Genomic DNA, 115,343 nt, shown 5'->3' on the forward strand with positions numbered 1-115,343 from the left:
CGACCACCTGCCTGACGAGAGCCACGTCCAGCACCGCGCCCACCTGTTCGGCCACCTGTTCCTGTGACCGGATGAACGCCTCAAGTGCCAGGTTTTCCGGCGTGGTTTCGCTTTGAAGGTTGAAGAGATAAGCGGCCGCGCACCCGATGGTCACCAGGACCACCCGCTGCTTGACCGTTACCCCGAGGAATATCGAGGGTAGAGGCATTTGAGACCAGACCTGTTTTTGTTGTTAACGCCGGTAGCCGGCTTTGGTCGTTGATGATCAGCGCAGCCATTCTATTGAATACACAGCGCGCTGCACATAGACTCCGGCGATGCGTTTACGTCATATCGAAGTGATTCAGGCCATTTTGCAGACCGGACACCCAGGCCTGGCCGCCGAGTGGTTGCAACTTCCCGTGGGCGATGTGGAGGCGGCGCTCAAGGAAGCCGAGCAGCAACTGGGCTTTATGCTCTTTGCGAGCATCCGAGGGCGTCTGCAGGCAACCCGCGAAACCTTGGAATTGCAGGCACACATCTCCCATGTGTATGAAGCGCTGGAACCCGTGCAGCGCCTGGCCAGCCGCCTGAAACACCATCACGCCCCGACCTTGCGCGCCCTGTGCACGCCGCCCCTGGCCAATCAACTGCTGCCGCAAAGCATCGCGATGCTACGCCGGCGTTTCCAGGACACCCCGTGCAACCTGTCGAGCCAGCCCACCCGGGAGATCGTCAGGAGCCTGTTGCTGCACGAAGCCGACGTGGGGCTGAGCCTGCATGATCCGCAACACCCGCAGATCCACAGCGCCGTGCTGGCCCAAGGCAAGCTGCAACTGCTCGCACCCCATGGCTGGCTCAAACCCAAGCAAAAATATATCGCCGTGCAGGACCTGGCGGGGCAGTCGATGATCGGGCTTGAGGGCCAGGACCCGCTCAGCCGTCTGCTGGACGCCAAGCTGCAAGCCTTGCGCCCGCTGCCAGTGGTGCAGACGCGCGTACAGACCTACCAGATGATGCGCAGCATGGTGGAAGCCGGAGAAGGTTTGGCGGTGGTCGACCCTTTCACCGCGTGCGGCGCGCGGGAGGCAGGGCTGGATGTCTGCCCGGTGTCACCGCCGATCCTGATCAACCTGTATGCGCTGACCCTCAAGGAAGGCATGGCCTCCCCGGCGCTGAATGCACTGCTGGAGATCGTGACGCAGAAGGCTGAAGGTCTGCTGGCGGGCTAAGCCTTGTCGACTTCGCTTTTGAACAACCGGTACCAGAATATCGCCACTTCGCGGGTTTGCGGGTCAATGCCGCGATAGCGCAGGTGGTCGATCCCGCCCATCACATAACCACAACGCTCGTACAAACGGCAGGCGCCGAGGTTGTTGTTCTGGGTTTCCAGCATCATGCCCGGCAGGTTTTTCTTGCGGCTCCAGAACTGCGCCACATCCAGCAACGCCTTGGCCACCCCATGGCGCCGTGCGGGCAAGACCACCGCCAGCTCATCGACATGGGCAAAACCGTTCCAATTGGTACTGACCACGATGTGCCCCACCGGTCGGTCGTCCAGGTAGGCCATGAAGATGGCGCTGTCGGGCGCATCGCGAAAACTGGCGAACTCCTCGGGATCGATTCCGTAGCACTTGCGGTACGGCAGGATGCGTTCCACGGGCCATTGGTCGACCCGCTTGCCCATCTGCGGTTCTCCGTAGGCGCTGACCTCAAAGCTGAAGTCATTGCCCCACACGTAGGCATCGAAGCCTTCGTCGGCGACCCGGACACTGAGCCCCGGATACTTCGGGTTCATTACAGCGTGCATAAACATTCTTAACCCTTGATGCAATCGACGGTGTAACAACGACCACTGCCGTCGTCTTCGTGTTGCAACCCATGAACATCGGCGACAAAACCGGGAAAACTGCTATCGAACGTCCGGGCGAAGGCCAGGTAATCGATGATCGAGCGCGTCGACTCGGTAAAGCGCTCACCCGGCATGATCAATGGAATGCCGGGCGGATAAGGCACCAGCATCACGGCTGCGACGCGCCCTGGCAAGGCATCAATGGAAACCGCCTCCACTTCGCCTTTCACCAAGTGGTCGTAGGCGTCGGCCGGTTTCATGGCGATTTCCGGTAGCACGGTGTACATGCGCTTGAGGTGCCTGGCGGTGGCATTGCTGCGGTAACAACTGTGCAATTGATCGCACAGGTCGCGCAAGCCCAGGCCCTGATACCGCAGCGGGCCTTGTGCAAACACCGATGGCAGGCAACTGGCCAGGCTGACATTGGCGTCGTAGCTGCGCTTGAATTCCAGCAACTCGGTGAGCAAGGTACTCCATTTGCCCTTGGTGATGCCCATGGAAAACAGCACCAGGAACGAATACAGCCCGGTCTTTTCCACCACCAGGCCGCGCTCCCAGAGGAATTTGCTGACCACGGCCGCGGGAATGCCGCAGTCGCTCAGGGCGCCGCCGGCGTTGAGGCCAGGCATCACCAGCGTCACTTTGATCGGGTCCAGCAGCACGTAGTCTTCGGCCACATCGCCAAAGCCATGCCAATCGTCCTCTGGATGCAGCAGCCAATCTGCGGTAATCACCCGGTCGACGCCCGACACCGACGGCGGTTGCCAGATGGAGAACCACCAATCCTCGGCGGCAATGTGCTGGCGCAGGTTGGCCAGGGCACGGCGGAAACTCAAGGCTTCGTCGAACATTTCCTGCAACAGCGACCGCCCGGCCGGGCCTTCCATCATCGCCGAGGCGACGTCCAGCGACGCAATGATGCTGTATTGCGGCGAGGTGGAAATATGCATCATGAAGGCTTCGTTGAAACGGTCACGGTCCAATTGGCGCGCGCCGCCGTCCTGCACATGGATCATCGAGGCCTGGCTGAACGCCGCCAGCAGCTTATGGGTCGAGTGCGTGGTGAACACCAGCGGGCTGTCCGGGGTACGCGACGTGCCCATGCCATAGCGTCCGGCAAAGAATTCATGAAACGCCGCGTAGGCGTACCAGGCTTCGTCAAAATGCAGCACCTCGACGCTGTTGCCCAGTTGCTGTTTGATCATCTGGGCGTTGTAGCACAGGCCGTCGTAGGTGGAATTGGTGACCACCGCCAGCTTGACCTTCGGCGGTCGGCCACGGGTCAGCGGGCTCGCGTCGATCTTGGCGCGGATCGACTCGGGGCTGAATTCGCTCAGGGGAATCGGGCCGATGATCCCCAGTTCATTGCGCTCCGGGCACAGGTACAACGGGATCGCGCCGGTCATGATGATCGAGTGCAGCACCGATTTGTGGCAGTTGCGGTCGACCAGCACCAGGTCATCGCGGCCGACCATGGAGTGCCAGACGATCTTGTTGGCGGTAGAGGTGCCGTTGATGACGAAAAAGGTATGGTCGGCGCCGAAATTGCGCGCGGCGCGCGCCTCGGCTTCGGCCAGCGGCCCGGTGTGATCCAGCAGCGAGCCCAGCTCAGGCACCGAGACAGACAGGTCTGAACGCAGGGTGTTTTCCCCGAAGAATTGATGGAACGCCTGCCCGACCGGGCTTTTGCGATAGGCCACGCCGCCGCCATGGCCAGGGGTGTGCCATGAGTAATTGGAGTCTGCAGTATGTTGTACCAACGCTTTGAAGAAAGGTGGCAACAAACCATCCAGGTAGGTGCGCGCCGCGCGGGCGACTTGCCGCGCAAGAAACGGCACGGTGTCTTCGAACAGGTACAAAATGCCGCGCAGTTGGTTGAGTTCGCTCATGGCATCGGCGGGCGCGTTTTCCAGGGTGACTTGCTCGCCCAGGGCGAAGATCGGCAGGTTCGGCGCCCGTAGCCGCGCCAGGCGGATCAGCTCGACCATGTTTTGCAGCAGGTGGGTGTTCTCGCCGGCGCCTTCGGCGGCGATCAGCATGCACGCCAGGCCATGGTGGGTAGCCGCCACCAACCGGCCTTCGGCGTAGTCCACCGCCTGGATGATACTGAAGCCTTCCTGTTCCAACTCCCTGGCGATGCCTCGAACCCGGTCACCGGCAACGGTGTCGGCCTTGATGTCGCGGTGCACGATAAGGACGGGGAACTTCAGGTCTTTGTACATGAGTGCGTGGGCGTCCTGAGGGCTATGCACTCAAGGGTAGAAGCTGGGAGCGGATGTGGCGAATGAAGATTTCGCAGGCAGCGGAGGATCAACTATGGGAGCTGGCTTGCCTGCGAATGCGATGTGTAGTGAGCGGGCTTGCCCCGCGCTGGGCTGCGATATAGGCCCCAATAAAGACACCGCCGCCCTCCAGGTAGAACCGATTCGCCTGGTTTGGGGCGGCTTCGCCACCCAGCGCGGGGCAAGCCCGCTCACTACAGACCTCATTCGCGAGCAAGCCTGCTCCCACAGTTTTGACCGCGTTCAACTGGCGATTATTGCTGGGTCAGCTGGGTCCACAACGCCGGCGCGCCCGCCGACTTGGCAATGGCTTCCAACCGCGCCGCGTGCTCGAGCAGGTCCTGCTCGCTCGCCCGGATAACTGGAGTGGGTTTGCGGTCCGCCGGCAGGCGGCGGATTTCCGAAGGGCGGTTGCCCGAACCTTCCGCCGAGCCGGTGCCATCGGACGCGTTACCCGCCAGGGACAGGCTGGTCTGCCCGCCGGTCATGGTCAGGTAGACGTCAGCGAGAATCTCGGAGTCGAGCAAGGCGCCGTGGAGCTCGCGACCGGAGTTGTCGACGCCATAACGCTTGCACAGGGCGTCGAGGCTGTTGCGTTGGCCAGGGTGACGCTCGCGGGCCATCATCAAGGTGTCGAGGATCGTGCAATGCTTGGAGATATCGGCACGATCGGTCTGCCCCATCAGGGCAAACTCGTTGTTGATGAAGCCGATGTCGAACGCCGCGTTATGGATGATCAACTGGGCGCCGTTGATGAATTCGAAGAATTCATCGGCGACTTCGGCAAAGCGCGGCTTGCCCTTGAGGAATTCGTCGGTAATACCGTGGACGCCGATCGCGCCTTCGTCACTGTCACGGTCCGGTTGCAGGTAGACATGGAAGTGACGGCCGGTGAGGCGGCGGCCCATGAGTTCGACACAGCCGATTTCAATGATCCGGTGGCCGTCGGTCACCGGCATGCCGGTGGTTTCGGTATCGAGTACAACAGATCGGATGGCCATCAGGGTTCAGCTCTCAACGGTGTATTTCAAAGGGCGCGATATTACCACGTGATTCGGCATCAGCTCTGCTTGTAGCCGCGCACTTCGTCCACGCCACGGTTGGCCAGTTGGTCGGCGCGCTCGTTGCCAGGGTGGCCTATGTGGCCACGCACCCATTTCCAGGTGATGTCATGGCGGTTGCATTGCTCATCGAGCAACTGCCACAGGTCGGCATTCTTCACCGGTTCCTTGGCCGCCGTCTTCCAGCCACGCTTCTTCCAGTTGACCATCCACTCGTTGATGCCCTTCATCACGTATTGCGAGTCGGTCACCAGCAGCACGTTGCAGCGGCGCTTGAGTTCTTCGAGGCCGCGGATGGCGCCCATCAGCTCCATGCGGTTGTTGGTGGTGTTGGCTTCACCGCCCCACAACTCCTTCTCCACGCCCTTGCACACCAGCAACGCGCCCCAACCGCCTGGGCCTGGGTTGCCCTTGCAGGCGCCGTCGGTGAAGAGTTCTACGCTATCGGTCATCGGTTACTCGGAATCAATTCAAAAAGAGGTTTACGCGTCGCTTTGCCTGCGGTTGACCTTGGCCATCGGCATCGGCACCAGCTTGCCGATCGGCTCACGGCGTACTTGCTGCAGCGGCCGCAGCCCGACCACGATTTTACGCGCCACCAGCAGATAGAAGCCGCCTCCCGACAACTGCCAGGCACCCGCGCGGCGCTCCCAGCCGGCCAGGCGGGCTTGCCACTTGGTCGACGCAAGCGGCGGACGATAGCACCCGAAGCGACGTTTCTCCAGCGCGAAGCCCAGCAGGTTCAGCCAATCACCCACGCGTTGCGGCGAGATGCAGCGCGCCTGGCGCAAGGCATCATTGGCGAACACATGGCGCAGGCCCCAGCTGCTCCAGGGGTTGATCCCGACAATCAGCAAATGGCCGCCTGGGCGCACGCTGCTCGCCGCCTCGCGCAGCAAGCCGTGGGGCGACAGGCAAAAATCCAGGCCATGCTGCAACACCACCACGTCGGCGGCGTGCTCGCTCAACGGCCAGGCCTGTTCCTCGCAGACGATCTCCACCCCTGGCAACGGCGCCCCCAGGCGCACATTGCGCTGCACCTGGGGCGCGGACGGCGGCGTCTGGGCCGAAGGGCCGTAATGCACCAGGTAGCCGCCAAAGAACCGACCCAACTCGTCTTCGAGCATGCGCCGTTCTTCGTCCAGCAGAAATTGCCCGATGGGACCGGACAGCCATTCACGGGCTGCGCCGATCAGGGCCAGCCACTCCGGATCGGCCTGGGCGAACGCTTTATCAGTCATTGCATTCTCCAACTCGCCTAGACGTTCTAAGATGCACCAATGTGTTCAGCTTGGCGAATCGAAGAATGATACAGATCAGTGCCCTGCCCGCCTTCACCGATAACTACATCTGGTTGTTACAAGACCCCGACACCCAACGCTGCGCGGTGGTCGACCCCGGCGATGCCACGCCCGTGCTGGCCTGGCTCAAGCAGAACCCGGAGTGGACCTTGAGCGACATTCTTATCACCCATCACCACCATGACCATGTCGGCGGTGTCGAACAGCTCAAGGACGTGACGGGCGCCAAGGTCTACGGCCCGGCAGCCGAGAAGATCCCCGCCCGCGACGTGGCCCTGAACGACAACGACCGCCTCACAGTGCTCGGCTGGGACTTCGACGTTTATACAGTGCCCGGGCACACCTTGGGCCATATCGCGTTTTATCACCAGGGCGTGCTGTTCTGCGGCGATACCCTGTTTGCCGCCGGTTGCGGACGCCTGTTCGAAGGCACGCCGCAACAATTGCACGCCTCTCTCGAACGCCTGGCCGCCCTGCCCGACGATACGTTGGTGTACTGCACGCACGAGTACACACAAAGCAACCTCAAGTTTGCCCAAGCGGTGGAGCCGGGCAACGCGGATATCGCCGAACGGGTGGAAACCGTCCGCCAACTGCGTGCCCGTGGCGAGATCTCGCTGCCTTCCAACCTGGCCCTGGAAAAGCGCACCAATCCTTTTCTGCGTACCTCTGAAACATCCGTTAAACAAAAAGCGGACGAACGGAACGGCCGCGATAACCGCTCTGCGACCGAGGTGTTTGCTAGCTTGAGGGCCTGGAAAGATACGTTCTAACAGGACGCATTTTGATACGTAATTTCTGAATGGTTGACCGGAACCGAACGGGTTTCTAGAATCGCCCGACATTTTTGCCCGGAACTTACTTCCAGCCAATGTCGTCATCTATTCGTAAATCCAACCATTCAGACGCATTGACCCGCCTGGCTCAAGCTGTGGCGGTGGCTGTGTCCGCCACGCTGGCGGGCTGCCAATCAAACAATTTCACCGCACAATCCACCGTGCAACCCAAGCCAAACCTCAGCGCCAAAATCAAGCAGAAACCCGTCATCTGGCTTTCGGAAAAGCCCGCACCCGAAGTACCTCAGGATGTCTGGGAGCGGATGCGACGGGGCTTTCAATTGCAGGATGGGGTGGGCGTCAACCCGCGTATCGAGCAACAGCGCCTGTGGTTCGCCAGCAACCCCTCCTTCCTTGAGAACGCCGGTGAACGCGGCAGCCTCTATATTCATTACATCGTCGAACGCCTTGAAGAGCGCAACATGCCCCTGGAGCTGGCGCTGCTGCCAGTGATTGAAAGTGCCTACAACCCGATGGCCTACTCGCGCAGCGATGCGGTCGGCCTGTGGCAGTTCATTCCCTCCACCGGGCGCTACTTCAACCTGCGCCAGACCCGCGCCTACGATGGCCGCCGCGATATTACCGCTTCCACCACCGCCGCCCTGGACTACCTGACGCGCCTGCACGACATGTTCAACGGTGACTGGTTGCTGGCCCTGGCCGCCTACAACGCCGGCGAAGGCACCGTGAGCCGGGCCATCGAGCGCAACGAGAAGCTCGGCCTGCCGACCGATTACTGGAACCTGCCGCTGCCCCAGGAAACCAAGGACTACGTGCCCAAGTTCCTGGCGCTGTCACAGGTGGTGCTGGCGCCGGAAGCCTACGGCGTCAACCTGAACCCGATTGCCAACACGCCGTATTTCGAAGTGGTTGAAGTCAAGCAAAGCATGGACCTGTCACGGGTCGCCGCGCTGGCCGAGATCGACGAAGACGAGCTGTTCCAGCTCAACCCGGCCCTGAAACAACGCACCACCCTGGACGGCCCCCAGCATTTGCTGGTGCCCAGTTCCAAGGCGCAATTGCTCACCAGCACGCTTTCGACGATGAAACCGGAAGAATTGCTGGCAATGCGCCCGAAAAAGCAGGTGTTCGACGAAGTCGAGACCGCGCGGGTTGCCGGTCGCACCCGCAGCTACAAGGTGCGCAACGGCGACAACCTCACGCTGATCGCCAAGGCCAACAAAGTCGATGTGCATGACCTGCAACGCTGGAACAAGCTCAACGGCCAGGCGCTCAAGGTCGGCCAGACCCTGGTGATGCAGGACACCCGCAAGCTGGTGGCGAAGGCTGACAGCAAGAAGCCCGTGCAATACAAGGTCAAGAAAGGCGACTCGCTGTACATCGTCGCCAAGCGCTTCAACGTCGAGATGCAACATCTCAAGCGCTGGAACCCGCGCACCGGCCAGGCGTTGAAGCCGGGGCAGATGCTGGTGGTGTCCGGGCCAAGATAAGCCCGTGTGGGAGCTGGCTTGCCTGCGATAGCATCGGATCGGTATTACTGATACACCGAGGCGTCTGCATCGCAGGCAAGCCAGCTCCCACATTTGATCACCACCTGCCTTGATACAGCGCCAGGCCTTGATCTGCGCCTCCAACGACCTTTTTCCAACCGGAACAAGCTGTTACTGTACCGATCATAAAGCCCAAGCCGCCTGGATCGGATCTCTGACTTGAAGCGTCCCCTACTTCTACTAATAAGTCTGGCCTTGAGCTTTGCTGCGAACGCGACGATCACCGAGAGCCACGGTTATACGCAGTTCGGCAGGCTCAAGTACCCGGCCAAATTCACCCACTTCGATTGGGTAAACCCCGCAGCGCCGAAAGGCGGGACATTGCGGGTGATGGCCTTTGGCACTTTCGATACGCTAAACCCCTATACCTTCAAGGGCTCGAGCCCGGTCTCAACCCCCAATTTCCTGCAATACGGCGTCAATGAGCTGAACGAGCCATTGATGGTCGGCACCGGCCAGTACGCACCGTCCGGCGACGAACCCACCTCCAGCTATGGGCTGATCGCCCAGTCGGTGGAGTACAGCGAGGACCGCAGTTGGGTGGTGTTCAACCTGCGCCCGCAGGCGCGCTTCCACGATGGCAAGCCGATCACCGCCTATGACGTGGCGTTCTCCTATCGCACCCTGCTGACCGAAGGCCACCCGCAGTACCGCACCAACCTGCAGGAAGTGGCGCGGGTCGATATCCTCAACCGTCACCGCATCCGTTTTGTGTTCAAGCGCGCCGGCAACCCACTGCTGATCCTGCGCCTGGGCGAGCTGCCGGTATTGCCCCAGCACTATTGGAAAAACCGCGACTTCAAGGCAACCACCTTCGAACCGCCGCTGGGCAGCGGCCCGTACCGCATCAGCAAGGTCACCCCCGGCCGGCAATTGGTGTTCGAACGGGTCAAGGACTATTGGGGCAAAGACCTGCCGGTCAACCAGGGCTTCTATAATTACAACAAGGTCGAAGTGGAGTTCTATCGCGACAGCGACGTGGCCTTCGAAGCCTTCAAGGCCGGCGAATTCGATATCTACATCGAGCACCAGGCCAAGAACTGGGCCAACGGCTACAACTTCCCGGCGGTAAACCGGGGCGAGGTGATCAAGGCGCAAATTGCCCACCAGATCCCGACCCAAAGCCAGGGTCTGTTCATGAACACCCGACGGCCGGCCTTCAGCCAGACCAAGGTGCGCGAAGCGATGGGGCTGATGTTCGACTTCGAGTGGACCAACGGCACCCTGTTCAGCGGTGCCTACAAACGTACCCTGAGCTACTACCCCAACAGCGAATTTTCAGCGACCGGCCTGCCGGTGGGCCATGAATGGCTGATGCTTTCACCTTACCGCGAACAGTTGCCGGCACCATTGTTCACCCAAGCCTTCAGCCTACCGCGCACCGATGGCCGCGGCATCCCCCGCGAGACCCTGCGCCGCGCCCTCGCCCTGCTTGGCGAAGCCGGCTGGAAGTTGTCCGGGCAACGCCTGCTGAACAAGGAGGGGCAACCGCTGCGCTTCGAGATCCTGCTGGTCAACCCGAACCTGGAGCGCATCCTGCAGCCCTATGTCGAGAACCTGATCAGCATCGGTATCGATGCGCGCCTGCGCACCGTCGACCGCGCCCAGTACAAACAGCGCCTGGATCAATTCGACTTCGACATGATCCTGATTACCCTCAACCAGACCCTCAGCCCGGGCCTGGAGCAGTGGCAGTATTTCCACTCCAGCCAGGCCGCGATCAAGGGCAGCAAGAACTACGCAGGCATCGCCAACCCGATTGTCGATCACTTGCTCGAACAACTGCTGGCGGCGCAAACCCGCGAAGAACAACTGGCCGCCGGCCGCGCCCTGGACCGGGTGCTGCTGTGGCAGCACTACAGCATTCCCAACTGGTACCTCAATTATCATCGCCTGGCGTACCGCAACCGGTTCGCCTTTGTCACCACGCCGCCCTATAGCCTGGGCCTGAGCGCATGGTGGCTGAAAGCCTCGGAGAAAGCCCAATGATGCATCTGCGCAACGCACTGCTTGGCAGCCTGTTGCTGTGCACTGCGGCCCAGGCCGCTCCGCAACATGCGCTGACGCTGTACAACGAACCGCCCAAGTACCCTGCCGACTTCAAGCACTTCGACTACGTCAACCCGGACGCGCCCAAGGGTGGCACCTTCCGCGAGTCGGCCATGGGCGGCTTCGACAGCCTCAACCCATGGATCAGCAAGGGCGTGCCGGCCGACAACATCGGCCTGATCTACGACACCCTGGCCATGCAAAGCCTCGACGAGCCGATCACCGAATACGGACTGGTCGCCGGCAAGATCGAAAAGGCCCCGGACAACAGTTGGGTGCGCTTCTATCTGCGCCCCGAAGCGCGTTTCCATGATGGCCACCCGATCCGCGCCGAAGACGTGGTGTTTTCCTTTCAGGAACTGATCAAGGAAGGTTCGCCGATCTACCGCACGTACTATGCCGACGTCGACGAAGTGATCGCCGAAGACCCGCTGAAGGTGCTGTTCAAGTTCAAGCGTACCAACAACCGCGAATTGCCGTTGATCCTCGGCCAGTTGCCGGTATTGCCCAAGCATTGGTGGGCCACCCGTGATTTCGCCAAGGGCAACCTCGAAATACCGCTGGGCAGCGGGCCGTACAAGGTGGCCGAGGTCAAGCCTGGGCGCATGATCCGCTACGAGCGGGTCAAGGACTACTGGGCCAAGGACCTGCCGGTCACCAAAGGCTTCTACAACTTCGATAACCGCATCACTGACTATTACCGTGACAGCACCGTGTCCCTCGAAGCCTTGAAGGCCGGGCAGTTCGATTACTGGCAGGAATTCAGCGCCAAGAACTGGGCCAACGCCTACAACATCCCGGCAGTGGCCGAAGGTCGCTTGATCAAGGAAGAAATCCCCAACGGCAACCCGACCGGGATGCAGGGTTTTGTGTTCAATATGCGCAAGCCGATGTTCCAGGACGTACGCGTGCGCAAGGCTATCAGCCTGTTGCTGGATTTCGAGTGGAGCAACAAACAGCTGTTCAACGGTGCCTATACGCGCACCCGCAGTTACTTCGAAAACTCCGAGATGGCTGCCACCGGCCTGCCCGGCCCGGATGAGCTGAAGATCCTCGAGCCGCTACGCGACAAGATCCCACCCGAAGTCTTCACCCAGGCCTTCGAGCCGTCCAAGACCGACGGCAGCGGCATGATCCGCGCTCAGCAGCGCGAGGCTTACCAGCTGCTGCAGGAAGCCGGCTGGCGCATCAAGGACGACAAGATGGTCGACACCGACGGCAAACCGGTGGTGATCGAATTCCTGCTGGCGCAGACCGAGTTCGAGCGCATCCTCCTGCCGTTCAAGCGCAACCTGGCCGACCTGGGCATTGACCTGGTTATCCGCCGGGTGGACGTCTCGCAGTTCATCAACCGTATCCGCTCGCGAGACTTCGACATGCTGGTGGGCAGTTTCCCGCAGTCCACCTCGCCGGGTAACGAGCAACGCGAGTTCTGGAAATCCTCCAGCGCCGACAAACCCGGCAGCCGCAACTACATGGGCCTCAAGGATCCGGCCGTCGACCAACTGGTGGAACAGTTGATCGACGCCGACTCACGCAAAAGCCTGGTGGCCCATGCCAAGGCGCTGGATCGGGTGCTGCAGTTCGGCTACTACGTGATTCCCAACTGGCACATCAAGACCTTCCGCGTGGCGTACTGGGATCACCTGGGCCATCCGAAAGTCCCGCCACGCTACGACGTCGGCACCGCCACCTGGTGGGCAAAGCCCGACGTAAAACCTGCGGTCACGCTGGACACACGCACAGAAACGAGCGCCGATTCGGCGAGCGGAGGCGATTGAATGCTGGCCTATATTGTTCGCCGTCTGTTGCTGATCATCCCCACGCTGTTCGGGATCTTGCTGATCAACTTTTTGATCATCCAGGCCGCCCCCGGTGGCCCGGTGGAACAGATGATCGCCAAGCTCGAAGGCTTTGAGGGCGCCACCAGCCGTATCGCCGGCGGCGGCGCCGAGGTATCGGTGGCCGGTTCCAGCAGCTACCGTGGCGCCCAGGGCCTGGACCCGGCGCTGATCAAGGAAATCGAAAAGATGTACGGCTTCGACAAATCGGCGCCGGAACGCTTGTGGATCATGGTCAAGAACTACGCGCAACTGGATTTTGGCGACAGCTTTTTCCGTGACGCCAAGGTTATCGACCTGATCAAGGAAAAGATGCCGGTGTCCATCTCCCTCGGGTTGTGGAGCACGCTGATCATGTACCTGGTGTCGATTCCGCTGGGCATCGCCAAGGCCACGCGTCACGGCAGCCATTTCGACGTGTGGACCAGCTCGGCAATCATCGTCGGCTATGCGATCCCGGCCTTCCTGTTTGCGATCCTGTTGATCGTGGTGTTTGCCGGCGGCAGTTACTTTGACTGGTTCCCCCTGCGTGGGCTGACGTCGAACAACTTCGACGAGCTGAGCTGGGGCGGCAAGATCCTCGACTATTTCTGGCACCTGGCGCTGCCCATCACGGCATTGGTGATCGGCAACTTTGCCACCATGACCCTGCTGACCAAGAACAGCTTCCTCGATGAAATCAACAAGCAGTACGTGGTCACCGCCAAAGCCAAGGGCCTGACCAACCATCGCGTGCTGTACGGCCATGTATTTCGCAACGCGATGCTGCTGGTGATCGCCGGCTTCCCGTCGGCATTCATCGGGATTTTCTTCACCGGCTCCTTGCTGGTGGAGGTGATTTTCTCCCTCGACGGCCTGGGCCTGATGAGCTTTGAAGCCGCGATCAACCGCGATTACCCGGTGGTGTTCGGCACATTGTTTATCTTCACCCTGCTGGGGCTGATCGTGAAGCTGATCGGCGACCTCACCTACACCCTGGTCGATCCGCGTATCGACTTTTCCAGCCGGGAGCATTGAGATGAATCTGTCCCCCCTCAATCGCCGTCGGTTCGAACGGTTCAAGGCCAACAAGCGTGGCTGGTGGTCGCTGTGGCTGTTTTTGCTGCTGTTCGGGCTGAGCCTGGGCGCCGAGCTGATCGCCAATGACAAGCCGCTGGTGGTGCACTACGACGACGGCTGGTACTTCCCGGCGCTCAAGCGCTACCCGGAGACCACCTTTGGCGGCGAATTCCCGCTGGAGGCCAACTACAAGAGCCCGTATATCCAGGAACTGCTCAAGGCCAAGGACGCCTGGACCTTGTGGGCGCCGATCCCGTTCAGTTACCAGAGCATCAACTACGACCTCAAGGTGCCGGCGCCGGCGCCGCCCTCGAGCGTCAACCTGCTGGGCACCGATGATCAGGGCCGCGATGTGCTGGCTCGGGTGATCTACGGCTTTCGCGTGTCGGTGCTGTTTGCCCTGACCCTCACCGTCCTGAGCTCGATCATTGGCGTGATCGCCGGGGCCTTGCAGGGTTTCTACGGCGGCTGGGTCGACCTGGCCGGGCAGCGCTTCCTGGAGATCTGGTCCGGGCTGCCGGTGCTGTACCTGCTGATCATTCTTGCCAGCTTCGTGCAGCCCAACTTCTGGTGGCTGCTGGGGATCATGCTGCTGTTCTCCTGGATGAGCCTGGTGGACGTGGTGCGCGCCGAATTCCTGCGCGGGCGCAACCTGGAATACGTGCGCGCCGCCAGGGCCCTGGGCATGCAGAACGGCGCAATCATGTTCCGGCATATCCTGCCCAACGCCATGGTCTCGACCATGACCTTCATGCCGTTCATCCTCACCGGCGCCATCGGTACCCTGACCGCCCTGGACTTCCTCGGCTTTGGCCTGCCGGCCGGTTCGCCGTCGCTGGGGGAACTGGTGGCCCAGGGCAAATCCAATCTGCAAGCGCCGTGGTTGGGCATGAGTGCCTTCGCCGTGCTGGCGATCATGTTGAGCTTGCTGGTGTTTATCGGCGAGTCCGCTCGCGATGCCTTTGACCCGAGGAAATGAGATGAATCAGGACAATCTGATCGAAATCCGCGACCTCAGCGTCGAGTTCGTCACAGGCGAGCATCACCATCGCGTGGTCAACAACGTCAGCTTCGATATCAAGCGCGGCGAAACCATTGCGCTGGTAGGTGAAAGCGGCTCGGGCAAATCGGTGACCGCGCACTCGATCCTGCGCTTGCTGCCCTACCCGTTGGCGCGGCATCCCTCCGGCACCATCCACTATGCCGGGCAAGACTTGCTGACGCTCAAGGAAAAAACCATCCGCCACATTCGCGGCAACCGCATCGCGATGATCTTCCAGGAGCCGATGACCTCGCTGAACCCGTTGCACAACATCGAGAAGCAGATCAACGAGGTGCTGGGCCTGCACAAGGGACTCACCGGCAAGGTTGCCACCCGCCGTACCCTGGAGTTGCTGGAACTGGTGGGCATTCCCGAGCCGCACAAGCGCCTCAAGGCCCTGCCCCACGAATTGTCCGGCGGCCAGCGCCAGCGGGTGATGATCGCCATGGCGTTGGCCAATGAGCCCGAATTGCTCATCGCCGACGAACCCACCACCGCGCTCGACGTGACAGTGCAGTTGAAGATCCTGGAATTGCTCAAGGAGTTGCAGGCGCGGCTGGGCATGGCGCTGCTGCTGATCAGCCATGACTTGAACCTGGTGCGGCGTATCGCCCATCGCGTGTGCGTGATGCAAAAGGGTTGCATCGTTGAGCAGGCCGACTGCGAGACGCTGTTCCAGTCGCCCCGGCACCCGTACACCCAGGAACTGTTGGCCGCCGAACCCAGCGGCGGGCCGGCGGCCAATGAAGTCGGGCCACCGCTGCTGGAGGTCGATGACCTGAAGGTGTGGTTCCCGATCAAGAAGGGCTTTTTGCGCAACACCGTCGATTACGTCAAGGCAGTGGACGGCATCAACTTCAGCCTGCCCCAGGGCCAAACCCTGGGCATCGTCGGCGAAAGCGGCTCGGGCAAATCCACCCTGGGCCTGGCGATCCTGCGCCTGATCGGCAGCAAGGGCGGTATTCGCTTCGAAGGCCAGCAACTGGACCAACTGACCCAGCAACAGGTGCGCCCGTTGCGCCGTGAAATGCAGGTGGTGTTCCAGGACCCGTTCGGCAGCCTGAGCCCGCGCATGTGCGTCAGCGAGATCGTCGGTGAAGGCCTGCGCATTCATAAAATGGGCACGCCGGCCGAGCAGGAAACCGCGATCATCGCAGCGCTCAAGGAAGTGGGCCTCGACCCGGAATCCCGGCACCGCTACCCCCACGAATTCTCCGGCGGCCAGCGCCAGCGCATCGCCATCGCCCGCGCGCTGGTGCTCAAGCCACGTCTGATCCTGCTCGACGAACCCACCTCGGCCCTGGACCGCACAGTGCAACGCCAGGTGGTGGAACTGCTGCGCAGCTTGCAGGCCAAGTACAACCTGACTTATCTGTTTATCAGCCATGACCTGGCGGTGGTAAAGGCGCTGAGCCACCAGTTGATGGTGGTCAAACAAGGGCAGGTGGTGGAGCAAGGTGATGCCCGGGCAATTTTTGCCGATCCGCAGCATGTTTATACTCGGCAATTGCTGAAAGCGGCTTTCCTGGAGCCGGCGTGAACCACCCGGCCAGGTTTGGCCCAAGGAGGGCGTGCCCATGACCGCGTCTACCGCTCCGCTGTTCTGGCGGGATCCCGCGCTGCCGTTCATCGAAGCGCGGACCATTGTCGACGGACGCAAGGTGACTTACACCCGCCACGCTCACGAGCATTTTTCCATCGGTGCGATCACCGCCGGCAGAAGCTATTACCACTACGGCGCGGACAGGTTCCAGATCAGCGCCGGTACGGTGGTGTTGATGAACCCAGGCGACGTGCACGCCTGCAATCCCATCGACAATGAGCCATGGTCCTACCACATGCTGTACCTCGACACGCCCTGGCTGACGGACTTGCAGCACCAGCTGGGTTTCAGCACTGAGCAGGGTTACCGGCCATTCGGCACGCCCTACACGCAGGACACGGTGCTGTACGACGGCCTGCTGGAGCTGTATCGGATACTGGTGGATGAACAGGCCGAGCACCTGCAAAAACAGAGTGCGCTGGTGAGTTACTTCACCGAGGTGCAGCAGCGCCTGAACCCCTCCGACACCCCGATGCGCGAGGTCAACCACAAGCTGGAGCGCGCCGCGCAGTACATCCGCGAGCACTGCACCCAGGCGCTGAAACTCGAAGACATCTGCCTGGCCGCCGGGCTGTCGCCGTCGTACCTGATCCGCGCGTTCAAGCAATATTACGGGCTCACGCCGCATGCGTTCCTGGTCAACCAGCGTATCCAGTTTGCCCGCACGCAATTGCGCCAGGGCGAACTGATCGCCGATGTGGCCCTGGCCGCAGGTTTCGCCGACCAGGCGCACTTCCAACGCACCTTCAAACAACATGTTGCCGCCACGCCGGGGCAATACCGCGAACGGCTCACGCCATCAGCAAATAACCCACACTGGCCACCAGCAACGCGGCCATCGAACGGTTGAACAGCCGCACGCCACGCGGGTTGCTCAGGTAGCGGCGCAGGAACGTGCCGGCATAGGCCCAGCAGGCCACCGACAGGTAGCAGATCACCAGGTAGATCGCCGCGAACAGCCACACTTGTGCGGCGTCGCCTTCCGCGACAAACAACCCCATGCCCGCCACGCAGGCCAGCCACGCCTTGGGGTTGAGCCACTGCATGATCGCGCCGTAGAGCATCGATGGCGCGGTGGCCGTACCCTCGGCATCCAGTCGGCCGTCGTCCGCTGCCAGTTTCCAGGCCATGTACAGCAGGAAGGCCACGCCGCCCCACTGAATCAACTGGGTCAATAATGGCCAGCGCACCAGCACTTCATGCAAGCCCAGGCCAATCAGCACCAGCAGCAACGTAAAGCCCACGGCGGCACCGAACACGTGTTTCTGGCTGGCAACGAAGCCGAAGCGCGCCCCCGAGCTCAGCGCCACCACATTGACCGGGCCCGGTGTGATGGACGTGGCCAGCGCGAAGGCCGCCATGGAAATGGTCAGGCTCATTGCAGTTCCTTTTATCCGAACGAGTAGCGATGGGGCCACAGTACCGGGCCCCTCGACCAGGGTATTGAAGAAAATGCCCCTCAGGTATCTACACGTCTTAAGAAGCTGACGAATCTCTTTGTGGGAGACCTGCTAACCGTTGATCAACGAAACGTGTGCGCCCACCCCGGCGCGCACGCCCTCGGCCACAGCCAGCGCGACGGAGCCGGCGGCGAGGGAAGTATCGCCACAGGCAAACACGCCGGGCACGGAGGTCTGGCGCATGTCATCGGTGTGCAGATAAGCGCCGGTGGGCCCGTCGGCCAGCGCGCAGCCCAGTTGCTCGGCCAATGGGCTGATGCGGGTGCGGGACATGGTGAAGATACCGTCGAGGTTGAACACCCGGCCATCGTCCAATTCCAGGTCGACGCGCTCACCGCTGATGCGCCGTACGGCACCGCTTTGCACGCTCACGCCACGTCGGTCCAACTGCGCCTGTTGCTCGGTATCGGGTATGAACACGCCATTGGTGAACAACGTGGTGGTGCCCCAGTCCGGCAGCATCAATGCGTGGTGCATGGCCAGGGATGACGTCGCCAGGACCCCGATGCGGCCACTGTCCAGCTCGTAGCCGTGGCAGTACGGGCAATGGAACACCCGCTTGCCCCAACGCTCCTTGAGGCCGTCGATGGCCGGCAAGTCGTCGACCACACCCGTGGCGAGAATCAAGCGCTTGCCCTGCAACGTCCCGTTATGTTCGGTGCGAACGCTGAAACCCGGCGCCTGTTCAGCCGTCTGCACGACGCTGTCTTGCAACCAGGTGACCGTTGGATATTCCATCAGTTGGCTACGCCCTGCTGCGGCGATAATCTCCGGCGCCTGGCCGTCCTGGCCAAGAAAGCCGTGGGACGTAGCCGCAAAGCGGTTGCGCCGCTGCCCCGCATCGATCACCAGCACCTGGCGTCGCGCCCGTGCCAATTGCAGGCCAGCCGACAGGCCGGCGTAGCTGCCGCCCACGATAATCACGTCGTACATCATGAGAATGACCCCTGCTGTGTGCCCCCGGTTGTCCGAGCGCCTTCACGACACACCATAAGTTACATAAAAATACCCCGTCAAGGCTCTCGCAACTTTTCGGGTTACGAAGGATACTTTCGAGCGAATCAATCAGAGGCCCAATGATGAGAAACGACACGCGCCTTTCGCGCATGCTCCATGTGCTGATCCATATGGGTCGCCACGAAGAACGCGCGACGTCCGAGACCATCGCGCAGATGCTCGGCACCAACCCGGTGGTAGTGCGGCGCACGCTCGGGCTGCTCAAGGAGAAAGGTTACGTACGCTCGGAAAAGGGCCATCAAGGCGGTTGGCGCCTGGGCAAACCGTTGAGTGAAATCACCTTGCTGGAAATTCACAACGCGCTGGGCACGCCCTCGATATTCGCCATCGGCCTGTCCACCGACCACCCGCAGTGCCTGGTGGAGCAGGCGGTGAACGCCGCGCTCACGGATGCGTTCGAGCAAGCCCAGACGCTGCTGCTGGAGCGCCTGGGCGAGGTCACGTTGGCACAGTTGGCCGAGGATTTTGACGAGCGCTATCGCGTCGCGATGCTGCCCTAGCGTTGCGCGGGAATGCGGATATCGCCGTCACGGCACTGGGTTTTCACGCTGCGCGGGCAGCCGGCGAACGCCAGGTCCTTGGTCAGGCATACGCGCACTTCCGACAGCACCTTGCCTTTGCAGATCACCGCCAGGCCATGATTGCCCATGCGCGGGTTGCTCTCGCGGAACAACGCCTCTATCTCATGGGCTGGCAACGAGGGCGGCGTGTTGAACGGCTGCAGTTGCTGCGGAATGTTCACGACACCGAGCGCCTCGTCGGTTTTTTCCAGGTAGTCCGACGGCTCCAGGCCACTGCAGGTGCCATGCTTGGCCCATTCGTGCCTGAGCAGCGAACGGGTCGGGAACAGTGCAGCGCCTTTTTCGATGTCTTCGCGGCTTAACCGCGACTGCGGCGAGCACGAAGCCGGCCACCCTCCCCGCGCGTATTGCGGCCACAAGCCGTGCAAGACAAAGCCGTAGCCCTTGCCCGAACACTGCTCATTGTCCGGATGAGTCAGGCAGAACGTCGGTGACCATGACAACGACAACACGTAAAAATCGAATTCCCCAGGCGTGCCTTGGCTGCGCGCAGCTGCCATTGCGCTGGTGGCCAGCATCAGCCACAACGCTATCGAGTATTTCATCCGTCTGTTCCTTGGGAAAACAGAAATCCTATCGCGGTTGCCCGGGATGATTGGGGTTACGTTGTAGCACCTTGTCCAGGATCCGATCGGTCTTCAACGCTTCGATCGCCAGTGACGGATGCTCGGCTTCACCACGGATATGCGCGTTCATCGCCAACACGTGGTGCCACTGGATATGCGCATGGCACGGTACGTCCAGCACTTCGTTGGTCTCACCCTCAAGGCGCAGGGGCTGGTCCTCGAATACCGAAAATTGGATGCGCCCGCGGCTGCCGATCAATTCGACCAGGTCTTCACGGCGATCCGCGACAAAGTTCCAGCAGCCCATGCCCATTGCGCCCGAACTGAAGGTCCAGCATGCCGTCACGGCATCCTCGGCCGCATAGCGCCCAGCCTGGCGCGCGGTGAAGCCTGAGACTTCGATGATATCCCCGGCCAGGTACTGGAACAGGTCAAAACCATGGCTGGCCAGGTCGGCAAAGTAACCGCCACCGGCAATGGTCGGGTCCGTACGCCAGTTGGCGGCACTGGCGTCATCGGCGCCAGGCGGCTTGCACAGGGTCCACGTCAGGTGGCGCAGTTCACCGATGCGCCCTTCCCGCAGCCAGTCGCGCACCTGCTGGAAGCGCGGCAGCGAACGGCGGTAATAGGAGACAAACAGATGCAGCCCGGCGCGCTCGAAGGTGCGCTGCATCAATGCGCTCTGCTCGGCATTCAGCGACATGGGCTTCTCGACGCAGCAATGCTTGCCGGCCGCGGCCACCATCAGGCTGTATTCAAGGTGACTGTCAGGCGGCGTGGCGATGTACACGGCGTCCACTTCGGGGTCGTTGATCAGGGCTTGAGCGTCGGTGTAGAAGCGGGCGATGCCGTGGCGTGCTGCATAGTCACGCACCGCGGCCTCGCGACGCCCCATCACCGCCACCAGTGCAGAACCTGGCGCTTTATAGAAAGCCGGTCCACTCTTCACTTCAGTGACACTGCCACAGCCGATCATGCCCCAGCGTACGGTGCTCATCTGCTCTCCTCGTCCTTTTTAGTCAAGCGGGCAGTATCCACATCCCCGCCGGTCAGCGCCATAAGCAGTTAGCATGACAATTGCATTACACTTTTATGACATTCATCCCGCTGCGGGGGCACAGACGATGAAAATACGCGCAACGGTCATCTGCGAGCACGAAGGCAATATCCTCTTCGTGCGCAAAGCCAGATCGAAATGGGCCTTGCCCGGAGGCAAGGTCGAACGCAACGAACGCCCGGTCGGCGCCGCTGAGCGCGAGCTGGAAGAAGAAACCGGATTGAACGTGGACGGCTTGCTCTATCTGCAAGAGTTGAAGGCCCGTGACACTGTTCACCACGTCTTCGAAGCGTCAGTGGTGAACATCGCCGAAGCAAAACCCTGCAATGAAATAACCGATTGCCAGTGGCATCCGTATGGCGCCATTGATGAACTGGATACCACGGATGCTACCCGGCACATTGTTAAGTCATTTGTGCGTCGGCTGTAGTTTCTGCGCTCTGCCTGAGCGGCATTCAGCAAGCGGTTCTGTAAATTCCAGGCAAAAAAAATCCCAAGTAGCTGATGGAAACTTGGGATTTAAAAATGCATAAACCGTGGGAGGTGAACGCCCGGTCATAATAACGATAGAAAAAAGGCGTAACAAGATTATTTTAAACCCTTTCGTCGGATTAAAAGCGCCGTAAGTCATTCAATAACCACATGTTTTTTAAGGTCGCGAGTCAGACGAGTGCCACTTTTTGGTGCAACTACCGCCGATACTCCCGCTTATAAACACGGCTGTTAGATCAAGCACAGACCACACTTTATACCTACTGCGCCCTGCTCTTCTCGTAACGCACATCGTGCTCCTCGACCTTACCGACCCTGGTCCAGCCCAGCCGTTGGTAAAACCCGTTGGCGCGGATTTCGTCGCGACCATCGGTGATCAGGAACAGCCTGTCGTGGTGTCCAAACAACGCGGCTTCGGCCACTGCCATCAGTTGGCGGCCCAGTCCCAGGTTTTCATGAGTCGGCAACACGAACATCGCGAATACCTCGCCCTCGGCCAGGTTGACCATGGCAAAGGCGACAGGCCGACCGTCCACTTCGGCGAGCCATACGCAAGGCGCGTCACGAATACTGTCGGCGAGCACTTGCGGCGTGATGCCCAGCGCGGCCATCTGCTCGACACTCAAGTGGTTTTGCACCACCGAGGTGCGGATGTGAAACAGCGTGTCGACATCGTCCTGTGTCGCCGCGCGAATGAGCGTTTGCATACTGGCCTCCGTTGGAAGACGCAATTGTAGGTAACTACACACGCGGTGAATGTGGTGGATTTGTAAGCGCCTACAAGGTCGAACCATGTTGGACAGGCTTGCGCACATTTGCGCCGGCCGTTGCCCGTCAGGTCATTTACGCGCAACTTTATAGCGCACGCAATCTTGATAGAAACTCTGACGAATGGCCTCGGGCTTGAGCCGTGAGCGGCTGTCGTAGGTCTGTTCGGTAATGCCCATGGCCATCATCCGCATCCAGGATTTGTTGAACTTGATCGTCTGGATCTTCTGCCGCGCGGCGTACAGCGACACCCCCGACAGTTTGAGTTCCTGGGCCCTGGCCGCGGTGCCGGCGCCCCAACTGCACATGTACTTGTCACCCTCGCGCAGCTCCCGTGCCTGCACGGCAGCCGCGCCGCCGGCCAGGGAGCAGGCGATCAGCATGATTCCAACGTTGCGCATGTGTATCCCTACCCTAACCACCTGAAAATAAACGTGATTCTGGCGAGGATTTGGTTACAAAGGGGCCATTAAAATGCCTTATCGGTTGGCTGTCACCATTGGTAGGTGGCGCTGGCCTGTACGGTGCGCTGTGAGCCGTACCAGCACCATGAGTAGGAAAGGCACGAAGCCACATACTCTTTATTCGCCAGGTTGGTGGCGTTCAATGCCAGGCGCAGATTGTCCTGAGGGTTGGCAATGTTCGGGATGTCATAGTGCACCGCTGCATCGAACAGCGTGTAGCCCGGTACTTTCAAGGTGTTGGCCGGATCGCCCCAGGACGAACCGACATAACGTGCACCGGCACCCACGCCAAAACCTTTGAGCTGGCCGTCATGGAAGGTGTAGTCCGCCCAGGCCGAGGCGGTGTGACGAGGTAGACCATAGGTGGTGGTACCTTTGACCGGGATCGCCGGGCCTACGCCCCCATCGGTGATCGGCGCGTACTGCACCGTACTGTTGGACTTGCTCGCGCGGTTATCCAGGTAAGCGTAGGCCGCCGTGATGTCCAGGTTGTCGTTGAGGCTGGCCTTGCCTTCCAGCTCGAAGCCACGGGACTGTTGTTCGCCGTCCTGAATGTTGCAGCGGCCGCTGCCACACAGATGGGTCGGGTCCGGATCCAGGGTCGGTACGTTGGTTTGGCGCAGGTCGAAAATGGCAGCCGTAATAAAGCTATTGCTGCCCGGCGGCTGGTACTTGATGCCGATCTCGTACTGCTTGCCTTCGGTCGGTTTGAACACCGAGCCGCCGTAACCTGTGCCCGACTGCGGGTTGAACGACTCCGCATAGCTGGCATAAGGCGCCAGGCCATTCTCGAACAGGTAGACCAACCCTACACGGCCGGTAAACGCCTCGCTGTCCAGGGAAGATTTACTTTTGGCGCCGGTTTTGATGGTTTTGGTGGTGGCATCGGTACTCGCCCAATCATAGCGACCGCCGAGCAACAGCACCCACTTGTCCCACTTCATTTGTTCCTGCAAGTAGACCCCGGTCTGCTCGCTGCGCGAGGTGGCGTCAGTACTGAACGCCGGCGTCACCACGGGCGCACCGTAAACCGGATCGAAGATATCCAGGTTCGGTCCCTTGTCGTAACCCGCCTTGGTGTCGGTGCTGGTGTTTTGGTAATCGAGGCCCATCAACAGCGTGTGTTGCAAGGGCCCGGTGTCGAATTTGGCTTGTACCTGGTTGTCGAGGGTATAGGCATCCATGTCGACATCGGTGGCGATGGTCGAGCGGTTCGACGTGCGATAATCAGCCTGCAAGTTGCTGTTGTAGATGCTGCGGTAAATGCCCTCGGCACGCAGGTAACGTGCGTTCTGGCGTACGGTCCAGACATCGTTGAAGTGATGTTCGAAAGCGTAGCCGAGGGAGTAATACTCGCGGTCACTTTTCTCGAAATTCTTTTCGCCGTCGTAGAAATCCACATCAATCTTGCGCCCGGTCGGGCTATGCAACACCGACCCCCAGGCCGGCACCGAACCGTAGGACGCGCCCTTGGGGTCCTTCTGGAAATGCCCGAGCAAGGTCAGCGACGTGGCGTCGTCCGGGCGCCAGGTGAAAGCGCTGGACAGCGACTGGCGGCGCGTCTCGGTGTGTTCCACCTGACCATCGGCATCGTCGAAAAGTCCAGCCACGCGGTAGGAATACACGCCCTGATCATCCAGCGGACCACTCAAGTCGAAGGTCGTACGTTTCTTGTTGAAGGTGCCGTATTCCACGCCCACTTCATGAAACGGTGTGTCCAGCGGGCGCTTGGTGACCATATTGATCACCCCGCTAGGCGTGCCCTGGCCGTACAGCACCGAGGCCGGGCCGCGCAGCACTTCGACACGCTCCAGGTCAAACGCATCCTTTTGAGGCAAGGCGTCACGGCTTGATGGCATGCGCAGGCCGTCAAGGTAGGTGGCGGGGGAGAAACCCCGGATGGTCAGTTGGTCAAGCCGCGACGCGGTGGCGCCACGGGTCTCCGGGACCACGGCGGCGCTGTAGCGCAGGATCTGGTTGAGGCTCTCGGCGTTCTGTGCGCGCATCTGGTCTTTGGTGACGATCGAGATCGACTGCGGAGTTTCGATCAGCGCGGTGTCGGTCTTGGTGCCCGACAAGCTGCGCGTGGCCACATAACCGGACACCGGCCCGGTCGGGCTCTCGGCCTGGTACGCGCCGCTGATGGTGGTGGCCTGCAGTTCCATCGCCCCGCCGTTATCCGCAATGGCTTCCAGGCGATAGCGGTCGGTGGCGATCTTCAAGGCTTGCAGGCCGCTGCCGGCGAGCAATTGATTGAGTGCGGCCTCGGTGTCGTATTGCCCGTTCAAACCGTTGCTGCGCTTGCCCCGCGCCAGGCTTGCATCGAAGGCCAGCACCAGGCCCGCCTGTTCGGCCAGGCTATTGAGCGCCTGGCTCAGGTCACCGGCGGCAATCGAGAAACCGCGCACGGTGCTCTCTTCAGCGAAGGAATTCTGAACAGCCAGCAACGGCACAGCGGCAAAAGCCATCGCCACAGACAAAGCCAGTGGATGCAAGGGACGAGCAAGGCGCGACATGGGAAATCCTGCGTAATAGGGGTTCTATTAACCATGACGGCCATGTCCGGAAATCGGGCAAGGATGAGAGCGATTTTTATTTGAGAGTGATTGCTGCAATCAGCTTTGTCGCTTTTGTGTGTGGCTTTTCGGGTGGGTTTTTCGTGTTTTTTTCCCGTACGTAGTCGGCCCATTCTGAATTTATCAACCGTTCATCCAGCCGCTTTTTGCTGCGGCATGCTCCGACGCCTTGTCCCTCGTCGAGACGTCACGGATGACCCACGCTGGCCACATTGCCCTTATCGAATTTGAGCTGGATGGCTTTCATCAGAGCCTGGAGGTTTATCGCCAGCAGATGAACGCCTGGTATTCCCGTGCGCTGGATTCGGTGAGTCATGGGTTGGATATGCCGTCGTTACTGGGGATGGACCGGGTGTTGCGGGCGGGGGATTCGCTGCGCTCCGTGAGTATTTCCGACTCTGAATTTTCCACCGTGGCCCAGTGTCCCGTGGGCGGTGAGCTGAAGATCCAGAGCCTGTTTGAATCGGTGTATGACGTGCCGATCGGCAACATCCCAGCTGAGGTGATCGGACTGGATGACGGCAGTTCCACCCTGATCATGCTGGATGAACAGGGCAAAGGCTCGCACTACTGCGCGGCGGGCGGACGCTATCAGGTGCGGGTGCAGGGTGCAGTTTCCGAGGAGCAGGTGGACGCGCTGTTTTTGCCTCCTACGCCGGGCTGATGGGAGATCTGGAGCGCTGGCTTCGGTCGCAGTGGTCTGGTTTCAAGCCCCATTGGGAGCGCTCGACCGCCAGCGCGATTGGCAGCGGCGTGTTGGCGGGCAGTTGGGCCGCGATCCGCGATGTGTGGGACAGCATCAAGCTGGTGCAGGCGATTCTTGAAGACCCGCTGAAATTCGTCGAGCAGTTGGGTGATCAGGCCGCCCAGTTGGCGCGGATAGCGATTGATGCGCCCAAGGTCATGGAACAGGCGATGTTGCTGGCCAGCGATGAGGCGGCGCTGTTCCTGATGGTGCGCACGGCGATGATCTGGTTAGACGCGTTGCCGCCCAGTGAGATCGCCGAGGTGGCCGCCGGGTTTGTGGTGTCGTTGCTGATTGACCTGGTGATTGGCGCGGTGTTGACCATCGCCTTGCCGGCGGCGGGCGTGGCGTATTTGAGCTTGCGGTTGGCCAAGTATGGCGCACGGATTCTTGAGGCTGCAGTGGGCTTTGTTAAGGGGCTTTTAGGGATTCTGACGCAGTTCATGCAGGCAGTGGATCGCTACAAGGCCGTCGCGGTGCGCGGGGTGGTTGGCGGGCTGAAGCAAGGCACGCTGCAGATGCGCTGGAAGGCGCGGCAGAACGCGGTGCTGAAGCAGACAGAGCATGTCGACGATGCGCCTGCGGTGGCGAAGAACCCGGCGGGAGATGCGGCCACTTCCGCGAATAAAACCGCCACCAACGGTTGCCCCGTGTCGATGGTCACGGGCGAGGAATTACTGACGCTGACCGATGGCGCTCTGGACGGGATTTTGCCGTTCGAGTGGGCCCGGTTGTACCGCACCAGTGCGGTGGAAGTGGACTGCGGGTTGGGGTTTGGCTGGAGTCATTCTTTAGCGCATCGGCTGAGTGTTTCCGGTGATTCGGTGGTGTGGACGGATCATGAGAATCGGTCGACTGCCCTGCCCTTGCCGACCGTGGCTCGGCCAGCAATTACCAACAGCCTGGCGGAAGCTGCGATCTATTTGGGGGCTTTGCCAGGTGAGTTGGTGCTGGCCCAGGCATCGCGCTTCTATCACTTTCGCGATGGCGTGCTGTTCTCGATCAGCGATGCGTATGACAACCGGCTGCGGATTTCCCGGGACTTTTTGGGGCGTATTGAGCGGGTTGATAACGGCGTTGGGCGGTCGCTGTTGCTGCGCTATGCGTCGGGCCGCATCGTTGCGGTGGATTACCAGATTGAGCGCGCGGTCGACGAGGGTCCGTTTGTCTGGGTGACGGAGCAGAACGTTGTTTCCTACACCTATGACGATCTAGGACGGTTGGTTTCGGCGACCAATGCGGTAGGCGAAAGCGAGGTTTATCGGTACGACGAGCAGCACGTCATTCTTGAGCGTGGGCTGGCCGGTGGCGCGAGTTTTTACTGGGAGTGGGAAAGGTCTGGCAAGGCGGCGCGGTGTGTTCGGCATTGGGCCAGCTTTTCGCAGATGGACACGCGGTATGTCTGGGATGACAACGGCAGTGTCACAGTTTTTAACGCCGATGGAAGCCAGGAAGTCTATGCGCATGACCAGCGGGCGCGGCTGGTACAGCGGGTGGACCCGGATGGCGCCCAGCACTTCAAATCCTACGACGACAAAGGCCGGCTGACGGTTGAGCAGGACCCGCTCGGGGCGATCACCGCGTATCAGTACGACGAAGCCGGGCGCTTGGTGGCGTTGTTTCCGGGGGACGATGAGCCGACGACCTACGAACATGACAACGGTTTCGTACGGGTTGTGCGGCGTGGTGAAGCGGTCTGGAAATACGAGCGTAATGATCAGGGCGACGTAACGCGCAGGACCGATCCTGACGGCAACTCCACGGACTACAGCTACAACAAATACGGACAACTGACCCAGGTCCGGTACCCGGATCACAGCTGGCATCGCTTGGTATGGAATGCGCGCGGGCAGTTGCTTGAAGAGCAACTGCCGAATGGCGGAATCAAGCGTTATCGCTATGACGATCTAGGCCGGCAGATTGCGCGCGAAGATGAACGCAGCGCGCTGACGCAGTATCAATGGGATGCAGCAGGCCGCTTGCTGAAACTGACTCAGCCCGGTGGCGCCACACGGGAATACAGCTACAACCCCTACGGAAAAATCACCTCCGAACGCGACGAACTGGGCCGGGTTACCCGCTACGAATACGCCGACGGCCTACACCTGATCAGCCGCCGCATCAACGCCGACGGCACCCAGGTCAACTACCGCTATAACAACGCGCGGTTACTGCTGACCGAAATCGAAAACGAAGTCGGCGAAACCTACCGACTCCAGTACCACAACAACGGCCTGATCCAGCAGGAAATCGGCTTTGACGGCCAGCGCACCGCCTACGTCTACGACCTCAACGGCAACCTGCAGGAAAAAACCGAACACGGCGACGACGGCAGTCAGCTAATCACCCGCTACGAACGCGACCCTGCCGGGCGCCTCGTCAGAAAAACCCTGCCCGACGGCAACATCATCGATTACGCCTACGACCGCCAAGGCAATCTCCTCAGCGTCGACGACGGCCATTGGTTTTTAGCCTACGAATACGACCCACAAAACCGCCTCACCGCCGAACACCAAGGCTGGGGCACCTTGCGCTACGGCTACGACGCCTGCGGCCAGCTCCAAAACCTGCGCCTGCCCGACAACAACCGCGTCACCTTTAACCACGACAAGGGCGGCCACCTCGCCACCGTAGAACTGAACGGTGAACTGCTCACCTCACACCTGTTCAAAGCCGGCCAGGAACACCAACGCCAACAAGGCCAACTGATCAGTCGCTACCACTACGACGATCAGCAGCGCCTGCACACCCACGCCATCACTCAACAGGAAAATTACCTTTACGAGCGCCACTACGACTACGACAAATCCGGCAACCTCACCCGCCTGAACGACACCCGCAAAGGCGAACACCGCTACCACTACGACCCACTCAACCGTCTCACCCGCGCCGACCACTCCCAAGGCGAGCACGAACGCTTCGCCCACGACCCGGCCGGCAACCTCCTCATGCAAGACCGCCCCGGCCCCGACATCGTCGCCGGCAACCGCCTGATGATCCAGGGCGACCGCCACTACGACTACGACGCCTTCGGCAACCTCATTGGCGAACGCCGCGGCAAAGGCCATCAACTCGTCACCGAATACCGCTACGACTGCCAACACCGCCTGATCGGCGTCACCCAACCCAACGGAAAAACCGCCAGCTACCGCTACGACCCATTCGGTCGCCGCGTCAGCAAAACCGTCGACGGAAAAACCACCGAGTTCTTCTGGCAAGGCGACAAACTCATCGCCGAACACCACGCCGACCGTCACCGCAGCTACCTCTACGAACCGGACAGCTTCCGCCCGCTGGCGCTGCTGGAAGGTTTCGGCCCAAAAGAAACCAAGCCCTACCACTACCAACTCGACCACTTGGGCACGCCACAGGAACTCACCGCCCCCGACGGCGAAATCGTCTGGTCCGCGCACTACCGCGCCTACGGCGAAATCACCCGCCTTGACGTCAACAAAGTTGAAAACCCACTGCGCTTCCAAGGTCAGTACTTCGATCAGGAAAGCGGCCTGCACCACAACCGCCATCGCTACTACAATCCAGATGTCGGTCGTTACCTGACGCCGGATCCGGTGAAGCTGTCGGGTGGGATCAACACGTACCAGTACGTGCCAAATCCTACGGGGTGGGTGGATCCCCTGGGACTGAACTCCTGCCCCGGGGGAGGCGGTTGTAAGCCCCAAACAAGCGAAGGGCCTCCTACTCAAATAGCCTTTGTGGACGAGGGCCACCCATCCGTCCCCCTCGTCCACGGAGTTGATGCTGAAACTTTAAATCGCACACACAGCATTGAAGGCAAAAGCTCAACCAAACAAGTTGAGAAAATTGCCCGCAGCATGCAAAACAGCGGGTATGACGTAAATACGCCCATTGATGTGGTTGAACATAACGAACAGCGCTATATTATCGACGGGCACCATAGAGCTTCGGCGGCAAGAAGAACACACACACCAGTCACCATACAATTAATCAAAAATCTCGCCCCCTACAAAAGCTCATTTAGCAGCATCCAAGACGTGATAGAAGCCTCAAATAATGTCGGACTTGATAGATTGGATAGACCTAGACGATGAAAAACAAGACACTGGAAAGCTTAATACATGAATATCTAGCACAGGTAAAAGAAGCGACAGACTTACTTGAAAGTTCTTTTGGAACTAAAAACATACTGGGCCTGTGGCGCTCTAAAAGAATTCCACAGCGAGGTTCAGTCACTGACAACGTGACTTATGAGCTACACGGAATTGGTTGCCGTGTTTATTTACCTGAAGCATGTATAGACTTTGACTACGGCCCTGATGATAGAGTCGACGGTTTCGACCTTTGGAGATTATATATGTACGTATGCGAAGTGCCACACAAATACCAAAAATACACCAAAGAAAGCGCTTTGAAACAGGACTTCAACGAATACTTGAAACTGGAAAAAGCTAAGAAAATACCAAACTCCATGTCAAATTTGTACTTTCTTCAGCCGTGACCGCCCCCCTGGCAACAAACAACCCTAAACTCACAACAAAAAAGCAATGCTAAGGCAGAGAATAAAGAATTACTACTAGCGAAGAAGCTGGCGAGAGCTTAAAACAAAAATTATATCTCTCATAAAAATTGGTGGTTATCACCCTGAAACGCCAAAAGCACTAGAAGAATATAGACTATTGATTTTCATCGGCTTTTTCGCCGCCACACTGTTCTAGGCAACCGTCCGCAGGCTGATCTCTCATCATTTGTTGGAACTGATTAAAACAACGATATCACTACATTTCACACCAGAACGGAAAGGAATTTTGGAGGACTATAAATGGCGACGCCACTGACAAAACCGTCCAACCTCACAGCGAACAATATTAAAAAGCACAGGTATTGGCGATCGGCGAACTAATAGAGGAAGAAGTCACGCTACTGATCGATAAAACTGCCGTGACATGCTTTGTCACCAATGCCCTCACGAAATAAAAATAGGGCATCTCTATAATGTCGAGCTTACATTAAACCTAGCCGACGATTATTAGGCTGAAAAAATATTGCCAACCGAGTTGCTAGCTGAGCGGGTGGGTGATGGTTTCTCTTATATGCTCTACGGAACGTTAATCGAAGGGACCTTCCATACCTTTACTCTACTTAACGATGAGGGCATCCTTTATGAACATCCCGCTTTAAACGATTTTTTTATAAAATTATCTGTGGAAAGAATCGATGCAGCCTTCCTGTGATGCATCGGCAACTAACAGCGGATAAGAAATGTATGATTTTTTATCAACTTGAACACCCTCGCGATCAAAAATCGTACAGGCCTTTTTTCTCACTCTTACCTATGAACAACGCCAGACATTTCACCCCCACGCCACCACCAACAATCCCACCCCCAACACCAAACACAACGGCGAATAAACCCACGTATCCAACCGCGCAAACCGCGACCCACTCACCTTCTTGAAAAACCCCACCAATTCCGAATCCCCAATCGCCCTGGCGAACATAACCACCGCAATCACACTGATCCCCCACTGCAACGCGCCATGGGACACCGGTGAAAAGTACAGCCCAGCCCGCAGGCACACCAGCAGTGCGATCCCCACCAGCCCCATCGCCACCAGCAAGGTGCCCAGCGCCGAGGGCTTGAAGGCAGGCCGTGGTCCGTTGGCGAATTCGCCGGGCAGTTGCGGGATGGCGGCGAGGCTGCCGAGTTTGCCGCCGGCGGCCCAATACAGGTGCACCATGCTTATGCCGGTAAAAACCCCGACGATCCATCGTGCGATGACAACGCTCATGGCGGATGTTCCCTGGAAAGGTGCGAAACAGGATAGTCGGCCTGAGATTTTTTGCAGGCATTTCGTCGGCAGCTGATGGTAAAGTGCCGCCCCATGAAACTTGCCCGTGCCGACCGCTCGCTCATTGCCTGGATGCTTTATTGCTGTGTCCTGTTCAATGTGTTCGCCTGCAGTATCGGGCATGGGCAGATGGTCGGGATGCAGCTCAATGGCATCGGCGGCCAGTTTTGTACGGTGGACCCGCGCACCCAGGCGCCCACCCCATCCAACTCCACTGAAGAGAACCTCCCTACGCTGTCCAAGGCGTTTGGGTGTCCGCTGTGCTCCACCGGCGGCATGGGCCCGGCGCTAAGTTCAAGCTTGAATGTGGCGGTGTTGCCCCAGCCCCAGGCGCCACCGCCGGCGGTGGTCCTGGCCGCTGACATCCCTGCCCGCTTCACCTGGCCCACGGCTCATCCGCGCGCGCCGCCTGTTTTCGCCTGATTCCTTCGCTTTCCGATCTGCACTGACCACCGTTTCCGCAAGGAAGTACGGGCGGCTGTGCGTTGTTTTCAAGCCAAGTTTTTCAGGATTCAACCATGAAACATCTACCCCTGTTGGCGGGCCTGTTCGGCTGCCTGCCTGTTTGCGCCTGGGCCCTCGAGTTGGCCCCTACCACCATCGACGGCGAACAAACCGCCGAGCCCGGCCTGGCGCTGGACCAACCCAGCGGCATGGCGTCGCGGTTGGGCTTGAGCGTGCGGGAAACGCCGGCGTCGGTGGCCATTGCCAATCGCAACGACATCGAGCGGCAGGGCGCCAAGACCTTTCGCGATGCGGCCAACACCCTGCCCGGCGTCAACGCCAGCGCACCGCCAGGCTTTGGCGGATTTGTCTCCTATCGTGGCTTTACCAGCAGCCAGATCACCCAGATGTTCAACGGGATCAACGTCGCCACGGGCCTGGCCCGGCCCGTGGATGCCTGGATCTATGATCGGGTGGAACTGGTGGGCGGCCCCTCCTCCTTGATCAATGGCGCAGGCTCAGTGGGCGGCTCGCTCAATTACGTGACCAAGCTGGCCACCCGTGAAGAACAGGCTGGCGAGGGACGACTCACGTACGGTAGCTATGACACCGCCGGCATGGCGTTCGGCGTCAATCATGCACTGACCGAACCCGGCGCCGAGGTGCAGCATTACGCGCGCCTGGATGTGAGCCGCAACACCAACCACAGCTACATCGACCGCGACACGCGTGAGGCCTGGAGCCTGGCGTTCTCCCTGCTCAGTGACCTCACCCCCAACCTCTCCCACACCCTGGCGCTGGAATACCAGGATGAGCACGAAGACAGTCCCTACTGGGGCACGCCGGTGCTGAACCCCAAGGCCGGCGAGTTGAAGATCGACAAGCACAACCGTTTCAACAACTACAACGTCGCCGACGGGCGCTATGAACAACGCACGATCTGGGCGCGCTCGATCATCGACTACCGCATCAACGACAGTACCACCCTGAAAAATACCCTGTACCACTTGGACAGCCAGCGCGATTACCGCAACCTGGAAACCTACCAGTACAACGCAAGCAACAGCGCCGTAAACCGCTCGACCGCCTACCAGGTGCGCCACCAGGGCGAACAGCAGGGCAACCAGTTCGAGCTGCGCCACGATGCCCATGTGTTCGGCCTGTCGACTACCTGGTCCGGCGGTGTCGAGTACAAAGTCAACAGCACCACCAACACTCCGCTGAACGTTCCGGGCAACAGCACGGTGGACCCGAACGCCTTCAACCCCGGCCACTTCTATGACATCCCGCGCACCCGGGAGCGCTTCGGCAAGGACAAGACCAACCAAGTCACCACACGGGCATTGTTCGTAGAAAACCGTCTGGGGCTCACCGACACCTTGTCGCTGCTGACGGGCCTGCGTTATGACGCCATTGACCTGGATGTCACCAACCATCGCACAGTCACAGCGACCAACCCCCGCCACTTCAAACGCAGCTGGCAGCCGGTGACCGGTCGCGTGGGCCTGACCTACCAGTTCATCCCCTCGGCCAACGTGTATGTGCAGTACAGCACCGCCGCCGAGCAACCGAGCACCACGACACAAGTGTTTGATGTCTCGACAGGCAAACAGTGGGAAGTGGGCAGCAAGTTCGATTACCTGGACGGCCTCGGCTCGGCGACAGTTGCCGCCTACAGGATCGAACGCAAGGACTTCGCCGTGACCGATCCGCAGGACCCGACCAACAGTATCCCGGTCGGCGCGCAGTCATCCAAGGGCATCGAATTGGCCAGTTCATTGCGCATCACGCCAAGGCTGTTGGCGCAAGGCAACTTCGCCTGGGTAAACGCCCGGTACGAGGACTTCAACGAGAAAACCGCCACCGGCGCGGTGGTCTCACGCCAAGGCAACACGCCGACCAACGTACCCCGGCGCGTGGGCAACCTGTGGCTGACGTATGAGTTTGCCGAGGATTGGCAAGGGGGTGTGGATGCGCGGTACGTCGCCGAGGTGTATGCGGACAATGCCAACACGCAGACGGTGCCGGCCTACACGCTGTTCGGGACCTTCCTGCGCTATCAGGTGGATTCGCATACCTCGGTGACAGGCCGGGTACGCAACCTGACGAATGAGGTGTATGCCGAGTTTGCCCATGTGTCGCCGGCGTATTACTTGGGGTCGCCAAGGACCTTCGAGCTGGCCATACAGACCCATTTCTAAAATGTGAATACAGTCAATGTGGGAGCTGGCTTGCCTGCGATAGCAGTGGGTCAGCTCCACATGTATTGGCTGAGAGTCCGCTATCGCAGGCAAGCCAGCTCCCACATTTTGGCTCAACTTTATCAGGAAGGTCGGCGTTATTTGAGGCTTGCCTCAACCTTCTGCGCCACATCCTCAGTCAACCAGGCCTTCCACACCTCAGGATGTTCCTTGAGGAACGTCTGCGCGACTTCACGGGGCGGGGTGTGGTGCTCGCTCATCGTGGCCAAGGCTCTGTTCAGCGGCTCAATCGGAAACTCAACTTTCTCGAAGAACTGGGCAATCTGCGGATGCGCCTTCTGAAACGGCGTAGACACCCCGATACTCAGTTTGGATGCCAACGACCGCGTTGGTTTCGGATCAGGATTGTCCGCGTCCGTCAGGGTCTTCCAGGCCTCGGCGTCAAACGGTGGTTCTTCCAGCTGGATCAGCTTGTAGCGCCCCATCAGCGGTGTCGGCGACCAGTAGTAGAACAACACTGGCTTGCCGCGGCGGATCGACGAAGCGATCTCGGCATCCAGGGCCGCGCCCGAGCCACTGCGGAAGTTCACGTAGCTGTCATCCAGGCCGTAGGCCTTGAGCTTCTGTTTGTTGACCACTTCCGAGGTCCATCCGATAGGGCTGTTGAGAAAGCGCCCCTTGCCTGGGGATTCCGGGTCCTTGAATACGTCCTTGTAGCGCGCCAGGTCTTTCACGCTCTTGAGGTCCGGTGCCAGCGGCTTGATGCCTTTGGCGGGGTCGCCCTTGACCACGTATTCCGGCACCCACCAGCCTTCGGTTGCGCCCTTGACCGTATCGCCCAGGCCAATCACCTTGCCTTCAGCCTCGGCCTTGACCCACACCGGACTGCGGCCCGCCCATTCTTCACCGATCACCTGGATGTCGTTCTTCGCCAGGGCGGTTTCCAGGGTAATGGTGGTGCCCGGCAAGGTGTCGGTGGGCAAGTCGTAGCCCTTCTCCACAATCACCCGCAGCACTTCGGTGATCAGGCTGCCGCTTTCCCAGTTCAGGTCGGCAAAATGGACCGGCGCCTCGGCGGCGTTGGCCTGCAGCGTCGTGGCTGAAAGTCCCAGGGCGGCCAGGGACGCAGCCAACAGCATTTTCAATCCTTTCATGCCTTCGCTCCTCGCGTTATCGCAGCCAATGGCAGGCGGCTTTGCTGCGTATGCGCGAAGCCTCTGAGTAGTTAAGTCAACTCAACTGTAGTAGAGGTTCCGCTGAGCGGGTGTTGCGGGTAGTTGATGATTATTCGCTGGCCTTGAAGGTCACCAGTTCACCCTTGCGCCATTTGGCGGCCTTGCCGGTCACGGCCTTCAGGGTTTTGGTCAGGCCCTCCCGCAGCTGCTCATTGGCGGCGAACACCAGCATCACGCTGTGGCCTTCCTTGAACACAATGCCCTGGCCTTCGGCCGAGGACACAAAGGCATAGTCACCCAGGCCATAGACAGTCAACTTGATGTCACGGAACTTCAATTCGAACTTGCCGCCTTCACGACTGGGCAACACCGCTGCGCGCAAGTGATCGCCGACTTTGAGTTCCAGGCGGGGTTTGTCATCGACCACCAACGCCGCTTCGGTGTCGATTTCGGCGATGTAGATGCCTTCCGGCGTCTGCTCGGTGATGTAAACGAAACGGGATTGAAATTGTTTGACCAACTTTGCGCGCAAATCACCCAGCACGAACAACGCGTGCATATCCAGATTACTGACTGCCAAGGAAACGCCCCCACATTGAAAAAAGCGCTGTCCGTCAAAGCGGGCAGCACAAAAAAACGGCCATTACGGCACGGTTACATCATTGATTCATTGGAAAAGCTGAAATAGTTCCCGCTGTCGAGCCCTAAGACTCGTACAGACGTATGCGATGGCCTTGTGCAAGGTCATCAGGCACCACAGGAGATCACAGGTTCACTCGCCCGAGAATACGGACCGACCCACTTCAGAGAATAACCCAGTTAAAAATGCCGTTTTCCGACATGCAAACCCAAATAAATGCGCTGCCATGGAACCGAGCGCTGGCCGCCGACAACAATACTAAAACAGCAACCCCGATCAAAACCACCCAAAACGCAGCAATCCAGTCATACGGATCGATCAAAAGGAGCAGGCCATGCAACGATCAACCTACAACGCTATGTCTTCGCACACCTGTTCATCCTCTCAGGACGACGTTCAATACTACCGCCTGGACGGCTTTGAAGGGTATTCGGATTCGGTTCTTTACCAAGTCGTACCCGCCGGCAGAAACTTCTTCCACATCCGCGAAGTACTCAGCGGCCGCATAAGAGGCTTTCGCAGCGACCATGTCAAGGCCTGTGAACTGGCCAAAAAACTGGAAGCGATGTTGCAGGCGCCTCGTGGCGCAATCGTTTCGTCAGCCCGATAACTTAACTGCGCCGCCGACCCCTAACAACTGCCATACTGGCCCGTCCACTGAAGTGTGTGCCCTGCGGGCAGGCTTCACCAGTGCAGTTATCTCCAAGGGAAGGCTCTACGTGACGGAATTTGATATTGGCGAGTTTTTCATCCATGGCGACGCAAGGGAAGTAGACGGCGAGTTCCAGGCAGTGATCGTAATGCGGGCCAAGCCACCGCTGACCACTGTCACCACCCACCAAGTGGAAAAAGACCGCTGGTTCAAAACCTTCGACGCTGCGGCCCTCGCGGCAAAAGATGCCGCGAAGGCCCTCAAGGCTGCCGTGGATTCCGGCGCGCTGACCTCCTGAGAACCCGATAGAACTCTGCTGCGTCCCAAGCCTCCCATGCAGACACACCTGAACCGCATGGAGAACCAATGGACACCACGACCCCTACGCTTGAAACCCTGTTTGAACAACTGGGCCTGGATTCGAGCCAGGACGCGATTGAGCGGTTCACTGCCGAACACCGCCTGCCGGATGATGTGAAGCTGATCGACGCGCCCTTCTGGACCGAGCAACAAGCGAGCTTCCTGAGGGAGCAATTGCACGTAGACGCCGAGTGGGCGCCGGCGGTCGATGACCTCAATGCACTGCTGCACGAATCTCCAGTCGCCTGACTCGATGCAGGCTGCCTGACGGTTCCAAGCGCTTCCGCGCGCGCCAGGCAGCCCTCCCCCCTTACCGTCCGCCTTTGACGGCCTCGGGCTTATAGCCGAGGCGCAAGCCGCCCCAATGCCGGCCCTTGACCATGATCGGCACCGACAGATCGTGCATCAATTCCCCGGTGTCGCGGGTATAGGTTTGCAGCAAGACGGCCTGTTGATGGCTACCGCAGCGAATCCCGGTGCGGTCTTCGAACTTGCGTTTGGTGCGGTTCTGCACGGCATCCACTTCGGCATCGCCCGTCAGCGCCTGGGAAAACGCCTTGTTGTGCGTCGGCACGTAGCCCTGAGGCGTGCAGGCAATGGCGAACACCAACCCTTCATGCCGTGGCAGCAGCGCCTCCTGAATCGCTGGCAACACCTGATCGGTGTAACCGTCAAAGCGCGTGTGGTATTTGCTCGGACTGGTGTTGGCGATCGGCGTGTAGCTGCGATCGAACAGGTCATCCAGGCTGATGCGGTTCTGTTGCACGTCGGCTTCGAACTGCGCAGCAATTTGGCTCGCACCTTCACGGGCCAGGTCATAGATGCGCTGGTGATAGTCATCCAGCCCGACCTCCGCCAGACGCTCGCTGATGGTTTCGGCCTGGCCCTCCATCTGCACGGCAGCGTCGGCCAGTTGGCGGGTTTGCTGGTCACTGACGGTCAAGTCGCTGCGCATCTGCTCCACGGCATGGAACAGGCTGTCGAGCTGGGTACGATTGGTGTCGGTGCCCTGGGCGATTTCATTCACCTGGCCTTCCACATCCGCCGCCAGGCTGGCGATGTTATGCAGGTGCTCGCCGGCGTGTTCCACCTGCGCCACGCCGGTATTCAGGTCTGCCGAGAGCTGGCGGATCTGCTCGACCACTTGGGCGGTGCGTTGCTGGATATCCGTCACCATCACCCCGACCTCACCCGTGGCTGTCGCCGTACGGCCCGCCAGCCCACGCACCTCGTCCGCCACCACGGCAAACCCGCGCCCATGTTCGCCGGCCCGCGCCGCTTCAATGGCGGCGTTGAGCGCCAGCAGGTTGGTCTGGCTGGCGATGGATTGGATCACCAGGGTCACCCGCTGGATTTCCTCACTGCGTTGGCTCAAGGCTTCGATCAGCTCACGGCTGGCGTTGGCGCGCTGGCTGAGCTGGTGCATGCGCGTGATCGATTGGGCCAGCACTTCGCGACCTTCGATGCTGCGCTGATGGGCCTGGCTGGCAGCCCCAAGGGCCTCGCGGCTGAGCTGGGCGGTGACCTTTTCGGTGCCGATCATGACTTCGGCACTGCCGACAATCTGCTTGGCCGCGCTTAGCTGCGACTGCAAGCGCGCCGCCAGTTGCTTGACCGAATAGGCCACGCCGGCAGCGGACAGTGCGTTGTGGCTGGTGGTATGGGACAGGTCGCGAGTCAACTCGCCGATGGCATCGACCGCGTCGGCAGACGCCACAACAGGCGTACGGCCTGTCAGGCGAGGCAGCCAGATCACCAGCAACGCCAGGGGCAGGCAGAGGTAAAGCGGCAGGCTGGCCAGCGCCAGGCCCAGCAATATCAGCACCAGGGCGGTGCTTTGCGCAAGCGGCGTCAGCCAGTTGGGCAACTTGTGCGCCACCGGTCGCGGTGGCACTGCTGCACCCATCAGAGATCCGTCTCCAGCCATCTTCGTCACCCCGCTGCTTGTCGTTATTGTCGCTGCATTAAACGCCACTATCGGGCCATTATCCATGGGCCTTTAGTGGGGTAGCGTGCAACAGATCAATAGAGCGGTTGTAACGGGTCTTTCCCTGGGGAACCGCGTGCGATCCCCCAGCTTTAACGCATCAGGCTTGGCGCTGGTGCTTGTCGATCTGCTCGTGGCGCTCTTGCGCTTCGATGCAGTACTTGGTGGTCGGGCTGATCAGCAGGCGTTTGAGGCCAATAGGCTCGCCGCTGTCGTCGCACCAGCCAAAGGAGTCTTCCTTGATGCGCTCCAGTGCGCGCTCAAGCTGCGGCAGCATGCGCTGGTCGCGGTCGATGGCATTGACCAGCCAGGTACGCTCTTCTTCAACGGAAGCGGCGTCGGCCGGATCGGCCGGGGTGTCCAGGCTTTCAATGGCGATACGGTTCTGTTCAATGCGCTCGTGGTGTTCCACTTTCATGTCTTGCAGCAACTTCTCGAAAAAAGCGTGCTGTTCGGCATTCATGTAGTCATCCGCCGGCATGGCCAGCAACTTTTCCTTTGTCATTGATTTCTCTATAAAAAATACGTGCATTAAGGCGAATAAGGGAGCGTTCCGGTCGACCTTTGCAGGTCTCGGAAAGGCGCCGTCCATTTCAAGCGCCACCCGGCACTCAATTTACGAGGGGCGGCAGTCTAAGGCCGACTTGAGGGCGCAGCAACTGAAAAGACAGGCAATTTTTCCGAGATAACCCCCAAAAGCACCAGGACGGGCTCGGCGAATGGTTATCGGAGTGCGTTTATAGCAAGAAATTCAGTGTCGTGGAGCTATATAGAAGACAAACGGTTGTTCAATCGGCCAGCACTCCCCTAGGCTGGGGAGTCAAGAACAGCTTGGGGCACTGCGCCGATCCGTTTTTCTGTGGGAGCTGGCTTGCCTGCGATGCCGACACCTCGGTACATCGGGCACACCGAGTTGATGCCATCGCAGGCAAGCCAGCTCCCACATTGAACTCTGAACGACAGATCGCAAATCCCAGTCAGCGCTTGAGCTTGCGCTTGTTGCGGTACTGGTCGATCACCACCGCCACCACGATGATCAGGCCCTTGATGATGTCCTGGATATACGCGTCCACACCGACAAAGGTAAACCCGCTGGCCATCACCCCCAGGATCAGCGCGCCGATCACGGTGCCGGTGATGCGCCCTACCCCGCCCGCCAGGCTTGTGCCGCCAATTACCGCGGCGGCAATCGCGTCCAGTTCATAGGACATGCCCATGCCGGCCTGGCCGGTTGCGGCCCGTGCCGAAGCCACCACGCCCGCCAGGCCGGCGAGCAAACCGGCGATGCTGTAGACGATGATCAGGTGGCGCTTGACGTTGATGCCCGAGGTGCGCGCCGCCTGCATGTTGCCGCCGATGGCGTAGGTGTACTTGCCGTACTTGGTGTAGCGCAGGGCGATATGGAAGATGACCGCCACCACCAGGAAGATGATCACCGGCATCGCGCCATGGCCAATGGCCGTGTAGGAGTCCGAGAGCATGCTCACCGGCTGGCCTTCGGTGTAATAACGCGCCAGGCCACGGGCCGACACCATCATGCCGAGGGTGGCAATGAACGGCGGGATGCCCGTAACGGCGATGATGCTGCCATTGATCGCCCCCGCCAGCAGCCCCACGCCAAGCCCCATCGCCACCGGAATCCACACCGGCAGGTCGGTCAGGCTCGGAAACACCGCCCGGGAAAAGTCAGAGGTCTGCGCCAGGCTGGCAGCGATCATCGCCGACAGCGCCAGTACCGAGCCGGACGACAAGTCGATGCCGGTGGTGATGATCACCTGGGTCACACCAATCGCCAGCAGGCCAATGATCGACACTTGCAGGATCATCAGCACCAGGCGCTGGGAGTTCATCAGAAAGCTCTGGTCGCGCACGATCCAGCCGAACAGCTCAAACACCAGGCCGATGCCGATCAGCACCAGGAAGATACTCAGCTCGGTGGGCAAGCGACGTCGTTGCTTGGCCGGGGCCGTGGCCGGCTTGTTGTCTGTTATTGCGTTCATAGCCAATCACCTTCTTGTTCTGTAGTCAGTGGACTGCCGTCATTCCGGAAGCCAGCTGCATGACTTTTTCCTGGGTCGCTTCGCTGCGGTCCAGGGTGCCCATCAGTTCGCCTTCGTGCATCACCATCACCCGGTCGCTCATGCCCAGCACTTCGGGCAGCTCCGAGGAAATCATGATCACCGCCATGCCTTCGCTGGCAAGGAAGGAAATCAAGCGGTAAATCTCAGCCTTGGCGCCGACGTCGATGCCGCGGGTCGGCTCATCCAGGATCAGCAGCCGTGGGTTGGTCATCAACCAGCGCGCGAGCAAGGCCTTTTGCTGGTTCCCGCCGGACAAGGTGTCGATGCACTGCTCGAGGGACGGGGTTTTCACCCGCAATTTCGTGCACATGTCCTCGCATAGCGCGCGCAGGGCTTTTTGCTGGATAAACCCATTGCCCGAATAATGCGGCAGCACCGCCATCTCCATGTTTTCCAGCACCGACAGGCACGGGAACAGGCCACTGAGCTTGCGGTCCTCGGTCAACAGCGCAAAGCCCTTCTCGATGGCCATGTGCGGGTCCGTGATGCGCACCGGCTCGCCGTCGAGGGTGATCTGCCCGCCGCTGCTTGGGGTGATGCCGAAAATGGTTTCCGCCACGTTGGTCCGGCCCGAGCCCATCAACCCGGCGATGCCGAGGATTTCACCGGCGTGCAGGTCGAACGACACGTCCTTGAACACACCGTCCAGGCGCAGATCGCGCACCGACAGCAGCAGCTCGCCGATTGGCGTTTCACGTACCGGGAATAACTGGCTCAGTTCACGCCCCACCATCATCGAGATCAGGCTGTCGCTGTTCATGCTGTCGGCACGCTGCAGGCCGATGTACTGGCCGTCGCGGAACACCGCCACCTCATCGGCGATGGCAAACACTTCGTTCATTTTATGGGTGATGTAGACGATGCCTTTGCCCTGGGACTTGAGGTCGGCAATGATCGAGAACAGATGGGCCACTTCTTTTTCGGTAATGGCCGACGTCGGTTCATCCATGATCAGGATGTCGGAGTCGTAAGACACCGCCTTGGCAATCTCGACCATCTGCCGCTCGGCGATGCTCAGGTTGCCAACGTGTTCCTCGGGGTCCAGGTTGATGCGCAGGCGCGCCAGCAACTCGGCGGTGCAGCGGTGCATTTCGCGGTGGTTGACCATGTGCAAGCCGTTTAGCTGCTCGCGGCCGATCCAGATGTTCTCGGCGATGCTCATGTGCGGCATCAGGTTGAGTTCCTGGTGAATCATCGCGATGCCGGCCTTTTGGGCGTCCAGCGGCGTGTCAAACCGGATCGGCTTGCCGCGCAGGCGAATCTGGCCGGCGTCGGGCTGGTAGATACCGGCAATGATTTTCATCAGGGTTGATTTGCCGGCACCGTTCTCGCCCATCAGCGCCAGGACCGAGCCTGGGCGTACGCGCAATTGCACATCCGCCAAGGCAACGACACCGGGAAAGCCTTTGCTGACGTTGACGATTTCCAACAGGTAGGGTTCTTCCAGCTCAGGGGACAGCGTACCGGGAGGCTGGGAAGACGTCGCTTGAGCGAGCATAGGGAAGTTCTCCTTCTGCAGGGCGGCCGTGACCGCCCTGCCGGCTTATTGTTGTTATGTCGGGGCTATTTGAAGTCTTTGACGTTGTCCGGGGTGATCAATTGGTACGGGATGATCACGTTCTGCTCGACCGGCTCGTTCTTCGCCATCTTGCGCGCCGCTTCCACCGAACCGACCGCTTGCCCTTTGGCGTCCTGGAACGCCGAGGCGGCCATGTCACCCCGGGTGATTGCATTCAAACCGTCGGGCGTGCCATCAACCCCCGCGATCAACACGCTGCCCGGCTTGGTACCCGCGGATTTGAGGGCCATGGATGCACCGATCGCCATTTCGTCGTTGTTGGCCAGCACGGCGTTGAACTCGCGGCCCTGGGTCAGCCAGTCGTTGACCAGGGTCATGCCGCGATCACGCAACCAGGTGCCGGTCTGTTCCTGCTCGATCTTGATGTCGGGGTATTTAGCCAGAATCTCTTTCACGCCTTTGGTCCGATTGGTGGTGGCATTGTTGGCCAGGTCACCCAGCAAAATCACGATTTTGCCCTTGCCGCCCATCTTTTCGGCGATGTACTGCATTTGCATCCTGCCCGCTTCGAGGTCATCGGAAGTCACCGCTACCACGCCTTTGGGCAAGTCTTTCTGGTCGGGACGACGGTTGACGAACACCAGCGGGATGCCCGCCTTGGTGGCGGCATTGATGATGTTCTTGGTCGATGCGGTATCCACCGGGTTAACGATGATCGCGTCGACCTTCTGGCTGATAAAGTTCTCGACCTGGCTCAGTTGCTTGACCACGTCGGCACGCGCGTCTTCAAACTGCAATTGCACGCCGTCACCCTTGGGATAGGACTTGGCCTGCTTGTCCATGTCCTCACGCAGGTAGGTCAGGAAGGTGTCATCGAAGGCGGACATGCTCACGCCCACTTTGAGGTCGGCGGCGCACGCGACACCGCTGCCCAGCATCAACGACAGGGCCAGCGCGGTAAAACGGATCGGGGTCTTCATGAACGGTCTGTCTCCACTTTCTTGTTGGTTTTTTGGACGTAGCGTTTATCAGATATGAGCTCAGAGCGAAGTTGACGGCAGCCGAACCACCGGTGCTCCCGGAATGCAGCACACCAGCGCGCCTTGGTTTTCGACGCACAGCACGTTGAGAAAGGAGAAGTAGAACGGCCGGGCGCGGGGCAGACCGCGTGGCGTGTGGGCAGGGCGTAAAACGCGCAGTACAGCGTTGAAGATTTTCATCTGACGGTACCTGGTTGTTTTTGATCTTGTTTTTGTTGAGTCGCCCGAATCGCGTCCGAACGTACTTTCTGCAACCTGGAAAAGACTTTATTGGAAAAAAATTTCCATATCAACATCTTTTAGAATTTTGTTCTATTTTTGTGGAAATCTCCTACAGCGCCGCCATCTCGATGACCTGCCGGCGCTCCGCGCTGAGGCGCGCGGCGTCCAATACACGGGTGGTTTGCAGCGCGTCATAGGCGTCCACCGGTAACGGTCCCTGCCCTTGCACAGCCGCTTGCAACTGGCGATAGAACTGCGTCCAGCAACCTTTCTCCGACGGTACCCGTTCGCGCTCCGGGCCTTGTTCGAACCAGCCCCAGCGCCGATGTTCCTCGGCGCCCCAGTGCTCGCCTTCGGTTTTCGGTGATTTGCCCGCCATCAGCGCTTCTTCCTGACCATCCAGGCCGTCGACGGTGTAACAGCCCAGGCTGCCGCTCACACGAAAGCGCGGCGCCTGGCAGTTTTGCAGGGCGTTGCCCCACAGGTGGGAAATCACCCCGTTGGCGTGGGTCAGGGAGACGAAAAAACCGTGGTCGACGCTGGGGTGTTCAGCGGTGTAATGCAATTGCGCAAACACCCGCTCCACCGGGCCGAACAGTTGCAGTGCCTGGTCCACCAAGTGGCTGCCCAGGTCGCGCAGCCAGCCGCCGCCGCTGGCATTGCCCACCACTTGTGGGCTGTAGCGCTCCACGCGGGATTCGAAACGGCTGACCTGGCCGAGGGCGCCGGCGTCGATGAGTTTGCGCAGGGTCAGGTAATCCGAGTCCCAGCGTCGGTTCTGGTAGACGCTCAGCAACACTTCATGGCGCTCGGCGGCGGTGATCAGCGCCTGGGCCTGTTCGGCGTTGGCGGCGAAGGGTTTGTCGCTCACCACCGCCACGCCGTGTTCAATAGCCTCCAGCACCAGCGCCGGGCGGCCTTTGAGGGTGGTGGAAATGACCAGCGCATCGACGCCCGCTTCAACGATCTGACCGATGGAGTCGAAGGCGTTCACGCCGGCGTGATCGGTGTGCAGTTGCTGGCGGCGTTCGGGTGAACGGGTCACCACGCCGACAAAGGTGGCGCCTGGCAAGGTTGCTATTAATGGGGCGTGAAAGAAACGCCCGCCGTGGCCGTAGCCAACTAGTCCGATTCGCATAATTCACTCCTTGTATGAAGTGCAAACCCAATCAAAATGTGGGAGCGGGCTTGCTCGCGAATGCGCAGTGTCAGTCACTGAATTTGCAGCTGACCCACCGCATTCGCGAGCAAGCCCGCTCCCACATTTTTAACCGAGTCTCTTCAGTGGGTTAGCCGTAAAAGCGCGGACGCTGCGGCAAGCTGACCTGCACAATCTGCTCGCTGCCCTGGGCTTCAATGCACGCATCCGCCGCCACCGCCGCGGCAAAGCCATCCCATGCCGACGGGCCGCCGACCTGGCCGGCGCGCACGCTGTCGATAAACGCCTGCAACTCCACGTCATAGGCGCCGATAAAGCGGTCTTTCCAGTCCATCAGGATCGCGTTGGACAGCTTGGCCCCGCTGCGCAGTTGCACCTGGGACGGCTCCGGCAACTTGGCGATGCCGGTTTCCCCTACCACTTCGCACTGAATGTCGTAGCCGTACTGGCAGTTCACGAACACCTCCACATCGATGCGCGTGCCCTTGGCGGTTTCCAGCAACACGATCTGCGGGTCGCGCAGGTGAGCCAGCGCCTTGCTCGACTTGCGCGGGAACACCACTTGCACCGACACGTAGTCGTCGTTGAGCAACCAGCGCAGCACGTCCAGCTCGTGGATCAAGGTGTCGGTGATCGCCATGTCGGTCTTGTAGTTCTCGCCCACCGTCGGGTTGCGGTGCGCGCAGTGCAGCATCAGCGGCTCGCCGATCTGGCCGCTGTCGATCACGGCCTTGAGCGCGCGGTAGCCTTCGTCGTACGGGCGCATGAAACCGACCTGCACCAGGCGCTTGCCATGGGCCACTTCGGCCTCGACGATCCGGCGGCAGCCCTCGGCGGTGACGGCCAGGGGTTTTTCGCAGAATACCGGCTTGCCGGCGGCGATGGCCGCCAACACGAATTCCTCATGGCTGGGGCCCCACGAGGTGACCAGGATCGCCTCGACCTGTGGCGAATGGATCAGCGCATGGCCGTCCGCGTACACCTCGGCGTCCAGCTTCAGCTCGGCGACCACCTTGGCCGCTTGCTCAAGGTTGATGTCGGTCACCGCCACCACCTGGCTGCTGAGCAAGGTCTGGCTGCAACGGCGAATATGGTCGCGGCCGATGGCGCCCGTACCGATGACACCTATGCGCAGTGAATTAGAAAGCAAAGACATGCAAACACTCCTTTTTGTTATTAGTACTGCCGGGCTTTGGCCAGCTGTTCATTGAGTTTTTTCGCGGCCGCATTCGTGCGTTCGCTGGTGGACACCTGCGCCACCCCGACCCGCCACCACGACAGGTAGCCGTGGACCATGGTCTTGGGCAGCACCTTGATATCGATCAGCGTCGACACCGTTTGCGTGCGCGCATCGGCCAAGGCGGCCTCGAGCTGTTCCACGGTGCTGACCTTGTAGGTCTTGCAGCCGTAGGCCGCCGCGCTCATGGCGAAATCCACCGGCACCAGGCCGCCGTCGAGCTTGCCGCTCTCGGGGTCGCGAAAGCGGAATTCGGTGCCGAAGCTGTCCATGCCGTTGCCGATCTGCAGGTTGTTGATGCAGCCGAAGGCCATGTTGTCGAGCAGCACCACGTTGATCTTGCGTCGCTCCTGAATTGAGGTCGCCAGCTCCGAATGCAGCATCATGTAGGAGCCGTCACCCACCAGGGCGTAGACCTCTTTGGTCGGCTCGGCGAGTTTCACGCCAAGGGCGGCATTGATCTCGTAGCCCATGCATGAATAGCCGTATTCGACGTGGTAGGTGTTCACGCCCTTGCTGCGCCAGGCACGCTGCAGGTCGCCGGGCAGGCTGCCGGCGGCGGCGACGATGATTGCGTCGTCGGCCAGGGTCTGGTTGAGCACGCCAAGCACGCGGCTTTGGGTGAGGCAGGAGCCGGTCAGTTCGATGAATTCACGCAGCACCGCGCGGTCCAGGTGATCGTCGACCTCGGGCACGAAACCGTCGCCGGCATACTCCACCTGATGCACGCGATCCACTTCGGCGTCCAACTGCGCCTTGGCATCAGCGACCTGCTCGCCCCAACTGGAACGGTAATCCCCCAGCGCATCGGCGAGCGCTTGCAGGGCGACTTGCGCGTCGGCCAGCACCTGCACGCCGTCCAGCTTCAAGGCATCGCAGGGGCTGATATTGAGGTTCAAAAACGTCACCTCGGCGTGCTTGAACAGCGACTTGGACGAGGTGGTGAAGTCGGTATAGCGCGTGCCGACACCGATGATCAGGTCGGCCTCAGGCGCCAGCAGGTTCGCCGCCAGGCAGCCGGTTTCACCGATCCCGCCCACGTTCAGCGGATGGCTGGAAACCACCGCGCTTTTACCGGCCTGGGTTTCGGCGAAGGGGATACCAAAACGCTCGGCAAAGGCCTGCAACGCAGCATTGGCACCGGAATACTTCACGCCGCCGCCACAGATGATCAGCGGTTTGCGCTTGCCGTCGAAAGCCGCCAGCGCGTCCGCGATCATCGCGGCGGTGGCCGGGCGACGGTCGATACGGTGCACGCGTTTTTGCAGGAAGTAATCCGGATAGTCCCAGGCTTCGGCCTGCACATCCTGAGGCAAAGCCAGGGTCACGGCGCCGGTTTCGGCCGGGTCGGTGAGCACGCGCATGGCGTGGATCGCGGCGCTCATCAACTGCTCGGGACGGTTGATGCGGTCCCAGTATTTGCTCACCGAGCGGAACGCGTCGTTGGTGCTGATGCTCAAGTCGTGGAACTGCTCGATCTGTTGCAGCACCGGGTCGGGCTGGCGGCTGGCGTAGACATCGCCCGGCAACAGCAACAACGGGATACGGTTGGCCGTGGCGGTCGCGGCGGCGGTGAGCATGTTGGCGGCGCCGGGGCCTACCGACGCGGTGCACGCGTAGATCTGGCGGCGCAGGTGCTGCTTGGCGAAACCGATGGCGGCATGGGCCATGCCCTGCTCGTTGCGGCCCTGGTGGACGACCAGGTCACCGCTGTCCTGCTCCAGCGCCTGGCCCAGGCCCAGCACGTTGCCGTGGCCGAAAATGGTGAACACACCGGCGACGAACTTGCTCTGCACGCCATCGACTTCGATGTATTGGTTATCGAGGAACTTCACCAGGGCCTGGGCCATGGTCAATCGTGTTGTGGTCATCACTTGCACCTTGTGTGAATGCAATTTGATTGATCAACACCGATCCAATGTGGGAGCTGGCTTGCCTGCGATAGCGGTGTGTCAGGCAACGAATCTGTATTTGATAAATCGCTATCGCAGCGATGCGGCGGCCCGACAAGCCAGCTCCCACAGTGGGTCAGCGTTGAACCAGAGAGTTGTTCAAATGGGCCATGCTCGCACCCAACGCCTGCTGGATATCCGCCAACCCATGCACACTCTCGGCAAACGGCTCGAACGACAGGTAACCGCTGTAGCCGCTGCCGAGCAAGGTGTCGATCTGCGCCGCATTGCCGAGAATATCGCCCTCGCCCACCAGCACGCGGTGGCCGTCGCGAATCGCATTGAGCGGCGCGTCGGTGTCTTCCACGCCGGAGATATGCACCAGCCCGGTCAGTTCCGGGAAGAACTCCTGTTCGCCGGCCAGGTGATGATGGAAAGTGTCATGCACCAGGCGAAACACATCCAGGCCGCCGATGGACTTGATCGCGTCCACCGCCACGCGCTTGCGCCGCATCGCACACTCTTCAAAGCCCAGGGGTTCGATGAAACCCATAATTGCGTACTCGCGCAGGATCGGCGCCAGCTCGCTCAGGGCGGTGCGCAGGCCGGTCGCGCGCTGGGCTTCGTTGCGCGTGTCGCCGGGCTCATTGAACGGGCACATCACCAGGCCCTGGGCGCCACATTCGCGGGCGTAGCTCGCCAGTGCGATCGCCTGGGCACGGCGTTCATCGTTCCACACATCAAAGGGGTACAGCGCGTTGATTGACAGCACCGTAATGCCCTGCGCGGCACACAGCTCGCGCACGCGGCCGGCCGGGGTGCCGAATTCGATTTGTCGGTCCGCCAGGTCATTGCGGATCTCGATGGCATCGCACTTGAGCGTGGCGGCCAACTGGATGAAATCCGGCAGGGACAGGTGCGGCGCGACCATGCGGTTCAGGGCAAAGCGTAAAGGCGACTTCATTGTTGTTCTCCGTCCGAAACCGCTTAGAGGTCCAGCAGCCAGCTGTGCTGCGGGTCGTTGTGGAAATGCCAGGCGCGCTTGGGGCCGGCCATCACGTTCAGGTAATAGGACTCGTAGCCATACGGCACACTGACTGGGTGATACCCTTTGGGCACCACCACCAGGTCGCTGTTTTCCACGGCCATGGCCTGGTCGATGCTGCGGTCGTCGGTGTAGACACGCTGAAACACGAAGCCCTGAGGCGGGTTGACCTGGTGGTAGTAGGTTTCTTCCAGGAAGCTCTGGTGCGGCAGGTCGTCGGTGTCGTGCTTGTGCGGCGGGTAGCTCGACGAATGCCCGGACGGTGTGCGTACCTCCACCACCAGCAGCGAATGCGCCGGCTCGCTGTCGGGCAGGATGTCGCACACGTAGCGGGTATTGGCGCCTTTGCCGCGCACGCTGCGCTTGCAGTTTTCCGGGCGGATCAGGCGCGGCGCGTAGCCTTGCGTGCCGGGTGCCGCGCAGACGGCGATCTGCACGTCGCTCAAGGCGCTGACCTGGGCGTCGGTGCCCGGCGGCAGGTACGCGGCGAACGGCGATTTGTCTTCGAAGACCGATTGGCGGTCCCCCAGGTTCTGCCAGTTGAACCCTTCGCCCTCGATGTTCACCCGACCGCTGAGCAGTACCAGGCACAGCTCTTTGTCGCCGGCGCTGACCGGCAGGGTTTCGCCCAGGCTCAGGCGGTAGGCGCGAAAACCCACGTACTCCAGGCGGCCTTCTTCCAGGGCGACCAGGGTTTTGCCGCTTTTGCTGCCTTTGACCAACAAGCTCATTTTCCGGTCCTCTCATTCAAAAGAGCACGTAACGTGTCATAGCCTTTTTTCGCATAGATATAGCTGGGCGCCACCGCCGGGTCCTGCTCGGCTTCCACCACCAGCCAGCCTTCATACTTCGCGGTCAGCAGCACATCGAGCAATGGTGCGAAGTCGATATCGCCATCGCCCGGCACGGTAAAGGTGCCGTTGACGATGCAGTCGGGGAAGCTCCACATCTGGTTGCGCGCCAGTTGCACCACTGCTTTGCGCACGTCCTTGAAATGCACATGGCAGACGCGGTCGATGTGTTTGCGCAGCACTTCCAGAGGTTCGCCGCCACCCATGTAGCAGTGGCCCGAATCGAACAGCAGGCCGACTTCGGGGCCGGTGCGTTTCATCAACTGGTCGATGTCTTCCGGGGATTCGACATAGGCGCCCATGTGGTGGTGGTAGGCCAGGCGCACGCCTTGGGACAAGGTAAAGCGCGCCAGCTCAGTGAGTTTGTCCGCGTAGTCCTGCCAGGCCTGCTCGCTGTGAAAGCGCGGACGTTCGATCAGACGGACGCGTGATCCCTGGATCGAATCGGCGACTTCGCCATAGACCAGTACCGTGGCGCCGTTCTGTTTCAATAACTCGACATGGTCGGCGATGGCCTCGATTTCTTCCGCTACCGAGCGCCGGGCCAGGCGGCTGGAATACCAGCCGGAGACCAGGGCCAGGTCGTAGGGGCGCAACACATCGCCGACGCCCTTGGCGTCTTTGGGGAATTTACCGTTGAGTTCGAAACCTTCGTAGCCGATTTCCTTGCCCTCGCTCAAGGCGGTGCTCAGGGGCGTCTCGCCGCCCAGGGCCGGGAGGTCATCGTTGCTCCAGGAGATCGGGTTGATGCCAATTCGGATTGCGGGCATGGCTGCACCTTTTATTGTTTTAGCCTGAGATCACTGGGATCTGCTTTATGTGGGAGCTGGCTTGCCTGCTCCCACATTGGATTGCATTTCAAATTTGAAGCTGTGATTAGGCCCGGGCGCTGCGCCAGGCATGAATCAGCTGTTCGAAGGTCGCCTGGACGCGCTGGATCAGGGTCTCATCATCAATCTCCCCCGCCATCCACGCGCGGCTCGGCTCCTGGAAGATCGTGCGGCCCACGGCAAAGCCCCGGCAGGTTGTGCTCAGGCGTGCCTGCCGGAAGCCCTCGGCGAGGCACTCGGCCGAGGCATTCAGGCCCAGCAGCACCACGCCCCGGCAGTACGGGTCACGCTCATGGATCAGCTCGTCCAGGCGCTTCCAGTCCTCGGCCGACTGCGCCTCGATCTTCCACCACGCCGGGTAGATGCCCAGGTTGTACAGGCGCTTGAGGCTGCGGTAGAGCACGTCCGGGTAAGTGGACGGATGATCCTTGGGCGGGATGACTTCCAGCAGCAATTCATGGCCGCTGACGATCGAGGCCTCGTACACCGCCTTGAGTTGCGCTTCCTGCTCCAGGCGCAGCAACGGTTCGTCGTCCGGGTGGAATTGCACCAGGCACTTGATGATGTGTTCCTGAGGCCAGGCAATCAGGTTGCTGCCAATCGAGCGGCCATGTTCGAACGCCAGCGGCCGCGAATTCTGCACTTCCACCGGGCGCCCGATCCACCAGCCACGGCCGCTGGCGGCGTTGAGCGCGTCCTGGCCGAAGCGCTGGTCGGCCAGCAGGCCCACATCGGCGTCAACGCCCTGCTCGCTCAATTTGCGCTCGACACGTTCGATGGCCTGGATAAACAGTTGTTTGGCGTCACTGATGCGTGCCGGGTCCTGACCGCCTTTTTGCGCCAGGTCCACCAACTGCCAGCGATGGTCGAAGGCAAACACGAACAGTTGCTTCCAGGCCTTGCGCGGCACCGTGACACGGTGCAGGCGTTGCAGCGTGGTGTCCTGATCAGGCCGCGTGATCGGCACCGGGCTGTTGAACAGGTACTCCAGCTCTGCGGGTGTCGGCATGGCCGGGGCACAGGCGTGGCGCGAAACGACCAGGCCGCCGCAGGCGTTGGCCAACTGGCTGCAACGCTCATCGCTGGCATCATTGATCCAGCCGCTGAGGAAGCCCGACATGAACGCATCGCCGGCGCCCAGTACATTGAGCACTTCAACGCGCACACCGGGATAAATGGCACCGTCTTCAAGCCGCGCGGGGATAGCGCCGTGGATCACCGTGCACCCCTGCGGGCCGAGCTTGACCACCAGGGTCGCCGGGGTCAGTTCGCGCACTTTACGCAGGGCGCTGAGCAAGTCTTCACTGCCCCCGGCGATCAGGAATTCTTCTTCGGTACCGACGATCAGGTCGAAACGCGGCAGGATTTTCTGCACATGCTGGCTCACATTCTGGTCGGCGACAAAACGGGTTTCGCCATCTGCCTTGCCCGCCAGGCCCCACAGCACCGGGCGGTAGTCGATGTCCAGCACGCGCTTGACGTTGTGCCGCGCGGCGTAATCCAGGGCCTGAATGCTGGCCTTGTAGACGGCGTCGGTGGAGAAATGCGTGCCGGTGATCAGCAGCGCCTTGCTCGAAGCAATAAAGTCTTCATGGATGTCTTCGGCGCGCAGGGCCATGTCGGCGCAGTTTTCGCGGTAGAACACCAGGGGGAAGGTTTCGCGGTCCTTGAGGCCCAGCAGCACCAGGGCGGTGAGGCGCTCCGGGTCGACCTTGATACCGCTGACGTCGCAGCCTTCACGGGCCAGGGATTCCACCAGAAAGCGGCCCATATGGTCGTCGCCGACCCGGCTCAACATGGCCGACTTGAGCCCGAGCCTTGCGGTGCCGAAGGCGATATTGGCGGAGGAACCGCCAAGGTACTTGGCGAAGCTTGCAACGTCCTCAAGCCGCGCGCCCACTTGCTGTGCGTAAAGGTCGACGCCCAGGCGCCCGAGGCAAATCAGATCCAATTGACGCCCACTGGCAAAACGAGTCTGGCCCATGCTGGCTCCTGTTATTTTTATCAGCCTGCGTTGTGCCGCCGAGGCGACGGCAAACGCTCTTGGTGCAAGCAGACTAGAACGTCCGGCGACGCCAATCAATATTTATTCCAGATATTTTTTCTTTGGAATATTTTTTCCATTAAGCGTGTACAGGATCATTCCAGCGGCACTGCATCGTTTCAGCAGGCCACGGCGCCCGTGATGCCAAGGTATTTTTTTGCGCCTACCCTGTAGACTTGCGCCACCCATCAGCGCATCAGAAGAAACTGTCAGAAGGATTGCCCATGTCCCGCACCGATCACGAGACCGCCCTGGAAGAACCTGTCGCCAGCCCTCCGATCAATGCCGAACGTCTGTTGCAGCTGATTACCGACGAATACGAGAGCCTGCCGCGCCAGCTCAAGCGCATCGCCAGCTATATGAGCCAACAGAGCGACCGGATCATGGTCGACCGCATCAGCGACATCGCCCGCGAGTGCGAGGTACACCCATCGGCCATCGTGCGGTTTTCCCAGCGTTTCGGGTTCAGTGGGTTCAGTGAGATGCAGGCGCTGTTTCGCGAGGCCTATACCCACAAGACCACGCCGGTGCAGAACTACCAGCAGCGCATCCGCAGCATGATCGCCAACAAGTCGCAAAAGGCCAGCGGCGGCGACCTGGCGCGCGAGTGCGTCAATGCAACATTGTCGGGTATCGAAAGGTTGGGGCTGGAATTGGATGACGTGGCCTTCGACAAGGCCGTGGACTTGGTGGTGAATGCCGACAATATCTATGTGGTCGGCGTACGCCGCTCCTTTGCGGTGGCGGACTACCTGGTCTACAACCTGCAGCACACCAATAAGCGCATCCACCTGATCTCGGGCCTGGGCGGCAGCTACCGCGAGCAGATGCGCAGCGTGCGCGCCAATGACCTGGTGATTGCGATCAGCTTTACGCCGTACGGCAAAGAGACCCAGCACTGCCTGCGGATTGCCCAGCATCATCAGGCCAAGACGTTGATCATCACCGACAGTAACCTGTCGCCTCTGGCGAAGCGGGCGAACGCGGTGTTGTTGGTCAATGAGGGGTCATCGTTTGCCTTCCGCTCGCTGAGCGCCACGCTGTGCCTGTGCCAGGCGTTGTTTATCGCGGTGGCGTATCGGTTGGAGTTGAAGGTGGATGAGATTCATGAGCAGGTTGGTTTTGACGACTGACAAAATCTGCCCAGTATCTGGCTGGCATTACACAAAACCAAATGTGGGCTTGCCCGCGAAGGCGGTGTATCAGCCGGTACATCCGTGACTGACACTCCGCTTTCGCGAGCAAGCCCGCTCCCACAGGGATGGAGCAGGCGTTGCTCAAATCACATGAAGATCGCGATCAGAATGATGATCGGAATCGGAATGCCGAGGAACCACAGAAGTAATGAACGCATGATGTTCTCCTTTTATTAACGAACGAAGTGTTCAGTTTCGACATACACCACCGCGTCCCGGCGACGACCGCCGAAGGTTGCAGCGAAGCTGGCGAAGAAGGCGCCGATCAGCAGCGCGATAAACATCCACAGCGACGTGTAGGCGGCCACCTTGGCGGCAGTGTCGGCGGCTTGCTTGGCTTTGAGCTTGGCGTCTTCGACGGCTTTACGGGCATCGCCGTAGACCTTGTCGATACGCGCCTCGGCATCGGCCTGGCTGAGGTTGGTGCGCTGGCTGATCAATTGGGCCAGGTAGGCGCGGTCTTCAGCAGCCAGCTCACCGTTGTTGCTCACGGTGCGACCGAGAATTCGTGCGACCACACCGTGTACCGCATCGTCGCTGACCGCGGCAGGACGGTCATCGCGGAACAGGCTGTCGACATAGTAATCAAGATGATCGGCACTGCCATTGGCAGCGGAACCTGCGGCTTGGGTCATACCACCCGCGGCACTCGAGACGACGCTGGCACCAGCTTTCACACCACCGCTGACGGCGCTGCTCACAGAACCAACCACCAGCATCGCCGTGATCAGTGTGGCGACGGCCCAGGCCAGGAAGCCGTGGGCGGTGTCGCGAAAGTACACCTCATCGCCATGCATGTTGGCCCATTTCACGCGCAACCGGCCGGCAATGTAGCCGCCCAGCCCGGACGCGACGATCTGGGTAAATGCCAGCCAGATGATCGTGGAGATGCCAAGCCCCTTGGCGCTGATACCGCTGTCGGCCCACGGCGATACCGCCGAAAAGCCCAGGCCGAAGCCCAGCAATACCAGGATCAGCGACAACGCCGCCGCCGCGGCGGCCCCGGCGAAGATCGCCCCCCAGGAAACCCCGGAGAGCGTGCTCGACTCTTGCAGCGTGGATGAAGAGGTGATCATTGTAGTTTTGCTCCCGGCAGGAAAAATAGTGTTACAAGTCTCAAAAGAGACAGTGCAGGCACCATGCCAGTCGCCACAAAAAATAAAACCATTATATTTCAACGATTTAACTAAATTGAACTTACGCAAACCATGCAAGTTGCAAGAAACGACCGAATCAAGCAGGCGTTATGCACTCTCTTGCCTTAACACACACCCTGTGGGAGCTGGCTTGCCTGCGATGGCGGTGTGTCAGCCAGACATTTGCAGCTGATGCACCGCCATCGCAGGCAAGCCAGCTCCCACAGGGCCAGGCGGCGCCCATGAAATCTGTGTCAGTTTTGCCAACATGAAGTTTTATTTAGGAAGCGTTCAGGCATTTCTTGGCAAAATGCTCGCACTTCAGTGTGAATCGCTCACCAGGTAATCCTATGACCCGTATTTTGACCATCGAGGATGACGCCGTAACGGCCCGCGAAATTGTCGCCGAGCTGAGTAGCCATGGACTGGAAGTAGACTGGGTAGACAACGGCCGCGAAGGGCTGGTGCGTGCAGTGAGTGGTGATTACGACCTGATCACCCTTGACCGCATGCTGCCGGAACTCGATGGCTTGGCCATCGTCACCACCCTGCGCACCATCGGTGTCGCGACGCCGATCCTGATGATCAGCGCGCTCTCCGACGTCGATGAGCGTGTGCGCGGCCTGCGGGCCGGTGGTGACGACTACCTGACCAAGCCGTTCGCCTCGGATGAAATGGCCGCCCGCGTCGAAGTGCTGCTGCGGCGCAAGAGCACGGTCAAGGAGTTCGAAACCGCCCTGCGCGTGGCCGACCTGGAACTGAACCTGATCAGCCGCGAAGCCAGCCGCGCCGACCAACCGCTGAGCCTGTTGCCCACCGAATACAAACTGCTCGAATTTCTGATGCGCAACACCGGGCAGATCCTGTCGCGGATGATGATCTTCGAAGAAGTCTGGGGCTATCACTTCGACCCGGGCACCAACCTGATCGACGTGCACATCGGTCGCCTGCGCAAGAAAATCGACCCTCCGGGCCTCACGCCGCTGATCCGCACGGTAAGAGGTTCCGGTTATGTCATTGCTGAACCCCTCTAAGGGCTGGCGCTCTTCCAGCAGCCGCCTGCTGGCGCTGTACAGCTCACTGTTCGTGGCGTGGAGCTGCATCCTGATGGGGGTGCTGTATTTTGAAGTGTCGGGTTACCTGGGCGATTTGTCGCGCCATTCCCTGCTGCAGCGCCAGCACCTGTTCCAGCGCTTCGACGGCGAAGAATTGGTGGAGGCGCTGACCACCAGCATGACCTTCGACATGAAGGGCGTCGACGCCTATGGCCTGTTCGACGAGCAACTGCGTCCCCTCAGCGGGCCGATCCGCGCAGTGCCGCCGGACCTGCCCCTGGACGGCAAAATCCATGCCCTGGCCAATTGCGTCGACTCCGACGACCCCAAACTGCCCGAGGACAGCTGCGACGCCGTGGCCACCCACACCGCCGACGGCCGCTGGCTGGTCCTGGTGCGCGCCAACGGCTCGCTGTTCGGCGTGACCCGGATCATCTGGCATGCCTTGCTGTGGGCGCTGTCGCTGACGATCATTCCGGGCGCGGCCGGCTGGCATCTGTTGCGCCGCCGCCCGTTGCGGCGGATTCGCGGGATCCAGGCCAGCGCCGAAGCCATCGTCGCCGGCGACCTCACCCACCGCCTGCCGCTCTCGAACCGCCGCGACGAACTGGACATGCTCGCGGCCATCGTCAACGCCATGCTCGACCGCATCGAAAAGCTGATGAACGAGGTCAAGGGCGTCTGCGACAACATTGCCCACGACCTGCGCACACCACTGACCCGCCTGCGCGCGCAGTTGTATCGCATCAAGCAGGAGGCCGAGGCAGAGTCGGGTTATGCAGTGAAACTGGACGACGCGATTGCCGAGACCGACACCTTGATGGCGCGCTTTCGCGGGCTGTTGCGTATTTCCGAACTGGAAGACCACCAGCGACGCTCCGGTTTCTTGGTGATGGACCCGCTGCCGCTGTTGCGCGAATTGCACGACTTTTATCTGCCCCTGGCCGAAGAAGGCGAGCTGCAACTGGTGCTGGAGGCGCCTGACTCGCTGCCGTGGATCACCGGCGACCGCGCGCTGCTGTTCGAGGCGCTGGCCAACCTGCTGAGCAACTCGATCAAGTTCTCGCCGCCGGGCGGCGAAGTGCTGTTGCGCGGGGTCAACGATGCCGGCAGTACCCGCATCGAAGTGCACGACTCCGGGCCGGGCATACCGGCAGCCGAGCGCAAGGCGGTGTTCCAGCGCTTTTATCGCGTGGACGAAAGCGACCAGCCAGGTGGGTTCGGGTTGGGCCTGTCGATTGTGGCGGCGATCATCAACTTGCACGGGTTCAAGTTGGAGGTGGGCGCCAGTGCCAGTGGTGGGGCAAGGCTGATGCTGGAGTGCCGCCAGCAGTTGATGCCCGAAGCCTGAGATCGGCACGATCATCTGTGGGAGCTGGCTTGCCTGCGATAGCGGTGGATCAGTCGCTGTTTGTTGACTGACACTCCGCTATCGCAGGCAAGCCAGCTCCCACATTGGATTTGCGGTGTTTGAAAGATCAGGCCGGGAAGTTGGCGCGCAGCGCCTCTAATCCGCCGCTGTAGACGCCGGCAAACAACGCTTCGACCGCCGCATCGTCAGTCCCCGCCGCCGGGGTAAATACGCCGGACCAGGTCACCTTCGCCGACGACTCCGTCAGCGCCTCGACCTGCAACGTTGCCAGGTAGGCACTCACCGGGAACGGCGACTGTTCAATGGTGTAGCTGTAGGTGCGCGCCACGTTATCGAATGTCTGCAAGCGCTCGACGATCACACCGCCGTCGGCGGTGGTCAGGTGCCGCACGCGGCCGCCTTCGCCGGGCTCGCTCTTGGCGATAAGGGGCAGCCAGTCCGGCAGGCTGTTGAAGCCCCCCACCAGCTGCCAGACCTGATCGGCCGACACCGGGATCTCAATTACGGAAGATGCTGTTGGCACGGTAAATCTCCAGAAGTCGTAGGAAAACGTCGTCCAGCCTGCCACGCTTGAGGCATCAATGCATCCATTGATACAGGAGGGAGCAAGCCCCCTCCTCCTCCCCTTGCTGGCAGGTCAGGGCAACGACTTGAGGAAGGTGGTGATCAATTGGTTCACCCGTTCCGCCGCTTCCAACTGCACCATATGCCCCGGCCCCGGCAGAATCTCCACCTGGGCCAGCAATCCCTCGGCATGCGTTGCCGGGATGATTGCATCATCGCTGCCCCAGATCACCAGGCTCGGCTGTCGGCCCACCCCACTGCGCAGATCGAGCTTCTGCCGACCGCCCTCAAACAGCTGCTGATTAAGCTGGCGCAGGGCTTGATCCACGCCTTCAAGCCGTTTGAACTTGAGCATGTCCTCCAGCATCTGCCGCGTCACCAGCGCAGGGTCGCTGAACAGTTGGGTCAACTGGGGCTTGAGAGCATTGCGGTTTGTCGCGTCGGCAAAACCTTGCAGGTAGTCACCGTTGATATCCGGGCCCAGGCCGGCGCTGGCGATCAGGGTCAGTGACGCGACGCGCTCGGGTGCCTGGGCGGCAACCGTCAGGGAAACCAGGCCGCCCATGGAATGCCCGGCCAGGTGCACGCGGTCGAGCTTGAGATGGTCAAGCAGGGCCAACACCGCCTGGCTCAACTCCTGGGCATCGGCGCTTTGCAAGTGCTTGCCGGACTCGCCATGCCCCGGCAGGTCCAGGGTGATCACACGGCGCTCGGCGGCCAATGCCGGCTGGTTGAACAGCCAGTTGTTCAGGTCGCCGCCAAACCCGTGGACCAGCACCAACGGCGTGCCGCCCTCGCCCAGGTCGAGATAACGCAGCAAGCGCCCGCCTATGTCGACTTTCTGCGCACTGGGCCCCGAGGCTTCTACCTCAGCCGCGCTGGAAACAAACCCGGCGTTGAAGCGTTCAATCACAGCGTCAATCTCGGCTTCCGTGGCCTCGCCTTCCACGACGATCCCCAGCAAGGCGCCGACCGGCAAGGTCTCGTCGCTCAGCGCCAATACCCGGCGCAATACGCCACTGAATGGCGCCTCGACGCTGCTGGAGAGTTTGTCGGTTTCTACGTCCAGCACTTCCTCGCCTTTCTCCACCCGGTCGCCGGGTTGCTTGAGCCAGACATCGATGCGCCCTTCGGTCATCGACAGCCCCCACTTGGGCATGGTCAGGGTATGGATCATGCGGCGTTCCTCTTGTCGGCGATCTTCAGCACGGCGGCTTCGATCTTCGCGGCGTTGGGGATGTACAGGTCTTCCAATGCATCGGAAAACGGCACAGGGGTGTGCGGCGCGGTGACCATCTCGATCGGCGCGCGCAGAGAAGAAAACGCCCGCTGCGCGACCAGCGCACTGATATCGGTGGCGATGGAACAGCGCGGGTTGGACTCATCAATCACCACCAGCCGCCCGGTTTTCTCGACGCTTTCAAGGATGCTGTCTTCGTCGAGCGGGCTGGTGGTGCGAAGGTCCAGCACTTCGCAGTCGACGCCCTGGCGGGCCAGGTTGGCGGCGGCTTCCAGGGCGATATGCACCATGCGCCCGTAAGTCACCAGGGTTACGTCCTTGCCTTCGCGCACGAAGTTGGCTTCACCGAACGGCACGGTGTACAGCTCTTGCGGCACCTCGCCTTGCAGGCTGTAAAGCATCTTGTGTTCGAGGAAGATCACCGGGTCGTTATCGCGGATCGCCTGGATCAGCATGCCCTTGGCGTCATAGGGCGTGGCCGGGCACACCACTTTGAGGCCGGGAATATGGGTCCACATCGAGGTGAGCATCTGCGAGTGCTGGGCCGCCGCACGCAGGCCGGCGCCGTACATGGCGCGGATCACCAGCGGCGTGGTGGTCTTGCCGCCGAACATGTAGCGGAACTTGGCGGCCTGGTTGAGCAACTGGTCGAGGCAGCAGCCGATGAAGTCGACGAACATCAACTCGCACACCGGGCGCATGCCACGGGTGGCCGCGCCGACGGCCATGCCCACGTAGCCGACTTCGGACAATGGCGCGTCCAATACGCGCTCGGGAAACTCCGGGTACAGGCCTTTGGTCACCCCGAGCACGCCGCCCCAGGCATCCTGTTCGCCAGGGGCGCCGGTGCCACCGGACACATCCTGACCGATGATGAACACGCTGTGGTCACGGCGCATTTCCTGGGCCAGGGCTTCGTTGATTGCCTGCTGATAGCTGATTTTGCGAGCCATGAAATTCTCTCCGAAGGTTATTCTTATTAGCGGTAGGCGACGTAGACATCACTGAGCAGGTCAGCGGCCTGGGGCTTGGGGTCGGACTTGGCCAGGCGCACGGCGTCTTCGATCAGCTGCGCGACCTCGCCGTCGATACGCTCGAATTGCGCCGCGTCCAGCCAGCCTTCGGCGTTACAGCGCTGGCGGAACAGCGCCAGGCAGTCAGCGTTTTCGCGCAGGTTCTTCACTTCATCGGGGCCGCGATAAGTTTGCGCATCACCCTCGAAGTGGCCGTAGAAGCGGCTCAGCTTCACTTCCACCAGCGTCGGCCCCTCGCCGTTGCGCGCCCGCTCTACCGCCACGCCCAGCGCCTGGTGCACGGCGAAGAAGTCATTGCCATCGGCGATCACCCCCGGCATGCCAAACCCTGCGGCGCGATCAGCGATGTCCTTGCACGCCACCGACCAGCCGGAGCCGGTGGCCTCGGCGTACCCATTGTTTTCCGCGACGAACAGGCACGGCAGTTTCATGATTGACGCCAGGTTCATCGCTTCGAACACCGCGCCCTCGTTGGAGCCGCCGTCGCCAAAAAACGCCACGGCCACACCCTGGCTGCCCTTGAGCTTGGCGGCCAGCGCAGCACCGGCCGCCAACGGCGCGCCGGCGCCGACAATGCCGTTGGCGCCGAGCATGCCTTTCTCCTGATCGGCGATGTGCATGGAGCCGCCCTTGCCGCCGCACACGCCGGTTTTCTTGCCGTAGATCTCGGCCATCATGCCGAACACGTCGACGCCTTTGGCGATGCAATGGCCGTGGCCACGGTGGTTGGAAGCGATGCAGTCGTCATCGTTGAGGTGGGCCATGACCCCGGCGGCGCTGGCTTCCTGGCCGGCGTACAGGTGCACGAACCCTGGGATCTCGCCCGTGGCGAATTCCACGTGCAGCCGCTCTTCGAAATCACGGATGGTGCGCATCACGGTATAGGCGTGCAGCAATTGATCGGTGGACAGGTGAGTGGACATCTTGTTGTTCTCCAGGTTGTCTCGACACACAAAAGGCTGGCTGCGGCCAGCTGCAAACCCTTCAGCACAGCCTGTGCCAACGCCTTGGAAAACCTGCCGAAGCCTTGATCCAGAGCAGTGCCGCGCGGTTGTAACGGCGCCACAGGCCGGCGCAGAATGAGACGCCGCATTGCAGCCTGCAGGCCGCGTCTCAGGCGGGATGAGACGCTGCGTCTCATCCCGTGCAATTGGTCAGGCCCTGCTTGTTCCGCCCGATGCATGCGCGCTTAATGGCGGGCATAACAACAAAGACCGAGAACCGGAGGCCTTATGCTCGCCGCGAACTCCAGAGAGCACGTCGACTGCGTCAGTCGCGTGGTCCGCAATGCCGAGCGCCTGCCCCAGGCGCCGGTGCCGTCGCTGATTTTCGATTCCTGGCGGCGCTCCATGGAACAGCACCACCTGGACCCCGGCTCCCTGCAGGGGCCACGCATCCTCAGTGAACCCTTGCTCAAGGAATGCCGCGAACGCGCCGAGCTGTTCATGCGCATCGCCAGCGAAGAAGTCGGGCAACTGCACCACCGCGTGCGGCATGCCGATTATTGCGTGATGCTTACCGACGCCCAGGGCCAGACCATCGACCACCGCGTGGACACGGCGATTCGCACCGACTGCCGCAAGGCTGGCCTGTACCTGGGCACTTGCTGGTCGGAAGCCGAAGAAGGCACCTGCGGCGTGGCCACGGTGCTGACCAGCAAGGCGGCGGTGACGGTGCACAAGCGTGATCACTTCCGGGCGGCATTTATCGGTCTCACCTGCTCCGCCGCACCGATTTTCGATCCCCAGGGCAACCTGCTGGGGGTGATGGACGCCTCGGCGCTCAAGTCCCCGGATGATCGACGCAGCCAGCACCTGGTGCGCCAGATGGTGGCGCAAAGTGCACAGGCCATCGAAAACGCCTTCTTCATGCACAGCGCCCGCCAGCATTGGGTGCTGCAGGCCCATGGCACGCCGGGTTATGTGGACAGCCAACCCGACCTGCTGCTGGCGTGGGACCAGGACGGTCGCCTGCAAGCGTTGAACAGCAAGGCGCGCCAGGCATTGCGTGTGCGCTTTGGCCACGTACCGGACCATATCGGCGAGGTGTTCGACCTGGACGCGTTGCGCGCGGTGACCGACCAATCGGCCCAACAGTTGCCTTGGCGAGGCGCGCCCGGCGCCCTGCACGTGCGCGTCAACGCGCCGCGCCGCAAGCCGCCGCGTGCGCCGCTGGTCCCGCAGGTCGATGCACGCGTGGAAGAGCACCTGCGCCTGGCCGTGCGGGTCAAGGACCGTCACCTGCCGGTACTGGTGCAAGGCGAAACCGGTGCCGGCAAGGAAGTCTTCGCCCGCCAACTGCACGAACGCAGCGCCCGTCGCCACGGGCCGTTTGTGGCGGTGAACTGCGCGGCGATTCCGGAAAACCTGATCGAAAGCGAGCTGTTCGGCTATGTCGCCGGAGCCTTTACCGGCGCATCCAGCAAAGGCATGCCGGGACTGCTGGTGCAGGCCGATGGCGGCACTTTGTTCCTCGATGAAATCGGCGACATGCCCCTGGCCTTGCAGACGCGTTTGCTGCGGGTGATGGCCGAAGGTGAAGTGGCGCCGTTGGGCGCGGCGAAAACCCGCACGGTGGACATCCAGGTAATCTGCGCCAGCCACCGCGATCTCGCGGTGCTGGTCAGCGCGGGCAGCTTTCGTGAAGACCTGTACTTCCGCCTCGGCTGCGCGCGCTTCTGCCTGCCGCCGTTGCGCGAGCGCACCGACAAACTGGCCTTGATCAACCGGCTGCTGGAGCAGGAGGCACGCAGCAGCGGCGTCGCGGTGGGTATCGGCCAGGCGGCGCTGGCGTTGTTGCTGGGGTATGCCTGGCCGGGCAACGTGCGGCAACTGCGGCATGTGCTGGCGTATGCCTGCGCGGTGTGTGAAGGCGGAACGCTGCAAGTGGCGGACTTGCCGATGGAAGTGCGTGGCGAGCAGGTTGACGGGCGGGCGGAAGACAGCCTGAGCCCGGAGCGCCAGGTGGTGCTGGATGCGTTGATTCGGCATCGCTGGAAGCCCTCGCCGACGGCCCAGGCGCTGGGCATCTCAAGGGCAACCCTGTATCGCCGGGTCAACCAGCTCGGCATCGACATGCCCGGTAAAACCAACTGATGTGGTGCGGTCAAACTGGGGGCTTGTTGGCCTGCAATGGCCATGGGTATCTACACATCTTTGTAGTGAGCGGGCTTGCCCCGCGCTGGGCTGCGAAGCCGCCCCAAAACAAGCGACCTGGGATCAATCTGGAACTCGGCGGCGGCTTTATTGGGGCCGCTTCGCCACCCAGCGCGGGACAAGCCCGCTCACTACAGATACTCCGAGGTGCCTGGATCGCAGGCAAGCCAGCTCCCACATCAAACCGAGCGGGCCTTGGGCATCAGCGGTAGACCAGCCCGCCGTCAATCAACGGCGCTTGCCCGGTCATGTAATCGGCGTCCGGCCCCGCCAGATAGGCGACCAACCCCGCCACATCCTCCGGCGTTTGCGCGCGGCCCAGGGCGATACCTTCCACATACTTCTTGTAGGTCGCACCCACTGGCGCCCCGGTAATGTCAGCCATGCGCTTATCGATCTCGACCCACATGTCGGTACCGACCACACCCGGGCAATAGGCGTTGACCGTGATCCCGTCGCTCGCCAATTCCTTGGCCGCCGCCTGAGTCAGCGCCCGCACGGCGAACTTGGTGGCCGAGTACACGCCCAGCAACGCAAAGCCTTCGTGCCCGGCGATCGAGCAGGCGTTGATGATCTTGCCCTTTTGCTTGAGCGCCTTGAATTTCTTGCCGGCCGCCTGGATGCCCCACAGCACGCCCTGCACGTTGATGCCCAGGGTGCGTTCGACCTGTTCGGGGCTGACGTCCAGCAGCGAATCGATCTGCGCGACCCCGGCGTTGTTGACGATGATGTCGAAGCCTCCCAAGGTCAGGTGCGCGTGCTCCACCGCCGCAACCACCTGTTCGCGCCTGGACACGTCGGCGACAAACACCGAGGCCTTGCGCCCCAACGCCACGACTTCGGCCGCCACCGCTTCGAGCGTGGCGCCGTTGATGTCCACCAGGGCGATATCGGCCCCGTCCTGCGCCAGGCGCAGGGCAATGGCCCGGCCAATGCCTTGCCCGGCGCCGGTCACCAGCGCAACTTTTCCAGCGATCACTTTTCCAGCGACACTCATGGCTATCTCCTGCAAATGATGAGGGAAGCCTTGTCTATCGCAAGTGCGTCGTCGCCTGTCGAGGTGCAGAGGGATCGGCGTGACGGTCGAGACGGGATGTCTCACGGCGCGAACCCTTCTCGCACCCTTGTAAAAGTGCCCGCTTATGCCTAGCTTATGCGCCCCCCGCCCTGCGCTTTAAGGCCCTGCCCCCATGGTTGTGCGTTTTCGTCCCGTCGTCACCTCAGGTTTCGCCCTCGGCCTGCTGCTCAGCGGCGGCAGCGCAAGCAGCCTGGCGGCTGAGATCGAGCTGCCGGCGGTGACGGTCCAGGGCCAGGATCAGTCCGGTTACCGCAGTGAAACCGCCTCGGTGGGCAGCTTCGATGACGCGCCGCTGCTCGACACCCCGGCCTCGATCAGCGTGATCAACGCCGCACTGATCAAGGACCAGCAGGCGCGCCTGCTCAGTGAAGTGCTGCGTAATGACGCTTCGGTGGGCGACAGTTATGCGCCCATCGGCTACTACGAAAATTTTGTGGTGCGCGGCTTCTCGCTGAACGCGGCAAGCAGCTACAAGATCAACGGGCGGACCATCACCGGCGAGCAGAACGTCGCCCTGGAAAACAAGCAGCAGGTGGAAGTGCTCAAGGGCCTGGCGGGCCTGCAAAGTGGCATCTCCGAGCCGAGCGGCGTGATCAACTACGTGACCAAGCGCCCGGAAGATGTGCGCTCGGTGACCGTCTCCAGCGACGATCGCGGCAGCGGTTATATCGCCACCGACGTCGGCGGCTGGTTCGGCAGCGAGCAGCAATTCGGCCTGCGCGCCAACGTGGCCCATGAAGACCTCAACGCTTATGTCGAACATGCCAACGGCCAGCGGGACTTCGTGTCCCTGGCGTTCGACTGGAACATCAGCCCCGACGCCGTGCTGCAACTGGATGCCGAATACCAGAGCAAACAGCAACGCTCGGTGCCGGGCTACCAGTTGCTGGGCGGCACAACGGTGCCAGACGATGCCTCGCCGAAGAAACTGTTGGGGCACCAGAGCGGTTCCAGGCAAGTGGGCATCGATGCGCTGAACCTCAACGGCACGTTCGAATACCGCTTCAGCGATCAATGGAAAGGCAGTGTCAGCGCCGCGCGCAGCAAGGTGGTGATCGATGACTACAGCTCGTTTGCCTGGGGCGGTGCCACCAGCGGCGTCGGCAATACCTTCACGCCCGAAGGCAACTACGACATCTACGACTACCGAAGCCCCGACGACACCCGCCGTGACGATGAAGTACAAGCGGCGATGACCGGGCTGTTCGACACCGGCGGCCTGGGCCATGAACTGACCTTCGGCACCAGCGCGTTCCGTCGGGTGATTGACAAACGCAAGCCGGTCAACGAGTGGATCGGCAGCGGCAATATCAATGCCGACGCCCCCACCTTCACCCCGACAGATGTTGCGCTAAATGACAGCCACCGCAACCTGGACAGCCGCCAATACGGCCTGTTTATCAGCGACCGCATCCGCTTCAATGAGCACTGGCAGACTATCCTCGGCGGCCGCGAAGTACGCCTGGATGAACAGGCCTTTGATAGCAACGGCACCCAGGCACGCCATACCCGGCAATACGTGTTCCTGCCCCAGGCCTCATTGATCTACAAACCGATTGAGCAGATCTCGCTGTACACCTCTTACAGCAAGGGCCTCGCGCTGGGCGGCACCGCGCCGTGGTTCGCCGGCAACGCGGATGAAACCCTGGCGCCGACCACGTCGCGACAGATCGAAGCCGGGGTGAAATACGACTGGCGCCGCCTCAGCTTTGCCGCAGCCGTGTTTCAGACGCGCCAGGCCTACCAATATGCCAGGCCCGACGGCGCGGGTGCCTTCACCTACGTGCAACAGGGCGAACAGAAGAACACCGGGCTGGAACTGTCGGCCAACGGCTGGGCCACCGAGCGCCTGCAGATCGCAACCAGTGTGGCGGCGATTCGCGCGCGGGTGAGCGGCAGCGGCACCCCGCAATACGAAGGCCATCAGGCGATCAACGTGCCCACGCTGCGCGCCAGTGTGTATGCCGATTATGCGCTGCCCTGGGTAAACGGCCTGGCGGTGCTGGGCGGTGTGCAGTACAGCGCGAAGAAGTACGCCAACCGCACCGGCAATGTAGAGGTGGGGGACTACGCGGTGGTCAATGTGGGCAGCCGCTACACCACCAGGGTGGACGGTTATGAGACGGTGTTTCGCCTGAGCGTCGACAACCTGTTCGACCAGCGCTACTGGCGCGACGCGGGCGAATACATGGGCGATGACTATCTGTTCCAGGGCGCGCCCCTGACGGCGCGCCTGAGTGCCTCGGTCAACTTCTGAGGGTTACTGGGGCATCTTGCGAAAACCCACCGCCAGCCGGTTCCAGCTGTTGATGGTGGCGATGGCCACGCTCAGGTCGACTTGCTCCTGGGCGCTGAACTCGGCGGCCAGCGCGTTGAAGTCTGCATCCGGGGCGTGGGTCTGGCTGAGCAGCGTCAGGCTCTCGGCCCAGGCCAGCGCGGCGCGCTCACGTGGGGTGAAGAATGGCGTCTCGCGCCAGGCCGACAGGGTGTACAGGCGACGCTCGGTTTCTCCGCCCTTGCGGGCGTCGGCCGTGTGCATGTCCAGGCAGAAGGCACAGCCGTTGATCTGCGAAACACGCAGGCGCACCAGTTCCAGCAACGCCAGCTCGATGGACAGTTTGCCGACGGCGGCTTCCAGGGCGCGCATGGCTTTCATGGCGTCTGGGGAGGCGGTGTAGAAATCGGTACGGGCTTGCATGGTGATACTCCGGAACGGTGGGGATTGGTCGCCAGGTTAGCCACCGAGGGGTTGGGGAGGAATATCCAATTCCGGGGAAGAATGGGTGACCAATTTTCCGTAAGGTGTAGCAAGGGCGGACTGCTTTTCTAAGGCTGCCAAATCTCCCTGTAGTGAGCGGGCTTGCCCCGCGCTGGGTGGCGAAGCCGCCCCAAACCAGGCGAATTGGGTTTGTCTGAAACTGCGCGGCGTCTTTGTTGGGGCGGCTTCGCCACCCGGCGCGGGACAAGCCCGCTCACTACAAAATGTGTAGATCCTATGGCCATCGCAGGCAAGCCAGCTCCCACATTGGCTACGCTACCCGCGCCATATGCTCCCCGATCCGCGCCCTCAACCACCGCTCCGCCGGGTCATTGTCATGCACCCCGCTCCACACCATCGATAACTCCGCGGCATCAATCGCAAATGGCGGGTCTTCTGCGCGTAAGGACGTGCCCTCGGTCAGCGCGCAAGCAGCATAATCCGGCACCGTCGCGATAATCCGCGTGCCCGCCAGCAATGCCCGCAACCCGCTGAACTGCGGCACCGCCAGTACCACGCGGCGCGCGCGGCCGATTCGCGCCAGGTCCAGATCAATGTTGCCGCTCAAATCCCCCGAGAACGACACCATCGCATGGGGCCGCTCACAGTAGTCGTCCAGGGTCAGCGGCTCGACACCGTCATCGCCGCGCAGGACCTTGCACGGAATGTCCCGCAGTTTCTTGCGCTTGGCATTGGCCGGCAGTTCGGTGGTGTAGCTGACGCCCACGGTAATTTCGCCACTGGCCAACAGCGATGACATCAGCAGGTAGTTGGCCCGGCGAACCACCACGATGATGCCGGGGGCCTCTTCGCGCAATCGGCTGAGCAACGGCGGGAACAGGCCGAATTCGGCGTCGTCGGAAAGGCCGATGCGGAACACCGCGCAGCTGGTGGACGGGTCGAAATCCTTGGCGCGGCTGACCGCCCCGGAAATAGTGTCCATGGCCGGTTGCAACTCCTTGAGTATCGCCACCGCACGTGGCGTGGGCTCCATGCCCCGTCCGTTGCGCAGCAGCAACGGGTCGTCGAACAGATCGCGCAAACGTCCCAGTGCCGCACTCACGGCGGGCTGGCCCATGAAGAGTTTTTCGGCGACCCGGGTCAGATTCTTCTCGAACATCAGCGCTTCGAAAATCACCAGCAGGTTCATGTCGACGCGGCGCAGGTCGTTGCGGTTCATGGTGGTATCCAAACGGTTGGCAAGCCCACAGGTAAGCACGCATGACGCCGTCCGGATTGCATGCCTGTGCTGTCTTTTCCACGTCGGCACCTGGCGAAATTAACAACGATTAACTCGTCAGCCAGACGGCCCGGCAACAAGATTGGCCACGTCTACACTGCATCCATCCACCGGGAACGCTCCCATCGACTGCGGATAATTGTCATGGCCCGACTCGAGCACTGTGCACCTCCCCGTTTATCCGCCACCGGCGGCCTCTGCCCCCGGCGCGAGCGTATCGCCAAGCAATTGATACTCGCCAACCTCGGCGAAAGCCTGGCCATTGCCGACCTGGCACAGGCCTGCGCGTTGTCGCGCAGCCATTTTTCACGTGCCTTCAAGTGCACCACCGGGCTGTCGCCACAGGAGTGGATCCGCCAACAGCGTATCCAGCGGGCCAAGGAACTGATCACCAGTTCCTCCATGAGCCTGACGCAAATCAGCCTGGAGTGCGGGTTTTGCGACCAGGCGCACTTTTGCCATATGTTCACCCGCAGCGAAGGCGTCAACCCGATGACCTGGCGAAATCACCACTCGCGCCCCAAGTCACACGTGATCGCGGCCTAGTGGTCTGCGCGCGGCTGGAATATGCTGGCGGCTCCCGACTTTCCGAGCATGGCCAGCCCATGAATGACCTCAGCGACCAGGCCGTGCATTTCGGCCCCTATCGCGTCCACCCGCGCCAACGCCTGGTGCTGGAGGCGGGTCGCCCGTTGCGTTTGGGACGGCGGTCGGTGGATATCCTGCTGATCCTGCTGGAGCAGGCCGGCAACGTGGTGAGCAAGCAGGCGCTGATCGCCCGCGTCTGGCCCAGAAGCGTGGTGGAGGACGGCAACCTGCGCGTGCATATGGCGGCGCTGCGCAAGGCCCTGGGCGATGGCCAGGCCGGGCAGCGCTATATCGTGACCGTGGCCCAGCGTGGCTACAGTTTTGTTGCGCCACTGAGCATCGAGCCGATGACACTACCCACCGAGGGGGCAGGCCATATCCAGGGCCACAACCTGCCCTTGCGGCGCACCCGCATGATCGGCCGCCAAGCGCTGATCGACAGCCTGGTGCAGCAACTGCCCGCCCAACGCTTCATCACCCTGACCGGCGCCGGCGGCATCGGCAAGACCACCGTCGCCTTGCGCGTGGCCGAGCTGCTGATCGGGCACTACCGCGACGGCATCCGCCTGCTGGACCTGGCGCCGCTCAGCGCGCCCTCGATGATCCTGCCCAATCTCGCCGCCCTGCTCGACCTGACGCACGCCGAGCACGAACCGCTGGTCACCTTTGCGCGCAGCGTGCAAGAGCGCCAGTTGCTGCTGGTGATCGACAACTGCGAGCACTTGCTCGACGACATTGCCCTGATCAGCGAAACCCTGCTGCGTCATGCGCCCAGACTGCATATCCTGGCCACCAGCCGCGAGGCGTTGCGTGCCGAGGGCGAATACGTGCAACGTCTGGAACCTCTGGCCTGCCCCCCTGCCACCGGCAACCGCGCCCAGGCCCTGGGCTATCCGGCCCTGCAATTGCTGATCGAACGGGCCATGTCCCATCAGGACAGCTTTGAATTGAGCGAAGCCGAACTGCCGCTGGCGATTGATATCTGCCAGCGCCTGGACGGCATTCCGCTGGCGATCGAACTGGTGGCGGCGCAGATCGAGCGCTTCGGCCTGCCCGGGCTGCTGGTGCAGATGGAGGACAATTTTCGCCTGCTCACACGGGGTCGCCGCAGCGCCCTGCCACGTCATCAAACCTTGCACGCCACGCTCGACTGGAGCTTTGAACTGCTGACCGCCTGCGAACAGATTTGCTTGCGCCGCCTCGCGGTATTTCGCGGCGGCTTCAGCCTGGCCAGCGCCGCAGCGGTGATTGCCGGTGAACAGGTCGCGCCGGCGCAGGTGCTGGGTTCGATCACGCAGTTGGTGGCCAAATCCTTGCTGAATGTGGAAGCCGGCGACGACGAGATGGTCTATCGCCTGCTGGACATCACCCGCACCTATGCGCTGGAAAAACTCAGCACGGCCGATGAGCTGCAGGCCACTCGCGAGCGCCATGCCGAGCGCTGCCTGGCGCTGATGAACCAGGCCCAGGACGATTGGGAATTGATCGCGACCCAGCCCTGGATCGACCGCTATGCACCGCTGCGCGAAGACATCCGCGCCGCCCTCGATTGGAGCCTGGGCAACCAGGGCGTGCCGTTGCTGGGCATTCGTCTGACCGTCAGCGCGATGCCGTTATGGCAGGAACTTTCACTGCTGCGCGAGCATGGTTTGTATGTCGGCAACGCCCTGGCGCGGCTCCAGCAATCGAGCGCGCCAAGCCAGCGCTTGCACATGGCGTTGCAACTGGCACTGGGCAGTTATTGCTATCACACGCAGGGCGGTACACCGCAGACCATTGAGGCGTTCAGTCGCGCACGGCGCCTGGCGGAAGCCGACAAGGACCTGGCCGGCCAGTTGCGCGCCGTGTCGGGGCAGATGGCGGTGAACCTGTGCTGTGGCAATTATCGCGAGGCCTTGGCGCAAAGCCTGCACTTCGACCAACTGGGCCCCCAGGCCGACCCCTTGCTGGCCCTCAGCGCCCAGCGCCTGCGGGTGCTGGCACAGCACTTCGCCGGTGAGCAGGCACTGGCGCAACACACGGCCGAGCAGGTGATCCAGCGCATGGCCCAGAGCGGCCATCTCAACCGGTTTACCCATGGCTTTGGCGTACAGTACGATCAGAGCGTCGCCTCGCTGACCCTGCTTGCGCGCATCCTGTGGCTGCGCGGTTATCCGGAACGTGCGTCGCGCACGGCGAGCCAGGCGTTGGCGCTGGCCTTGCAGATCAACCATGGCACGTCGATCTGCTACACCCTGGCGCTGGCCGGGGTGGTCATCGCCCACTACAACGGCGACAGCGAGGCGGCACGCGGGCATCTGGATCAGCTGTTGCTACAGGCACAGAAACACTCGGTGCCGCTGTTTCACACCTGGGCACGCTGCTACGACGGCACGCTGTCGATTGCCGATGTGCAGGGGCTGGGCCTGGTCGAAGATATTCTGCTGACGTTCAATGCCATCGGGGTCAGTGACGCGGTGTTCGAGCGCGCCACACAGGGCGCGGCCGGCTGGTGCACGCCGGAAATCCTGCGCCTGCGCGCCGAAACCCTGGCCGACGCCGGCGCGTGCGAAGCGCTCCTGTTGCAAGCCTTGGCCTTGGCGCGCCAGCAAGGCGCACTTGCCTGGGAGCTACGGTGCGCGACCTCGTTGGCACGCGTTTGGCAGACCCAAGGCCGCATCGAGGCTGCCCGCGACCTGCTCAATTCAATCTACGCGCAATTCACCGAAGGCTTCGCCACCCATGACCTAGTCCGCGTGCGCGGCTTGCTCGACGAGCTGCAAGACAAACGGCCGGCCTGAAAACGGCCCCAGGTAATGCCCGTAACCCTGCTGCAAACGCTCCACCTGCACCGGGTCGCGCAGTTGCGCCAACGCATAGCTGCGCAGGCAATTGAGCAGGCGGTAACGCGGTTTTCCGGGGCCGGGCTCGAGGGTCAGCAATGACATGCCGACCAGACGGTCCAGCAGGTAGGACAGGTCGGCGTGTTCCAGCTCGGTGCCGGCGATCAGTTCGCTCAGGGTGGGCAAGGTCACCGCCATCTTGAACAAGCCCAACTGCAGGAACAGCCAGCGTTCAGGCAGGCTCAGGCGCTCATAGGTCCAATCCAGGGCGGCGGTCAGGGATTGATGACGTTCGACCGCCGTGCGACGGCCGCGGGTCAGCACCTGCAAGCCCTTGCACAATTGCTGCTGCAAGCCGCGCACGCCCAGGGCATCCACTTGGGCGGCGGCGAGCTCCAGGGCCAGGGGAACGCCATCGAGGCGCCGGCAAATATCGCGTAACGGCGCCAGGTCCTGGGGCCGCAAGACAAAACCCTGCTGACCGGCACGCACCCGCGCGATGAAGAGTTGCACCGCCGGGTAAAGCATTGCTTGCTCAACACTGCCCAGCGCCGACGGTGCCGGCACCACCAGCCGGGGCACGCGCTGCACCCATTCGCCGGGGGCTTGCAGGGCCTCGCGGCTGCTGACCAGTACGCTGACCTGCGGCGCCGTTTCACCTAGCACACGCACCAGGTGGCGACAGGCCGCGAGCAACCTGTCGGCGCCGTCGAGCACCAGCAACAGTTGGCGGGTCGCCAGTTGGCGGCTCAGCTCGGTGGCGTTCGCGCAGGGCGCCAGGTGCAACGCCGCGGCCACGTGGCGCAGCAGGCCTGCCGGCGCCGCAAGCGTGGCGAGGTCAACCCACCACACGCCGTCGCGATAGCGCGGCAACACACGCTCGGCCAATGCCTGGGCCAAGGTGCTCTTGCCGACGCCGGCGCAACCGGTGAGCGTCATCAGGCGTTGGCCGAACAAGCGCCGCTGCAGCACGCCCAGCAATTCATCACGGCCTATGACCGGGCTGAGCCGCGCCGCCAGGTTATGCCTGGGCAGCGCAACCTGCACCGCGCCCTGCGCCGGGGCGGCGAAACAGTAGCCGCGTTGCGGGTCGTTGAGAATGAAACGTTGCCCATCGAGCGCACGGCGCAACGCAGCGATGTGCACGCGCAGGTTGTTTTCTTCCACCACGCTGTTGGGCCAGACCCGCTCGATCAGCGTGGCCTTGCTGATGTATTGCCCAGGCGCCTGGAGCAGCACCGAGAGGATATCCAGCGCGCGCCCGCCCAAAGGCACCGGCAAGCCAGACTTGCTGACCAACCGCTGTTGCCGATGAAACACATAGGCGCCGAAGCGCACCGTGCCGTCAGCGTCAATCGCCGGGGGGTTATTCATAGCTGTCATCGCGCTGAAACACCCGGCCTTGGGCGCCTGCGCATCCTTTTCCATGGGCTTGACGCTATCTTGCCAGTTGGCGATGGCAGGACAATGCTGGCACGGGGAGCGATACGGACAATCGGGTGCCCGTGACGGACATTCTGTCGTTAACTGAACTGCTGTCGGTATTGGGTCGGGTTCAGCCCCAGTTTTTCGCTGAATAGAAAGCGCATATGCCGCACGCTGCCGAAGCCTGCGTGGAAAGCCACGGTCTTGAGCGGCAGGTCGGTGGTTTCCAGCAACTGCCGGGCGCGGTCGATGCGCGCGCCTTGCAGGAACGCCATCGGCGTCATCCGCACATCCTTGGCGAACAGCCGCGCAAAATGGCGCGCGCTCATGCCGGCCAGCGCCGCCATGGATTCGATGGTAAAGGGTTGATCGAGGTGCTCCAGCACATGGTTCTGCACCCGGGTGATCGCGGTTTCATGGGGCGCGACCGCCGCCGTCAGCGGGCTGAACTGGGCCTGGCCGCCCTGACGTTTCATCACCACCAGCAACACTTTGGCCACTTCGACTGCAACCTGCTTGCCGTGATCCTGGGCAACCACCGACAGCGCCAGGTCGATGCCGGCCGTTACACCGCCCGAGGTGATTAATCGCCCGTCCTGCAAGTAGATACGATCGGTTTCAACAATCGCCTTGGGAAAGGCCTTGATCAGCCGATCGGTGTAGTGCCAGTGCGTGGTCACGCGGTGATCGTCCAGCAGGCCGGCATGCCCCAGCACAAAGGCCCCGGTGCAGATCGAACCGAAGCGCCGCGCCTTCGGGGCCGCCGCGTTGAGCCAGGGCAACAAGGCGGGGTGGCATTCGTTATAGGCGCCGGGCCCACCGGGGACCAGCAGCAGGTCATAGGCGTCCTGGGCCTGGTCGAGCAGCACGTCGGTCTGGACCAGCACGCCATTGGACGCGCGCAAGGGTCCAGCCTCTGTGCCGATGGTGAGGATCTGATAATGCGCCGCCGCCGGCAGATAGCGGTTGGCGATCGAAAAGACTTCGAGCGGCCCGGCCATGTCGAGCAGGAGGAAGTCTGGAAACAGCGCCATGGCCACGGTTTTCATATCAGGTAGATCCGTCAAAGGGGGGGCGGCGGTCATTATGCCACGTTGCTGACTGTCAACTAATAAGAGACAGTAATTCAGATTCAAGCTTCTTAATGAATATCACGATAACCATTAATCTTCTTCTCAACGCCGGAGCCCTGCATGTCGCAGCCCGCTCCCACTTGAGGACAAGACCATGCTGACCCTTCGCAAAGCTTCCGAACGCGGCGCCGCCAATCACGGCTGGTTGAAGTCGTTCCACACCTTCTCGTTTGCCAACTACTGGAACCCGGATGAACAGGGTTTTTCCGACCTGCTGGTGATCAACGATGACCGCGTCGCTGCCGGCAAAGGCTTCGGCCAGCACCCGCACCGCGACATGGAAATCTTCTCCTATGTGCTCGAAGGCGCACTGGAGCACAAGGACACCCTGGGCACCGGCTCGGTGATCCGCCCTGGCGATGTGCAACTGATGAGCGCCGGCAGCGGCGTGGCCCACAGCGAATTCAACCACAGCCAAAGTCGTGGCGTGCACTTCCTGCAGATCTGGATCGTGCCCGCCGTGGCCGGCGCCGAGCCGCGCTATCAACAGGAGCACTTCAGCGAAGCGCAGAAACGTGGACGCTTGCAGTTGATCATCTCGCCGGACGGCCACGACGGTTCCCTCACCGTGCGCCAGGAGGCGCGGGTGTATGCCGGGCTGTTCAATGCCGGCGAAGCCGCGACCCTGGACCTGCCGCCGGATCGCCATGCATACATCCACGTGGCCCGTGGCAGCGTTGAAGTCAACGGGCAGCGCTTGCAGGAAGGCGACGGCGCCCGCGTGCGCGATGAGCGCCAGATCCGCCTGAGCCAGGGCGAAGACGCCGAGGTGCTGGTGTTCGACCTGCGCCCGCATGAACGGCCGCAGATGCCATGACCGGCCCTGCGATAGCCCGCGAAAACGGGCTATCGCTGGCGTCGATAGTCACCATCAGCCCAATGAAGTTCTCTAAAAAACTGCAACGCGTAACATCAAACCCATACCAGAGACACCCAACTTAAACACTCGGAGCACACCCTCATGAAACGCCAAATCTTGCTTAGCCTTGCTTTCTCGGTACTTGCTGCAAACGCATTCGCTCACCCGGTCGTCGCTGAAGGCGGTTCGGATCGTCTGATTGAAAGTCGTGTGGCCGAGGGTGGTTCCGACCGCCTGCTGGAGCGTCGTATAGCCGAAGGCGGTGCTGATCGTCTGCAGGAACGCGGTCTGGCCGAAGGTGGCGCTGACCGTCTGCAGGAACGCGGTCTGGCCGAAGGTGGCGCTGACCGTCTGCAGGAACGCGGTCTGGCCGAAGGTGGCGCTGACCGTCTGCAGGAACGCGGTCTGGCCGAAGGTGGCGCTGACCGTCTGCAGGGTAACAACGCTTAACCCCGCGCAGCTTGCGGGAACCCCAAACCGGCCTGATCAGCCGGTTTTTTTTCGCCTTCGATTTTAGATATAGAACCACCGCTCCACGTGGGAATGCCGCCTGGGACGCTGGATCTGGCTTACCTGCGACGGTCATTGGCATCTACACATCTTTTTCGAGGACGTGCGAACATTTGTAGTGAGCGGGCTTGCCCCGCGCCGGGTGGCGAAGCCGCCCCAATAAAGGCGCCGCCGAGTTCCAGATAAATCCAAGTCGCCTGGTACGGGGCGGCTTCGCCCCCCAGCGCGGGACAAGCCCGCTCACTACAGGGAGATTTGTCAGCCTTTGAAAGTTGTGTAGGTACGTATGCTGCGATAGCGGTCTATCAGGAAATAAACTGCTGACTGACCCACCGCTATCGCAGGCAAGCCAGCTCCCACCTTTTGACCGCGGTGAGCAAGGCCTCTCCCACACGGTTTGGTGTCGGTAAAGACAGTTCATTTAATGCGGTAGTGGAACGTATTGCGCACCGCCGGCACAGGAACGGGCTTGCCATCGACCATTCTTGGCTGGTAGCGAAAGGTATTCGCGGCCGCCAGTGAAGGCCGCATGAATAACGGATGGCAGCCCTCCAGCACCTTGGGGTTTTCCACGCGGCCCTGGGTGTTGACGGTGTACTCCACCGAACAATCGCCTTCGATGCTCTTGTCCAGCGCACGCTCGGGGTAGTCCGGCGCTTGCTTGCTCAAGGGCTGGTATTGGCGGCTGTCGAATGCAGGGGTGGCCGCCGCGGGAGCGGGACGTGCGCGCTCGGCGGCGAGGCGTTCCCGGGCCTGGCGTTGTTGCTCCAGCTCGCGACTTTGCTGTTCGCTGGCTAACCTTTCCTGCTGCTGCTCGAGCTTCTTTTGCTCGACCCGCTTGCGCGTCAACGCGGCTTTCTCGAGTTTTTGCGCCTGGATCTGCGGGTCGACAGTGGGCTTCACGGGGGCAGGAACGGCGACGGGCTCCGGGGTTGGCGCGACCGCAACTGGTTCCGGCGCTGGAGCCGGAGCCGGAGCCGGCGGCAGCATCACCAATTGGGTATGCATCACCCTCGGCGCTTGCACCGGCGGTTTTTCCGCCGACCACTCCACCATCAGGGCCGCCAGCACGCCCACATGCAGCATAACCGCCAGGCTCGCTGCCACGCTGTGTCTGCACAACCCGGACGTCGCCCGGGGCGCCATCGTTCGTGCCGGGCCGTGCGTGATCATCGCCGTCATTGCGCTGCCTCGGTCACCAGCCCCAGGTTGCTCACACCGCCCTTCTGCAACACCGCCATGGCCGCGACCACGCGACCGTAGCCGGCGTTTTCGTCGGCGCGGATATACACCTGGGTGTCACTGCGCGCCGCCACCACCTGCATGACCTTGGCGCCCATTTCGTCGAGGGTCACGGCGCTGTCGGTCTGGTGCCGGGTATCGAGTTCACCGCCGAGGTTCCAGTAATAACCCCCGTCGGCTTTCACCGACAACGTAAGGATCTGTTGGCGAGTGTCGGTGGCCAGCGCCTCGGCGGCCACTTTAGGCAGTTCGATCTTTATGCCTTGGGTGAGCATCGGCGCGGTGACCATGAAGATCACCAGCAGCACCAGCATCACGTCGATGTAGGGCACCACGTTCATCTCGGCCTTGGGCCCGTGCTTGCGTTGCGGCCTTACTAACATGGGATCGCTCCAATTCAGGCGGCCGCGGCCAGGTTGATCGGCGTGCCGCTCAGGGCGCGATGCAGGCGCACTTGCAGTTCATTGCCGAAGGCGTAGTAACGGGTGAGCAGGGTCTGGCTGCGCGCCGCAAAGCGGTTATAGGCGATCACCGCCGGAATCGCTGCAAACAAGCCGATCGCCGTGGCGATCAGAGCTTCGGCGATGCCTGGCGCGACCGTCGACAGCGTGGCCTGTTGCACCTGGGACAAGCCAATAAAGGAATTCATGATGCCCCATACCGTGCCGAACAAACCGATGTAGGGGCTGACCGAGCCCACGGTGGCGAGAAATTGCAGGCCCTTTTCCAACTCGATTTCCTGTTCGGTGATCGCGACCTGCAAAGCCCGCTCCACACCTTCCAGCGCCGCTGGATCATGGCTGTGCAGGTGTTGGTATTCCTGCATCCCCGCGATGAAGATCGGCGCAATGCCCCCCTCGCCCGCCTGCACGGTCTCGCGGTACAGCGCCTGCAAGTCGGGGCCGGCGCGAAAGCGCTGCATGAAGCCATTCAACTGGCGTTCCAGGCGCCGCAGCACACTGCCGCGCTGGATAATCAGGTACCAACTGAGCAAGGATGCCAACAGCAAGGTGACCATCACCGCCTTGACCAACAGGCTGGCGTCACTGATCAGGCCCCAGATCGTCATATGTTCCATCGTCGCGTGCATGGTTGATGCCTCCTCTGCGTTTTAACGTGCAGTGATTAAAAAGTAATGACCGGGTGATGACGGTTCACGGCAACTTCAGCGCGCGGGTCACCTCGGCCCACGGCACGAACTTGAAGTTCTGGGTTTGCTCGGGCATGCGCTTGCGCCCGTCCTGTACCACCAGCAGGCCTTTGCCCCAGGGGCCGCCGAGGTTGAGGGCGGTGACTTCCAGGCCATCGGTTTCCGATGCGCCGTCGATCGCGGCGGCGGCATTCAGGCCGACTCGAAAGGCACCGCGGGAAGCGAAGGGTGGTTCGGCATCCAACACCAGGTAGCTGTCATTGCCCTGGCTGGAGATCACCAGGTAGTCGTGCGCAGTGCTCTGGTACAACGCCAGGCCTTCGACGTCCGCATGCAGTTGCGGGCCGACCTTGATCACGCTGGTAAGCGTGGCCGGCTGATCGGCGCGCGCATCCACCGCCCAGACGCCGACGTCTTCTTCACCCAGGAACAGGCGCTGGCGCTGGTCGTCGGCGACGCAGCCTTCAGGTTGGCTGTCGACCTTGAACCGGCGCACCAAGTCGCCGCGCACACGGCCATCCGGCGCGCTCAGGCGGTATTGCAGGAAGGTGCCATCCTTGCCGTTGGCAATCGCGTAGAGTTCGCCGCTGGCGGGCTGGAACAGGCAGATGCCGTAGATTTCCTTAAGCGGCGTTGGCACTTCACCGGCCTCGCGCAACTCGCCGCTTTGCCGGTCGATGCTGAACAGGCTCAGGCTGTTGCGATCGCGGTTGCTCGCCACCGCCAGGTCCACCGTCTGCTGACCGAGCTTGAAGTTGGGGCGCACGTCGACGTTGTTCAGGCGACCGACCGCCAGCTCCTGCAGCAGCTTGCCGTCCAGGTCGTAGGCCAGCAGGCCCTGCTTCTTGTTGGTACCGAGTACGCGGCTTTTGTGCGGCTGTTCGGGGTGAATCCAGATCGCCGGGTCATCCGCCGCATCGCCCTGGCGACCAACCGGATCGGTTTGGCGCACAGCGGCGACTTCCGGCAGCACCGCTTCGGCCGTCACGGGCTTGGCCTGCCAGTTGAGCGTGCCCTGGTAAAACCTGCCGGTGTCGTCGTCACGCACCAGCACGTGCTGGCCGTTGATAGCCAGTTGCTCAGGCTCTTTGAGGCCGGGCAGCGTCAGGCTGGCGTGTTCGACCCACCGCTGGCCGGTGTGTTGGAACAGGTGCAGTCGAGCGGTTTTCGGATCAAGGGTCACCACGCCACCCGGCACCAGCGCCATGGCGCCGGCTTCGCGCTCGGGGGTGTCGAACAGTGCCACGGGGGTGCGTTTTACCTCGGCCTCCGGGTGCGCCGGGTAGGCCCACCAGCCGACGTTTTGTTCATTGACCAGCAACTGGTTCGTCGCGTCATCCACCTGGCAGAACTGCGCCGAGGGCGGCAGCGGTACACCACGTACCCGTTGCGGCTCGCTCAACAGGGTCGCGGCGTTGCCGACCAGCCATTGTTCGCCCTTGCCCTCCTCGCCTACCAGGAACACAAACAGGTTGGCCGCGCCGTCGCGGTACAGGCACAGGCCGTTAACCGGGTAATCGCGGGCGGGCAGGTACAGCGGTGTGCCAAAAGTGTTGGTCGATGGATCGAGACTGACCAGTAGCGCTTGCTGGCGATTGTTGTCGAGGCTGGCGACCAGCACCTGGGCGCCGGCGGCACGGCTGTCGAGGCTACTGAAACTGCCCGGCAGCCGCGCCCGCTCGGCGCCCGTGCTGTCGAGCCATTGCAGGCCGTCGCGGATGCCGGCGGCGAGGCGATCAGTGCTGCCCGGCAGGAAAGCCACCGCCTCGGCGTTCAGGTTGGGGGCCCAAGGGGTCAGCGGTAAATCGGCGGCCAGGGCTTGGCCACAGGTTGCCAAAGCGATCAGCACATACAGCTGGGAAATCTTCATGAACAAACACATCCTTCGAATACAGTGACGATCAACTGTGGGAGCTGGCTTGCCTGCGATGGCGGTTTATCAGCAACAGAGCTGCAAGCTGACCCACCGCCATCGCAGGCAAGCCAGCTCCCACAGTTTGAAATGGGGTGCGCGTCAAAAATGGGTGAAGGTCAGGCCCACCTTGTAGGTGGGGCCGTACTCCTCGTACTGGCCGTTGTAGCTTCGATGGCCGGTGTAGACGAAGTACGACTCATCGGTGAGGTTCTGCGCCTCAAAGCTCACTTGCAGGTTTTTGCTCAGGGAGTAGCGCGCGCTGAAATCGACGAACGTCTGCGCATCCACATGCAGGTCGTGAGCCTTGTCGTTGATCGAGGCCAATTCGTAGAGATAGGCCGACTTGTAGTTGGCAGAGAGCCTCAGGCTGAGCTTGTCGTCTTCCCAGCCGAGCATCAGGTTGCCGACGGTGTCGGACTGGTTGGGCAGGCTGATATTGCGTTTGCGATTCGCGCCGCTGGCCGCGTCGAAGCCTTCTATATCCGCACTGGAGCGGCTGAACGTGCTGTTGGCACCGATCAGCACACCATTCCAGGGCGCGGGCAACCAATCGAACTTCTGTGAGTAGGCCAGCTCCAGGCCGTAGAGCTTGGCGCTGTCGCCGTTGGCGTAGGTGTGGGCTTCGGAAAAGTTGGTCCAGGCCCCGGTGCCGGCCACGTCGGTGTTGTAGACGAAGTTCTGGATGTCCTTGTAGAACACGAAGGCCGACACGGTACCGGCGCGGCCCATGAAGTGTTCGATGCCCAGGTCCAGGTTGCTCGACTCCAGGGGCTTGAGGTCCGGGTTGCCGAAGGTGGCTTCGTCATCGTCGATCACAAACCCCGGCGCCAACTGGCCAAAGGTCGGGCGCACCACGGATTTGGTCCAGGCGGCACGCACCTGGGTGTTCTTGTCGATCTGGTAGCGTGCGTGCAGGCCGGGCAGCCAGTGGTGATAGCGGCGCTTGGTTTCGGTGGCGGTGAATACGCCGTCCGTGGCGCCGGTGCCTTTGGCTTCGAATTCGGTGCCCTCGTAGCGCAGGCCGGCGATAAAGCGCCAGTCGTCGATATCGAGGGTGTTCATCAGGTAGCCGGCGTTGATGTCCTCGCGGATGGTGAAGTCATTGACCCGGGATTCGGTCTGGTCATAGAAGTCAGCGGCGTCGAGGTTGCCGATCAGCTGCTTGATGCCGCCAGGGCTGATGCCTGGGCCGTAGTTGCCCAGGCGGTAGTCAACACTGCCCTTCTGGAACCGGCTGAGGTTGAGTTGCTCGGCGGTCAACCCCAGGCTGTCGAAGTCTTCGTAGACCCAGGCTTCCAGGTCATTGTCTTTGTTGCGACGGCTGACCTTGCCGCCGAACTTCACCTGGGAGGCGTAGCCGCTCAAATCGTAGTCGCGCGCCAGGTCCAGGCGCAGGTTTTTCTCGGTATCCCGGGTGTTCTGTTTTTCCCAGTCGACCTTGTCGAGGCTGAAATTGCGGGCGTCGTAAAAGCCACTGCCAATGATCGGGCGTGGCTTGTCCTTGTCATAGAAGCCACTGCCTGCAAAGTCGCCGCCCTCGAAAGTCGCACCGGCGAGGTGCGCCGGGCTGTCTTCGCTGGACTGGCTGTAGCCGGCCTGGCCACTCAAGGTCCACAGGCCGAGCATGCGTTCGCCGCCAAACACGTAGGATTGGATTTCCTGGGTTTCCTCACGGTTTTTCAGCTTGCGCTTGGCTTCGGCGTCGCCCAGTTCGCCGGCTGCCAGCGGGTCGGCAAACTTGATGCTGGTGGAGTTGCGGGTCTCGGTGTCGGTGTAGCGGCTGTAGAGGGTGCGCAGGTAATAGCTGCTGAGGTCATCGGGCTTGTAGTCGAAGTTCAGGCCGCCACCCGCGCGTTCGCGGCTGATGTCGTAGTCGCGCTGTTCGAATTCATTGAGCTTGGCGCCATTGCTGAAGTCCCACGCGCCGCCGGTTTCGACGTTGTCCGAGCCGAAGTCACGCTTTTGCCAGCTCAAGGCTGCGGCCACGCCGAAGTTGTCGATGCCGTCGCCAAGGCTGAAACGGTTGCTCGCGGCGCCGGAAAATTTCGGGCTGGTCTGGCGGCTGTTCTTGTCGTAGCTGGCTTCGGTGCTACCGGTGTAGAACAGGCCCTTGTGGTCGAAGGCCGACAGGCTCTGCACGTCGACCGTGCCGCCGAGGGAGTTGGCGTCCATGTCCGGGGTGAGGGTCTTGATCACTGACAGCGACTGCACCAGCTCCGAGGGCAGCACGTCGAGGGCCACGGCGCGGCGCGCGCTTTCCGGGGCCGGTACGAGGGTGCCGTTGATGGTCACGCTGTTGAGGTCCGGGCCCAGGCCGCGCACGCTGACGAAACGCCCTTCGCCCTGGTCGCGTTCCACACTGATGCCGGGCAGGCGCTGCGCCGCTTCGGCGACGTTCTCATCCGGCAACTGGGCCACGCCGTCGGCATGCACCACGCTCTTGATGCTGTCCGCGCTGCGCTGCTCTCTAAGCGCCTGGTCAATGGCCGCCGCCTGGCCGACCACTTCAACGTGCTCGGTGTTGGCCACCTCGGCCGCGTTGAGCCGCTCGCTGGCAATCGCCAGGGCCAAGGCAGTAAGCGTGAAGCCGACGAGCCCGGTGCGCTTGTACATGCAGTCCTCCCCAAGAATCCGTTCGCGCCAGGCAAGAGGCCCGGCAACTGGGAGGGCAAGCTAGGGGTGGGGGATGACGGTTCTGTGACAGGGGATGGCGGGAAGGCCCCTAAACCGGGGTTTTGAGGGGCACAGAACACACAAATGAGCTGAAATGACCTCGGTTAATCTGTGGGAGCAGGCTTGCCTGCGATAGCCATAGGTATCTACACAACTTTCAAAGGCTGAAAAATCTCCCTGTAGTGAGCGGGCTTGTCCCGCGCTGGGTGGCGAAGCCACCCCAATAAAGACACCGCGCAGTTTCAGACAAACCCAATCCGCCTGGTTTGGGGCGGCTTCGCCACCCAGCGCGGGGCAAGCCCGCTCACTACAAATGTGTAGATGCCTATGGCTATCGCAGGCAAGCCAGCTCCCACAGTGGATCTGTGTCTGGCTGAAAATTGCAGGTCTGCCATGAGCTGATTCGACCCCTCGCCAGCGTCATCCAACCGTCACATCCATCTGCTGTGCTGTCGGCCACGACTGGATCACCCAAGGACTCGCGGCCATGTTTTCCGTGCTCAAACCCCACCGTTGGAAACTCTCGCTGCTGCTGATCGCCGCCAACCTCGGGCTGATCCTGCACCTGGCCTGCGGCGAGTTGAAAAGCGTCAGCGAATGGGTGTGGCTGGATATCTTCGGTGAAGGCGGCTCAGCCCTGCTCGCCCTGGTCTGGCTGGGCCTGGTGCTCAAGAGCCGCCCCGCCGGGCGCGTCACCAACTACCTGGCCCTGGGCCTGTCGTGCATCTTTTTCTCCTGGTGGATCGACAGCCTCGACGAATTCATCCGCCTGCCCGACAGCATCACCTGGGACCACTGGCTGGAGTCCGGGCCGATGCCGGTGGGCATGGTGCTGCTGACCATCGGCATCTATCACTGGCACCGTGAGCAACTGGCGATCAGTGCGCAAATGGAAAAGCGCGAGCGCCTGTTTCGCGAGCATCGGCTGTTCGACAAACTCACACCGCTGGCCGGCGCCGATTACCTCAAGCGCCAGTTGGCCGAGAGCCTGCAAGACAGCCAGGAGCAGCAGCGGCCGCTGTCGCTGCTGGCGCTGGACCTGGACAACTTCGCCGCCATCAACCAGGCCTACGGGCACGCCGAGGGCGACGCGGTGTTGCAGGCCCTCAGCCATTTGCTGTTGCTGAACCTGCGTCGCCAGGACCTGCTGTGTCGCCTGGCCGGTGATCGATTTGTGGTGCTGTTGCCCAACACCGGCGAGCGTCACGCCAAGGAGCTGGCGCTGGAGTTGCAGCAAGCGGTCAGCGGCCTGGCCCACAAAACCCGGCAACAGGGCGAACGCCTGCAATTGGCGGCCACCACCGCAGTGGTCATGGCGCTGAACGAGCCGCCACACGACCTGCTCAAACGCCTCAACCTGGCACTGGCCAGGGCCAAGCAACCGCTGGCGAAAAGCGCCTGAGATGGCCGTCAAAACCAGCTGGTACGAAGCCGACAGCCGCTTCATTCCAGGGCACTATCAACCCGCCACGCTGATCGACCTGGCCTTGTCCCGGGATATTGACAGCCACCGCCTGCTGCGCGGCACCGGGCTGTTCCACGAGGATATCCTGGCCGGCCAGGCACGATTGAGCCCGCAGCAGTTCTTCGGCCTGATCGGCAACAGCCGCAAGTTACTGGATGCCGACGACAGCAGCTTCCTGTTCGGCCAGCGTCTGCTGCCCGGCTATTACGGCGCCGCCAGTCACGCCCTGGGCCATGCGCAGAACCTGCACCAGGCCCTGGATATCCTGATCCAGCAGCAGGTGCTGCTCAGCCCGTTGGTCACGCTGCAAATGGAATTGGATGAGCACCATGCCTACCTGTACTGGCAGGACAGTTGCGGGGCCGGTGAGCACTGGCGCTTTTTGCTGGAAGCCAGCATGACCTCGCTGGTCGCCATGAGCCAATGGCTGAGCGGCGAGCGCTTACCGTGGGTGTGCAGCTTCAGCCATGCCGAGCCGCGTTACGTCGAGCAGTATTGGGTGCACTTGGGCGAAGAGACGCGCTTCGAGCGGCCGCTGGACATGCTGAGCATCCCGCGCCAATACCTCACCCGCCCCTGGCCAGGCGCTTCGGCCACCGCCGGCCAAGTGGCGCGCCAACACGCCCGCGAGCAGATTGAGCTACTGGGCTTTGCCGCAAGCTTTCTCGACTGCCTCTACGATTACCTGCGCGAACACGTGCGCCAACCGCCCAGCCTGGAACAGGCCGCGAACGCCTTCGCCATGAGCCCGGCCACGCTCAAGCGCAAGTTGCACAAGCATGACACCGGTTTCCAGCAACAGGTGGACCGGGTGCGCAAGCAGGTGGCGCTGCACCTGTATCAGGTCAAGGGCTACAGCAACGACGAAGTGGCGGCGTACCTGAACTTCAACGATGCGGCCAACTTTCGACGCTCATTCAAGCGCTGGACCGGCAGCACGCCAAACCTGATCCGCCAGCTCTTCAACAGCCGCTAGCCAGGCGCTCGCGCAGGAAATCCACCAGCGCCTGCACCGGCCGCGAGCTTTGCCGGTGCTGCGGATACACCGCCGACAGCGTCAGCGCTTCGGGGGCGAAATCGTCCAGGACGCTGACCAGGCGCCCGTCTTTGAGCGCATCGCCGACGATAAAGGTCGGCAGGTAAGTTACGCCCAATCCCGCGATGGCGGTGTCGCGCAGCAGGTCGCCGTTGTTCACGCGCATGCGCCCGCTGACATTCAGCGCCTGCAGCTTGCCCTTGAAGCGCCATTGCACCTGGCGGCCGTGGCCATAGGGCAGGCAGTCGTGGTCGGCGAGGTCATCGGGCTTGAGCGGCGTGCCGCGCAGGGCCAGGTACTCGGGACTGGCGCAGTACACCCGTGGAATGCTGGCGATACGGCGGGCGATCAGGGTGGAATCTTCCAGGGTGCCGATGCGCAATACCAAATCATAGCCTTCGCCGATCAGGTCCACGGGGCGGTCACTGAGGTCGACCTCCACCGACACCTGGGGATGACGCTGCAAAAACAACGGCAACAGGCAGCCCAGATGCGCCATGGCAAACGACAACGGCGCGCTGAGGCGGATGGTGCCGCGTGGCTCGCTGTTCTGGCCGGCGATGCCTTGCTCCACTTGCTCGACTTCACCGAGCAGGCGCAAGGCGGATTCGTAATAACTCTGGCCGAGCGGCGTGACGTCCAGGCGCCGCGTGGAACGGTTGAGCAGGCGCACGCCCAGACGGTCTTCCAGCTGGATCAGACGGCGGCTGACGAACTGCTTGGACAGGCCCAACTGCTCGGCGGCGGCGGTGAAGCTGCCGGATTCCATGACCTGGCAGAACAGGCGCATGTCTTCGAAGGGGTTCATTGTCGCTTCTCGGTGGACAGTGTCCGGTTTTATAGCCTGAAAGCAGGCACACCACAAAACAAAATGTGGGAGCTGGCTTGCCTGCGATAGCGGTATGTCAGTCACCATTGCTGTCGACTGACATACCGCTATCGCGGGCAAGCCCGGCTCCCACAGGGGTAATGCGGTGTTTTCTGAAGCAGCTTACTTGGCCGTAAACGCCGAGTAGCTGTTCATCAGGTTGCGATAGTTGGGAATACGCGGCGACAGCAGGTTGGCCAGGCCTTCCATATCGTTGCGCCAGTCGACTTGCAGTTCGCAGGCCACGGAGAACCAGTTCACCAGTTGCGCACCGGCGGCGGTCATGCGTGCCCAGGCAGCTTGTTGCACGGTTTCGTTGAAGGTGCCGGAGGCGTCGGTGACCACGAACACTTCGAAGCCTTCGGCCAGGGCGCACAGCGTCGGGAACGCTACGCATACGTCGGTGACCACACCGGCAATGATGATTTGCTTGCGGCCGGTCGCCTTGACGGCCTTGACGAAATCTTCGTTGTCCCAGGCGTTGATCTGGCCAGGGCGGGCGATGTACGGCGCGTCCGGGAACAGTGCCTTGAGTTCCGGAACCAACGGGCCGTTAGGGCCACTTTCAAAACTGGTGGTCAGGATGGTGGGCAGGTTGAAGAACTTGGCGACGTCGGCCAGGGCCAACACGTTGTTCTTGAATTCGTTCGGCGAGAAATCCTGTACCAGGGAGATCAGGCCGGTCTGGTGATCGACCAACAGTACGACGGCGTCATCTTTGTTCAAGCGCGAGTAAGTCATGGGTTAACTCCTTTGGTTTTGATTAAAAGGCAAAGCACGAGCAGCCAAACGCGCCCCAGAACCCCTGGAAGTCGCTGACCGGCACGCTGGAAAGACGGGCTTTTTCATGGCTGTGGGCATGCACGCCGCAGGGGCCGCTGCAGTGGTGTACTTGAGCTTGCAACGCTGAAGTCGGACGCCAGTGACCCGGCACCTTGACCACCGGCGACCAGTCCGGCAGCACCGGCACGCGCGGCGGCGCGAAGTCTTCGAAGTCGCCGACGCCATACACCACCTTGCCGCCGACCACGGTCAGCACCGATTCGATCCACTTGATGGCCTCTTCATCGACGCTGAAGAAGTCCGCCGACAGCGCGGCTACGTCCGCCAACTGCCCGACCTTGATCTGGCCCTTCTTGCCCTGCTCGGACGAGAACCAGGCGCTGCCATGGGTGAACAGTTCCAGTGCGGTCAGGCGCGGCAGGCCCTCGGCGTGCAGTTCGAGGCCGCCGACGGTGCGCCCGCTGACCATCCAGTACAGCGAAGTCCACGGGTTGTAGCTCGACACCCGCGTGGCGTCGGTGCCCGCCCCTACCGGCACGCCTTCGGCCAGCATGCGCTTGATCGGTGGCGTGGCTTCGGCCGCCTTGGCGCCGTACCGCTCGACAAAGTATTCGCCCTGGAACGCCATGCGGTCCTGGATCGCGATACCGCCGCCGAGGGCACGGACACGCTCGATGTTTTTCGGGGTGATGGTTTCGGCATGGTCGAAGAACCATGGCAGGCCATTGAACGGAATGTCGCGGTTGACCTTCTCGAACACGTCGAGCATGCGCGAGATGGACTCGTCATACGTGGCGTGCAAACGGAACGGCCAACGCTGCTCCACCAGGTGACGCACCACCGGTTCCAGCTCCTGCTCCATGGTCAGCGGCAGGTCGGGGCGCGGCTCAAGGAAATCTTCGAAGTCGGCGGCGGAGAACACCAGCATCTCGCCGGCGCCGTTGTGACGCAGGTAGTCATCGCCCTGGTGCAGGGTGACGCTGCCGGTCCAGTGCTTGAAGTCGCTGAGTTCTTCCTTGGGCTTCTGGGTGAACAGGTTGTAGGCGATGCGCACCGTCAACTGTTGGTCCTTGGCCAATTGCTCGATCACCGCGTAGTCATCGGGGTAATTCTGGAAACCACCGCCGGCATCGATGGCGCTGGTGAGGCCCAGGCGATTGAGTTCGCGCATGAACTGGCGGGTCGAGTTGACCTGGTATTCCAGCGGCAGTTTCGGGCCCTTGGCCAGGGTCGAATACAGGATCATCGCGTTCGGTCGCGCCACCAGCATGCCGGTGGGGTTGCCGTTGCCGTCACGCACGATCTCGCCGCCCGGCGGGTTTGGCGTGTCCTTGGTATAGCCGGCCACGCGCAGGGCGGCACGGTTGAGCAAGGCGCGGTCATACAGGTGCAGCACGAACACGGGCGTGTCCGGCGCGGCCTGGTTGAGTTCTTCCAGGGTCGGCATGCGTTTTTCAGCGAACTGGAATTCGTTCCAGCCACCGACCACGCGGACCCACTGCGGCGTGGGGGTGCGATCGGCCTGCTCCTTGAGCATGCGCAGGGCATCGGCCAGGGACGGCACGCCTTCCCAACGCAGTTCGAGGTTGTAGTTCAAGCCACCGCGAATCAGGTGCAGGTGCGAATCGTTGAGGCCGGGGATGACCGTGCGGCCCTTGAGGTCGATGACCTGCGTGCCGCTGCTCCGCAGGGCCATGGCTTCGCCGTCGGTGCCCACGGCGACAAAGCGCCCCTGGCTGATGGCGACGGCGGTTGCGCGCGGGTTTTCACGGTCCACGGTGTGGAACTGGCCATTGAACAGAATCAGATCGGCGTTCATAGGGTTTCCTTTACAGAGGCTTCAAGCCAGGGAGCGAACAGGCGGGTAGCCGCCGGCATCAGCAGGTAGACCACCAGCAGGACGATGGTCAGCGTGACCAGGAAGGTGGAGACCACGTAGTTGGAGAGAAACGGATGGAGCCGCAGGATCGGGCCCCAGATGAAAGGCAGCAGCAAGGTCTGCGGCAAAATCACGAACAGGCTGACCACCGCCTGCTTCCAGCGCGGCGGCTTGGCGGCGCTGTCGGCCAGGGGCGAGAACCAGAACTCGTTGACCGCGCCGATTTCGGTGTTGTCGCCGTCGGCCAGCATGGGGGCGGCTTCGGCGATCAGCGTCTTGCGGTCGGGGGAGTCGAGCCAGGTTTCCAGGTCGGTGGTCGAACGGTAGCGCAGTACGCAGGTAAACAGCGCCAGCTTGCCTTGTTTGCTGCGCACCACATCGACACCGAGATGGCCGGGACGCCCACCGGCGATGCGCACGATGCGGCGTAGCCAGGCTTCATAATTGGCTTCCTGGCCTTGTCTGATCAGGTGCTTGACCACCAGGGTGACGACTTCGTCGGGGCCTGGTTTTGCTGCTGGGTCCATGGGGTGTCCCTCTGCCTTGATATTTCAGCGATGAGGGAGTGTGCCGTGGACGCGGGTTGAGAAAATTGGATGTACGTGCTGTTTGGGCTGTTTTGCGTACCGGCTTTTCTGTAGGAGCTGGCTTGCCTGCGATGCGGACACCTCGGTACATCAGGCACACCCAGTTGATGCCATCGCAGGCAGGCCAGCTCCCACAAGGGATCTAGGCGGGCTTCAATTTCAGGTGCCGCGCATACCAGGGCCGTTTCGGCACGCGCTTGAACAAGCCCTGCAGCGCATTCTCCTCGGCACCAAAGGTGATACGCAGCGCAAGCTTCATGGTTTCCGGGTCCATTTCCAGCGTGCGCCCCCTCTGCAGCCCCGGCGTGGTGCTGCAACCATGGGTGTCCGGCCCCAGCCAGGGGTCGCCCACTTCCACCCAGCGCCCCGGCGCGAACCAGGCGACGCCGTTGACCTGCATGCGCCTGACTTCGCCGGGGTGGAAGCGTTCATGGGCGCGGAACCAGTCTTCGATGCGGTCGTCGATCCAGCCGTGGAAATGCCAGAACACCGGGTTGACGTGGGAAGAAAACGGGTCGCCGAGGAAGTCGTTTTCAGGCGCATACCAGCGCGCGGCAAAGTCGGACGGGTCGCGGGCAAGGGGCACGGGCGCGCCGTTGGAGGGGTCACGGGGTACCGAGGCCCAGCGCATGTGCAGCCAGTCATGCAGACCCAATTCCATTTCCGAGCCCAACTGCCCCAGCGTCAGCCTGGACAGGTAGCGAGGGTCGCGATACTGGGACTCCCAGACCTGAAAATTGCTGTGGTAGGTCTCAGCGGCCTTGATGTCGCTGACCCACTGGGTGTACTCGCTGTCATCCGGCGCCGACCAGGTAGGCGGCAAGGCGAAGCCGTCGTGGTTGTCGAAATAACGCAGGAAACCCAGGCGATCACGCTCCAGCGCCGGTTGTGGCTCGGGAAATTGCGGCCACGACGCAATCGCCTGCAGGGAGCGCGCGGTGCCGAGCATGTGCCGGTGCATGAAGAAGAAATCGATGCCCGAGCCATTGCGGTCTTTACGCTCGCCCCGGGCGTCGCGCTCCTGGCCGCGTGGGCCGGGTTGCCAGCCGATGCCGCGCAGGGCGTCGCGTTTTTCTTCAGAGAGTTTGTGCCATTGGTCGCGCGTGGCGTGCCACAGCTGGTGGAACAGGCGGTGTTCGGGGGAAATCAGCCAGGCCAGCAGGGTCGGGTTGAGGCCGATGCGTTCGCGCGCTTCGGGAAACAACTGCTTGTGGGCAATGAAACGGTTGTCGCGCTCGACCAGCGCCAGCGGCCGGTCCAGGTCAAGGATCTGCCCACTGAGGGTGCCGCTGCCCGCATTGGCAAAGTTGGCCCAGACTTCATCCAGGGTCATCTTGAATTCATAGGCGGGTATGCCGTCGACCGAGTCGCGGTCGATCAGCCGCCAGTAGAGCACGGCGCCCTTGCCCGTCAGGTCACCGAGCACGCGGTAGCGGGGCTCGCCCTCGGCGCGCAAGTGCTCGGCGGTGTCCAGGTAACCGCGCAAGCCGCGGCCACGCGGGGCGATGTCGAGCAGCAACTCAAGGCCCTGCAACGGCAAGCCCTTGAGGCCTGCATCGCGCCCTTCCAGGCGCAGGCTCCAGACGCCCCGCAAGGTGTTCGCCAAGTGCTGGCCGTCGGTATCCGCCAGGTCCACCGTGGCTTCGCCCGGGGTAATGGGAAACGCCTCACGCGTCAGCTCGCGATGGGCATAAAAGGCCACGGGCACCGCCGCGCCAGTCAGCGCCAGGCCTGCGATGAACCCACGTCGAGAGATGGTCATTGTCTACCTTAGGAAACGGCTTGATCAGAGCTAGAACGTTTGCAGGCCGGGGAAATTTACCGCGCCTGGCCGCCCACCTAAATTTCTCCGACCGGCACTCGTTCTTCCCTGATAGCAAAGGCCTCAACTGACTGAGATGGCGATGACAAAACCACGTTCGAAAAAGGCGCTGTATATCGGCCTGCCGCTGGCACTGGCCATTGGCGCCGCAGCCGGCTTCCTGGCCTGGGATCACTGGTTCAGGGGCAACGCCGGTTATCCGCTGGAGGTGATCAAGCAGGCCAACGAGATGCAGGATCGCCTGTTGTCGTTCGACAGCCATATCACCGTGCCCCTGGATTTCGGCGGCGTCGATAACGAGGCCGACAAGGACGGCAGCGGCCAGTTCGACCTGGCCAAGGCGGCGCGCGGCCGGCTGTCCGGCGCGGCCTTGACGATTTTCGGCTGGCCGGAAATCTGGAACGGCCCCAACGCCCCGCACAAGCCCACCGACGGTTTTGTCGAAGAAGCCCGCCATGAACAAGAGGTGCGCTTCAAGATTATCTCCGGCATGGTGCGCGACTTTCCCAACCAGGTGGGCATCGCCTACACCCCGGACGATTTTCGCCGCCTGCATGGCGAAGGCAAGTTCGCGATCTTTATCAGCATGCTCAATGCTTATCCCTTGGGCAATGACTTGAACCAGCTGGACCTGTGGGCTGCACGCGGCATGCGTATGTTCGGTTTCAGTTATATCGGCAACAACGCCTGGTCCGATTCATCGCGCCCGCTGCCGTTTTTCAATGACTCACCGGACGCGTTCGAGGGCTTGTCGCCGATTGGCCAGCAAGCCGTGCAGCGCCTCAATGACCTGGGCGTGATCATCGATGTGTCGCAGATGTCGACCAAGGCCCTGGAACAAGTGGCGCAACTGAGCCGCACGCCGATGGTCGCGTCCCACTCGGCGCCACGTGCATCGGTGGATATCCCGCGCAACCTCAGCGACAAGGAACTGCAACTGATCAGGAACAGTGGCGGCGTGGTTCAGGTAGTGGGCTTCCCAGCCTACCTGCGCCCCTTGAGCCAGCCGACCCAGGACAAGCTCAACGCCCTGCGCGCGCGATTCGACCTGCCTCCCCTGCCCAACCTGGCCATGGCCTTGATGCCGGGCGACGCAATCATTGCCGCCTGGCCGGAGCACAAGTTCGGCGAGTATGCCCAGGGCCTGTACGGCATCCTTGAAGAAGAGCCCAAGGCGACCCTCAAGGACTGGGGCGACGCCGTCGACTACACGGTGCGCAAGATCGGTATCGATCACGTCGGCATCTCATCGGACTTCAACGACGGCGGCGGCCTCCAGGGCTGGGAGAACGTCGGCGACATACGCAACGTCACCGCCGAACTGATTCAGCGCGGCTACTCCGAAGCCGACATCGCCAAACTCTGGGGCGGTAACTTCCTGCGCGTGTGGGACCAGGTTCAAAAAGCCGCCAAGCCATTGGCCAACCGCTAACCCCTTAGAAAGAACGTCCATGACCGAGCGCCGTACGTTCCTCAAGCAAGCCGCAGTATTTGCCGCCAGCCTGCCACTGGGCGCCGCCCTGCTACCGCAGGCACGTGCCGCCGCCCCCACCGATGACCCATGGACCGGCTTCAAACAGTTGTTCAACCAGGACCCGGACTACCTGCACTTTTCCAACTTCCTGGTGGCTTCACACCCCAAGCCGGTACGCGAGGCCATTGAGCGCTACCGCGCGCAGATCGACCGCAACCCAGGGCTGGCCATGGACTGGGACCTGCAGGAAACCTGGAAGCGTGAAGGCCAGGTGCGCGAATGGGCCGGCCGCTACTTGAAGGCCGCCCCGGCGCAAATCGCTCTGACCGGCAGTACGTCCGAAGGCCTGGCGATGATCTATGGCGGGATCAAGGTGCGGCCCGACCAGGAAATCCTCACCAGCGTCCACGAGCATTACGCCACGCAGAACGTGCTGGACTATCGCGCACTCAAGGAAAGCACCCAGGTGCGCCGGATCAAGCTGTTCGAAAGCGCCAACCGCGTTTCCGCCGACGAGGTGCTGGGCAACCTCCAGCGCCACATTCGCCCCAACACCCGCGTGCTCGGCATGACCTGGGTGCAGTCCGGCAGCGGCGTCAAGCTGCCCATCGGCGAGATCGGCACGCTGGTGGACGAACACAACCGCAACCGTGACGACAAGGACCGCATCCTCTACGTGGTGGACGGCGTGCATGGATTCGGCGTGGAGAACCTCGACTTCCCGGGCATGCACTGCGACTTTTTCATCGCCGGCACCCACAAATGGATGTTCGGCCCGCGCGGCACCGGGCTGGTCTGCGCCCGCGACCCGCAAAACAGATACGTGACACCGATGGTGCCGACCTTCTCCGAAGACAAGGACTTCGCCACCATCATGACGCCCGGCGGTTACCACGCCTTCGAGCATCGCTGGGCGGCGGACGAGGCCTTCAAGCTGCACTTGCAACTGGGCAAGGCACAGGTGCAGGCGCGCATCCATGCGCTCAATGCCGAACTCAAAGACCAACTGTTGGCACAGCCGAACATCGAACTGGTCACCCCGCGCAGCGCCGAACTGTCCGCCGGTTTCACCTTCTTTCGGGTCAAGGGCCAGGAAAGCGATGCCGTGGCGGCCTACATGATGAAAAACCGCGTGGTGATCGACGCGGTAGACCGTGATGTCGGCCCGGTCATCCGCACCGCGCCCGGATTGCTCAATTCATCCGATGAGATCCAGCGCTTCATGACCTTGCTGCGCCAGCGTGCGTAATGCACACCTTTTCCATTTTGAATGAGAGGACCCCATGAACAAACCCCTCACGGCATTGGCCCTGACAGCCCTGTGCGGCGCGTTACTGCCAAGCCTGGCCCAGGCCGCCGCGCCGCAACCCGGCAAAGTGTTCAAGGACTGCAAGGACTGCCCGGAAATGGTAGTGCTGCCCGCCGGCACCTTCACCATGGGCACGCCGGACGATGAAGTCGGCCGCGAGCCGGATGAAGGCCCGATGCACGAAGTGACCTTCGCCAAGCCGTTCGCCATGAGCCGTTTTCATGTCACTGCCGGTGAATGGGACAGCTATGTGCGCCAGACCGGCGTGAAGATCGCCGATGGCGACACCCGCCCCGGCCGCGAATGCATCGCCAGCAAGCCGCGCTACCCCCAGGGCCCGCGCCAGCCGGCGGTGTGCATGGACATGGACGACATCAAGCAGTACGTGGCCTGGCTGTCGAAAAAGACCGGCCACGCGTACCGCATGGTCAGCGAAGCCCAGCGTGAATACGCCGCGCGGGCCGGCTCTACCGGGCCGTTCCCGTTTCCGTTCGACGAGGGCAAGGGCTACAGCATCGCCGGACACGCCAACACCTACGGCCCCGCGGATGGCTATAGCTACTCATCGCCAGTGGGCAGTTACCCGCCGAATGCCTTTGGCCTGTACGACATGCATGGCAACGTCTACGAGCGGGTCGCCGATTGCGAACACGCCAGCTACATCGGCGCGCCCACCGACGGCAGTGCGTGGACGGAGGCCAATTGCGAGGGTTACATGATTCGTGGCAATGACTGGGGCGAAGCGCCGGTGTTCTCGCGCTCGGGCAACCGCAACACCATCTACCCGCAGACGCGCGGGGACTGGATCGGGTTCAGGGTTGCGCGCGATCTTTAAGACGACACCGCTCAATGTGGGAGCTGGCTTGCCTGCGATGGCCATAGGTATCTACACAACTCTCAACGACCGAAAAATCTCCCTGTAGTGAGCGGGCTTGTCCCGCGCTGGGTGGCGAAGCCGCCCAAAACCAGGCGACCGGATTCTACCTGAAGCTCGGCGATGCCTTTATTGGGGCGGCTTCGCCACCCAGCGCGGGACAAGCCCGCTCACTACAAAGATGTGTAGATACCTATGCTGCGATAGCGGTCTGTCAGTCACATTTGGGTTGCTGACCCACCGCCATCGCAGCGATACGGCGACCCGACAAGCCAGCTCCCACAGTTTTAAACCGTGCCCGCTTTAGGCATCTTGCCTGGCCAACAACGCCAACCCTTCATGCAACGCCGGGAACAGGCTGTTGTTGAAGTTGTTCCAGCGTAATTCAAGGATGGTGTCGTCCGGCGAGATCTCGGTCTTGAGCACGTCGTGGAACACCTCGCCCGAATCAATCCCGTTGTCCACGTAATGGAAAGAGGCACCGGTCAGGTACAGCGGTTCCGACGGCTGGGTCGCCTTGGTCGCCCAATCCACCACCGTTTGCCCCCGCGCACCGTACAACGCGTTCCAGGTCGCATAGGCGCCACGGCGCTCGTAAGGCGATTCGAGGCGGGTAATGCCCGGGTGGATGTTCATGATGCGACGTGCAAACGGTGCACCGGGGCGCACCAGCTCGTCCAGGATCACCAGCAAACCGTCGAGCACCACGATATCGGCCTTCAATTCCACCAGCGTGTCGTGCAGGCGACGCTCGAAATCCTGCTTGCCGGCGATGTGTTGCGCGCTGCCCCGTGGCAGGCGCCGGTAGGTGGACGGCACGCTCAGCAGCAAATCATTGACCAGCCGCCCCTGCACCCGCAGGTCAGCCGGGTACAGCCACTGGCGGCCCGGCTTGTAGGCAAAACCGTAATCGCTGACCAACTGCTGGTCCCGCGGGTTCTGCTCGTCATCGTCGTATACCACGCCCACCAGGTTGTAGGCCTCGCCCAGCGGCGTGTCGTTCAACGCCCCCGCCAGGGATTCGAGCACCGACATCATGTAGCGCTCGTGGTCCTTGTAGGCCACCGGCTGCCCGGCCTTGTCGGCCGCGGCATTGCGCAGCGACCACACGTACACCAGATTCTTTTTCGTCATTGTTTCGCTCTCGCTGGATAGATCAGGCACGCGCCGATACGCGTGCGCCTACACCACAAGAACGAACCAGCCCCCGCGCAATTTATCCGCCACCGTCACCGCCGGGCACGCGGCGCTAAATAGTCGCGCCAATCCTTCGTTTGTCATGGGTAAGGGTCTGTGTGCCCAGCCCCCCTCTTTTTCATTATTCCGGGAAGTATTTATGACCGACCCCAAGCGCGGCGCCTTCAAAGGCCTGCTCGCATTGCTCAGGCCCTTTCGCACCATCGTAAGCGTCTCCGTTGCCCTGGGCATGGCCGGTGGCCTGGCGATCACGTTGCTGCTGGCGACCATCAATAACGCCTTGCACTCCTCCACCGGGATGACGCAGGGGGTGATCCTGACGTTTGCAGCCTTGTGTGTGCTGGCGCTGACCAGTTCGATTGTGTCCGACATCGGCACCAACTACGTGGGGCAGCGGATCATTGCCGCCCTGCGCAAGGATCTTGGCGAAAAAGTGCTGTCGGCGCCCATCGAGCAGATCGAGCAATATCGCTCGCACCGGCTGATTCCGGTACTGACCCATGACGTCGACACCATCAGTGACTTTTCCTTCGCGTTCACCCCGCTGGCCATCGCGACCACGGTGACGCTCGGCTGCCTGGGCTACCTGGCGTACCTGTCGGTGCCGATGTTCCTGATGATGGTCGTCGCCATCGTCATTGGCAGCAGTGTGCAGTTCATCGCCGGGCACAAGGGTATTCGCGGCTTCGACGAGGCCCGCGATCAGGAAGACGAGCTGCAGCGCTACTACTCGGCAATCGCTTCGGGCGCCAAGGAATTGCGCATCCACCGGCCGCGCCGCTACCGCATGAACACCCACCGCATCCAGGAAACCGCCGATCGTATCAGCGACATCCAGGTGCGCTCGGTGAACATCTATATCGTCGCCAAGACCTTCGGCTCGATGTTGTTCTTCGTGGTCATCGGCCTGGCCCTCGCCATGCAAGCCTACAACCCGAACCCGGACCCTGCAGTGATCACCGGCTTCGTGCTGGTGCTGCTGTACATGAAAGGCCCGCTGGAACATGTGGTGGGTTACTTGCCCATCATCGGCAAGGCGCGCATTGCCTTTGCGCGCATTACCGAACTGTCCGAACGCTTCTCGTCCCCCGAGCCGCACCTGCTGATGGACGGCAGCGAAGCGCCAACACCCGTGGTGAACAGCCTTGAGCTGCGCGGCGTCAGCTACAGCCCTCCCCCCGTGGAAGGCAGCGAGCCATTCCACCTGGGCCCGATCAACCTGAGCATCAAGCAAGGCGATATCGTGTTTATCGTCGGCGAAAACGGTTGCGGCAAGACCACCCTGATCAAACTGTTGCTGGGACTGTATCAACCCCAGGCCGGCGAAATCCGCCTCAACGGCGAAACCGTGACCGACCCGATGCGCGATGACTATCGCCAGTTGTTCACCACGGTGTTCGCCGATTACTACCTGTTCGATGACCTGGTCCAGGGCAGTGCCACCCAGTCCCTGGACAGCGCCGCTAAATACCTCGAGCGCCTGGAAATCGCGCACAAGGTCAGCGTCAAGAACGGCGTATTCAGCACCACCGACCTCTCCACCGGCCAGCGCAAGCGCCTGGCACTGGTCAATGCCTGGCTCGAAGAACGCCCGGTGCTGGTGTTCGACGAATGGGCCGCCGACCAGGACCCGGCGTTTCGCCGGGTCTTCTACACAGAGCTGCTGCCGGACCTCAAGCGCCTGGGCAAGACCATCATCGTGATCAGCCACGACGACCGCTATTTCGACATCGCCGACCAATTGGTGCGCCTGCGCGCCGGCAAGGTGGTGCATGAAATGGAGCCGGCGTGAATTTCTTTTCCGGTTTCTGCAGGTAGGAACGTCTCACTAGTGGGAATGAGAACCAGCCTCAACAAACACTTAGCATCTGCCCACTAAAACATAGAAGAGAAACCATCCATGTCAGTACGTCTCGGTCTGAGCCCCCTGAGCAAAGCGCTATCGATGCGACGGGCCCTGAACTTCAACCTCAAGCCTTGCGCCCTTGCCCTTGCGGCGTCGTTGCCCGTGGCCGGTTATGCGCAAGCCCAAGAGATCGAGATCGACATACCTGCGCAGCCGTTGGCGACGGCGCTGCAGGCGTTCGGCCAGCAGACCAACCTGCAAGTGCTCTACAGTCCAACCGATGTGCAGGGCAAAACCAGCACCGTCGTCAAAGGCAAGCAGGCGCCGAACCAGGCCATCGGTACCCTGCTCAAGGGCACGGGTATCAACTACACGCTGCAGGGCAACGCGGTGACCATCAATGCGGTCGCGTCTTCAGGCCTGGAGCTGGGCGCCACGCAGGTCACCGCCAACCAACTGGGCACCGTGACGGAAGGCACCGGTTCGTATACCCCGGGCACCATCGCCACGGCAACGCGGCTGGTATTGACGCCACGGGAGACGCCGCAATCGATCTCGGTGGTGACGCGCCAGGTGATGGATGATTTCGGTCTCAAATCCATTGACGATGTGATGCGCCACACCCCGGGTATCACGGTGTCGACCTTTGATACCGAGCGTACCAACTACTATTCTCGCGGTTTTTCCATCGAGAACTTCCAGTACGACGGCATTCCCACCCTGCGCAACGCCCAGTACTCGGCGGGCCAGACCATGACCGACATGGCGATCTATGACCGAGTCGAAGTACTCAAGGGCGCAACCGGCTTGCTTACCGGGGCCGGAGCGCCTGGCGGCACCATCAACCTGATTCGCAAGAAGCCGACCTCCGAATTCAAAAGCAGCATCGAACTGGGCGCCGGCTCCTGGGACAACTACCGTACACAAGTTGACGTCAGCGGCCCGTTGACCGAAACCGGCAACGTACGCGGTCGCGCGGTGGCGGCGTATCAGGACAAAAAGTCGTTCCTCGACCACTATTCCCGCAAGACCGGGGTTTACTACGGCATTCTTGAAATCGACGTGACACCCGACACCCTGTTGACCCTGGGTGCGGACTATCAGGACAGCGACCCCAAAGGCTCGAGTTGGACTGGCACCCATACTATTTTTGATGCCGTCGGCAATAAACTCGACTTACCCCGCTCTTTCAACAACGGTCCTCAGTGGGGCTCATGGCAGCAATACAGCAGGACTGTATTTGCTACCCTGGAGCATAACTTCGATAACGGCTGGGTCACCAAAGGCCAGTACAACCACCAAGTCAACGGCTACGACGCGCCTCTGGGTTACATATCCCAGGACTCCGCCACGGCCAGCTCGATCTTCGCCAGCAAGTACACCGGCGAAACCACCAGCGACAGCCTGGATGTCTACGCATCGGGGCCGTTCGACCTGTTTGGTCGCGAACATGAGCTGGTGATTGGCCAGTCGCTGTCGACTTCGCGATGGAAAGGCAAGGACTACCGCGGCAACGTCACCTACTTCAACAACTCCTATGATTTCTATAACTGGCATGGCGAAGCCATCGAGCCGCTGTGGGGTGCACCCTCCAAATTCAATGACGAGACCACTCGCCAGACCGGTACCTATATCACCGGACGCTTCAGCCTGACGGATGAGATGCATCTGTTGCTTGGCACTCGGATTGCCAATTACCAGGTCACGGGTACCAGCGACAGCGAGGAAAGCGGCAAAGTCATCCCCTATGCGGGGCTGACGTATGACCTCAACGAAAACTTCACCGCCTATGCCAGTTACTCGACGATTTTCAAACCACAGACCGAGTATCGCGACAATACGCGCACGATGCTTGATCCCGATGAAGGCAAGAACTACGAGCTCGGCGTCAAAGGTGAGTTTTTTGAGGGTCGCTTGAACTCTAGCCTGGCCTATTTCGAAGTTCATGAGACCAATCGCCCAGTCACCGATTCTGCTTTTAACTCCCTTCCGACCACTGATTTCACCGCTTACGTCGGCACAAAGAGCAAGACCAAAGGCTACGAAGCGGAAATCTCGGGCGAGCTTACCCCCGGCTGGCAGCTTCAGGCAGGCTACACCCACAAGATCGCACGCGATGATGACGGCAAGAAGGTCTCCACCTGGGAGCCGGAAGACCAAGTCAGCTTCTACACCACTTACAAACTCAAAGGAAACCTGGACAAACTCACCGTCGGCGGTGGTGCACGCTGGCAGAGCGCGGGCTGGCAAACCGTCAGGAATTGGGGCTACCCCGGCGGCGGACGCTCTGAAAAATTCACCCAGGAACCCTACTGGCTGGTTGACCTGATGACCCGTTACCAAGTGACCGAGAACCTGTCGGCTACTCTCAACGTCAACAACCTGTTCGACAAGCACTACTACACCAACATCGGTTTCTATGATTCCGCCTACCCTGGCGACCCACGCAACTTCATGGTCACCACCCGCTACGACTTCTGACCCGCAACACCCAAAGCCCCTGGTCGCCGCATGACCAGGGGCTTTTTCATGCCCATAGCAAAACGCCCCTGATCCTTCTTGATGATCAGGGGCGTTTTGCTACCTCAACCGCTTACTCCAGGGCGGCCACGAAACTGCGGATGAACGCGGCGTTATCAACGATCCGGTGGTGAGTGGTGTCTATCACCACTGAACGCTGGATACCCGCCTGGCCAATCACCTCGCGCATGCCGCTTTCGATCAATGCCTGATGCATGCCGCCTTCACTCAGTGCCGCCCACCAGCAGTTGACCGGCGCCTTGATCGGGCGATATTCGGTATCTTGCAGGCGCTCATCCAACAGTTGCTTGATTGCCCATGAACGCTCGGTTTCGCCGCCTTCCTGCCATTCGTCCTTGAGGGTGCTATAGCTGTCGCCCAGGGTCGACTCCGCCCAGGCGGACAGGTGCTGCCATCGCTCCTCCTCGCTGCCGCTGGCCGCGTGCCAGACGGTTTGGATCTGTTCGGCATACTGAGGGAACATCACCTCCAGCATATCGGCACGCCGCTCAGCAGCCGAAATGACGCGCTCGTCTACCAGCGCGCCCTGATCCCAGAACGCAGTAAAGCGTGCAGGCGGCGGCGCGTCGATCCAGCCCACCGACTCGACCTCACGACCGGCCTGCTCCAGGTGGTAGGTCACCTCCATGGCCAGGTTGCCACCCAGCGACCAGCCGGCCAGGCAAAAGGCACCCTGCGGCTGGGCGCGGAGCAGCTGCTGCGTGTAATCCTCGACCATCTGCGCCCAACTCGGTACCTCAGCGCTTTCTTCCGCCAGCGCGCGACACATCACGCCCATCACCGGGCGCCGCTCACGCAACGCCAGGGCAATGGCTTTGTAGCAATGCACCGAACCAAAACTTGGGTGGAACAAATAGAGAGGCGTGCCTTCGGTTCGGCCATTGAGCGGCACGATCAGCGACGCTGAGCCACTGCCCTGCAGACAGCGCGCCTGCCCGGCCACCGTCGGATGCAGCATCAATTGACTGACCGCCAGCGAGACACCGCACGCTTTGTTGAGACGCTCCTTGAGTTTCAGCATCAACAACGAATGGCCGCCCAGTTCGAAGAAGTTGTCGTGCAAGCCGACGCGTTCGACGTCCAGTACCTGTACCCAGACGGCGGCAATGCGTTGTTCCAACCGGGTATGCGGCGCGACGTATTCCCGGCGCGACGCATCGGGCTTGGGTAACGCCTTGCGGTCCAGTTTGCCATTGGGGCTCAGCGGCATCTGTTCCAGCACCACCCATTGCGCAGGGACCATATAGTCTGGCAGCTGACGTTCCAGATAGGCCTGCATGCGGTCACGCCAGCCTTCGCCCGCCTGCTTGAGCACCACGTAACCCACCAGGTGCTGATTTTCCACCACCAGCACAGTGGCTTCACGTACATCCGGGTGTTCAAGCAAACGCGCTTCGATTTCGCCCAGCTCAATGCGCAAGCCCCGCAGTTTGACCTGATGATCAAGGCGCCCGAGGTATTCGATGACACCACCGGTACGCTGGCGCACACGGTCCCCGGTGCGATACAGGCGTGCCCCGGCCTGGAATGGGCAAGGCACAAAACGTTCCGCGGTCAGGCCGGGACGGCGATGATAGCTGCGCGCCAGGCCTTCGCCGCCCAGGTACAATTCGCCCGTCACCCCGACAGGCACCGGCGATACGCCGGCGTCCAGCACATAAGTGCGCAGGTTCGCGATCGGCTCACCGATGGGTACCGTGTGCTGGCCTTCGTCGATACAGGTCCAGTGGGTCACGTCGATGGCGGCCTCGGTCGGGCCATAAAGGTTGTACAGCCCGGCTTGCGGCAATTTGGCGAATACCTGTTGCTGGGCATCCACGGGCAGTGCTTCGCCGCTGCACACGATACGCTGCAAGCTTTGGCAAGTCCCTGCCTGTGGATCCTGCAGGAACGCCTGGAGCATCGACGGCACGAAGTGCAACGTGGTGATCTGTTCTTGATTGATCAGGTTGATCAACTTCGCCGGATCACGATGATCGCCTGGCGCCGCAACCACCAGGCGCGCACCGGTCATCAAGGGCCAGAAGAACTCCCACACCGACACATCAAAACTGAACGGCGTTTTTTGCAACACGCTGTCGCGGGTCGTCAGGCCATAAGCCTCCTGCATCCAGCACAACCGGTTGGTCAGCGCCGAATGGCGGTTGGCCGCCCCTTTGGGCAGGCCGGTGGAACCGGAGGTATAGATCACATAGGCCAGGTTTTCACCGTCCGCGACGATACCTGGATTGTGTTCGGCATAACCCTCAAACCAGGCATCGCCCAGTACCAGGCTGTGCAAACCTTGCGGAGCAGGCAAACGGTCCAGCAAATTCGCCTGGGTCAGCAGCAGCGTCACGCCGCTGTCCTTCAGCATGTAGGCCAGGCGGTCGCGCGGGTATTCGGGGTCCAGCGGCACATAGGCACCGCCGGCCTTGAGCACCGCCAGCAGGCCCACCACCATTTCGATGGATCGCTCCACCGCCAGCCCCACGAGTACGTCCAGGCCCACACCGGCTTCGATCAAACGATGGGCCAGGCGATTGGCGCGGCGGTTCAACTCGGCATAACTCAACTGTTGCCCGGCAAACACCAGCGCCGGCGCGTCTGGCGTGAGCGCGGCCTGGTCTTCGATCCATTGGTGCACACAGCGGTGCAAAGGGTAATCGCGGGCAGTGGCGTTCCAGTCATGCAGCGCAGCATGCCGCTCATTGTCATCAAGCAAAGGCAACTGGCCGATACGCTGTTGCACATCACCGGCCATGCCCTGCAACAGGTTCAACCAATGACGCGCCATGCGCGCCAGGGTGCGGGGTTCAAACAAATCGGTGGCGTAAGTCAGTGAGGCGGCAAGCCCATCGGTCGACTCATGGGTATTGAGGCTCAAATCGAACTGCGCGGTAGGGCTGTCCCACTCCAGGCTGCTGACCTGCAAGCCAGGCAATTGCTGGTTCTCATCGCGGGAACTGACCTGTGTCTGGTGGTTGAAGAACACCTGGAACAGCGGGTTCAAGCTCAGGTTGCGCTCAGGCTGCAAGGCTTCTACCAGTTGCTCGAAGGGCAGGTCCTGATGCGACTGGGCCTCCAGGGCCCGTTGCTTGACCTGGGCCAGCAGTTGGGCGACCGTCTGCTGCCCATCGATGTCGGCCTTGAGCACTTGGGTATTGACGAAGAAACCAATCAGGCGCTCGGTTTCCACGCGATTGCGGTTAGCGATCGGCACGCCGACGCGGATATCACGCTGGCCACTGTAGCGGTGCAACAAGGCCTGGAATGACGCCAGCAACAGCATGAACAACGTCACCCCCTCAAGCCGAGCCTGGGTACGCAATGCGCTGACCAGCGCCGAGGGAATGTTGATGTCCAGGCTCGCGCCACGACGGCTTTGCCGGGCCGGGCGCGCGTGATCCAGTGGCAACTCCAGCACGGGCTGTTCGCCGCCGAGCAGGCCTCGCCAGTAGTCCAACTGCCGGGCTTGTTCGCCGGCGCCCATCCAGTTGCGCTGCCACACCGCGTAATCAGCATATTGAACCGCCAGGTCCGGGAGCTGCGGCGCCCGGTCCTGGCTGTACGCAACGTACAGATGCACCAGTTCGTCCACCAACACCTGCATCGAGCCGCCATCGGAGATGATGTGGTGCTGCACCAACGCCAATACGTGGTCATCGTCGCCGATGCGCAGCAGGCCCACGCGCATGAGCGGCCCCTGGGTCAGGTCGAAAGGCTGTGCAATGAACGCCTCCACATGAGTACGCAGTGCAGCCTCTTCTACATCGCTGCGGGTGATCGCTACAGAGGTGTTCGCCGCAATAACCTGCACGGCACGCTCACCGTCTTGTTGCAGGTGGGTACGCAGGCTTTCATGACGCGCGACCAGTGTGTCGAAACTGCGCTGCAACGCGGCCTGGTCCAGTGGGCCCTTCAAACGCAAGACACCCGGCACGTGATACGCCGCACTGTCCGGGTCCAGTTGCCAGAGGAACCATTGGCGTTCCTGGGCGTAGGACAACGGCAATGGCTGATCTCGCCCCACGGCCAACAGCGGCGGCGCCAGCGGTGTATCGCTGTGGGTCGACAAGGCAGCAACAAACCCCTGCAAGCGCGGTTGCTCGAACAGGCTTCGCAGGGCGATTTCCCTGCCCAGCAGGTTGCGCAGGCGCGAGACGACCTGCATGGCCAATAACGAGTGGCCGCCCATTTCAAAGAAGTGGTCCGTCAGCCCTACTCGCTCGGCGCCCAGGATATCGGCCCAGACGGCGGCGATCTGTTGCTCCAGTTCGGTGGCTGGCGCGACCCACGCCTGCTGCGATTGGCTGGCGTCCGGCTTCGGCAGCGCCTGGCGATCCAGCTTGCCGTTCGGGTTCAGCGGCATGCGTTCAAGGAAGATCAGGTGCGCCGGCACCATGTAGTCCGGCAGTTGTTCACGCAGCGTCGACTTGAGCGCTTCGGCGTCGGGTTGTTCGCTGACCAGATAGGCAACCAACTGGTTGTCGGCAGCCAACACCAAGGTTTCACGCACGCCCTCCTGGGCCAGCAACAGCGCTTCGATTTCCCCCAATTCGATACGGAAACCGCGGATTTTCACCTGATGGTCGACCCGACCGACGTACTCGATCACACCGTCAGCGCGGTAGCGCGCCAGGTCACCGGTGCGGTACAGGCGCTCGCCAGTTTCGCCGAACGGGTCCGGTACGAAACGCTCGGCCGTCAGCAACGCCCGGTTCAGATAGGCACGCGCCAATCCACAGCGGCTGCCGATGTACAACTCGCCCACGGCGCCCAGCGGCGCCAGGTTCAAGTCGCGATCCAGCACATACAGCGCACGGCCCGGCAGCGAGCGGCCAATCGGGCTGGCGGTGGCGCCGATCAGTTCGACGCCTGATGTGCAGTCCAGCACGCTCGATACGACAGTGGCCTCCGTCGGGCCGTAGGTATTGAGCAAACGCACATGGCCGAGCCCGGCTTTCAACCATTGCGCCGGACCGTCCAGCGGCATGGCTTCGCCGCCGATATGAACCTGGCGCAGCGCGCCGTAGGCGCGTGGGCCAGCGGCCAAACAGTCGAGCAGGAACAGGTTCCAGTACGCGGTCGGCAAGTCGGCCAGGGTAATGCCCTGGGCGATAATTTCCTCGTACAGCCTTGCACTGTCCCATAGCTCGGGACCGCGCAGCACCACCGCGGCGCCATGGGTCAACGCCGGGTATAGCTGCTCGACGAAACCGTCGAAGTTCAGGGTAGCGAATTGAAGAACACGGTCTTCAGAAGTCAACCGTGAATAACCGGCAGCCATGCTGGAAAACTCGGTCAGCGCCGCATGGTTGATTGCCACGCCCTTGGGCTTGCCGGTGGAACCGGAGGTGTAGATCACATAGGCCAGGTTTTGCGGGGAAACCGTTATCTGCGGATCGCTTTCAGGGCACAACGCCAGGTGCGCATCCGTCACATCGATCGTCGCCATGCCTTCAGGCAATGGCATCGCCACCTGCGACTGGGTCAGCACCAGGCGCACGCCGCTGTCTTCGAGCATATGCAACAGGCGCTCACGCGGGTAGTGCGGGTCCAGCGGCACATAGGCGCCACCGGCCTTGAGCACCGCCAGCAGGCTGACCACCATATCGAACGAACGCGCGACCGCCACGCCCACCAGCACCTCCGGGCCGATGCCCTGGTCGATCAGGTGATGCGCCAGGCGGTTGGCCTGGCGGTTCAGTTCGGCGTAGCTGATGGACCGATCGTCCAGGCGCAGGGCAATCGCGTCGGGGCGCTGCCGCACTTGGGCTTCAAACAGACGATGTACGCCCTGTTGAACAGGCGCCGCTGCGCCGCCGGCATTCCATTGGTGCAACAGGCGCTGCCGCTCATCGCTGCCAAGCAACGCGAGTGCAGCAATCGGCTGCTGCGCATCGCTGGCCACCGCGACCAACACGTTCTGCCAGTGCTGCGCCAAGCGTGCCACTGTCGCGGCCTCGAACAGGTCAGTGGCATAGCTCAACGAGGCCCACAGGCCTTCAGCGGACTCCTGGGTGTCCAGGCTCAGATCGAAATGCGCCGTGTGGCCGTCCCATTCCAACCCTTCCACGCGCAAGCCAGGCAGCTGCTCGCCACGCGGCACGCGAGCTTCGGATTGATGGTTGAACATCACTTGAAACAGTGGATTGAGGCTCAAACTGCGTTCCGGTTGCAGCGCTTGCACCAGCTGCTCGAAAGGCAAGTCCTGATGGGCCTGGGCATCCAGGGCCCGGCGCTTGGCCTGCTGCAACAGCTGGGCAAAGGTCATCTGCCCGTCGATGTCGGCCTTGAGCACCTGGGTGTTGACGAAGAAGCCGATCAGACGCTCGGTTTCTACGCGATTGCGGTTGGCGATCGGTACACCCACGCGGATATCCGACTGGCCGCTGTAGCGATGCAGCAAGGTCTGGAACGAGGCCAGCAACAGCATGAACAAGGTCACGCCTTCACGCTGCGCCAGAGCTTTGAGGGCTGCAACAACGCCGGCCTCAAGACCAATATCCAGCCGCGCACCACGGTAACTCTGAACAACCGGGCGTGGATGATCCAGCGGCAGCTCCAATACCGGTTGCTCGCCCCCGAGCAGGTCGCGCCAGTACGTCATCTGGCGCTGCTTCTCGCCGGCCTCCATCCAGTCGCGCTGCCACACGGCGTAATCGGCGTATTGCAGCGCCATCGGCGGCAGTGACGCCGACTGGCCTTGGCTGAAGGCGGCATACAGCTGTACCAGCTCATCGACCATCACCTGCATCGACCAGCCATCGGACACGATATGGTGCTGAACCACTACCAGCACATGCTCCAGCTCACTCAGTTGCAACAGTGTGACCCGCAGCAGCGGACCTTGGCGCAAGTCGAAGGGTTTGGCGATCTCGGCTTCCACCCGCGCCTGCAGTTGTTCGGGCGTAGTGTTTTCAAAGCGGGCGTAATCCAGCTCCCGCGAAAATGTCGGGAGAATGCGCTGTACGGTGCGCTCGCCCTCGCTGACAAACACCGTGCGCAAGGTTTCATGACGCGCCAGCAAGGCGTCGAAACTGCGTTGCAACGCGGCGCGATCCAGTTGCCCGCTCAGGCGCAATGCAGTGGGCACATGGTAGGCCGCGCTGTCGGGTTCCAATTGCCAGAGGAACCACTGGCGCTCCTGTGCATACGACAGCGGTAACGCGCGATCACGCGCCACCGCGAGCATCGGCGGTGCCAGCGGCGTGGCGTCCAGGGCCTGCAAGGCCAGCACAAACCCTTCCAGCTGCGGCTGTTCAAACAGGGTGCGCAGCGCGACTTCCCGCGCCAGCAACTGGCGCAGACGCGAAATCACCTGCATGGCCAGCAATGAATGCCCACCCAGTTCGAAGAAGTTGTCCACCAGGCCAACACGCTCAACCCCCAGTACCTCGGCCCAGATCGCGGCGACTTGCTGCTGTAAGGCGGTGACCGGTTCAACCCACACGCCTTGGAATTGGGCCGCATCCGGCTGCGGCAAGCCCTTGCGGTCCAGCTTGCCATTGGGGGTCAGTGGCATCTGCGCCAGGAACATGAAGTGCGCGGGCACCATGTAGTCCGGCAGGCGGGTTTTCAGGGCGCGGCGCAGCGCTTCGCGGAATTCGACCTGGGCCGGGGAATTCTCGGCCAGCAGAGAGTCTGCCGGAACCACATAGGCGACCAGTTGCTTGCCGGTCGGGCTTTCCTGAGCGACTACGACGGTTTCACCGACGCTGTCTTGCTCGCGCAGGCGGGCTTCGATTTCGCCCAGTTCGATGCGAAAGCCACGGATCTTCACTTGATGGTCGACACGGCCGAGGTAATCCACCACGCCATCCGCCCTGCCACGGGTCAGGTCGCCGCTGCGATACACGCGGCTGCCAGGCTGGCCGAACGGGTCCGGCACAAAACGTTCGGCGGTGAGTGCCGCACGCTCCAGGTAACCCCGGGCCACGCCCTCGCCGCCCAGGTACAACTCACCGGCGACGCCGATGGGTTGCAGGTTGAGGTGCGCGTCCAATACGTAGCCGCTGCGGTTGCCCAACAAGGTGCCGATTGGCGCGTAGACCGCGCCGCATGGGTCGCCACGGCGGGCTTTCCACAGCAGCGGCGTGACGACGGTTTCGGTCGGGCCATAGCCATTAAACAAGTAAGTCGGCTTGAGTGCGCGCCAGGCCAGGTCGTAGCTTGCCTGGGCGACCGCGTCACCACCGAAGCAGTAAACACGGACCGCCGGTGGGTTGCCGTCGCGCTCAGCGTGCTCCGCCAGCTGTTGCAGGTACACCGGCGGGAACACGGCCATGGTCACGTTGTGGCGGTGCATCTGTTCATAGGTGTACTCGGGCAGCCACAGGCTGTCGTCACGGATCAGCACGCTGGCGCCGTTGATCAGTGGGTGCATCCAGCCTTCGTGGGAACCGTCGAAAGCGAACGACATGAAATGCAGCTCGCAGTCAGCCGGGCTGGTTTCATAGCGTTCGCCGGTCGCGATAATGTGCGCCACCAATGGGCCATGGGAGACCGCCACGCCTTTGGGCATACCCGTGGAGCCGGAGGTGTAGATGACGTAGGCCAGGTTGTCGCCGTCCAACTCGACTTGCGGTGCGGTGTCGCTGTAATCGGCCCAGGTTTCAGTGCGATCGATTGCCAGCGCCTCCAGCCCTTCGGGAATTGGCAATTGCTGTTGCACGGCTGAGTGGGTCAACAGCAGCTTGGCCCGGCTGTCTTGCACCATGTACAACAGGCGATCGCGCGGATATTCCACATCCAGAGGCACGTACACGCCACCCGCTTTCATCACCGCGAGAAACGCCACCAGACTCTCGGCACTGCGCGGCATGGCAATCGCCACGCGTACTTCGGGGCCGATGCCACGGGCAATCAGGGCATGGGCCAGGCGGTTGGCCTGGCGGTCCAGTTCGCCGTAGGTCAGGGTTTGCGCGTCGAATTTCACGGCTATTGCTGCGGGGTTCTCCCGGGCGCGGTCGGCGACAAGTTCGTGGACCAGGCGCGTGGCGGGGAAGCCGGAATCGGTGCGGTTCCACAACTGGAGAATGTGGTGGCTCTCATCAATGTCCAACAGGTTCAGATGAGCAATGGTTTGCAGTGGGTCGGCAACCATCGCCTGCAAGATATTCTGCCAATGCCGTGCCATGCGCTCGATGGTGGAAGCGTCAAACAGATCGGTCGCATACCCCAGCGACGCCCAAAGCCCGCCCGCACTCTCCTGAACATCCAGGTCAAGGTCGAAGTGCGCGGTACGCCGGTCCCACGCCAACCCTTCGATACGCAACCGGGCCAGCGCCTGTGGCGCATCACCCGGGCGCCCTTCGGCCTGGTGGTTGAACATCACCTGGAACAGCGGGTTGAGGCTCAGGCTACGCTCAGGTTGCAGGGCTTCCACCAGTTGCTCGAAGGGCAGGTCCTGGTGCGCCTGGGCATCGAGGGCACGCTGTTTGACCTGCGCCAGCAGTTGGGCAACGGTGGTCTGCCCGTCGATATCGGCCTTGAGTACCTGGGTGTTGACGAAAAAGCCGATCAGCCGTTCGGTCTCGACGCGGTTGCGATTGGCGATCGGTACACCGACGCGAATATCCTGCTGACCGCTGTAACGGTGCAGCAAGGTCTGGAACGAGGCCAGCAGCAGCATGAACAGGGTGACCCCCTGCGCCTGGGCCAGGGCCTTGAGGTCGGCGGCCAGGGCGGCTGGCAGCGGCACGTCCAGGCGCGCGCCGCGATGGCTCTGCTGGGCCGGGCGCTGATGATCGAACGGCAGCTCCAGCACGGGCTGTTCGCCGCCGAGCATTTCACGCCAGTAGTCGAGCTGGCGGGCCTTCTCGCCCGCCTCCATCCACCTGCGTTGCCACACGGCGTAGTCGGCGTACTGAATCGGCATGCCCGGCAGTTGCGGCACCTGGCCTTGGCTGAACGCGGCATACAACTGCACCAGTTCGTCGACCATCACCTGCATCGACCAACCATCAGATACGATGTGATGCTGCACCAGCACGAGCACATGATCGTCTTCGGCCAGTCGCAGCAGCGTCACGCGCAGCAACGGCCCTTCCTGCAAATCGAATGGGCGGGCGATCTCGGCCTCGACCTGCGCCTGCAGGCCTGTCTCATCGACCTCACCCAACTTGATCGGCAAGGTCGCGTCAGGCCGAATCACCTGCCGTGCGCCTTCCGATTGCACCTGCACGCAGGTGCGCAGGCTTTCATGACGGACCACCAGGGCGTCGAAACTGCGCTGCAGTGCCGACACATCCAAAGCGCCCTTGAGACGCAAGGCGCTGGGAATATGGTAGGCGGCGCTATTGGGGTCCAGTTGCCAGAGGAACCATTGGCGTTCCTGGGCGTAGGACAACGGCAGCGGTTGTTCGCGTCCGACTGCAAGCAGCGGGGGCGCCTGCTCGCCTTCGGGCGCCTGCAGCGCTTGCAATGCAGCGGCAAACCCTTCGAGCCGTGGTTGCTCGAAGACCAGTTTCAGCGGGACTTCAAGGCCCAATACATGACGCAGGCGCGAGACCACCTGCATCGCCAAAAGCGAATGCCCACCCATTTCAAAGAAGTGGTCGGTGAGCCCTACCCGTTCAACCCCCAGTACTTGGGCCCATACCGCCGCAACCTGTTGCTCCAGCGCTGTGACAGGCGCAACCCACACTTGCTGCGCTTGGCGGGCATCCGGCTTCGGCAGCGCCTGGCGATCCAGCTTGCCGTTCGGGTTCAGCGGCATGCGGTCGAGGAAGACCAGGTGCGCAGGCACCATGTAGTCCGGCAGTTGCTCACGCAACATCGCCTTGAGCGCTTCGGCGTCGTTTGGCTCGGCCACCAGATAGGCCACAAGCTGGTTGTCGACAGCCAGCACCAAGGTTTCGCGCACGCCCTGCTGGGCCTGCAACAGGGCTTCGATTTCCCCGAGCTCGATGCGAAAACCACGGATCTTGACCTGATGGTCTACCCGGCCGACGTACTCGATCACTCCATCAGCGCGGTAGCGCGCCAGGTCGCCGCTGCGGTAAAGGCGCGCGCCGGTTTCATCGAACGGGTCCGGCACAAAACGCTCGGCGGTGAGCACTGCGCGGTTCAGGTAAGCACGCGCCAGGCCGCACCGGCTGCCGATGTACATCTCGCCCACGGCGCCCAGCGGCGCCAGGTTCAAATCGCGGTCCAGCACATACAAGGCGCGACCCGGCAGCGAACGGCCAATCGGGCTGGCGGTGGCGCCGATCAATTCGACGCCTGATGTGCAGTCCAGCACACTCGATACGACAGTGGCCTCCGTCGGGCCGTAGGTATTGAGCAAACGTACATGGCCGAGCCCGGCTTTCAACCATTGCGCCGGGCCATCCAGCGGCATGGCTTCGCCGCCGATGTGGATTTGGCGCAAAGCGCCATAGGGGCGCGGGCCGGCGGCCAAACAGTCGAGCAGGAACAGGTTCCAGTACGCGGTCGGCAAGTCGGCCAGGGTAATGCCCTGGGCGATAATTTCCTCGTATAGCCTTGCACTGTCCCATAGCTCGGGACCGCGCAGCACCACCGCGGCGCCATGGGTCAGCGCCGGGTACAGCTGCTCGACAAAACCGTCGAAATTCAGGGTCGCGAATTGCAGCACGCGGTCCTCGCAGGTCAACCGCGAATAACCGGCAGCCATGCTGGAAAACTCGGTCAGGGCCGCATGGTTGATCGCCACGCCCTTGGGCTTGCCGGTGGAGCCGGAGGTGTAGATCACGTAAGCCAGGTTTTGCGGGGAAACCAGCACCTGCGGATCGCTCTCAGGGCACAGCGCCAGGTGCGCATCCGCCAGATCGAGGGTGGCCATTCCTTGCGGCAAGGGCATCGCCACCTGCGACTGGGTCAACACCAGGCGCACGCCGCTGTCTTCGAGCATATGCAACAGGCGCTCACGCGGGTAGTGCGGGTCCAGCGGCACATAGGCGCCACCGGCCTTGAGCACCGCCAGCAGGCTGACCACCATATCGAATGAACGCTCGACCGCTACGCCCACCAATACTTCCGGGCCGACACCCTGGCCGATCAGGCGATGCGCCAGGCGGTTGGCCTGGCGGTTCAGCTCGGCGTAGCTGAGAGTCTGGCCGTCCAGGCACAGGGCAATCGCGTCGGGGCGTTGGCGTGCCTGGGCCTGGAACAAACCGTGCACACCCGCAACGTCCTCGAACGCGGCCGCGCTGCGGTTCCACTCCTGCAACAACCTGCGTTGCTCGTCGTCAACCAGCATCCCGAGCTGTGCAATACGATTGCCGGCGCGCCCCACCACTGCCCGCAGTAGCATTTGCCAATGCCCGGCCATACGCTGCACGGTTGCAGGGTCGAACAGATCGGTGGCATAGGTCAGCGAGGCCCAGATGCCTTCGGGCGACTCCTGGGTATCCAGGCTCAGGTCGAACTGCGCACTCTGGCTGTCCCACTCCAAGGCTTCCACGCCCAGCCCCGGCAATTGCTGTTCGCCGCGGCGCCTGCGACCTTCGGTCTGGTGGTTGAACATCACTTGGAACAGCGGGTTATGACTCAGGCTGCGCTCGGGTTGCAGGGCTTCCACCAACTGCTCGAACGGCAGGTCCTGATGACTCTGGGCCTCCAGTGCACGCTGCTTGACCTGGGCGAGCAACTGGCTGAAGGTCATCTGCCCGTCGATATCGGCCTTGAGCACCTGGGTATTGACGAAAAAACCAATCAACCGCTCGGTTTCTGCGCGATTGCGGTTGGCAATCGGCACGCCGACACGGATATCCGATTGCCCGCTGTAGCGATACAACAGGGTCTGGAACGATGCCAGCAGCAACATGAACAGGGTCACACCCTCGCGCTGGGCCAGCGCTCTGAGGCCCGTGACCAGTGCCGTATCGAGGCCTACGTCGAGGCGGGCTCCGCGATAGCTCTGCACCGCCGGGCGCGGATGATCGAGTGGCAGTTCCAGCACGGGTTGCTCGCCACCCAACCGCTCGCACCAATAGCCCAGTTGGCGCTCTTTTTCACCGGCTTCCATCCAGCTGCGCTGCCACAGCGCGTAGTCCGGGTATTGGATTGGCAAGTCCGGCAAGCGCACGTCCAGGCCCTGGCTGTAAGCAACGTACAACTGCACCAGTTCATCGACCATCACCTGCATCGACACACCATCGGAAACGATGTGATGCAATACCAGCACCAGCACGTGATCATCAGGCGCCAACTGCAACAACTTGACCCGCAGCAGCGGGCCTTGTTGCAGATCGAAGGGCTTGGCGACTTGCGCTTGAACCAGCGCTTCAAGCTGCGCAACATCAGCGGTTTCAACGGCGATTTGCACGTGCCATTCGGGGCTGATCACCTGCAACACCTGGTCGGCGTCCTGATGCAAATGAGTACGCAGGCTTTCGTGGCGGGCGATCAGGCTGTCGAAGCTGCGCTGCAAGGCCGCCCGATCAAGGCGGCCCTTCAAACGCAAGGCGCGCGGCAAATGGTAGGCCGAGCTCTGCGGCTCCAACTGCCACAGGAACCACTGCCGCTCCTGGGCATAAGAGAGTCGAAGCGGCTCACCTTGCTGGCGTTTGAAAACCGGGGCGATCTCAAACAGGTTGATACCTTGCTGCTTGAGCATGATCGCCAACGCTTTCTTTTGCTGCGCCGAAAGTGACCCTACCGACTCGATTAATGCTTGCACGCCACGCCCCTCAGGAAATCAATTTATCCAGATCTTCTGCTGATAGACGTTTAAGGGCCTCCAAGGATTTAGCCAATGCGTCCTGCACCGGCGAATTATTTGTCTGCCGCGCCGCTATCTGCGCGCTGAAGTCGGCCAGGGTCGGGGTGGTGAAGATCGCCTTGACGTCGAACTCGGCGTGCAATTGCTCGCGCAGGCGCACCACCACCTGGGTCGCCAACAGCGAATGCCCGCCCAGTTCGAAGAAGTTGTCGTTCATGCCCACCCGCTCCACTTCCAGCACCTCGGCCCAGATGGCAGCAATCTGCTGTTCCAGTTCGCTGTGCGGGGCGACGTATTCGCGGGCTTGCCGGCTCGCGTCCAGCGCTGGCAGGGCCTTGCGGTCGAGCTTGCCGTTTGGGCTCAGGGGCATCTGCTCAAGCAGCATCCACTGCGCCGGGACCATGTAGTCCGGCAGGTGTTGGGCCAGGTGGATGGCCAACACTTCGCGCCAGTCATCGCCGGCATTTTGCAGCACCAGGTAGCCCACCAGGTATTTGCC

General features: G+C 61.7%; 88 protein-coding genes (2 of these 88 only partly in view). 36 read left to right on the forward strand and 52 right to left on the reverse strand.

Annotation, left to right across the window (positions count from 1 at the left end):
• On the reverse strand, positions 1 to 208 hold the 5' portion of the coding sequence (locus KVG91_RS25590) for a hypothetical protein (protein ID WP_169374429.1). Its footprint begins 137 nt before the window's first position; 208 of the gene's 345 nt are visible here — the first part of the coding sequence; the start codon lies at positions 206 to 208; its stop codon lies beyond the left edge, outside the window.
• A 109-nt stretch (positions 209 to 317) separates the two neighbouring features.
• On the opposite strand from KVG91_RS25590, the gene KVG91_RS25595 reads away from it, so the two are divergent.
• Positions 318 to 1,211 (forward strand): LysR substrate-binding domain-containing protein, encoded by an 894-nt coding sequence (locus KVG91_RS25595; protein ID WP_169374428.1) that lies wholly within the window; start codon positions 318 to 320, stop codon positions 1,209 to 1,211.
• On the opposite strand, the gene KVG91_RS25600 is transcribed toward KVG91_RS25595, so the two are convergent.
• The 5 genes from KVG91_RS25600 to KVG91_RS25620 all read right to left on the reverse strand — a co-directional run bounded on the left by KVG91_RS25600 (position 1,208) and on the right by KVG91_RS25620 (position 6,415).
• Positions 1,208 to 1,777 (reverse strand): GNAT family N-acetyltransferase, encoded by a 570-nt coding sequence (locus KVG91_RS25600; RefSeq protein ID WP_169374434.1) that lies wholly within the window; start codon positions 1,775 to 1,777, stop codon positions 1,208 to 1,210. The genes KVG91_RS25595 and KVG91_RS25600 overlap by 4 nt on opposite strands.
• Before the next feature lie 20 nt (positions 1,778 to 1,797).
• Positions 1,798 to 4,053, reverse strand: a complete 2,256-nt coding sequence (locus tag KVG91_RS25605; RefSeq protein WP_169374427.1) for an Orn/Lys/Arg family decarboxylase — start codon at positions 4,051 to 4,053, stop codon at positions 1,798 to 1,800.
• A gap of 314 nt (positions 4,054 to 4,367) precedes the next feature.
• Positions 4,368 to 5,108 carry a DNA polymerase III subunit epsilon gene (gene dnaQ / locus KVG91_RS25610; protein WP_169374433.1) on the reverse strand — a complete coding sequence of 247 codons (741 nt, stop codon included), beginning with the start codon at positions 5,106 to 5,108 and terminating at the stop codon, positions 4,368 to 4,370.
• 65 nt (positions 5,109 to 5,173) lie between these two features.
• A complete protein-coding gene (rnhA, locus tag KVG91_RS25615; protein ID WP_003173571.1) occupies positions 5,174 to 5,626 on the reverse strand; it encodes a ribonuclease HI in 453 nt (150 codons plus the stop codon).
• Between the two features lie 30 nt (positions 5,627 to 5,656).
• Positions 5,657 to 6,415 carry a methyltransferase domain-containing protein gene (locus KVG91_RS25620; protein WP_169374426.1) on the reverse strand — a complete coding sequence of 253 codons (759 nt, stop codon included), beginning with the start codon at positions 6,413 to 6,415 and terminating at the stop codon, positions 5,657 to 5,659.
• 65 nt (positions 6,416 to 6,480) lie between these two features.
• Between KVG91_RS25620 and gloB the strand changes: the two genes are divergently transcribed.
• The 8 genes from gloB to KVG91_RS25660 all read left to right on the forward strand — a co-directional run bounded on the left by gloB (position 6,481) and on the right by KVG91_RS25660 (position 17,266).
• A complete protein-coding gene (gene gloB, locus KVG91_RS25625) occupies positions 6,481 to 7,248 on the forward strand; it encodes a hydroxyacylglutathione hydrolase (protein WP_169374425.1) in 768 nt (255 codons plus the stop codon).
• Positions 7,249 to 7,346: 98 nt separating this feature from the next.
• A complete protein-coding gene (locus KVG91_RS25630) occupies positions 7,347 to 8,762 on the forward strand; it encodes a lytic transglycosylase domain-containing protein (RefSeq protein ID WP_217894950.1) in 1,416 nt (471 codons plus the stop codon).
• Between the two features lie 219 nt (positions 8,763 to 8,981).
• The gene (locus tag KVG91_RS25635) at positions 8,982 to 10,811 is read left to right on the forward strand and encodes an extracellular solute-binding protein (RefSeq protein WP_169377178.1); all 1,830 of its coding nucleotides are present in this window, start codon (positions 8,982 to 8,984) and stop codon (positions 10,809 to 10,811) included.
• Positions 10,808 to 12,652 (forward strand): extracellular solute-binding protein, encoded by a 1,845-nt coding sequence (locus KVG91_RS25640; RefSeq protein ID WP_169377179.1) that lies wholly within the window; start codon positions 10,808 to 10,810, stop codon positions 12,650 to 12,652. The genes KVG91_RS25635 and KVG91_RS25640 overlap by 4 nt, the downstream gene beginning before the upstream one ends.
• Positions 12,653 to 13,729 (forward strand): microcin C ABC transporter permease YejB, encoded by a 1,077-nt coding sequence (locus KVG91_RS25645; RefSeq protein ID WP_169377180.1) that lies wholly within the window; start codon positions 12,653 to 12,655, stop codon positions 13,727 to 13,729.
• 1 nt (position 13,730) lies between these two features.
• Positions 13,731 to 14,750, forward strand: coding sequence for an ABC transporter permease (locus KVG91_RS25650; protein WP_169377181.1), 1,020 nt, complete (start codon positions 13,731 to 13,733; stop codon positions 14,748 to 14,750).
• Position 14,751: 1 nt separating this feature from the next.
• Positions 14,752 to 16,353 (forward strand): ABC transporter ATP-binding protein, encoded by a 1,602-nt coding sequence (locus KVG91_RS25655; protein ID WP_169377182.1) that lies wholly within the window; start codon positions 14,752 to 14,754, stop codon positions 16,351 to 16,353.
• Positions 16,354 to 16,390: 37 nt separating this feature from the next.
• Entirely contained in the window at positions 16,391 to 17,266 is an 876-nt protein-coding gene (locus tag KVG91_RS25660) for an AraC family transcriptional regulator (protein ID WP_169377183.1), read from the forward strand.
• Here KVG91_RS25660 and KVG91_RS25665 read toward each other — a convergent pair.
• Complete coding sequence (locus KVG91_RS25665) at positions 17,208 to 17,795, reverse strand: LysE family translocator (RefSeq protein ID WP_169377184.1); 588 nt, start codon at positions 17,793 to 17,795, stop codon at positions 17,208 to 17,210. The two genes, KVG91_RS25660 and KVG91_RS25665, sit on opposite strands and share 59 nt — an antisense overlap.
• Positions 17,796 to 17,927: 132 nt before the next feature.
• Positions 17,928 to 18,812, reverse strand: a complete 885-nt coding sequence (locus KVG91_RS25670; protein WP_169377185.1) for an NAD(P)/FAD-dependent oxidoreductase — start codon at positions 18,810 to 18,812, stop codon at positions 17,928 to 17,930.
• Between the two features lie 143 nt (positions 18,813 to 18,955).
• On the opposite strand from KVG91_RS25670, the gene KVG91_RS25675 reads away from it, so the two are divergent.
• A complete protein-coding gene (locus KVG91_RS25675) occupies positions 18,956 to 19,393 on the forward strand; it encodes an Rrf2 family transcriptional regulator (RefSeq protein ID WP_169377191.1) in 438 nt (145 codons plus the stop codon).
• On the opposite strand, the gene KVG91_RS25680 is transcribed toward KVG91_RS25675, so the two are convergent.
• Both KVG91_RS25680 and KVG91_RS25685 read right to left on the reverse strand, forming a co-directional pair.
• Positions 19,390 to 20,019, reverse strand: coding sequence for a ribonuclease T2 family protein (locus KVG91_RS25680; protein ID WP_169377186.1), 630 nt, complete (start codon positions 20,017 to 20,019; stop codon positions 19,390 to 19,392). The genes KVG91_RS25675 and KVG91_RS25680 overlap by 4 nt on opposite strands.
• Before the next feature lie 28 nt (positions 20,020 to 20,047).
• Entirely contained in the window at positions 20,048 to 21,037 is a 990-nt protein-coding gene (locus KVG91_RS25685) for a Gfo/Idh/MocA family protein (protein ID WP_169377187.1), read from the reverse strand.
• A gap of 127 nt (positions 21,038 to 21,164) precedes the next feature.
• On the opposite strand from KVG91_RS25685, the gene KVG91_RS25690 reads away from it, so the two are divergent.
• The gene (locus KVG91_RS25690; protein WP_169377192.1) at positions 21,165 to 21,527 is read left to right on the forward strand and encodes an NUDIX hydrolase; all 363 of its coding nucleotides are present in this window, start codon (positions 21,165 to 21,167) and stop codon (positions 21,525 to 21,527) included.
• A 322-nt stretch (positions 21,528 to 21,849) separates the two neighbouring features.
• Here the strand turns inward: KVG91_RS25690 and KVG91_RS25695 are convergent, their stop codons facing one another.
• From KVG91_RS25695 to KVG91_RS25705, 3 genes are all read right to left on the reverse strand, one after another.
• Positions 21,850 to 22,296, reverse strand: a complete 447-nt coding sequence (locus KVG91_RS25695; protein ID WP_169377188.1) for a GNAT family N-acetyltransferase — start codon at positions 22,294 to 22,296, stop codon at positions 21,850 to 21,852.
• A 132-nt stretch (positions 22,297 to 22,428) separates the two neighbouring features.
• Positions 22,429 to 22,758, reverse strand: a complete 330-nt coding sequence (locus tag KVG91_RS25700) for a hypothetical protein (protein ID WP_026139966.1) — start codon at positions 22,756 to 22,758, stop codon at positions 22,429 to 22,431.
• Between the two features lie 92 nt (positions 22,759 to 22,850).
• Positions 22,851 to 25,337 (reverse strand): TonB-dependent siderophore receptor, encoded by a 2,487-nt coding sequence (locus tag KVG91_RS25705; RefSeq protein ID WP_169377189.1) that lies wholly within the window; start codon positions 25,335 to 25,337, stop codon positions 22,851 to 22,853.
• 253 nt (positions 25,338 to 25,590) lie between these two features.
• Between KVG91_RS25705 and KVG91_RS28180 the strand changes: the two genes are divergently transcribed.
• The 3 genes from KVG91_RS28180 to KVG91_RS25715 are packed head-to-tail and all read left to right on the forward strand — an operon-like array spanning position 25,591 to position 30,619.
• The gene (locus KVG91_RS28180; RefSeq protein ID WP_256664837.1) at positions 25,591 to 26,061 is read left to right on the forward strand and encodes a hypothetical protein; all 471 of its coding nucleotides are present in this window, start codon (positions 25,591 to 25,593) and stop codon (positions 26,059 to 26,061) included.
• Positions 26,061 to 30,212: an RHS repeat-associated core domain-containing protein gene (locus KVG91_RS25710; protein ID WP_404822443.1), complete on the forward strand. Its 4,152-nt coding sequence runs from the start codon at positions 26,061 to 26,063 to the stop codon at positions 30,210 to 30,212. Before KVG91_RS28180 ends, KVG91_RS25710 begins: the two co-directional genes overlap by 1 nt.
• A complete protein-coding gene (locus tag KVG91_RS25715) occupies positions 30,209 to 30,619 on the forward strand; it encodes a DUF6896 domain-containing protein (protein ID WP_169378523.1) in 411 nt (136 codons plus the stop codon). Before KVG91_RS25710 ends, KVG91_RS25715 begins: the two co-directional genes overlap by 4 nt.
• A gap of 853 nt (positions 30,620 to 31,472) precedes the next feature.
• On the opposite strand, the gene KVG91_RS25720 is transcribed toward KVG91_RS25715, so the two are convergent.
• On the reverse strand, positions 31,473 to 31,910 hold the full coding sequence (locus KVG91_RS25720) for a DUF3995 domain-containing protein (RefSeq protein ID WP_169378524.1): 438 nt from the start codon (positions 31,908 to 31,910) through the stop codon (positions 31,473 to 31,475).
• 93 nt (positions 31,911 to 32,003) lie between these two features.
• Between KVG91_RS25720 and KVG91_RS25725 the strand changes: the two genes are divergently transcribed.
• Both KVG91_RS25725 and KVG91_RS25730 read left to right on the forward strand, forming a co-directional pair.
• Positions 32,004 to 32,393: a DUF2946 domain-containing protein gene (locus KVG91_RS25725; protein ID WP_169378525.1), complete on the forward strand. Its 390-nt coding sequence runs from the start codon at positions 32,004 to 32,006 to the stop codon at positions 32,391 to 32,393.
• A 95-nt stretch (positions 32,394 to 32,488) separates the two neighbouring features.
• On the forward strand, positions 32,489 to 34,615 hold the full coding sequence (locus KVG91_RS25730) for a TonB-dependent receptor (protein WP_169378526.1): 2,127 nt from the start codon (positions 32,489 to 32,491) through the stop codon (positions 34,613 to 34,615).
• A 137-nt stretch (positions 34,616 to 34,752) separates the two neighbouring features.
• Here KVG91_RS25730 and KVG91_RS25735 read toward each other — a convergent pair whose 3' ends face one another.
• A complete protein-coding gene (locus KVG91_RS25735; protein WP_169378527.1) occupies positions 34,753 to 35,769 on the reverse strand; it encodes an ABC transporter substrate-binding protein in 1,017 nt (338 codons plus the stop codon).
• Positions 35,770 to 35,899: 130 nt separating this feature from the next.
• Positions 35,900 to 36,370 (reverse strand): hypothetical protein, encoded by a 471-nt coding sequence (locus KVG91_RS25740; RefSeq protein ID WP_169378528.1) that lies wholly within the window; start codon positions 36,368 to 36,370, stop codon positions 35,900 to 35,902.
• A gap of 394 nt (positions 36,371 to 36,764) precedes the next feature.
• Between KVG91_RS25740 and KVG91_RS25745 the strand changes: the two genes are divergently transcribed.
• The 3 genes from KVG91_RS25745 to KVG91_RS25755 all read left to right on the forward strand — a co-directional run bounded on the left by KVG91_RS25745 (position 36,765) and on the right by KVG91_RS25755 (position 37,691).
• The gene (locus KVG91_RS25745; protein WP_169378529.1) at positions 36,765 to 37,040 is read left to right on the forward strand and encodes a hypothetical protein; all 276 of its coding nucleotides are present in this window, start codon (positions 36,765 to 36,767) and stop codon (positions 37,038 to 37,040) included.
• Positions 37,041 to 37,149: 109 nt separating this feature from the next.
• Entirely contained in the window at positions 37,150 to 37,380 is a 231-nt protein-coding gene (locus KVG91_RS25750) for a hypothetical protein (protein WP_169378536.1), read from the forward strand.
• A gap of 68 nt (positions 37,381 to 37,448) precedes the next feature.
• Complete coding sequence (locus tag KVG91_RS25755; protein ID WP_169378530.1) at positions 37,449 to 37,691, forward strand: DUF2789 domain-containing protein; 243 nt, start codon at positions 37,449 to 37,451, stop codon at positions 37,689 to 37,691.
• A gap of 61 nt (positions 37,692 to 37,752) precedes the next feature.
• On the opposite strand, the gene KVG91_RS25760 is transcribed toward KVG91_RS25755, so the two are convergent.
• The 13 genes from KVG91_RS25760 to KVG91_RS25820 form a co-directional block, all read right to left on the reverse strand.
• Entirely contained in the window at positions 37,753 to 39,435 is a 1,683-nt protein-coding gene (locus tag KVG91_RS25760; protein WP_404822444.1) for a methyl-accepting chemotaxis protein, read from the reverse strand.
• A 94-nt stretch (positions 39,436 to 39,529) separates the two neighbouring features.
• Complete coding sequence (locus KVG91_RS25765) at positions 39,530 to 39,934, reverse strand: TraR/DksA family transcriptional regulator (protein ID WP_003191666.1); 405 nt, start codon at positions 39,932 to 39,934, stop codon at positions 39,530 to 39,532.
• Between the two features lie 472 nt (positions 39,935 to 40,406).
• Positions 40,407 to 41,429 (reverse strand): ABC transporter permease, encoded by a 1,023-nt coding sequence (locus KVG91_RS25770; RefSeq protein ID WP_076952492.1) that lies wholly within the window; start codon positions 41,427 to 41,429, stop codon positions 40,407 to 40,409.
• A 25-nt stretch (positions 41,430 to 41,454) separates the two neighbouring features.
• Positions 41,455 to 43,008, reverse strand: a complete 1,554-nt coding sequence (locus KVG91_RS25775; protein WP_169378532.1) for a sugar ABC transporter ATP-binding protein — start codon at positions 43,006 to 43,008, stop codon at positions 41,455 to 41,457.
• Positions 43,009 to 43,073: 65 nt separating this feature from the next.
• Positions 43,074 to 44,009: a sugar ABC transporter substrate-binding protein gene (locus KVG91_RS25780; RefSeq protein WP_169378533.1), complete on the reverse strand. Its 936-nt coding sequence runs from the start codon at positions 44,007 to 44,009 to the stop codon at positions 43,074 to 43,076.
• A 60-nt stretch (positions 44,010 to 44,069) separates the two neighbouring features.
• Positions 44,070 to 44,249, reverse strand: coding sequence for a hypothetical protein (locus tag KVG91_RS25785; protein ID WP_169378534.1), 180 nt, complete (start codon positions 44,247 to 44,249; stop codon positions 44,070 to 44,072).
• Positions 44,250 to 44,400: 151 nt separating this feature from the next.
• Entirely contained in the window at positions 44,401 to 45,429 is a 1,029-nt protein-coding gene (locus KVG91_RS25790; protein ID WP_217894951.1) for a Gfo/Idh/MocA family protein, read from the reverse strand.
• 151 nt (positions 45,430 to 45,580) lie between these two features.
• Positions 45,581 to 46,606: a Gfo/Idh/MocA family protein gene (locus tag KVG91_RS25795; protein ID WP_169377000.1), complete on the reverse strand. Its 1,026-nt coding sequence runs from the start codon at positions 46,604 to 46,606 to the stop codon at positions 45,581 to 45,583.
• 20 nt (positions 46,607 to 46,626) lie between these two features.
• Positions 46,627 to 48,558, reverse strand: a complete 1,932-nt coding sequence (gene iolD / locus KVG91_RS25800; RefSeq protein WP_169376999.1) for a 3D-(3,5/4)-trihydroxycyclohexane-1,2-dione acylhydrolase (decyclizing) — start codon at positions 48,556 to 48,558, stop codon at positions 46,627 to 46,629.
• 157 nt (positions 48,559 to 48,715) lie between these two features.
• Positions 48,716 to 49,543 carry a TIM barrel protein gene (locus tag KVG91_RS25805; protein WP_169376998.1) on the reverse strand — a complete coding sequence of 276 codons (828 nt, stop codon included), beginning with the start codon at positions 49,541 to 49,543 and terminating at the stop codon, positions 48,716 to 48,718.
• Between the two features lie 23 nt (positions 49,544 to 49,566).
• On the reverse strand, positions 49,567 to 50,355 hold the full coding sequence (gene iolB, locus KVG91_RS25810) for a 5-deoxy-glucuronate isomerase (protein ID WP_169376997.1): 789 nt from the start codon (positions 50,353 to 50,355) through the stop codon (positions 49,567 to 49,569).
• The gene (gene iolE / locus KVG91_RS25815; protein WP_169376996.1) at positions 50,352 to 51,245 is read right to left on the reverse strand and encodes a myo-inosose-2 dehydratase; all 894 of its coding nucleotides are present in this window, start codon (positions 51,243 to 51,245) and stop codon (positions 50,352 to 50,354) included. The genes iolB and iolE overlap by 4 nt, the downstream gene beginning before the upstream one ends.
• A 106-nt stretch (positions 51,246 to 51,351) precedes the next feature.
• Complete coding sequence (locus KVG91_RS25820; RefSeq protein ID WP_169376995.1) at positions 51,352 to 53,289, reverse strand: bifunctional 5-dehydro-2-deoxygluconokinase/5-dehydro-2-deoxyphosphogluconate aldolase; 1,938 nt, start codon at positions 53,287 to 53,289, stop codon at positions 51,352 to 51,354.
• Between KVG91_RS25820 and KVG91_RS25825 the strand changes: the two genes are divergently transcribed.
• Together KVG91_RS25825 and KVG91_RS25830 are read left to right on the forward strand one after the other, a co-directional pair.
• A complete protein-coding gene (locus KVG91_RS25825; protein ID WP_217894952.1) occupies positions 53,288 to 53,491 on the forward strand; it encodes a hypothetical protein in 204 nt (67 codons plus the stop codon). The genes KVG91_RS25820 and KVG91_RS25825 overlap by 2 nt on opposite strands.
• Positions 53,492 to 53,573: 82 nt before the next feature.
• On the forward strand, positions 53,574 to 54,482 hold the full coding sequence (locus KVG91_RS25830) for a MurR/RpiR family transcriptional regulator (RefSeq protein WP_169376994.1): 909 nt from the start codon (positions 53,574 to 53,576) through the stop codon (positions 54,480 to 54,482).
• Positions 54,483 to 54,718: 236 nt separating this feature from the next.
• Here the strand turns inward: KVG91_RS25830 and KVG91_RS25835 are convergent, their stop codons facing one another.
• Positions 54,719 to 55,621 carry a hypothetical protein gene (locus tag KVG91_RS25835; protein ID WP_169376993.1) on the reverse strand — a complete coding sequence of 301 codons (903 nt, stop codon included), beginning with the start codon at positions 55,619 to 55,621 and terminating at the stop codon, positions 54,719 to 54,721.
• Positions 55,622 to 56,031: 410 nt separating this feature from the next.
• On the opposite strand from KVG91_RS25835, the gene KVG91_RS25840 reads away from it, so the two are divergent.
• Positions 56,032 to 56,715 (forward strand): response regulator transcription factor, encoded by a 684-nt coding sequence (locus KVG91_RS25840; protein WP_169376992.1) that lies wholly within the window; start codon positions 56,032 to 56,034, stop codon positions 56,713 to 56,715.
• Complete coding sequence (locus tag KVG91_RS25845) at positions 56,693 to 58,087, forward strand: sensor histidine kinase (RefSeq protein WP_169376991.1); 1,395 nt, start codon at positions 56,693 to 56,695, stop codon at positions 58,085 to 58,087. The genes KVG91_RS25840 and KVG91_RS25845 overlap by 23 nt, the downstream gene beginning before the upstream one ends.
• Before the next feature lie 127 nt (positions 58,088 to 58,214).
• On the opposite strand, the gene KVG91_RS25850 is transcribed toward KVG91_RS25845, so the two are convergent.
• From KVG91_RS25850 to KVG91_RS25865, 4 genes are all read right to left on the reverse strand, one after another.
• Entirely contained in the window at positions 58,215 to 58,631 is a 417-nt protein-coding gene (locus KVG91_RS25850) for an SRPBCC family protein (RefSeq protein ID WP_169376990.1), read from the reverse strand.
• 114 nt (positions 58,632 to 58,745) lie between these two features.
• Entirely contained in the window at positions 58,746 to 59,849 is a 1,104-nt protein-coding gene (locus KVG91_RS25855) for an acetoin dehydrogenase dihydrolipoyllysine-residue acetyltransferase subunit (RefSeq protein ID WP_169376989.1), read from the reverse strand.
• Positions 59,846 to 60,865 (reverse strand): alpha-ketoacid dehydrogenase subunit beta, encoded by a 1,020-nt coding sequence (locus tag KVG91_RS25860; RefSeq protein WP_169376988.1) that lies wholly within the window; start codon positions 60,863 to 60,865, stop codon positions 59,846 to 59,848. The genes KVG91_RS25855 and KVG91_RS25860 overlap by 4 nt, the downstream gene beginning before the upstream one ends.
• A gap of 26 nt (positions 60,866 to 60,891) precedes the next feature.
• Complete coding sequence (locus KVG91_RS25865) at positions 60,892 to 61,869, reverse strand: thiamine pyrophosphate-dependent dehydrogenase E1 component subunit alpha (protein WP_169376987.1); 978 nt, start codon at positions 61,867 to 61,869, stop codon at positions 60,892 to 60,894.
• Between the two features lie 309 nt (positions 61,870 to 62,178).
• Here KVG91_RS25865 and KVG91_RS25870 point away from each other — a divergent pair, with 309 nt between their 5' ends.
• On the forward strand, positions 62,179 to 64,041 hold the full coding sequence (locus KVG91_RS25870) for a sigma-54-dependent Fis family transcriptional regulator (RefSeq protein WP_169376986.1): 1,863 nt from the start codon (positions 62,179 to 62,181) through the stop codon (positions 64,039 to 64,041).
• 262 nt (positions 64,042 to 64,303) lie between these two features.
• On the opposite strand, the gene KVG91_RS25875 is transcribed toward KVG91_RS25870, so the two are convergent.
• Positions 64,304 to 65,098, reverse strand: a complete 795-nt coding sequence (locus KVG91_RS25875; protein WP_169376985.1) for an acetoin reductase — start codon at positions 65,096 to 65,098, stop codon at positions 64,304 to 64,306.
• A gap of 193 nt (positions 65,099 to 65,291) precedes the next feature.
• Here KVG91_RS25875 and KVG91_RS25880 point away from each other — a divergent pair, with 193 nt between their 5' ends.
• Positions 65,292 to 67,436: a TonB-dependent siderophore receptor gene (locus tag KVG91_RS25880; RefSeq protein ID WP_169376984.1), complete on the forward strand. Its 2,145-nt coding sequence runs from the start codon at positions 65,292 to 65,294 to the stop codon at positions 67,434 to 67,436.
• A 3-nt stretch (positions 67,437 to 67,439) separates the two neighbouring features.
• Here the strand turns inward: KVG91_RS25880 and KVG91_RS25885 are convergent, their stop codons facing one another.
• Together KVG91_RS25885 and KVG91_RS25890 are read right to left on the reverse strand one after the other, a co-directional pair.
• Positions 67,440 to 67,877, reverse strand: a complete 438-nt coding sequence (locus KVG91_RS25885; protein ID WP_169376983.1) for a carboxymuconolactone decarboxylase family protein — start codon at positions 67,875 to 67,877, stop codon at positions 67,440 to 67,442.
• Positions 67,878 to 68,208: 331 nt separating this feature from the next.
• Positions 68,209 to 69,117: a LysR family transcriptional regulator gene (locus KVG91_RS25890; protein WP_169374398.1), complete on the reverse strand. Its 909-nt coding sequence runs from the start codon at positions 69,115 to 69,117 to the stop codon at positions 68,209 to 68,211.
• A 204-nt stretch (positions 69,118 to 69,321) separates the two neighbouring features.
• Between KVG91_RS25890 and KVG91_RS25895 the strand changes: the two genes are divergently transcribed.
• Together KVG91_RS25895 and KVG91_RS25900 are read left to right on the forward strand one after the other, a co-directional pair.
• Positions 69,322 to 69,723 (forward strand): helix-turn-helix domain-containing protein, encoded by a 402-nt coding sequence (locus KVG91_RS25895; RefSeq protein WP_169374399.1) that lies wholly within the window; start codon positions 69,322 to 69,324, stop codon positions 69,721 to 69,723.
• A gap of 59 nt (positions 69,724 to 69,782) precedes the next feature.
• Entirely contained in the window at positions 69,783 to 72,545 is a 2,763-nt protein-coding gene (locus tag KVG91_RS25900) for an ATP-binding protein (RefSeq protein ID WP_169374400.1), read from the forward strand.
• On the opposite strand, the gene KVG91_RS25905 is transcribed toward KVG91_RS25900, so the two are convergent.
• A complete protein-coding gene (locus tag KVG91_RS25905) occupies positions 72,492 to 74,015 on the reverse strand; it encodes a winged helix-turn-helix domain-containing protein (protein WP_169374401.1) in 1,524 nt (507 codons plus the stop codon). The genes KVG91_RS25900 and KVG91_RS25905 overlap by 54 nt on opposite strands.
• A 95-nt stretch (positions 74,016 to 74,110) precedes the next feature.
• Positions 74,111 to 75,061: a GlxA family transcriptional regulator gene (locus KVG91_RS25910; protein ID WP_169374402.1), complete on the reverse strand. Its 951-nt coding sequence runs from the start codon at positions 75,059 to 75,061 to the stop codon at positions 74,111 to 74,113.
• A gap of 178 nt (positions 75,062 to 75,239) precedes the next feature.
• Between KVG91_RS25910 and KVG91_RS25915 the strand changes: the two genes are divergently transcribed.
• A complete protein-coding gene (locus KVG91_RS25915; RefSeq protein ID WP_169374403.1) occupies positions 75,240 to 75,962 on the forward strand; it encodes a pirin family protein in 723 nt (240 codons plus the stop codon).
• 144 nt (positions 75,963 to 76,106) lie between these two features.
• Positions 76,107 to 76,454, forward strand: a complete 348-nt coding sequence (locus KVG91_RS25920) for a hypothetical protein (RefSeq protein WP_217894953.1) — start codon at positions 76,107 to 76,109, stop codon at positions 76,452 to 76,454.
• A gap of 477 nt (positions 76,455 to 76,931) precedes the next feature.
• Here the strand turns inward: KVG91_RS25920 and KVG91_RS25925 are convergent, their stop codons facing one another.
• The 5 genes from KVG91_RS25925 to KVG91_RS25945 all read right to left on the reverse strand — a co-directional run bounded on the left by KVG91_RS25925 (position 76,932) and on the right by KVG91_RS25945 (position 83,434).
• The gene (locus tag KVG91_RS25925; protein ID WP_169378390.1) at positions 76,932 to 77,696 is read right to left on the reverse strand and encodes an energy transducer TonB; all 765 of its coding nucleotides are present in this window, start codon (positions 77,694 to 77,696) and stop codon (positions 76,932 to 76,934) included.
• The gene (gene tolR / locus KVG91_RS25930; RefSeq protein ID WP_169378389.1) at positions 77,693 to 78,139 is read right to left on the reverse strand and encodes a protein TolR; all 447 of its coding nucleotides are present in this window, start codon (positions 78,137 to 78,139) and stop codon (positions 77,693 to 77,695) included. Before tolR ends, KVG91_RS25925 begins: the two co-directional genes overlap by 4 nt.
• Before the next feature lie 14 nt (positions 78,140 to 78,153).
• Entirely contained in the window at positions 78,154 to 78,846 is a 693-nt protein-coding gene (tolQ, locus tag KVG91_RS25935) for a protein TolQ (protein WP_169378388.1), read from the reverse strand.
• 64 nt (positions 78,847 to 78,910) lie between these two features.
• On the reverse strand, positions 78,911 to 80,776 hold the full coding sequence (locus KVG91_RS25940; RefSeq protein ID WP_169378387.1) for a phytase: 1,866 nt from the start codon (positions 80,774 to 80,776) through the stop codon (positions 78,911 to 78,913).
• Positions 80,777 to 80,920: 144 nt separating this feature from the next.
• Positions 80,921 to 83,434: a TonB-dependent receptor gene (locus KVG91_RS25945; RefSeq protein ID WP_169378386.1), complete on the reverse strand. Its 2,514-nt coding sequence runs from the start codon at positions 83,432 to 83,434 to the stop codon at positions 80,921 to 80,923.
• A gap of 547 nt (positions 83,435 to 83,981) precedes the next feature.
• Between KVG91_RS25945 and KVG91_RS25950 the strand changes: the two genes are divergently transcribed.
• Together KVG91_RS25950 and KVG91_RS25955 are read left to right on the forward strand one after the other, a co-directional pair.
• Complete coding sequence (locus KVG91_RS25950; RefSeq protein ID WP_169378385.1) at positions 83,982 to 84,896, forward strand: GGDEF domain-containing protein; 915 nt, start codon at positions 83,982 to 83,984, stop codon at positions 84,894 to 84,896.
• Position 84,897: 1 nt separating this feature from the next.
• The gene (locus tag KVG91_RS25955; RefSeq protein WP_169378384.1) at positions 84,898 to 85,935 is read left to right on the forward strand and encodes an AraC family transcriptional regulator; all 1,038 of its coding nucleotides are present in this window, start codon (positions 84,898 to 84,900) and stop codon (positions 85,933 to 85,935) included.
• Here the strand turns inward: KVG91_RS25955 and KVG91_RS25960 are convergent.
• From KVG91_RS25960 to pvdP, 5 genes are all read right to left on the reverse strand, one after another.
• Positions 85,922 to 86,803 carry a LysR family transcriptional regulator gene (locus KVG91_RS25960; protein ID WP_169378383.1) on the reverse strand — a complete coding sequence of 294 codons (882 nt, stop codon included), beginning with the start codon at positions 86,801 to 86,803 and terminating at the stop codon, positions 85,922 to 85,924. The two genes, KVG91_RS25955 and KVG91_RS25960, sit on opposite strands and share 14 nt — an antisense overlap.
• A gap of 183 nt (positions 86,804 to 86,986) precedes the next feature.
• Complete coding sequence (gene ycaC / locus KVG91_RS25965; RefSeq protein ID WP_169378382.1) at positions 86,987 to 87,604, reverse strand: isochorismate family cysteine hydrolase YcaC; 618 nt, start codon at positions 87,602 to 87,604, stop codon at positions 86,987 to 86,989.
• Positions 87,605 to 87,626: 22 nt separating this feature from the next.
• Positions 87,627 to 89,465, reverse strand: a complete 1,839-nt coding sequence (locus KVG91_RS25970; RefSeq protein WP_169378381.1) for an amidohydrolase — start codon at positions 89,463 to 89,465, stop codon at positions 87,627 to 87,629.
• Positions 89,462 to 90,052 carry an antibiotic biosynthesis monooxygenase gene (locus KVG91_RS25975; protein WP_169378380.1) on the reverse strand — a complete coding sequence of 197 codons (591 nt, stop codon included), beginning with the start codon at positions 90,050 to 90,052 and terminating at the stop codon, positions 89,462 to 89,464. The genes KVG91_RS25970 and KVG91_RS25975 overlap by 4 nt, the downstream gene beginning before the upstream one ends.
• A gap of 202 nt (positions 90,053 to 90,254) precedes the next feature.
• Positions 90,255 to 91,874, reverse strand: coding sequence for a pyoverdine maturation tyrosinase PvdP (pvdP, locus tag KVG91_RS25980; protein ID WP_169378379.1), 1,620 nt, complete (start codon positions 91,872 to 91,874; stop codon positions 90,255 to 90,257).
• Positions 91,875 to 92,016: 142 nt separating this feature from the next.
• Between pvdP and pvdM the strand changes: the two genes are divergently transcribed.
• From pvdM to pvdO, 3 genes are read left to right on the forward strand one after another with little or no spacing between them, the layout of a single operon-like run.
• Positions 92,017 to 93,366, forward strand: coding sequence for a pyoverdine-tailoring dipeptidase-like protein PvdM (gene pvdM, locus KVG91_RS25985; protein WP_169378378.1), 1,350 nt, complete (start codon positions 92,017 to 92,019; stop codon positions 93,364 to 93,366).
• Between the two features lie 19 nt (positions 93,367 to 93,385).
• Positions 93,386 to 94,657, forward strand: a complete 1,272-nt coding sequence (gene pvdN / locus KVG91_RS25990; RefSeq protein ID WP_169378377.1) for a pyoverdine-tailoring periplasmic protein PvdN — start codon at positions 93,386 to 93,388, stop codon at positions 94,655 to 94,657.
• A gap of 34 nt (positions 94,658 to 94,691) precedes the next feature.
• Positions 94,692 to 95,552, forward strand: coding sequence for a dihydropyoverdine dehydrogenase (pvdO, locus tag KVG91_RS25995; protein WP_169378376.1), 861 nt, complete (start codon positions 94,692 to 94,694; stop codon positions 95,550 to 95,552).
• 342 nt (positions 95,553 to 95,894) lie between these two features.
• Here pvdO and KVG91_RS26000 read toward each other — a convergent pair whose 3' ends face one another.
• Entirely contained in the window at positions 95,895 to 96,725 is an 831-nt protein-coding gene (locus KVG91_RS26000; protein WP_169374578.1) for a formyltransferase family protein, read from the reverse strand.
• Between the two features lie 202 nt (positions 96,726 to 96,927).
• On the opposite strand from KVG91_RS26000, the gene KVG91_RS26005 reads away from it, so the two are divergent.
• Together KVG91_RS26005 and KVG91_RS26010 are read left to right on the forward strand one after the other, a co-directional pair.
• The gene (locus tag KVG91_RS26005; RefSeq protein WP_169374579.1) at positions 96,928 to 98,580 is read left to right on the forward strand and encodes a cyclic peptide export ABC transporter; all 1,653 of its coding nucleotides are present in this window, start codon (positions 96,928 to 96,930) and stop codon (positions 98,578 to 98,580) included.
• A 108-nt stretch (positions 98,581 to 98,688) separates the two neighbouring features.
• A complete protein-coding gene (locus KVG91_RS26010; protein WP_225927055.1) occupies positions 98,689 to 101,115 on the forward strand; it encodes a TonB-dependent siderophore receptor in 2,427 nt (808 codons plus the stop codon).
• Between the two features lie 112 nt (positions 101,116 to 101,227).
• Here KVG91_RS26010 and KVG91_RS26015 read toward each other — a convergent pair whose 3' ends face one another.
• Positions 101,228 to 114,802 carry a non-ribosomal peptide synthase/polyketide synthase gene (locus KVG91_RS26015; RefSeq protein WP_318840917.1) on the reverse strand — a complete coding sequence of 4,525 codons (13,575 nt, stop codon included), beginning with the start codon at positions 114,800 to 114,802 and terminating at the stop codon, positions 101,228 to 101,230.
• 10 nt (positions 114,803 to 114,812) lie between these two features.
• A protein-coding gene (locus KVG91_RS26020) for a non-ribosomal peptide synthetase (protein WP_217894954.1) crosses the window boundary here: on the reverse strand, positions 114,813 to 115,343 show its 3' portion. The gene runs 7,251 nt beyond the window's last position; the window shows 531 of its 7,782 coding nt (coding positions 7,252-7,782); the start codon falls outside the window, past its right edge; it ends in the stop codon at positions 114,813 to 114,815.

Source organism: Pseudomonas azadiae (assembly GCF_019145355.1).
Taxonomy (GTDB): domain Bacteria; phylum Pseudomonadota; class Gammaproteobacteria; order Pseudomonadales; family Pseudomonadaceae; genus Aquipseudomonas; species Aquipseudomonas azadiae.

Bases quoted from the DNA above. Each gene is read 5' to 3' on its own strand.
- KVG91_RS25595 (WP_169374428.1), top strand. From the start codon at position 318: ATGCGTTTACGTCATATCGAAGTGATTCAGGCCATTTTGCAGACCGGA.
- KVG91_RS25600 (WP_169374434.1), bottom strand. From the start codon at position 1,777: ATGAACCCGAAGTATCCGGGGCTCAGTGTCCGGGTCGCCGACGAAGGC.
- KVG91_RS25605 (WP_169374427.1), bottom strand. From the start codon at position 4,053: ATGTACAAAGACCTGAAGTTCCCCGTCCTTATCGTGCACCGCGACATC.
- rnhA (WP_003173571.1), bottom strand. From the start codon at position 5,626: ATGACCGATAGCGTAGAACTCTTCACCGACGGCGCCTGCAAGGGCAAC.
- KVG91_RS25620 (WP_169374426.1), bottom strand. From the start codon at position 6,415: ATGACTGATAAAGCGTTCGCCCAGGCCGATCCGGAGTGGCTGGCCCTG.
- gloB (WP_169374425.1), top strand. From the start codon at position 6,481: ATGATACAGATCAGTGCCCTGCCCGCCTTCACCGATAACTACATCTGG.
- KVG91_RS25630 (WP_217894950.1), top strand. From the start codon at position 7,347: ATGTCGTCATCTATTCGTAAATCCAACCATTCAGACGCATTGACCCGC.
- KVG91_RS25640 (WP_169377179.1), top strand. From the start codon at position 10,808: ATGATGCATCTGCGCAACGCACTGCTTGGCAGCCTGTTGCTGTGCACT.
- KVG91_RS25645 (WP_169377180.1), top strand. From the start codon at position 12,653: ATGCTGGCCTATATTGTTCGCCGTCTGTTGCTGATCATCCCCACGCTG.
- KVG91_RS25650 (WP_169377181.1), top strand. From the start codon at position 13,731: ATGAATCTGTCCCCCCTCAATCGCCGTCGGTTCGAACGGTTCAAGGCC.
- KVG91_RS25655 (WP_169377182.1), top strand. From the start codon at position 14,752: ATGAATCAGGACAATCTGATCGAAATCCGCGACCTCAGCGTCGAGTTC.
- KVG91_RS25660 (WP_169377183.1), top strand. From the start codon at position 16,391: ATGACCGCGTCTACCGCTCCGCTGTTCTGGCGGGATCCCGCGCTGCCG.
- KVG91_RS25665 (WP_169377184.1), bottom strand. From the start codon at position 17,795: ATGAGCCTGACCATTTCCATGGCGGCCTTCGCGCTGGCCACGTCCATC.
- KVG91_RS25670 (WP_169377185.1), bottom strand. From the start codon at position 18,812: ATGATGTACGACGTGATTATCGTGGGCGGCAGCTACGCCGGCCTGTCG.
- KVG91_RS25675 (WP_169377191.1), top strand. From the start codon at position 18,956: ATGAGAAACGACACGCGCCTTTCGCGCATGCTCCATGTGCTGATCCAT.
- KVG91_RS25680 (WP_169377186.1), bottom strand. From the start codon at position 20,019: ATGAAATACTCGATAGCGTTGTGGCTGATGCTGGCCACCAGCGCAATG.
- KVG91_RS25685 (WP_169377187.1), bottom strand. From the start codon at position 21,037: ATGAGCACCGTACGCTGGGGCATGATCGGCTGTGGCAGTGTCACTGAA.
- KVG91_RS25690 (WP_169377192.1), top strand. From the start codon at position 21,165: ATGAAAATACGCGCAACGGTCATCTGCGAGCACGAAGGCAATATCCTC.
- KVG91_RS25695 (WP_169377188.1), bottom strand. From the start codon at position 22,296: ATGCAAACGCTCATTCGCGCGGCGACACAGGACGATGTCGACACGCTG.
- KVG91_RS25700 (WP_026139966.1), bottom strand. From the start codon at position 22,758: ATGCGCAACGTTGGAATCATGCTGATCGCCTGCTCCCTGGCCGGCGGC.
- KVG91_RS25705 (WP_169377189.1), bottom strand. From the start codon at position 25,337: ATGTCGCGCCTTGCTCGTCCCTTGCATCCACTGGCTTTGTCTGTGGCG.
- KVG91_RS28180 (WP_256664837.1), top strand. From the start codon at position 25,591: ATGACCCACGCTGGCCACATTGCCCTTATCGAATTTGAGCTGGATGGC.
- KVG91_RS25710 (WP_404822443.1), top strand. From the start codon at position 26,061: ATGGGAGATCTGGAGCGCTGGCTTCGGTCGCAGTGGTCTGGTTTCAAG.
- KVG91_RS25715 (WP_169378523.1), top strand. From the start codon at position 30,209: ATGAAAAACAAGACACTGGAAAGCTTAATACATGAATATCTAGCACAG.
- KVG91_RS25720 (WP_169378524.1), bottom strand. From the start codon at position 31,910: ATGAGCGTTGTCATCGCACGATGGATCGTCGGGGTTTTTACCGGCATA.
- KVG91_RS25725 (WP_169378525.1), top strand. From the start codon at position 32,004: ATGAAACTTGCCCGTGCCGACCGCTCGCTCATTGCCTGGATGCTTTAT.
- KVG91_RS25730 (WP_169378526.1), top strand. From the start codon at position 32,489: ATGAAACATCTACCCCTGTTGGCGGGCCTGTTCGGCTGCCTGCCTGTT.
- KVG91_RS25735 (WP_169378527.1), bottom strand. From the start codon at position 35,769: ATGAAAGGATTGAAAATGCTGTTGGCTGCGTCCCTGGCCGCCCTGGGA.
- KVG91_RS25745 (WP_169378529.1), top strand. From the start codon at position 36,765: ATGCAACGATCAACCTACAACGCTATGTCTTCGCACACCTGTTCATCC.
- KVG91_RS25755 (WP_169378530.1), top strand. From the start codon at position 37,449: ATGGACACCACGACCCCTACGCTTGAAACCCTGTTTGAACAACTGGGC.
- KVG91_RS25760 (WP_404822444.1), bottom strand. From the start codon at position 39,435: ATGGATAATGGCCCGATAGTGGCGTTTAATGCAGCGACAATAACGACA.
- KVG91_RS25765 (WP_003191666.1), bottom strand. From the start codon at position 39,934: ATGACAAAGGAAAAGTTGCTGGCCATGCCGGCGGATGACTACATGAAT.
- KVG91_RS25770 (WP_076952492.1), bottom strand. From the start codon at position 41,429: ATGAACGCAATAACAGACAACAAGCCGGCCACGGCCCCGGCCAAGCAA.
- KVG91_RS25775 (WP_169378532.1), bottom strand. From the start codon at position 43,008: ATGCTCGCTCAAGCGACGTCTTCCCAGCCTCCCGGTACGCTGTCCCCT.
- KVG91_RS25780 (WP_169378533.1), bottom strand. From the start codon at position 44,009: ATGAAGACCCCGATCCGTTTTACCGCGCTGGCCCTGTCGTTGATGCTG.
- KVG91_RS25785 (WP_169378534.1), bottom strand. From the start codon at position 44,249: ATGAAAATCTTCAACGCTGTACTGCGCGTTTTACGCCCTGCCCACACG.
- KVG91_RS25790 (WP_217894951.1), bottom strand. From the start codon at position 45,429: ATGCGAATCGGACTAGTTGGCTACGGCCACGGCGGGCGTTTCTTTCAC.
- KVG91_RS25795 (WP_169377000.1), bottom strand. From the start codon at position 46,606: ATGTCTTTGCTTTCTAATTCACTGCGCATAGGTGTCATCGGTACGGGC.
- iolD (WP_169376999.1), bottom strand. From the start codon at position 48,558: ATGACCACAACACGATTGACCATGGCCCAGGCCCTGGTGAAGTTCCTC.
- KVG91_RS25805 (WP_169376998.1), bottom strand. From the start codon at position 49,543: ATGAAGTCGCCTTTACGCTTTGCCCTGAACCGCATGGTCGCGCCGCAC.
- iolB (WP_169376997.1), bottom strand. From the start codon at position 50,355: ATGAGCTTGTTGGTCAAAGGCAGCAAAAGCGGCAAAACCCTGGTCGCC.
- iolE (WP_169376996.1), bottom strand. From the start codon at position 51,245: ATGCCCGCAATCCGAATTGGCATCAACCCGATCTCCTGGAGCAACGAT.
- KVG91_RS25825 (WP_217894952.1), top strand. From the start codon at position 53,288: ATGCTGGCTCCTGTTATTTTTATCAGCCTGCGTTGTGCCGCCGAGGCG.
- KVG91_RS25820 (WP_169376995.1), bottom strand. From the start codon at position 53,289: ATGGGCCAGACTCGTTTTGCCAGTGGGCGTCAATTGGATCTGATTTGC.
- KVG91_RS25830 (WP_169376994.1), top strand. From the start codon at position 53,574: ATGTCCCGCACCGATCACGAGACCGCCCTGGAAGAACCTGTCGCCAGC.
- KVG91_RS25835 (WP_169376993.1), bottom strand. From the start codon at position 55,621: ATGATCACCTCTTCATCCACGCTGCAAGAGTCGAGCACGCTCTCCGGG.
- KVG91_RS25840 (WP_169376992.1), top strand. From the start codon at position 56,032: ATGACCCGTATTTTGACCATCGAGGATGACGCCGTAACGGCCCGCGAA.
- KVG91_RS25845 (WP_169376991.1), top strand. From the start codon at position 56,693: ATGTCATTGCTGAACCCCTCTAAGGGCTGGCGCTCTTCCAGCAGCCGC.
- KVG91_RS25855 (WP_169376989.1), bottom strand. From the start codon at position 59,849: ATGATCCATACCCTGACCATGCCCAAGTGGGGGCTGTCGATGACCGAA.
- KVG91_RS25860 (WP_169376988.1), bottom strand. From the start codon at position 60,865: ATGGCTCGCAAAATCAGCTATCAGCAGGCAATCAACGAAGCCCTGGCC.
- KVG91_RS25865 (WP_169376987.1), bottom strand. From the start codon at position 61,869: ATGTCCACTCACCTGTCCACCGATCAATTGCTGCACGCCTATACCGTG.
- KVG91_RS25870 (WP_169376986.1), top strand. From the start codon at position 62,179: ATGCTCGCCGCGAACTCCAGAGAGCACGTCGACTGCGTCAGTCGCGTG.
- KVG91_RS25875 (WP_169376985.1), bottom strand. From the start codon at position 65,098: ATGAGTGTCGCTGGAAAAGTGATCGCTGGAAAAGTTGCGCTGGTGACC.
- KVG91_RS25880 (WP_169376984.1), top strand. From the start codon at position 65,292: ATGGTTGTGCGTTTTCGTCCCGTCGTCACCTCAGGTTTCGCCCTCGGC.
- KVG91_RS25885 (WP_169376983.1), bottom strand. From the start codon at position 67,877: ATGCAAGCCCGTACCGATTTCTACACCGCCTCCCCAGACGCCATGAAA.
- KVG91_RS25890 (WP_169374398.1), bottom strand. From the start codon at position 69,117: ATGAACCGCAACGACCTGCGCCGCGTCGACATGAACCTGCTGGTGATT.
- KVG91_RS25895 (WP_169374399.1), top strand. From the start codon at position 69,322: ATGGCCCGACTCGAGCACTGTGCACCTCCCCGTTTATCCGCCACCGGC.
- KVG91_RS25900 (WP_169374400.1), top strand. From the start codon at position 69,783: ATGAATGACCTCAGCGACCAGGCCGTGCATTTCGGCCCCTATCGCGTC.
- KVG91_RS25905 (WP_169374401.1), bottom strand. From the start codon at position 74,015: ATGGAAAAGGATGCGCAGGCGCCCAAGGCCGGGTGTTTCAGCGCGATG.
- KVG91_RS25910 (WP_169374402.1), bottom strand. From the start codon at position 75,061: ATGAAAACCGTGGCCATGGCGCTGTTTCCAGACTTCCTCCTGCTCGAC.
- KVG91_RS25915 (WP_169374403.1), top strand. From the start codon at position 75,240: ATGCTGACCCTTCGCAAAGCTTCCGAACGCGGCGCCGCCAATCACGGC.
- KVG91_RS25920 (WP_217894953.1), top strand. From the start codon at position 76,107: ATGAAACGCCAAATCTTGCTTAGCCTTGCTTTCTCGGTACTTGCTGCA.
- KVG91_RS25925 (WP_169378390.1), bottom strand. From the start codon at position 77,696: ATGACGGCGATGATCACGCACGGCCCGGCACGAACGATGGCGCCCCGG.
- tolR (WP_169378389.1), bottom strand. From the start codon at position 78,139: ATGTTAGTAAGGCCGCAACGCAAGCACGGGCCCAAGGCCGAGATGAAC.
- tolQ (WP_169378388.1), bottom strand. From the start codon at position 78,846: ATGCACGCGACGATGGAACATATGACGATCTGGGGCCTGATCAGTGAC.
- KVG91_RS25940 (WP_169378387.1), bottom strand. From the start codon at position 80,776: ATGAAGATTTCCCAGCTGTATGTGCTGATCGCTTTGGCAACCTGTGGC.
- KVG91_RS25945 (WP_169378386.1), bottom strand. From the start codon at position 83,434: ATGTACAAGCGCACCGGGCTCGTCGGCTTCACGCTTACTGCCTTGGCC.
- KVG91_RS25950 (WP_169378385.1), top strand. From the start codon at position 83,982: ATGTTTTCCGTGCTCAAACCCCACCGTTGGAAACTCTCGCTGCTGCTG.
- KVG91_RS25955 (WP_169378384.1), top strand. From the start codon at position 84,898: ATGGCCGTCAAAACCAGCTGGTACGAAGCCGACAGCCGCTTCATTCCA.
- KVG91_RS25960 (WP_169378383.1), bottom strand. From the start codon at position 86,803: ATGAACCCCTTCGAAGACATGCGCCTGTTCTGCCAGGTCATGGAATCC.
- ycaC (WP_169378382.1), bottom strand. From the start codon at position 87,604: ATGACTTACTCGCGCTTGAACAAAGATGACGCCGTCGTACTGTTGGTC.
- KVG91_RS25970 (WP_169378381.1), bottom strand. From the start codon at position 89,465: ATGAACGCCGATCTGATTCTGTTCAATGGCCAGTTCCACACCGTGGAC.
- KVG91_RS25975 (WP_169378380.1), bottom strand. From the start codon at position 90,052: ATGGACCCAGCAGCAAAACCAGGCCCCGACGAAGTCGTCACCCTGGTG.
- pvdP (WP_169378379.1), bottom strand. From the start codon at position 91,874: ATGACCATCTCTCGACGTGGGTTCATCGCAGGCCTGGCGCTGACTGGC.
- pvdM (WP_169378378.1), top strand. From the start codon at position 92,017: ATGACAAAACCACGTTCGAAAAAGGCGCTGTATATCGGCCTGCCGCTG.
- pvdN (WP_169378377.1), top strand. From the start codon at position 93,386: ATGACCGAGCGCCGTACGTTCCTCAAGCAAGCCGCAGTATTTGCCGCC.
- pvdO (WP_169378376.1), top strand. From the start codon at position 94,692: ATGAACAAACCCCTCACGGCATTGGCCCTGACAGCCCTGTGCGGCGCG.
- KVG91_RS26000 (WP_169374578.1), bottom strand. From the start codon at position 96,725: ATGACGAAAAAGAATCTGGTGTACGTGTGGTCGCTGCGCAATGCCGCG.
- KVG91_RS26005 (WP_169374579.1), top strand. From the start codon at position 96,928: ATGACCGACCCCAAGCGCGGCGCCTTCAAAGGCCTGCTCGCATTGCTC.
- KVG91_RS26010 (WP_225927055.1), top strand. From the start codon at position 98,689: ATGTCAGTACGTCTCGGTCTGAGCCCCCTGAGCAAAGCGCTATCGATG.